98 protein-coding genes, 1 pseudogene and 1 riboswitch (1 of these 100 running past the window's edge) are annotated in these 115,343 nt (G+C 62.1%); of the genes and pseudogenes, 42 read left to right on the top strand and 57 right to left on the bottom strand.

Annotated features, from left to right (window positions below; genetic code table 11):
* The 4 genes from AC3YUO_RS10150 to AC3YUO_RS10135 all read right to left on the bottom strand — a co-directional run.
* Window positions 1–295, bottom strand: the beginning of a protein-coding gene (locus tag AC3YUO_RS10150; RefSeq protein ID WP_489962922.1) for an RluA family pseudouridine synthase. It extends 614 nt beyond the left edge of the window; only the first 295 of its 909 coding nucleotides appear in the window; it begins with the start codon at window positions 293–295; the stop codon falls past the left edge of the window.
* A complete protein-coding gene (lspA, locus tag AC3YUO_RS10145; protein ID WP_489962921.1) occupies window positions 270–767 on the bottom strand; it encodes a signal peptidase II in 498 nt (165 codons plus the stop codon). Before lspA ends, AC3YUO_RS10150 begins: the two co-directional genes overlap by 26 nt.
* A gap of 128 nt (window positions 768–895) precedes the next feature.
* The gene (locus tag AC3YUO_RS10140; protein ID WP_489962920.1) at window positions 896–1,900 is read right to left on the bottom strand and encodes an ATP-binding protein; all 1,005 of its coding nucleotides are present in this window, start codon (window positions 1,898–1,900) and stop codon (window positions 896–898) included.
* 4 nt (window positions 1,901–1,904) lie between these two features.
* A complete protein-coding gene (locus tag AC3YUO_RS10135) occupies window positions 1,905–2,855 on the bottom strand; it encodes a DnaD domain protein (RefSeq protein WP_489962919.1) in 951 nt (316 codons plus the stop codon).
* Window positions 2,856–3,116: 261 nt separating this feature from the next.
* Between AC3YUO_RS10135 and AC3YUO_RS10130 the strand changes: the two genes are divergently transcribed.
* The 12 genes from AC3YUO_RS10130 (at window position 3,117) to AC3YUO_RS10075 (ending at window position 15,245) form a co-directional block, all read left to right on the top strand.
* On the top strand, window positions 3,117–3,428 hold the full coding sequence (locus tag AC3YUO_RS10130; protein ID WP_489962918.1) for a cell division protein ZapA: 312 nt from the start codon (window positions 3,117–3,119) through the stop codon (window positions 3,426–3,428).
* Between the two features lie 55 nt (window positions 3,429–3,483).
* Window positions 3,484–5,568 carry a U32 family peptidase gene (locus AC3YUO_RS10125; RefSeq protein ID WP_489962917.1) on the top strand — a complete coding sequence of 695 codons (2,085 nt, stop codon included), beginning with the start codon at window positions 3,484–3,486 and terminating at the stop codon, window positions 5,566–5,568.
* 51 nt (window positions 5,569–5,619) lie between these two features.
* Window positions 5,620–6,339 carry a YczE/YyaS/YitT family protein gene (locus AC3YUO_RS10120; RefSeq protein WP_489962916.1) on the top strand — a complete coding sequence of 240 codons (720 nt, stop codon included), beginning with the start codon at window positions 5,620–5,622 and terminating at the stop codon, window positions 6,337–6,339.
* A 28-nt stretch (window positions 6,340–6,367) separates the two neighbouring features.
* On the top strand, window positions 6,368–6,817 hold the full coding sequence (dut, locus tag AC3YUO_RS10115; protein ID WP_489962915.1) for a dUTP diphosphatase: 450 nt from the start codon (window positions 6,368–6,370) through the stop codon (window positions 6,815–6,817).
* A gap of 23 nt (window positions 6,818–6,840) precedes the next feature.
* Window positions 6,841–7,692, top strand: coding sequence for a DUF2262 domain-containing protein (locus AC3YUO_RS10110; protein ID WP_489962914.1), 852 nt, complete (start codon window positions 6,841–6,843; stop codon window positions 7,690–7,692).
* Window positions 7,693–7,722: 30 nt separating this feature from the next.
* Window positions 7,723–8,316 carry a Maf family protein gene (locus AC3YUO_RS10105; protein WP_489962913.1) on the top strand — a complete coding sequence of 198 codons (594 nt, stop codon included), beginning with the start codon at window positions 7,723–7,725 and terminating at the stop codon, window positions 8,314–8,316.
* A 5-nt stretch (window positions 8,317–8,321) separates the two neighbouring features.
* On the top strand, window positions 8,322–9,164 hold the full coding sequence (gene mreC / locus AC3YUO_RS10100) for a rod shape-determining protein MreC (RefSeq protein ID WP_489962912.1): 843 nt from the start codon (window positions 8,322–8,324) through the stop codon (window positions 9,162–9,164).
* A gap of 36 nt (window positions 9,165–9,200) precedes the next feature.
* The gene (locus tag AC3YUO_RS10095) at window positions 9,201–9,713 is read left to right on the top strand and encodes a rod shape-determining protein MreD (RefSeq protein ID WP_489962911.1); all 513 of its coding nucleotides are present in this window, start codon (window positions 9,201–9,203) and stop codon (window positions 9,711–9,713) included.
* Window positions 9,714–9,747: 34 nt separating this feature from the next.
* Window positions 9,748–12,087, top strand: coding sequence for a penicillin-binding transpeptidase domain-containing protein (locus tag AC3YUO_RS10090; RefSeq protein ID WP_489962910.1), 2,340 nt, complete (start codon window positions 9,748–9,750; stop codon window positions 12,085–12,087).
* A gap of 114 nt (window positions 12,088–12,201) precedes the next feature.
* Window positions 12,202–13,014 carry a P-loop NTPase gene (locus tag AC3YUO_RS10085; protein WP_489962909.1) on the top strand — a complete coding sequence of 271 codons (813 nt, stop codon included), beginning with the start codon at window positions 12,202–12,204 and terminating at the stop codon, window positions 13,012–13,014.
* A 209-nt stretch (window positions 13,015–13,223) separates the two neighbouring features.
* A riboswitch (THF riboswitch) is annotated at window positions 13,224–13,340 on the top strand.
* A 146-nt stretch (window positions 13,341–13,486) separates the two neighbouring features.
* Window positions 13,487–14,014 (top strand): folate family ECF transporter S component, encoded by a 528-nt coding sequence (locus AC3YUO_RS10080; protein ID WP_489962908.1) that lies wholly within the window; start codon window positions 13,487–13,489, stop codon window positions 14,012–14,014.
* Window positions 14,015–14,105: 91 nt separating this feature from the next.
* Complete coding sequence (locus AC3YUO_RS10075) at window positions 14,106–15,245, top strand: aminotransferase class V-fold PLP-dependent enzyme (RefSeq protein WP_489962907.1); 1,140 nt, start codon at window positions 14,106–14,108, stop codon at window positions 15,243–15,245.
* 43 nt (window positions 15,246–15,288) lie between these two features.
* Here the strand turns inward: AC3YUO_RS10075 and AC3YUO_RS10070 are convergent, their stop codons facing one another.
* Both AC3YUO_RS10070 and gap read right to left on the bottom strand, forming a co-directional pair.
* Window positions 15,289–16,230, bottom strand: a complete 942-nt coding sequence (locus tag AC3YUO_RS10070; protein ID WP_489962906.1) for a nucleoside hydrolase — start codon at window positions 16,228–16,230, stop codon at window positions 15,289–15,291.
* A gap of 193 nt (window positions 16,231–16,423) precedes the next feature.
* Window positions 16,424–17,434: a type I glyceraldehyde-3-phosphate dehydrogenase gene (gene gap, locus AC3YUO_RS10065; protein ID WP_489962905.1), complete on the bottom strand. Its 1,011-nt coding sequence runs from the start codon at window positions 17,432–17,434 to the stop codon at window positions 16,424–16,426.
* Between the two features lie 411 nt (window positions 17,435–17,845).
* Here gap and AC3YUO_RS10060 point away from each other — a divergent pair, with 411 nt between their 5' ends.
* The 4 genes from AC3YUO_RS10060 (at window position 17,846) to pyrG (ending at window position 23,848) form a co-directional block, all read left to right on the top strand.
* Window positions 17,846–18,853 (top strand): sensor histidine kinase, encoded by a 1,008-nt coding sequence (locus tag AC3YUO_RS10060; protein ID WP_489962904.1) that lies wholly within the window; start codon window positions 17,846–17,848, stop codon window positions 18,851–18,853.
* Window positions 18,854–18,986: 133 nt separating this feature from the next.
* The gene (locus AC3YUO_RS10055) at window positions 18,987–20,474 is read left to right on the top strand and encodes a DUF1846 domain-containing protein (protein WP_489962903.1); all 1,488 of its coding nucleotides are present in this window, start codon (window positions 18,987–18,989) and stop codon (window positions 20,472–20,474) included.
* Window positions 20,475–20,524: 50 nt separating this feature from the next.
* Window positions 20,525–22,060, top strand: coding sequence for a DUF6056 family protein (locus AC3YUO_RS10050; protein WP_489962902.1), 1,536 nt, complete (start codon window positions 20,525–20,527; stop codon window positions 22,058–22,060).
* 180 nt (window positions 22,061–22,240) lie between these two features.
* The gene (pyrG, locus tag AC3YUO_RS10045) at window positions 22,241–23,848 is read left to right on the top strand and encodes a CTP synthase (RefSeq protein ID WP_489962901.1); all 1,608 of its coding nucleotides are present in this window, start codon (window positions 22,241–22,243) and stop codon (window positions 23,846–23,848) included.
* A 73-nt stretch (window positions 23,849–23,921) separates the two neighbouring features.
* On the opposite strand, the gene AC3YUO_RS10040 is transcribed toward pyrG, so the two are convergent.
* The 3 genes from AC3YUO_RS10040 to AC3YUO_RS10030 form a co-directional block, all read right to left on the bottom strand.
* Window positions 23,922–26,186, bottom strand: a complete 2,265-nt coding sequence (locus tag AC3YUO_RS10040; protein WP_489962900.1) for a glycogen/starch/alpha-glucan phosphorylase — start codon at window positions 26,184–26,186, stop codon at window positions 23,922–23,924.
* Between the two features lie 221 nt (window positions 26,187–26,407).
* The gene (gene malQ / locus AC3YUO_RS10035) at window positions 26,408–27,907 is read right to left on the bottom strand and encodes a 4-alpha-glucanotransferase (protein WP_489962899.1); all 1,500 of its coding nucleotides are present in this window, start codon (window positions 27,905–27,907) and stop codon (window positions 26,408–26,410) included.
* A gap of 16 nt (window positions 27,908–27,923) precedes the next feature.
* Window positions 27,924–28,943: a LacI family DNA-binding transcriptional regulator gene (locus AC3YUO_RS10030; protein WP_489962898.1), complete on the bottom strand. Its 1,020-nt coding sequence runs from the start codon at window positions 28,941–28,943 to the stop codon at window positions 27,924–27,926.
* Window positions 28,944–29,250: 307 nt separating this feature from the next.
* Between AC3YUO_RS10030 and AC3YUO_RS10025 the strand changes: the two genes are divergently transcribed.
* From AC3YUO_RS10025 to AC3YUO_RS10015, 3 genes are read left to right on the top strand one after another with little or no spacing between them, the layout of a single operon-like run.
* Complete coding sequence (locus AC3YUO_RS10025) at window positions 29,251–29,889, top strand: cytidylate kinase-like family protein (protein ID WP_489962897.1); 639 nt, start codon at window positions 29,251–29,253, stop codon at window positions 29,887–29,889.
* A gap of 31 nt (window positions 29,890–29,920) precedes the next feature.
* Window positions 29,921–30,583: a gamma-glutamyl-gamma-aminobutyrate hydrolase family protein gene (locus AC3YUO_RS10020; RefSeq protein ID WP_489962896.1), complete on the top strand. Its 663-nt coding sequence runs from the start codon at window positions 29,921–29,923 to the stop codon at window positions 30,581–30,583.
* A gap of 53 nt (window positions 30,584–30,636) precedes the next feature.
* Window positions 30,637–31,974, top strand: coding sequence for a D-alanyl-D-alanine carboxypeptidase family protein (locus AC3YUO_RS10015; RefSeq protein WP_489962895.1), 1,338 nt, complete (start codon window positions 30,637–30,639; stop codon window positions 31,972–31,974).
* A gap of 76 nt (window positions 31,975–32,050) precedes the next feature.
* On the opposite strand, the gene AC3YUO_RS10010 is transcribed toward AC3YUO_RS10015, so the two are convergent.
* From AC3YUO_RS10010 to pta, 7 genes are all read right to left on the bottom strand, one after another.
* On the bottom strand, window positions 32,051–33,919 hold the full coding sequence (locus AC3YUO_RS10010) for an S-layer homology domain-containing protein (RefSeq protein ID WP_489962894.1): 1,869 nt from the start codon (window positions 33,917–33,919) through the stop codon (window positions 32,051–32,053).
* Between the two features lie 105 nt (window positions 33,920–34,024).
* Window positions 34,025–35,260 carry an ABC transporter permease gene (locus AC3YUO_RS10005; RefSeq protein WP_489962893.1) on the bottom strand — a complete coding sequence of 412 codons (1,236 nt, stop codon included), beginning with the start codon at window positions 35,258–35,260 and terminating at the stop codon, window positions 34,025–34,027.
* Window positions 35,257–36,006, bottom strand: a complete 750-nt coding sequence (locus AC3YUO_RS10000; protein WP_489962892.1) for an ABC transporter ATP-binding protein — start codon at window positions 36,004–36,006, stop codon at window positions 35,257–35,259. The genes AC3YUO_RS10005 and AC3YUO_RS10000 overlap by 4 nt, the downstream gene beginning before the upstream one ends.
* 6 nt (window positions 36,007–36,012) lie before the next feature.
* A complete protein-coding gene (locus AC3YUO_RS09995) occupies window positions 36,013–37,653 on the bottom strand; it encodes an efflux RND transporter periplasmic adaptor subunit (protein WP_489962891.1) in 1,641 nt (546 codons plus the stop codon).
* Between the two features lie 274 nt (window positions 37,654–37,927).
* Entirely contained in the window at window positions 37,928–38,722 is a 795-nt protein-coding gene (locus AC3YUO_RS09990; RefSeq protein WP_489962890.1) for a Cof-type HAD-IIB family hydrolase, read from the bottom strand.
* Window positions 38,723–38,750: 28 nt separating this feature from the next.
* Window positions 38,751–41,162, bottom strand: a complete 2,412-nt coding sequence (feoB, locus tag AC3YUO_RS09985; protein ID WP_489962889.1) for a ferrous iron transport protein B — start codon at window positions 41,160–41,162, stop codon at window positions 38,751–38,753.
* Between the two features lie 680 nt (window positions 41,163–41,842).
* On the bottom strand, window positions 41,843–42,817 hold the full coding sequence (pta, locus tag AC3YUO_RS09980; protein ID WP_489962888.1) for a phosphate acetyltransferase: 975 nt from the start codon (window positions 42,815–42,817) through the stop codon (window positions 41,843–41,845).
* Between the two features lie 228 nt (window positions 42,818–43,045).
* Here pta and AC3YUO_RS09975 point away from each other — a divergent pair, with 228 nt between their 5' ends.
* Both AC3YUO_RS09975 and lepA read left to right on the top strand, forming a co-directional pair.
* Complete coding sequence (locus tag AC3YUO_RS09975) at window positions 43,046–43,741, top strand: helix-turn-helix domain-containing protein (protein ID WP_489962887.1); 696 nt, start codon at window positions 43,046–43,048, stop codon at window positions 43,739–43,741.
* Between the two features lie 270 nt (window positions 43,742–44,011).
* Entirely contained in the window at window positions 44,012–45,820 is a 1,809-nt protein-coding gene (lepA, locus tag AC3YUO_RS09970) for a translation elongation factor 4 (protein WP_489962886.1), read from the top strand.
* Window positions 45,821–45,861: 41 nt separating this feature from the next.
* Here lepA and AC3YUO_RS09965 read toward each other — a convergent pair whose 3' ends face one another.
* Window positions 45,862–46,035 carry a ribbon-helix-helix domain-containing protein gene (locus AC3YUO_RS09965; protein WP_489962885.1) on the bottom strand — a complete coding sequence of 58 codons (174 nt, stop codon included), beginning with the start codon at window positions 46,033–46,035 and terminating at the stop codon, window positions 45,862–45,864.
* 90 nt (window positions 46,036–46,125) lie between these two features.
* Here AC3YUO_RS09965 and AC3YUO_RS09960 point away from each other — a divergent pair, with 90 nt between their 5' ends.
* A complete protein-coding gene (locus AC3YUO_RS09960) occupies window positions 46,126–46,344 on the top strand; it encodes a helix-turn-helix domain-containing protein (protein ID WP_489962884.1) in 219 nt (72 codons plus the stop codon).
* 1,082 nt (window positions 46,345–47,426) lie between these two features.
* Here the strand turns inward: AC3YUO_RS09960 and rny are convergent.
* On the bottom strand, window positions 47,427–48,974 hold the full coding sequence (rny, locus tag AC3YUO_RS09955; RefSeq protein WP_489962883.1) for a ribonuclease Y: 1,548 nt from the start codon (window positions 48,972–48,974) through the stop codon (window positions 47,427–47,429).
* Window positions 48,975–49,404: 430 nt separating this feature from the next.
* On the bottom strand, window positions 49,405–49,887 hold the full coding sequence (locus tag AC3YUO_RS09950) for a deoxycytidylate deaminase (protein WP_489962882.1): 483 nt from the start codon (window positions 49,885–49,887) through the stop codon (window positions 49,405–49,407).
* 253 nt (window positions 49,888–50,140) lie between these two features.
* On the opposite strand from AC3YUO_RS09950, the gene AC3YUO_RS09945 reads away from it, so the two are divergent.
* The 6 genes from AC3YUO_RS09945 (at window position 50,141) to mnmE (ending at window position 56,460) form a co-directional block, all read left to right on the top strand.
* A complete protein-coding gene (locus AC3YUO_RS09945) occupies window positions 50,141–50,536 on the top strand; it encodes a hypothetical protein (protein ID WP_489962881.1) in 396 nt (131 codons plus the stop codon).
* A 115-nt stretch (window positions 50,537–50,651) separates the two neighbouring features.
* Window positions 50,652–51,059 (top strand): hypothetical protein, encoded by a 408-nt coding sequence (locus AC3YUO_RS09940; protein WP_489962880.1) that lies wholly within the window; start codon window positions 50,652–50,654, stop codon window positions 51,057–51,059.
* Window positions 51,060–51,159: 100 nt separating this feature from the next.
* Window positions 51,160–52,392, top strand: coding sequence for a cation:proton antiporter (locus AC3YUO_RS09935; protein WP_489962879.1), 1,233 nt, complete (start codon window positions 51,160–51,162; stop codon window positions 52,390–52,392).
* A complete protein-coding gene (locus AC3YUO_RS09930) occupies window positions 52,389–53,003 on the top strand; it encodes a TetR/AcrR family transcriptional regulator (protein ID WP_489962878.1) in 615 nt (204 codons plus the stop codon). The genes AC3YUO_RS09935 and AC3YUO_RS09930 overlap by 4 nt, the downstream gene beginning before the upstream one ends.
* 113 nt (window positions 53,004–53,116) lie before the next feature.
* Window positions 53,117–54,505 (top strand): NAD(P)/FAD-dependent oxidoreductase, encoded by a 1,389-nt coding sequence (locus AC3YUO_RS09925; RefSeq protein ID WP_489962877.1) that lies wholly within the window; start codon window positions 53,117–53,119, stop codon window positions 54,503–54,505.
* Window positions 54,506–55,080: 575 nt separating this feature from the next.
* A complete protein-coding gene (gene mnmE / locus AC3YUO_RS09920) occupies window positions 55,081–56,460 on the top strand; it encodes a tRNA uridine-5-carboxymethylaminomethyl(34) synthesis GTPase MnmE (protein ID WP_489962876.1) in 1,380 nt (459 codons plus the stop codon).
* A 61-nt stretch (window positions 56,461–56,521) separates the two neighbouring features.
* Here the strand turns inward: mnmE and AC3YUO_RS09915 are convergent, their stop codons facing one another.
* The 16 genes from AC3YUO_RS09915 to AC3YUO_RS09840 form a co-directional block, all read right to left on the bottom strand.
* Window positions 56,522–57,133 carry a sugar O-acetyltransferase gene (locus AC3YUO_RS09915; protein WP_489962875.1) on the bottom strand — a complete coding sequence of 204 codons (612 nt, stop codon included), beginning with the start codon at window positions 57,131–57,133 and terminating at the stop codon, window positions 56,522–56,524.
* 69 nt (window positions 57,134–57,202) lie between these two features.
* Window positions 57,203–58,207, bottom strand: coding sequence for a stage II sporulation protein D (gene spoIID / locus AC3YUO_RS09910; protein ID WP_489962874.1), 1,005 nt, complete (start codon window positions 58,205–58,207; stop codon window positions 57,203–57,205).
* Between the two features lie 105 nt (window positions 58,208–58,312).
* Complete coding sequence (locus AC3YUO_RS09905) at window positions 58,313–59,260, bottom strand: L-lactate dehydrogenase (RefSeq protein ID WP_489962873.1); 948 nt, start codon at window positions 59,258–59,260, stop codon at window positions 58,313–58,315.
* A gap of 118 nt (window positions 59,261–59,378) precedes the next feature.
* On the bottom strand, window positions 59,379–59,690 hold the full coding sequence (locus AC3YUO_RS09900) for a YbjQ family protein (RefSeq protein WP_489962872.1): 312 nt from the start codon (window positions 59,688–59,690) through the stop codon (window positions 59,379–59,381).
* Complete coding sequence (locus AC3YUO_RS09895; RefSeq protein WP_489962871.1) at window positions 59,671–59,937, bottom strand: hypothetical protein; 267 nt, start codon at window positions 59,935–59,937, stop codon at window positions 59,671–59,673. The genes AC3YUO_RS09900 and AC3YUO_RS09895 overlap by 20 nt, the downstream gene beginning before the upstream one ends.
* Window positions 59,918–60,172, bottom strand: coding sequence for a hypothetical protein (locus AC3YUO_RS09890; RefSeq protein WP_489962870.1), 255 nt, complete (start codon window positions 60,170–60,172; stop codon window positions 59,918–59,920). The genes AC3YUO_RS09895 and AC3YUO_RS09890 overlap by 20 nt, the downstream gene beginning before the upstream one ends.
* Window positions 60,156–60,809 carry a MerR family transcriptional regulator gene (locus AC3YUO_RS09885; RefSeq protein ID WP_489962869.1) on the bottom strand — a complete coding sequence of 218 codons (654 nt, stop codon included), beginning with the start codon at window positions 60,807–60,809 and terminating at the stop codon, window positions 60,156–60,158. Before AC3YUO_RS09885 ends, AC3YUO_RS09890 begins: the two co-directional genes overlap by 17 nt.
* Window positions 60,810–60,869: 60 nt before the next feature.
* The gene (locus tag AC3YUO_RS09880; protein WP_489962868.1) at window positions 60,870–61,673 is read right to left on the bottom strand and encodes a YhfC family intramembrane metalloprotease; all 804 of its coding nucleotides are present in this window, start codon (window positions 61,671–61,673) and stop codon (window positions 60,870–60,872) included.
* Between the two features lie 147 nt (window positions 61,674–61,820).
* Window positions 61,821–62,159 (bottom strand): cyclic-di-AMP receptor, encoded by a 339-nt coding sequence (locus AC3YUO_RS09875; protein WP_489962867.1) that lies wholly within the window; start codon window positions 62,157–62,159, stop codon window positions 61,821–61,823.
* 91 nt (window positions 62,160–62,250) lie between these two features.
* Window positions 62,251–62,922, bottom strand: a complete 672-nt coding sequence (gene tsaA / locus AC3YUO_RS09870; RefSeq protein ID WP_489962926.1) for a tRNA (N6-threonylcarbamoyladenosine(37)-N6)-methyltransferase TrmO — start codon at window positions 62,920–62,922, stop codon at window positions 62,251–62,253.
* Window positions 62,923–63,098: 176 nt separating this feature from the next.
* Window positions 63,099–64,967, bottom strand: a complete 1,869-nt coding sequence (locus AC3YUO_RS09865; protein WP_489962866.1) for an S-layer homology domain-containing protein — start codon at window positions 64,965–64,967, stop codon at window positions 63,099–63,101.
* 72 nt (window positions 64,968–65,039) lie between these two features.
* A complete protein-coding gene (locus AC3YUO_RS09860) occupies window positions 65,040–66,230 on the bottom strand; it encodes an ABC transporter permease (RefSeq protein ID WP_489962865.1) in 1,191 nt (396 codons plus the stop codon).
* Window positions 66,227–66,961, bottom strand: coding sequence for an ABC transporter ATP-binding protein (locus AC3YUO_RS09855; protein WP_489962864.1), 735 nt, complete (start codon window positions 66,959–66,961; stop codon window positions 66,227–66,229). Before AC3YUO_RS09855 ends, AC3YUO_RS09860 begins: the two co-directional genes overlap by 4 nt.
* A gap of 7 nt (window positions 66,962–66,968) precedes the next feature.
* Window positions 66,969–68,699 carry an efflux RND transporter periplasmic adaptor subunit gene (locus AC3YUO_RS09850; RefSeq protein ID WP_489962863.1) on the bottom strand — a complete coding sequence of 577 codons (1,731 nt, stop codon included), beginning with the start codon at window positions 68,697–68,699 and terminating at the stop codon, window positions 66,969–66,971.
* 194 nt (window positions 68,700–68,893) lie between these two features.
* Window positions 68,894–69,592 (bottom strand): response regulator transcription factor, encoded by a 699-nt coding sequence (locus AC3YUO_RS09845; protein ID WP_489962862.1) that lies wholly within the window; start codon window positions 69,590–69,592, stop codon window positions 68,894–68,896.
* Window positions 69,585–71,006 (bottom strand): sensor histidine kinase, encoded by a 1,422-nt coding sequence (locus AC3YUO_RS09840; protein ID WP_489962861.1) that lies wholly within the window; start codon window positions 71,004–71,006, stop codon window positions 69,585–69,587. Before AC3YUO_RS09840 ends, AC3YUO_RS09845 begins: the two co-directional genes overlap by 8 nt.
* Before the next feature lie 192 nt (window positions 71,007–71,198).
* Between AC3YUO_RS09840 and AC3YUO_RS09835 the strand changes: the two genes are divergently transcribed.
* The 3 genes from AC3YUO_RS09835 to AC3YUO_RS09825 all read left to right on the top strand — a co-directional run bounded on the left by AC3YUO_RS09835 (window position 71,199) and on the right by AC3YUO_RS09825 (window position 75,515).
* Window positions 71,199–72,536, top strand: a complete 1,338-nt coding sequence (locus tag AC3YUO_RS09835) for a hypothetical protein (protein WP_489962860.1) — start codon at window positions 71,199–71,201, stop codon at window positions 72,534–72,536.
* Window positions 72,537–72,853: 317 nt separating this feature from the next.
* Window positions 72,854–74,041 carry an amidohydrolase gene (locus AC3YUO_RS09830; RefSeq protein WP_489962859.1) on the top strand — a complete coding sequence of 396 codons (1,188 nt, stop codon included), beginning with the start codon at window positions 72,854–72,856 and terminating at the stop codon, window positions 74,039–74,041.
* Window positions 74,042–74,120: 79 nt separating this feature from the next.
* Entirely contained in the window at window positions 74,121–75,515 is a 1,395-nt protein-coding gene (locus AC3YUO_RS09825) for a YfcC family protein (protein ID WP_489962858.1), read from the top strand.
* Window positions 75,516–75,777: 262 nt separating this feature from the next.
* On the opposite strand, the gene AC3YUO_RS09820 is transcribed toward AC3YUO_RS09825, so the two are convergent.
* The 12 genes from AC3YUO_RS09820 to AC3YUO_RS09765 all read right to left on the bottom strand — a co-directional run bounded on the left by AC3YUO_RS09820 (window position 75,778) and on the right by AC3YUO_RS09765 (window position 95,215).
* Window positions 75,778–76,221, bottom strand: a complete 444-nt coding sequence (locus tag AC3YUO_RS09820) for an Hsp20/alpha crystallin family protein (protein ID WP_489962857.1) — start codon at window positions 76,219–76,221, stop codon at window positions 75,778–75,780.
* Window positions 76,222–76,641: 420 nt separating this feature from the next.
* Window positions 76,642–78,393 carry a vWA domain-containing protein gene (locus tag AC3YUO_RS09815; RefSeq protein WP_489962856.1) on the bottom strand — a complete coding sequence of 584 codons (1,752 nt, stop codon included), beginning with the start codon at window positions 78,391–78,393 and terminating at the stop codon, window positions 76,642–76,644.
* Window positions 78,394–78,407: 14 nt separating this feature from the next.
* A complete protein-coding gene (locus AC3YUO_RS09810; protein WP_489962855.1) occupies window positions 78,408–79,262 on the bottom strand; it encodes an AAA family ATPase in 855 nt (284 codons plus the stop codon).
* Window positions 79,263–79,916: 654 nt separating this feature from the next.
* Entirely contained in the window at window positions 79,917–82,121 is a 2,205-nt protein-coding gene (locus AC3YUO_RS09805) for a glycogen synthase (protein ID WP_489962854.1), read from the bottom strand.
* 735 nt (window positions 82,122–82,856) lie between these two features.
* Window positions 82,857–85,910 (bottom strand): ATP-binding protein, encoded by a 3,054-nt coding sequence (locus tag AC3YUO_RS09800; protein ID WP_489962853.1) that lies wholly within the window; start codon window positions 85,908–85,910, stop codon window positions 82,857–82,859.
* A 286-nt stretch (window positions 85,911–86,196) separates the two neighbouring features.
* Window positions 86,197–88,212, bottom strand: coding sequence for a urocanate hydratase (gene hutU / locus AC3YUO_RS09795; RefSeq protein WP_489962852.1), 2,016 nt, complete (start codon window positions 88,210–88,212; stop codon window positions 86,197–86,199).
* A gap of 43 nt (window positions 88,213–88,255) precedes the next feature.
* Window positions 88,256–89,251, bottom strand: coding sequence for an electron transfer flavoprotein subunit alpha/FixB family protein (locus tag AC3YUO_RS09790; protein ID WP_489962851.1), 996 nt, complete (start codon window positions 89,249–89,251; stop codon window positions 88,256–88,258).
* 16 nt (window positions 89,252–89,267) lie between these two features.
* Window positions 89,268–90,050: an electron transfer flavoprotein subunit beta/FixA family protein gene (locus tag AC3YUO_RS09785; protein WP_489962850.1), complete on the bottom strand. Its 783-nt coding sequence runs from the start codon at window positions 90,048–90,050 to the stop codon at window positions 89,268–89,270.
* A gap of 127 nt (window positions 90,051–90,177) precedes the next feature.
* Window positions 90,178–91,314, bottom strand: coding sequence for an acyl-CoA dehydrogenase family protein (locus AC3YUO_RS09780; RefSeq protein WP_489962849.1), 1,137 nt, complete (start codon window positions 91,312–91,314; stop codon window positions 90,178–90,180).
* Window positions 91,315–91,361: 47 nt separating this feature from the next.
* Window positions 91,362–92,543, bottom strand: coding sequence for a CaiB/BaiF CoA transferase family protein (locus AC3YUO_RS09775; protein ID WP_489962848.1), 1,182 nt, complete (start codon window positions 92,541–92,543; stop codon window positions 91,362–91,364).
* A 35-nt stretch (window positions 92,544–92,578) separates the two neighbouring features.
* Window positions 92,579–94,012: a YjiH family protein gene (locus tag AC3YUO_RS09770; protein ID WP_489962847.1), complete on the bottom strand. Its 1,434-nt coding sequence runs from the start codon at window positions 94,010–94,012 to the stop codon at window positions 92,579–92,581.
* Between the two features lie 63 nt (window positions 94,013–94,075).
* Window positions 94,076–95,215, bottom strand: coding sequence for an acyl-CoA dehydrogenase (locus AC3YUO_RS09765; protein ID WP_489962846.1), 1,140 nt, complete (start codon window positions 95,213–95,215; stop codon window positions 94,076–94,078).
* Between the two features lie 599 nt (window positions 95,216–95,814).
* Between AC3YUO_RS09765 and AC3YUO_RS09760 the strand changes: the two genes are divergently transcribed.
* The 8 genes and pseudogenes from AC3YUO_RS09760 (at window position 95,815) to AC3YUO_RS09725 (ending at window position 102,897) form a co-directional block, all read left to right on the top strand.
* Complete coding sequence (locus tag AC3YUO_RS09760) at window positions 95,815–96,657, top strand: DUF8171 family membrane protein (RefSeq protein ID WP_489962845.1); 843 nt, start codon at window positions 95,815–95,817, stop codon at window positions 96,655–96,657.
* A 1-nt stretch (window position 96,658) separates the two neighbouring features.
* Entirely contained in the window at window positions 96,659–98,353 is a 1,695-nt protein-coding gene (locus AC3YUO_RS09755) for an ABC transporter ATP-binding protein (protein ID WP_489962844.1), read from the top strand.
* Between the two features lie 3 nt (window positions 98,354–98,356).
* Window positions 98,357–99,193 (top strand): energy-coupling factor transporter transmembrane component T family protein, encoded by an 837-nt coding sequence (locus tag AC3YUO_RS09750; RefSeq protein WP_489962843.1) that lies wholly within the window; start codon window positions 98,357–98,359, stop codon window positions 99,191–99,193.
* Window positions 99,194–99,208: 15 nt separating this feature from the next.
* Complete coding sequence (locus AC3YUO_RS09745; RefSeq protein WP_489962842.1) at window positions 99,209–100,006, top strand: PHP domain-containing protein; 798 nt, start codon at window positions 99,209–99,211, stop codon at window positions 100,004–100,006.
* Window positions 100,003–100,836, top strand: coding sequence for an inositol monophosphatase family protein (locus AC3YUO_RS09740; RefSeq protein ID WP_489962841.1), 834 nt, complete (start codon window positions 100,003–100,005; stop codon window positions 100,834–100,836). The genes AC3YUO_RS09745 and AC3YUO_RS09740 overlap by 4 nt, the downstream gene beginning before the upstream one ends.
* Complete coding sequence (locus AC3YUO_RS09735; protein WP_489962840.1) at window positions 100,800–101,624, top strand: MurR/RpiR family transcriptional regulator; 825 nt, start codon at window positions 100,800–100,802, stop codon at window positions 101,622–101,624. The genes AC3YUO_RS09740 and AC3YUO_RS09735 overlap by 37 nt, the downstream gene beginning before the upstream one ends.
* A gap of 101 nt (window positions 101,625–101,725) precedes the next feature.
* Window positions 101,726–101,923, top strand: a pseudogene (locus AC3YUO_RS09730) (YkvA family protein); the annotation flags it as partial.
* Between the two features lie 158 nt (window positions 101,924–102,081).
* Window positions 102,082–102,897 (top strand): HAD-IIA family hydrolase, encoded by an 816-nt coding sequence (locus tag AC3YUO_RS09725; protein WP_489962839.1) that lies wholly within the window; start codon window positions 102,082–102,084, stop codon window positions 102,895–102,897.
* Window positions 102,898–102,992: 95 nt separating this feature from the next.
* Here the strand turns inward: AC3YUO_RS09725 and bioA are convergent, their stop codons facing one another.
* From bioA to AC3YUO_RS09680, 9 genes are all read right to left on the bottom strand, one after another.
* Window positions 102,993–104,195: an adenosylmethionine--8-amino-7-oxononanoate transaminase gene (gene bioA, locus AC3YUO_RS09720; protein WP_489962838.1), complete on the bottom strand. Its 1,203-nt coding sequence runs from the start codon at window positions 104,193–104,195 to the stop codon at window positions 102,993–102,995.
* On the bottom strand, window positions 104,176–104,892 hold the full coding sequence (gene bioD, locus AC3YUO_RS09715; RefSeq protein ID WP_489962837.1) for a dethiobiotin synthase: 717 nt from the start codon (window positions 104,890–104,892) through the stop codon (window positions 104,176–104,178). The genes bioA and bioD overlap by 20 nt, the downstream gene beginning before the upstream one ends.
* The gene (gene bioB, locus AC3YUO_RS09710) at window positions 104,885–105,853 is read right to left on the bottom strand and encodes a biotin synthase BioB (RefSeq protein WP_489962836.1); all 969 of its coding nucleotides are present in this window, start codon (window positions 105,851–105,853) and stop codon (window positions 104,885–104,887) included. Before bioB ends, bioD begins: the two co-directional genes overlap by 8 nt.
* Window positions 105,854–105,860: 7 nt before the next feature.
* On the bottom strand, window positions 105,861–106,415 hold the full coding sequence (locus tag AC3YUO_RS09705) for a biotin transporter BioY (RefSeq protein ID WP_489962925.1): 555 nt from the start codon (window positions 106,413–106,415) through the stop codon (window positions 105,861–105,863).
* A 274-nt stretch (window positions 106,416–106,689) separates the two neighbouring features.
* Window positions 106,690–107,598, bottom strand: coding sequence for a dihydrodipicolinate synthase family protein (locus AC3YUO_RS09700; protein ID WP_489962835.1), 909 nt, complete (start codon window positions 107,596–107,598; stop codon window positions 106,690–106,692).
* A 14-nt stretch (window positions 107,599–107,612) separates the two neighbouring features.
* Complete coding sequence (locus AC3YUO_RS09695; RefSeq protein WP_489962834.1) at window positions 107,613–108,728, bottom strand: mandelate racemase/muconate lactonizing enzyme family protein; 1,116 nt, start codon at window positions 108,726–108,728, stop codon at window positions 107,613–107,615.
* A 21-nt stretch (window positions 108,729–108,749) separates the two neighbouring features.
* Window positions 108,750–110,027, bottom strand: a complete 1,278-nt coding sequence (locus AC3YUO_RS09690; protein ID WP_489962833.1) for a TRAP transporter large permease — start codon at window positions 110,025–110,027, stop codon at window positions 108,750–108,752.
* A 12-nt stretch (window positions 110,028–110,039) separates the two neighbouring features.
* Complete coding sequence (locus AC3YUO_RS09685) at window positions 110,040–110,654, bottom strand: TRAP transporter small permease (RefSeq protein WP_489962832.1); 615 nt, start codon at window positions 110,652–110,654, stop codon at window positions 110,040–110,042.
* 76 nt (window positions 110,655–110,730) lie between these two features.
* Window positions 110,731–111,807 carry a TRAP transporter substrate-binding protein gene (locus tag AC3YUO_RS09680; RefSeq protein WP_489962831.1) on the bottom strand — a complete coding sequence of 359 codons (1,077 nt, stop codon included), beginning with the start codon at window positions 111,805–111,807 and terminating at the stop codon, window positions 110,731–110,733.
* Between the two features lie 310 nt (window positions 111,808–112,117).
* On the opposite strand from AC3YUO_RS09680, the gene AC3YUO_RS09675 reads away from it, so the two are divergent.
* The 3 genes from AC3YUO_RS09675 (at window position 112,118) to AC3YUO_RS09665 (ending at window position 114,622) form a co-directional block, all read left to right on the top strand.
* Complete coding sequence (locus AC3YUO_RS09675) at window positions 112,118–112,828, top strand: FadR/GntR family transcriptional regulator (RefSeq protein ID WP_489962830.1); 711 nt, start codon at window positions 112,118–112,120, stop codon at window positions 112,826–112,828.
* 159 nt (window positions 112,829–112,987) lie between these two features.
* Window positions 112,988–113,821: an SDR family oxidoreductase gene (locus AC3YUO_RS09670; protein ID WP_489962829.1), complete on the top strand. Its 834-nt coding sequence runs from the start codon at window positions 112,988–112,990 to the stop codon at window positions 113,819–113,821.
* Window positions 113,822–113,890: 69 nt separating this feature from the next.
* A complete protein-coding gene (locus AC3YUO_RS09665) occupies window positions 113,891–114,622 on the top strand; it encodes an SDR family NAD(P)-dependent oxidoreductase (RefSeq protein WP_489962828.1) in 732 nt (243 codons plus the stop codon).
* 339 nt (window positions 114,623–114,961) lie between these two features.
* Here AC3YUO_RS09665 and AC3YUO_RS09660 read toward each other — a convergent pair.
* A partial coding sequence (locus tag AC3YUO_RS09660; protein WP_489962827.1) for an aromatic amino acid lyase occupies window positions 114,962–115,343 on the bottom strand: 382 nt, incomplete at its 5' end.

Here is a 115,343-nt window from a genome sequence, read left to right as displayed (position 1 = left end):
GAACCACCAGCCCCACGGGCTTGTTCACCACAATGACGTCGGCGTCCTCATAGACAATGTCCAGGGGGATGTTCTGGGGAACCACCTCCACCGGCTGGGGGTCGGGGAGGGTGACCTCCACCACATCCCCCGGGGCGGTTTTGGTGTTCTTTTTGGCGGGCTTCCCCCCCAGGGTTACCGCCCCCTCCTCCAGAAGGCGCTGGGCGGCAGACCGGGTGAGATCGGGGAGGCTCCGGGCCAGGAAGGCGTCCAGCCGCTCCCCCGCCTGGTCAGCGGTCAGCGTCTTTGTTTCCATGGTCCCCTCCGTCCTTCCACCCGGGCTCCAGCTTTCCCGCCAGGAACAGGTAGTAGAGGGCGGCGGCGATGCCTCCCACCACCACGCAGATGTCCGCCACGTTGAAGACGGCAAAGTTCATGAACAGGAAGTTGAACATGTCCACCACAAAGCCCCGGAAGGCCCGGTCAATAAGGTTGCCCACCGCCCCCGCCAGCAGCAGGGTGAGGGTCACCCGTCCCAGGGGGTGGCGGAAGAAGCCCTTCCACAGGGCGGCGGCCAGCACCAGGGACATCACCAGGGAAACGAGGGTCAAAAGCCAGGTATGCTGATTGAACAGGGAGAAGGCGGCCCCCGTGTTCTTCACGTAGGTCAGCTCCACCAGGTAGGGAATGAAGGGCACATGGGCCCCCAGGGGAATATAGGTGAGCACCAGGTACTTCACCAGCTGGTCAACGCCCACCAGAACCAGGGCGAGAATGGCATAGGGCATAGATGGTTCCTCCACGGTCGGATGTAGTGTTCCCGGCGGGCAGGGCCCCCGGGCTTTTTTCTCATTGTAACACAGATTCCCCGGGGCAGGAAAGGCTCTCCCCGGGATTTTTCAAGGGGTTCCCGCCCTCACAGGCGGTTTTTCTTCAAGAGGCGGATGTCGTCCCCGAAGAAGTGGAGCACATGGTACTCCCCCTCCAGGCGGGAGGAAATCTGGGGCGAGTAGCGCCGGGCGGCCTCCTCCAGGGTAAGGTTGGAGGAGATGACCGTGTTCCGCCCCGCTACCAGGCGGGTGTTCACCAGCTCATAGAGGGCGGACTGGGTAAACTGGGTGGTGAGCTCGCTGCCCAAATCGTCCAGGATGAGCAGGTCGCAGTTGAGGTACCGGCGGGTCTCGTCCTTGGCCTCCCGGCCGTCGTCGCTGTCCCGCTGGAACTTCCGGGCCTCAAACTGGGCGAAGATGTTGCCCGCCGTGTCGTACACCACGGAGAAGCCGTTCTCCGACACGGTGCGGGCGATGCATGCAGACAGGAAGGTCTTGCCCAGCCCGGGGGCCCCGGACAGAAACAGATTTTTGAAGTAGAAGCGGCCGAATTTCTGGGCGTAGTTCAGGCACACCTCGTACACCAGCTCCATATTCTCCCGGGGGGAGGCGCCCCGCCCGGGCCATGGAGTCTGGCTGTAATAGTCCATACGGAAGGAGTCAAATGACTGCTCCCCCAGGTCCAGCAGCTTGGAGAGCTCCCGGATCTGCTCCTGGGCGCACAGCTTCTGGAGACACTGGCACATCTTGGCTCCCTGCCAGCCCGTGTCCCGGCACAGGGGGCATTCAGGCTTATCGTCCAGGGCGTCCTCGGGAAGCCCCATGGCCCCCAGCAGCACCGCCCGCTCCCGCTGCAGGTCCAGGTTGCGCTCCTTGATGTCCCGCACCGCCTTGGCCGGGTCCTCTCCCTGGCGCAGAGCGGCGGCGACCAGCTGGGACATGGTGCCCTGGAGCTGCTTGTCCAGCCGCTCCAGCCTGGGCTCCTTGGCGTAGACCTCCGCCCGCAGGCGCTCCAGCCGGTCCCCGCGGGCCCGGCGCCGCTCCTCCAGCTGCTCCACCGCCCGGTGCAGCACGTTTGCGTCGTATGCCATGGGCTTATGTTCCCTCCTCCTGCTTCATCCGCTCCAGCATGCGGCGCATGCGGTCCATATCCTCCCGGGCCCGGCGCTCCTCCCCTGCGGGGGCGGGTGCGGGCCGCTGCTGGCCCCCCGCCTGCACCGGCCTGGGGTCCCGGTCCCCCGCCCGGACGGCGGCGGCGGTATGCAGCCCCTTCTCGTGCCAGCGGCGGAGGATGCCGTTCATATAGCTCCAGTCCATGGACTGTTTCTTCAAAACCGTCTTCTCGTAGGCCAGGCGGATGGTCTCGTCGTCGAAGCCCATCTCGTCCCAGGCCGCGATGTAGGTGCGCTCCCGCTCCACCAGGGGGCGCACGGGGATGTCCAGAAGACGCAGGACCTCCCCCTCCCGGCTGCGAAGCCGGGTGAGGCGCTGGATGTGGGCCTCCGCCCGCTCCATGGTGTCGATGCCCCGGCGGGCCCAGGCAAAGCCCTCCCGGCTAATCTGGGACAGGCGGGGCTTGCGCCCGGCGCCGTATTTCCGCTCCATCTCCTCGGTGCACCAGCCCACCAGCATGAGGATGACCTCGGCGGGCAGGGCCAGGTGGTCGTAGAGGGTATAGAGGCTCTTCAAATCGCTGGCCGACAGCCGCTTGCCCAGGCGGTGCTCCACCGCGTCGCACAGGGCGGAGAAGGGGCTCTGCCCGTCCTCCAGGGCGTCGGTGATGTCGGCGGTGGAGTACTCCGGCGGGGGCGTCTCCTGGGGCTCCGGGTCGGGCAGGGCCTCCTCCGCCGGGGCCAGGCCCACCTTCTTCAGGCTCTCCAGGGCGGGGCGCAGCCGCGCCTCCGGCCAGCTGAGCCCCCGCAGGTCCCCCCTGCGCAGCAGGTAAAGGTACAGCAGGGCCGCGTCGCCGCTGTCCAGCTGAATGAGCCGATCCGCCGTCTGGCCCGTCATGGCCAGAAGACTGCCCGGCAGCATGGTCTGGGGCATGGGCCCCGCCTCCTTTCTCAAACGTCAAAATACCACAGTGGGGCTTTGCCCCACTGTGGTATTCTACCGCAAATTTCGTCCCCCGTAAACAGGAAATTCCCCCTGCCTGCTCCCCTCCCCCTTTTGCCGGGAAACCGGCTGGAAAAAGAGAAAAATTCATGGATTATTTATTTTTCAAACGGGGGTGCCTGTGGTATAATGATGAGTAAGTTGGGCTTTTGCGCCCACCCACGACTGACAGAGATAAGGGGAGGAGTTCTGATGAAGAACAAAGTGGTGGTCACCATCGCCGGCCAGGAGTACACCATGGTAGCCGTGGAAGATGAGACCTACGTACATCGATGCGCCGCCCACGTGGACAGCCAGCTTCGGGAGCTGTCCGGCAGCCGCCTGTCCCAGGCGGACGCCGCCGTGCTGACGGCTATGAATATTGCCGACGAATTTTTCAAGGAGCAGGAGGCTTCGGAGAACCTGCGCCGCCAGCTGAAAGAGAGCCTGGAGGAAGCCAGCCGCCTGAAGGCGGAGGTGTCCGAGTGTAAGCGGGAGATCTTCAAGCTGCAGAACCGGAAGTAAGAGAGAGACGGGGCGGCCGCCGCCCCGCTTTCATTCACGCCAGGAGGTCACACCCATGCTGGAGCTTCTCGCCCCCGCCGGCTCCATGGAGTCGGTCACCGCCGCGGTGCAGAACGGCGCCGACGCGGTCTATCTTGGATACGGAGATTTCAACGCCCGCCGCAACGCGAAGAACTTCACGGATGAGGAAGCTGCGGCGGCGGTTTCTTACTGCCATCTGAGAGGGTGCAAGGTCTACCTCACCCTCAACACCCTGCTCACCGACCGGGAGCTGCCCGGCGCGGCCCAGGTGGCCGCCCACGCCAGTGACATCGGCGTGGACGCGGTGCTGGTACAGGACCTGGGCGTGGCCCGGATGGTGCGCCAGACGGCCCCCGACCTGCCCATCCACGCCTCCACCCAGATGAGCGTCCACTCCCTGGACGGGGTGAAGCTGTGCGCCGATCTGGGCATGACCCGGGTGGTGCTCTCCCGGGAGCTCAGCCGGGACCAGATTGCCTATATCTGCCAGAACTCCCCAGTGGAAATTGAGATTTTTGGCCATGGAGCTCTGTGCATGTGCTACTCCGGACAGTGCTTCTTCTCCTCCGTCATCGGCGGTCGGAGCGGCAACCGGGGTCTGTGCGCCCAGCCCTGCCGGCTGAAGTACGGCTGGGGCAACAAGGCCGACAGCTATCCTCTCTCCCTCAAGGACATGTCCCTGGCCGGCCACCTCAAGGAGGTGGAGGAGATGGGGGTCAAGTGCATCAAGCTGGAGGGCCGGATGAAGCGGCCGGAGTATGTAGCCATCGTCACCGGGGTCTACTCCCGGGCCATCCGGGAGGGCCGGGAGCCCACGGCGGAGGAGCTCACCGCCCTGGAGCAGGCCTTCTCCCGCCAGGGCTTTACCGACGGCTACTTCCTGGGCCACAAGGGCCCGGACATGTTCGGGATACGCCAGGAGGAGAAGGAGCCCCGGGAGCTCTTTGCCCAGGCCCGAGCCACCTACGAAAACGGGGAGCACCGGAAGGAGCCGGTGCGCTTCTACGCCCTCATTGAGCCGGGCCAGCCCGCCCAGGTGGCCGCTCAGGACAAGGAGGGCCACGTGGCCCAGGCGGAGGGCCCGGTGCCCGAGGAGGCAAGGAACGTCCCCCTCACCCGGGAGAAGGTGGAGGGCCAGCTCCAGCGCACCGGGGGCACCCCCTATGTGTGCGAGAAGGCCCTGGCCCGGGTATCCGACGGCCTGTCCCTCCCCCTGTCCGCCCTCAACGGTCTGCGGCGGCAGGTGCTGGACGACCTGTCCGCCCAGCGGGTGGCTCTGCCCCAGCGGCGCAAGGAGCCCTTCCGCCCCGGCGTGCGGTATGAAAACCAGGAGGAGCCCCCTCGGATTACCGTCTCCCTCAGTCGCTTGGACCAGCTCAGCGGCGAGCTGCTGGCCCGCAAGCCCGCTCTCATCTATCTCCCCGCCCAGGAGGCGGCGGAGAATCCCCAGGCCCTGGAGCGCTGCCAGCAGGCCGGCGTGCCTGTGGCCGCCCTGCTGCCCCGGATCTGCTCCGACGGAGAGACCCAGGCCCTGGAGGACGCCCTGGTGACCCTGCGCCGCCTGGGTGTGGAAGAGGCCCTGGCCGGCACCCTGGGGGTGGCCCGGCGGGCCATGGGGCTGGGCTTCCGGGTGCGGTCCGACTTCGGCATCGGGGTCTACAACAGCCAGAGCCTGAAGGAATTGAAGCGCCTGGGCTTTGTGGCCGCCACCGCCTCCTTCGAGCTGAAGCTGGCCCAGATCCGGGACCTGTCCAAGGCCATTCCCCTGGAGTTTGTGGCCTACGGACGGCTGCCCCTGATGATTACCGAAAACTGCATCATCTATAACCGTTCCGGCCAGCACACCTGCACCGGCGTCAACCAGCTGGTGGACCGGAAGGGAGAGCGCTTCCCCGTGGTAAAGGCCTGGGGCTGCCGCAACGAGATTCTGAACAGCAAAAAGCTCTTCCTGGCCGACAAGTGGAACGACTGGCAGCGGGCCGGCCTGTGGGCCGGACGGCTCCACTTCACCACCGAAAACGCCTCGGAGTGCGTCCAGGTGATGGACCGCTACCTGGGCCGGGGCTCCTACCAACCCAATGAGTACACCCGGGGTCTTTACTACCGGGATGTGGAATAAGGTTCCCCACAGATACAAAACAGTTCAACTGAAATCGGGAGGTCGTTTTCCATGCACTGCACCCCTCCCCTGGTCCGGCTGCTCCGGGACCGGGGTAAGCGCTCGCTTCTGGCCGCCTTCGGTCTGGCGGTTTACGGTTTCGGCACCTATCTGCAGATTCAGGCCAACATCGGCCTGTCCCCCTGGAACGCTCTGAGCCAGGGTCTGGCCAACCACACCGGCTGGACCTTCGGCAATGCCTCCATTCTCATCTCCCTGCTGGTCATCGGCCTGGACCTGCTGCTGCGGGAGCCCATCGGCCTGGGCACCATTCTGGATGCCCTGGTGGTGGGCTGGGCCACCGACTTCTTTTTGTGGACCGGATGGGTCCCCATGTCCGACTCCCTGCCGGTGCAGCTGGTGCTCATGTTGGTGGGTCTGGTCATTATGTTTATCGGCGCCTACTTCTACATGAAGCAGGGACTGTCCTGCGGACCCCGGGACGCCATGCTGGTGGCCCTGGGCAAACGCATCCCCCGGTTCTCCATCGGCCTTATCAACATCGCCCTGCTGGCCGCTGTGCTGGTGGCCAGCATCCTGATGGGGGTTCCCCCGGGACTGGGCACCGTCATCACCATTCTGGGCAACGGCATCATCATGGACCTGGTGTTCAAGTGCCTGCGCTTTGAGCCCCGCTCGGTGGAGCACGAGAACCTGTTCGAAACCTGGCGGGCCGTGCGCGCCGCCGCAAAGGAGTCCGGAGAACCGGCCCAGCCGGCCTCTCCCTCCTGATTCTATAAAACACTGCGAGGAACCAAGTATGGAACTGAAAATCAAAGCCCTCTCCCCCAAAATCGGCCGGGAGATTCCCGCTCCCTTTTACGCCACCCCCGGCTCCGCCGCCATGGACCTCCACGCCTGTGTGGACGAGGCGGTGACCATCCCCGCCGGGGGGCGGGCCGTCATCCCCACCGGACTTGCCATCGCCCTGCCCTCGGCCGACTTCGTGGCCCTGGTCTTTGCCCGCAGCGGCCTGGGCATCAAGCACGGCGTGGCCCCCGCCAACTGCGTGGGCGTCATTGACAGCGACTACCGGGGTGAGGTGATGGTGGGCCTCCAGAACTCGGGCAAGGAGGACTACACCGTAAGCCCCGGCGACCGCATCGCCCAACTGATGATCACCCCCGTGGTCCAGGCCCAGGTCCGTCTGGTGGACGAACTGGACGAGACGGAGCGGGGTGCGGGGGGCTTCGGCTCCACCGGCCAGTAAGCCCATCCAAGGAGGAACACGCCATGTTCAAGCTGTTTGGAAAGAAGCAGGAACCCCAGGAGGAGGTCCGGGAGGCCGCCCTCTCCCGTCACCCCAAGGCTGCCGCTCTGGGCGCCCAGTTCTGGCAGGAGGAATTCGACATTCTGGCCATCACCGGGGCCAACGGCTTCGGCGGCGGCGAGGAGGACGAAGGGGAGGAGTACCGCACCGTCACCTTGCCTCTCACCGCCTGGCGGGAGGATGCCGGCCCCATCCACCGGGAGGACACCGGTCTGGTGGCCCTGGCGGATGACAAGCTGCTCACCTATCTGCGCCGTCTGGCCCCGCCCGACTCCATCATCCAGGCCCGGGTACGCCAGGGCATGGGGGACAACCGCTTTTTGCTGGTGGGCCTGCCCGGTCCGGTGATGGACCCGGAGCTGAAGGCCATTCTGGACGAGCAGACCCAGGAGGTCAGCCTGTATGTGGCCGACCTGGGCACCTTTGTGCTCAACCGCACGGTAAACTGGTTCCAGGCCGACGTGGACTGGCAGGGCCAGTCCATCCAGCTGGTGTACGACCAAGGGCCAGAGGAGGAGATGGCAAAGGCTCAGGAGACCGCCCGGGCCCTCATGTCCGCCCAGGGCGACTGGGACGGGCGGGTGCGGTCTTATGCCGCAGAGCAGCTGCCCCTCCAGAACCAGGAATTGGAGGAGGGAATGCGGTCGCTTTCCCTGGAGGAGCTGGCCGGACGGCTGGAGCCGGAATCCGTCCAGGTCTGGGCCGACGGCTCCTTTGAATTCTGGTTCCACGACGCTGACTACCAGTGGGAGCACGACCTGCGGGTCCGCGGCACCCTGGAGGGCGGCCCCAACTGCGTGCAGCTGGAGGGCTGAGCCCCATATTTCACACAAAGAGGTGTTTCCATGGCCATCATTCTCGCCTCCCAGTCGCCCCGACGCCGGGAGCTGCTGGGCCAGATGGGCCTGACTCAATTTATCATCCGTCCCGCCCTGGGGGAGGAGCGGACCGATCCCGGTCTCACTCCCGCTCAGCTGGTGGAGGCGCTCTCCCGCCAGAAGGCGGAGGAGGTGGCCGGACGTTCGGACCCCGGGGACCTTATCATCGCCGCCGACACGGTGGTGGCCATTGACGGGACCGTTCTGGGCAAGCCCCGGGACGAAGCCCAGGCCAGGGAGATGCTCTCCCTGCTCTCCGGTCGGAGCCACACCGTATACACCGGCGTGACCGTGCGCCGGGACGGAGAGGTCCTCACCCAGCATGAGGCCACCCACGTCCGTTTCCGCCCCCTGTCCCCGGCGGAAATTGACACCTATGTCCGCACCGGCGAGCCCATGGACAAGGCCGGCTCCTATGGCATCCAGGGCCTTGGGGCTCTGCTGGTGGAGGGCATTGAAGGGGACTACTGCAATGTGGTGGGCCTGCCGGTGTGCCGGCTGGGCCGGATGCTGCTGAAATTCGGGGTGGACGCCCTGGCCGGGTCCCCGAGGGAGGAGTAAGCCAGGTGAAAAACTTTCTGCGTCAAAACGGAATATGGCTTTTGGCCATCGCCCTGCTGCTGTCTCTGGTCATTACCCTGAGCTCCGTACTGCTGGGCGGCAGCGCCAATCCCCTGGCCAATGTGGTGCAGGCGGTCACCTCCCCCATCCGGGGCGGCATCTCCGCGGTGCTGGACTGGGCGGACGGTGTGTCCACCTACGTCTTCCGCTACGGGGAGATGCAGCAGGAGCTGGAGGATCTGCGCCTGCAGGTGTCCCAGCTGGAGGAGCAGGTCCGCCAGGGCGAGGAGGACAGCCGGGAAAACGAGCAGCTGCGGGATCTTCTGAAACTGCAGCAGCAGCGGCAGGACTTTGTCTTTGAAAACGCCAAGGTCACCGCCCGCTCCAACTCCAACTGGGAGTCCACCCTCACCCTGAGCAAGGGCTCCGCCGCCGGCATCGCCGCGGGCAACTGCGTCATCACCGAGACGGGCGTACTGGTGGGTGTGGTGTCCGAGGTGGGCACCAACTGGTGCACCGTCTCCACCGTTATCAACACCGACATTGAAATGGGCGGCATCGTCACCCGCACCTACTCCGCCGGCGTGCTGGAGGGCGACTTCTCCCTTATGAGCCAGGGCAAGCTGAAGCTCAACTACCTGCCCGAGGGGGCCCAGTTGGTCTCCGGAGACGAGGTGCTCACCTCCGGCAAGGGGGACGTGTACCCCTCCGGTCTGGTGGTGGGCCAGGTGGAGGGCGTGTTTACCGACCCCTCCGGCATGACCCGCTACGCCGTGGTCACCCCCGACGTGGATCTCAGCTCCCTCATTGAAGTGTTTGTCATTAAGGATTTTGACATTGTGGAATAACCGCCCCACCCCAGTTTTCCGAGAGGAGGTCCTCCCTTGACCCGACGGGACCTGATGCACAAATGGCTGATCTACACCCTGGGCCTGGTGCCCATCTGGCTGCTGGACGCCTATATTCTCCCCCGCTTTCCTCTGTTTGGCACCACCCCCATTCTGCTGCCGGTGGCGGTGGTGGCGGTGGCCGTCCTGGAGGGCGCCCACGCCGGAGCCGGCTTCGGCATGGGCGTGGGCCTTCTGTGGGCGCTGGCCTACCCCGGCGGGTACGGCAGCCGGGTGTTCCTCCTGTCCCTCATGGGCATGGCCTCCGGCGCCCTGTGCCAGTACGCATTGAGCCAGTCCCTGGCCGGGTGCATGCTGTGCGCCGCCGGTGTGGTGGCCCTGCTGGATCTCCAGCAGATTTTCCGCCTTCTGCTGGCCGATCTGGCGGATTTGCCCGCTCTTTTGCAGGTAGCCGCCCCCGAATGGCTGCTGACCATGCTCTGGACTCCGGTCATCTACGTTATTTTCCGGGCCATTTTCCGCCGCGTGGGCGGAACCAAGCTGGCCTGACTCCCATTTCCCCTGGCAAGGAGGTGTCCCTTTCATGGACCCCAAACAATTTTCCCGACGTCTGTGCGCGATAGTGGTGCTTCTGGCCCTGATCCTCACCGGAATGGGCTCCGCCCTCTACGATCTGCAGATCAACAACGGCGAGGACTACTACCGCCAATCCCAATATAAAATTGCCGAGACAGAGACGGTGGAGGCCGCCCGGGGCCAGATTCTGGACCGGAACGGCCGGGTGCTGGTCTCCAACGAGGTGGTCTATCAGGTCACCCTGGACCCCGACCTTCTGCAAAAGAGCCCCGACCCGGAGGATACCCGCACCCCGGAGCAGTACCGCAATGACACCCTCTCCACTCTGCTGGCTATCTGCCGGGAGGCCGGTGTGACATGGACGGACACTCTGCCCATCTCCCAGACCCAGCCCTTCACCTTCACCACAGAGCAGCCCTACTACACCACCTCCACCGACGAGGAGGGGAACACCATCCAATCGCTCACCCAGCTGGGCAAGCTGGCGGTGAAGATGGGGTGGATTTCCGACCCCACGGCCCAGCCGGAGGAAGAGGAGGAACCTCAGGAGGAGCCTGCCGCCAAGGAGCCGGGGTTGTGGGACAAAATCAAAGCCTTCCTCACCGGCAGCGATCCCACCCCTGAGACCACTCCCTCCACCGCCAAGGACAACACGCCCCCCACCTACCTCACAGCGGAGGAGCTTCTGGGAAAAATGTGTGAGAGCTTCTCCATTCAAGGCGAGGGGGCCGTGGACCGGAAGGAGGCCGAAAAGACCGGCGAGACGGTGCCCACTCTGAACATCGGCGACATGGACCCCCTGGAGGCCCGCGCCCTGGCCGGCGTAATGTACGAGGTTACCCTGCGTTCCCAGGAAATCACCTGGAATTCCTATATTTTTGCCGAGGATGTGGACATCGACTTCATCTCCCGCGTGAAGGAGAAGAGCCTTAACGGTGTGGTCATTGAGGCGGCCACCGTCCGTCAGTATCACACCGACTACGCCGCCCACATTCTGGGCCGGGTGGGTCCCATCTATCAGGAGGAATGGGACTACTACAAAAACCTGGACGAGGACGGCGACGGCAAGTCCGACTACCAGATGGACGACACCGTGGGCAAGGAGGGCGTGGAGCTGGCCTTCGAGTCCTACCTGCGGGGCACCTCCGGGGAGCGCATTGTGGAGCGCAACACCAGCGGCAAGGTGGTCTCCGAGGCCTGGCAGAGCGAGCCCCAGCCCGGAGACAACGTGGTGCTCACCATCGACATCGACCTTCAGAAGAAGGTGGAGGACACCCTGGCCGAGTCCCTGCCCAACCTGGAAAGTAAGGAAGTGGAAGGTGCCGCCTGCGTGGTGCTGGATGTGGACAGCGGCGACGTGCTGGCCTCCGCCTCCTACCCCACCTACTCCCTGGCCAATTTCTCCCAGGACTGGGCGGAAAACTCCTCCAATCCTCTCAACCCCCTGGTGAACCGTGCCCTCAACGGCCTCTACCCCCCCGGCTCCACCTTTAAAATGATCACTGCCATCGCCGCTCTGGAGACCGGCATCATCACCCCGGACACCAAGATCCGGGACGAGGGTATCTACACCTACTGGTCCAGCCCCCAGCCCAAGTGCTGGTACTACCGCCAGTACGGCCAGAAGCACGGCCTTATCGACGTTTCCGAGGCCATCGAGGTCTCCTGCAACTACTTCTTCTACGACGTGGGCCGCCGGGTGGGCATCGACACTCTGGTGGACTACGCCACCCGCTTCGGCCTGGGCCAGAAGACGGGCATTGAACTGCCGGAAAAGGTGGGCGGCGTGGGCAGCCCCGAGCGGTCCGAGGCCCTGGGCCAGAAGTGGTACGAGGGCAACATCCTCAACGTGGCCATCGGCCAGGACAACACCCAGGTCACCCCCATCCAGCTGGCCAACTATATCGCCACCTTGGTCAACGGCGGCACCCGCTACTCCACCCACCTGCTCAAGGAGGTCAAATCCAACGACTTCTCTCAGATTCTCTACACCTACGAGCCGGAGGCGGTGGCCACCATTGAGATTCAGGACGAAAACCTGAACGCGGTGAAGGCGGGCATGCTGGCTCTGACCACCGAGGGCTCGGTGGCTAAGTACTTCCAGGACCTCCCGGTCCAGGTGGGCGCCAAGACGGGCTCCGCCCAGGTCAGTGCCCAGACCGAGTCCAACGCCGTCTTCGTCTGCTTCGCCCCCTATGATGACCCGGAAATCGCCATGGCCATCGCCGTGGAGCACGGCGGCAGCGGTTCTGAGCTGGGCGCCATGGCGGCGGAGATCTTTTCCTACTACTTCTCCGTTCAGGAGGGGCGGGAGGACATCCCCACTGAAAATACCCTGGTGCGCTGAATTTGTCCCCCGCGCAGGGAAAGTCCTTGACGGAGCGGGGAAAAACCGCTACACTCATAGTTTGGTAAGAAGATCCCGGTTTTTCCGGGAATGAATAAAGGAGATGCCTGTTTCATGTCTGAAAGCTGCACCCACAACTGTTCCAGCTGCAGTGCTGACTGTTCCTCCCGGGACATGCGCGTCCCGGCCAATGCCAAGTCCTCCATCACCCGGGTCATTGCCGTGGTCAGCGGCAAGGGCGGCGTAGGCAAGAGCACCGTCACCGCCTCTCTGGCGGTGGCCATGGCCCGCAAGGGCCGCAAGGTGGCCATTCTGGACGCCGACATCACCGGTCCCTCCATCCCCACCGCCTTCGGCATCCATGAGAAGGCCACCGGCACCGACGAGGGCATTGACCCCGCCGTCACCGCTGGCGGCATCAAGCTCATGTCCCTGAACCTGCTCACCGCCAACGAGACCGACCCCGTCATCTGGCGCGGCCCCGTCATCGCCGGCGTGGTCACCCAGTTCTGGCAGGACGTGGTGTGGGGCGACGTGGACTACATGTTCGTGGATATGCCTCCGGGAACGGGCGACGTGCCCCTCACCGTGTTCCAGTCCCTGCCGGTGGACGGTGTCATTGTGGTCACCTCTCCCCAGGACCTGGTGTCCATGATCGTCACCAAGGCGGTGAACATGGCCCGGATGATGAACATCCCCGTGCTGGGTCTGGTGGAGAATTACAGCTACTTCCAGTGCCCCGACTGCGGCAGCCGCCACTCCATCTTCGGCGAGAGCCACCTGGACGAGGTGGCCGCCCAGCTGGAGACCCCGGTGCTGGCCCGTCTGCCCATCGACCCCAGCCTGGCCGCCGCCTTCGACGCCGGCAAGCTGGAGCAGGTGGAGCACAACTATCTGGAGGAAGTGGCCAGCCGTCTGGACGGCTGAGCCCCCTGTCAAACCCCGCTTACAAGCAAAAAAGACGGCCTCGAAAGAGGCCGCCTTTTTTTGTGCAGAAAAACCCCCGCCTTACCCTTATTTCCGCAGGTGCAGCCTCCCTTCCGATTTAATTCCTGCGTTTTTTCTCCGTCCCTCTTGTAATTTTTCAGCGGTATGATATAATGTAGCCGATTTCGGGCCGGAGCCCTGAAATCACTAGCAGAGTAGGACCTTGTGCGTATCATACCCATTGGTATCCAGTGCCCGCCGAACGGGGAGTTGACGGTGGGACGAATAGCTTTGAGCTAGCGATACAAGGTTCGCATCCCATTGCTACATAACAAGAATTTGCCGCTTGACGCCTCTTTTTATGTAGCTGCGCTTACATAAAAGGGAGGTTTTTTTATGCCTGTCGTTTGGTAGCGCTTATTCCCCGTTTCTTCCCCGCAATCATTCAAATTTTTATTCGGAGGGTACATTTATGAGCGTCACCACCAAAAAAGTTGCCATGATGGGCATGCTGCTGGCTGCCCAGGTCGTGGCCGGCATGTTCTTTTCCATCAAGCTGCCCCTGGTCACCATCGGCTTTATTTTCCTGCCCCTGTCCATTACCGGCATGCTCTACGGCCCCCTGTGGGGCGCCGCCGCCGGTGTGATGGGCGACTTCCTCATCGCCGCCCTGGGCCCCTACGGCTACTATCCCCCCATGGCCACCACCGCCTTCCTCAGCGGCCTCATCTACGGCCTGTTCCTCTACCGCAAGCCCATCACCATCCCCCGCGTGACCCTGTGCGTCATCACCGAGTCCCTGCTGTGCAGCGTGCTGCTCCAGACCTACTGGCTGACCATGCTGATGAATAAGGCCTATCTGGTGCTGCTGCCCACCCGCCTGTTCCAGAATGTTCTGGTGGCTCCGGTGAGCATCATCTGCATCTGCCTGGTGGCCCCCCGGGTGCTGGCCGTGGCCGGAAAGCTCTTCGGCGCCACCCCCAGCCTGGCCGGCAAATAAGCTTTGTTCCCCCTTCGGCCCGTTCCGTGCCCCGGCATGGGACGGGCCGTTTTTTATTCACCTTGCCCGCGGGCAGAAAGAAGGTTTTTCTATGGCACTGGACACATTCCGCAGCCACTTTTCCCAGACCACCGAGAAGGGCATCTTTTTTGACAACGCCTCCATGGGCCCGGTGGCCCCGGAGGTCACTGCGGCCATGAACGCCTGCATGGAGCTGCGGCAGGCCATGCCCATGAAGTACTACCGCTACGCCGCCGAGCTCTTCCCCGCCTGTCAGGCGCTTCTGGCCCGGCTCATCGGCAGCCGGCCGGAGGAAATCGCTTTTACGGAAAATGTGGCCTACGGCATCAACTCCGCCGCCAATTCCCTGCCCCTCCAGGCGGGGGACAACGTCATTCTGTGTGACCGGGAGTTTGCCTCCAATGTCTACCCCTGGCTGCGGCTGCAGAAAGCCAAGGGGGTGGAGGCCCGGATTATCCCCAACGACGGGGGCGGTCTGACGGTGGACCGGCTGGAGCAGTACGCCGATGCCCGCACCCGGGCGGTAACGGTGAGCAGCGTGGAATTTTCCGACGGCTTTGCCACCGACCTGGAGGCCATCGGCAGCTGGTGTCAGGCCCACGGGGCCTACCTCATTGTGGACTGTGCCCAGTCCCTGGGCGTCATGCCCATGGATGTGAAGCGCTTCCACATCGACTTTCTGGCCGGCCTGGCCTCCAAGTGGCTGCTGGGCCCCTTCTCCACCGGCTTCCTCTATGTCCGGGAGGAGCTGGCCCGGGAGCTGGAGCCCCCCTTCGCTGGGGCGGACAGCGTAAAAATTGACGTGGACTCGGTAGACTACTGCCTGGACTGGCGGGAGGGCGCCGCCCGGTTCGAGCTGGGTCTGCCCAACGCCCCGGGCATCGCCGGACTCCACGCCTCCCTGCAGCTGATGGACCAGGTGGGCTTTGAGGCCATCCGCCGGGAGGCCTGGCAGGTGAGCGGCTACCTCATTGACGGGCTGAAAAAGCTGGGCGCCGACCTGGCCCCCTGTGTCCTCCGGGATGACACCCGCTCCACCATTGTCTCCTTCTCCACCCCCGACCCCCAGCAGACCTACCAGTACCTGCGGGGCCGGGACATCGCCTGTTCCCTGCGCTGCGGCCTCATCCGCATGGGCATTCACGGCTACAACACCACCCAGGAGGCCGACCAGGTGCTGGAGGTTCTCCGCCCCCATCTGGCCCGCTGAAACCAGCAAGCGGCCCTGTCCAAGAAGGACAGGGCCGCTTTTTTTATTTCTTTTCGCAGCTCTGGAACAGGTCCACAAACCACCGCCAGAACCGCCCCAGGTCAATATCTTCGGCGCACCACACATTCTTTTCCTTGTCCGGGCATACATCCCGGAAGTCCGCCACTGTCATGCCCCGGGTGATGGTGCCCTCCGTCTCCACATCCATGTAGTACTTCTTAAAGGTAAGCACCGAGGGGTTCACCAGCGCACAGAAGGCCACCACGTCGTGGAGGTTGGCCTCGTCATAGCCCCACTCCTTGTTCCGCCGCAGGCAGAAGTCGATGACCTGGGAAGCCAGCTGGGCCTCGGGGGTCTCCACCCGCTCCACTGCCTCCTTAACCCACATGGGCACTGCCGTCTTCAGGGTGACGTCCAGGCCCACCATGGCCACGTCCAGACCGGAGCGGAAGACAATCTGCATGGCCTCCGGGTCGGCGTAGGCGTTGAACTCCGAGGCCTGGGTGGTGTTGCCCCCCACCAGGCACCCGCCCATGAGGTATACCTTTTTGATAAGCCCCACCAGGTCGGGGTAGCGCTGGAGGGCCGTGGCCAGGTTGGTCTGGGGGGCGGTGCCGATGTAAATGAGCTCCCCGGCACAGTCCACCGCGATGTCGTGAAGGAGCTGGGCGGCGTCCTTCTCACAGAAGGGACGGGCAGAGGCGGGAATCACCACGTCGCCGAAGCCGGTGGCCCCGTGGGAGACGGAGCACTGCAGCTCCCGCTTCAGGGGCCGGTCCGCCCCCTTGGCCACGGGGATATCGGTGTGCCCCAGCAGGTCCACAATGTTCAGGGTGTTGGAGGCAGTGGCGGACAGGGGGACATTCCCCGCCACGGCGGTGATGGCTTTGATGTCCAGCTGGTCCCGGCTCATCAGGGCGCAGATGATGGCAATGGCGTCATCCGTTCCGGTATCCACGTCCATCACCACAGGTATTTTTTTCATAGGCTTCTCCTCCCCAGGTCGTTTTCTCAGGCCGGAGGGACCGGCCTGCTGTGGTCTATGGTTTTATAGTACCCCGCCCGGCCCGGCTGCGCAAGTCTTCCCCGCTATTTTCTCTCGCCTCCCGCACAAAAAAAGCGCTCCCGCGGCAGATTGCCGCAGGAGCGCGTTTCCTTGTTCTGTGTGACCGGGTAAATTACTTGTGGTCGACAGAGTACATGTGCTTGATCAGCTCCAGAACCTTGTTGGAGTAGCCGATCTCGTTGTCGTACCAGGACACGACCTTCACGAAGGTGTCGGTCAGAGCGATGCCGGCGTCGGCGTCGAAGATGGAGGTGCGGGTGTCGCCCAGGAAGTCGGAGGACACAACGGCCTCGTCGGTGTAGCCCAGGATGCCCTTCAGCTCGCCCTCGGAGGCGGCCTTCATGGCGGCGCAGATCTCCTCGTACTTGGCGGGCTTCTCCAGGTTGACGGTCAGGTCAACGACGGACACGTCCAGGGTGGGAACACGCATGGACATACCGGTCAGCTTGCCGTTCAGGGAGGGGATAACCTTGCCCACGGCCTTGGCGGCGCCGGTGGAGGAGGGGATGATGTTGCCGGTAGCAGCACGGCCGCCGCGCCAATCCTTCAGGGAAGGACCGTCAACGGTCTTCTGGGTAGCGGTAACGGAGTGCACGGTGGTCATCAGGCCGTCCTTGATGCCCCAGTTGTCGTTCAGAACCTTGGCGATGGGGGCCAGGCAGTTGGTGGTGCAGGAGGCGTTGGAGACGAAGTTCATGTCGGTGGTGTACTTATCCAGGTTGACGCCGCAGACGAACATGGGGGTGTCATCCTTGGAGGGAGCGGACATGATAACCTTCTTGGCGCCGGCGTCCAGGTGGCCCTGAGCCTTCTCCTTGGTCAGGAACAGGCCGGTGGACTCCACAACGTACTCAGCACCCAGCTTGCCCCAGGGCAGGTCGGCGGGGTTACGCTCGGCGGAGACAGGGATCTCCTTGCCGTTGACCACGATGGCGTTCTCGGTGTAGCTGACCTCGGCCTCGCACTTGCCGTGCATGGTATCATACTTCAGCATGTAAGCCAGGTAGTCGGCGGGGCACAGATCGTTGATGCCGACAATCTCGATCTCGGGATGATTCAGGCTGGCGCGGAACACCATACGGCCGATACGGCCAAAGCCATTGATGCCAACTTTGATGCTCATGTTGAATTACTCCTTTTCACAATAATCAAGTATTCCTGTGTCTTGATTGGGTTCAGTCTGTATTATACCCCGTTTTAATCCATTTTCATAGTGACTTTTTTTCCAGAATTCATCAATTTTTTCGTGCAAAATTAGCCATACCGCAAAGGAAGCCTGGGCTTATCCCCTTTTCTGTCCTGATTTTTCCCCTTAAGGGCAGTTTTATTCCCCCCTTCCTTCCCGATTCCCCTCCCGTTTCCCTGACATTTTTCCCGTTCATGCGGTGCTTTCTCCGTTTTTTCGCTTGTTGACGACAGCAAACTTTGCTATACTGTTTTCCAGATGAGTTTCCGTACATTTCGTACATGCTATCCATAGAAAAACAAAACCACTGTCGCCGCGCCGGACCTCTGCCCGGCAGGAAGGAAGCTTATGTCTGAACCGATGATCACACTGCTGGACCGCCTCTCCGAGGCCGCCGTTTTGATTCAAAATGGGACCGTCGCCGGTGCCAGTCCCATGGCCCGCCACTATCTGCCCCAGCTGCAGACCGGCGGGCCCGTCCCCGACTGTCTGCCCCAGTCCGCGCTGCAGGGCGGCGGTCTCTTCTCCGTGGGGACCAGCACCTTTTCCTATACCAACACCCCGCTGGAGCAGGGTCAGCTCCTCATCTTCCGCCCCGCCGCCCAGACCGCCATCACCGACGTGCAGCTGGACGGGGCGGTGCGGCAGCTGCGGCAGTTTATGGGGGAGTTTCTGATGGAGACGGACGCCGAAACCACCAGCGCTCCCTTCCGCAAGACCTTTTACCGCATGCTGCGCCTGCTGAAAAATCTGGAGTATCTCCACCAGGATGACCCCTCCGTTCCTGCCGGCACCCTGGACTTTGCCGGGCTGTGCCGCCAGACGGTGGAGGAGGCCGCGCCGCTGCTTCTCCAGGGCGGAATCGAGCTGGACTACGCCTGCCCCGACGCCTCCCTGCTCATCCCCGGTGACTCAAACCTTTTACGGCACATGGTGCTGGAGCTCATTGCCAACTCCGCCCGGGCCGTGGGTCAGGGCCAGATTCACCTGCGCCTGCGGGCCCAGGGCGGGCGCGTCCTGCTCACCCTGTCTGACAGCGGCGACCACCCCTCCCAGCGGCAGCTGGCCTCCCTGCTCCAGCAGGACTCCGACCAGAACATCCCCGCCGCCGGCGCGGGCGCCGGACTGGGGCTGTCCGTGGTACGCCGGGTAGTGGCCCTCCACCGGGGCACCATGCTGGTGGAGTGGGGCGACGGCGCCCCCGTCACCCTCATCTCTCTGCCCACCGGACCGCTCAATCCCCGGGCCACGGTCTTTACCCCCAACCTGCAGCGGGACGGAGGCCTGTCCCCCCTGCTCACCGCCCTGGCCGATGTACTGCCCGTCAGCGTCTTCGAGCTGGCTGAACTGGATTGACCGGGAAGATTCTTCCTCCATAACTCTTGACGGGAATGGTGGGGAAGAGTAGAATACGTTGGTGATTTTTTTGGCAGCGCCCCGCGTTTCCCTCCGCAGCGCTGCCTTCTATCTTGTTTCGGGAGGTTTTATCATGTCTCAAATCGGCTTTGACAACGAGAAATATCTGCACATGCAGTCCCAGCACATCCGCGACCGCATCGCCCAGTTCGGCGGCAAGCTGTATCTGGAGTTCGGCGGCAAGCTCTTTGATGACTACCACGCCTCCCGGGTGCTGCCCGGCTTCGAGCCGGACAGCAAGATCCGCATGCTGGAGCAGCTGCGGGACAAGGCGGAGATCATCATTGCCATCAACGCCGGAGACATCGAGAAGAATAAGGTCCGGGGCGATCTGGGCATCACCTATGACAGCGATGTGCTGCGCCTCATCGACATCTTCCGGGGCCGCGGGCTCTATGTGGGCAGCGTGGTGGTCACCCGCTACACCGGCCAGCCCGCCGCCGACGCCTTCCAGAAGCGGCTGGAGGCCCTGGGCGTGAAGGTCTACCGCCACTACCCCATTGAGGGCTACCCCCACAACATCGCCAAGATCGTCTCCGACGAGGGCTACGGCAAGAACGACTATATTGAGACCTCCCACCCCCTGGTGGTGGTCACCGCCCCCGGCCCGGGCAGCGGCAAGATGGCCACCTGCCTCTCCCAGCTCTACCACGAGCACAAGCGGGGCATTGTGGCCGGCTATGCCAAGTTTGAGACCTTCCCCATCTGGAACCTGCCCCTCAAGCACCCGGTGAACCTGGCCTATGAGGCGGCCACCGCCGATCTGGACGATGTGAACATGATTGACCCCTTCCATCTCCAGGCCTACGGCGAGACCACCGTCAACTACAACCGGGACGTGGAGGTCTTCCCCGTGCTGGCCGCCATGTTTGAGGAGATCACCGGCTCCTGCCCCTACAAGTCCCCCACCGACATGGGGGTCAATATGGCGGGCAACTGCATCACCGATGACGAGGCCTGCCAGGCTGCCGCCCGCCAGGAGATTGTCCGGCGGTACTACGACGCCCTGTGCGAGCGCCGCCAGGGCAAGGGCAGCGACTGCGCGGTGTATAAGCTGGAGCTTCTTATGCAGCAGGCGGGCATCACCACGGACATCCGTCCCGTGGTGGCCGAGGCCAACCGTCTGGCCGAGGAGACCGGCGAGCCCGCCATGGCCATTGAGCTGGCCGACGGCTCCATTGTCACCGGCAAGACCTCCGAGCTCATGGGCTGCTCCGCCGCCGCCCTGCTCAACGCCCTGAAAAAGCTCTCCGGCGCCGGCGGACACGGCGTTCACCTCATCGCCCAGAGCGCCATCGAGCCCATCCAGACCGTCAAGGTCCAGTACTTAGGCTCCGCAAACCCCCGTCTGCACTCGGACGAGGTGCTCATCGCCCTGGCCTCCTCCGCCAACCTGGAGCCCAAGGCCGCCGAGGCCCTGAAGGTGCTGGCTCAGCTGAAAGGCTGCCAGGCCCACTGCTCGGTCATCCTCTCCCCCGCCGACGAGGTCACCTACCGTAAGCTGGGCCTGCAGCTCACCTGCGAGCCCCAGTACCAGAGCAACAACCTCTACCATCGGTGAGCCGTATCTCCCGGTTTTGTCCCCCCATCCTATAAAGAAGGGATTGCACGATGTCAAAACAGACCGCCCTGCGCCGGGCCGTGCTGGCCGGCATGCTGCTTTTTGACCTATATATTGCCTGGACGGTATTTTACAGCCCCCTGGACGACTGGCAGTGGAGCATGGATGTGGGGCTTTGGTGGTTGACGACCGGCGTACTCAACGGCCGGTACATGGGCAACCTCTTCGCCGTCATCATGAGCCGTTCCCCCCTGCTCAAGACCCTGATCATGGGCATTTGCATGTTTGCCCTGCCCTATTTTGTAGCCCGTCTGGCTGCCCGGGGCCGCCGGGAGCGGATTCTCCCTCTGTTTGTGGCCTGCAACGCCGGGATCCTGCTGATGCCCTCGGTGATGTGGCGGGAGACCTACTTCTGGGTGGCCGGCTTCGGCAACTTTGTGGTGCCCACGGTGTTCTTCCTGCTCCTGCTTCTGCTGCTGCGCCGGCTGGACAAAACCCGGACCCACCTGGGGCGGTGGAGCATCCTTCTCTTTTTCTACCTGCTCTTTTTGGGGCTCTTTCTGGAAAACTTCACGGCACTCTTTGCCGGGGCCTGCTTTTTGATGGTACTGCTCTCCCTGCGGGACAGGCCCTTCCTTGTGCCCTCTCTGGCCATGCTGGCCGGCTCCCTGCTGGCCGCCTTCTTCATGTTCTCCAACGGCATCTTTGTGGATCTGGCCGAGACAGGGGAGGCAGTGCAGGGCTACCGACAGCTGTCCTTCTCCCTGGAGGACGGACTGCTGGCCCTGGCCTACAACATCGTGCGCCAGTATGTGGGAGAGCTGCTGCCCCGGGCCTTCATTCTCGGGCCCCATCTGGCCTGGCCCATGGCCGTCATTACCTTCTTTGGCTTCTGGCGCAGCCGGTTCCGTCCCGCTTGTGTTCTGGCCCTTTTCCCGGTCATTCACAATCTGGTGATTCTCTGGACCGGTGTGACCATCTCCCGGCCGGGCTGGATTGCCAGCTGCATCTCCTGGTCCCTTCCCCTGCTGGCCCTGCTGGTCCAACAGGAGAAAAAGACGCTGAAATTCCGGCGGCTGCTCCTCTTCCTGGCCGCCCCGCTGTCCCTGCTCCCCCTGTCCGTCACCTCCTCCCTGGTCCACCGCCACTTCTTCCTGCCCATGGTGCTGCTTATCCTGCTGGCCGTGGACGAGGCCCAGGACATTCTCTGCAGCAGATGGGGCTGGACGGTGCCGTCGGCACTGCTGGTAGGCCTGATGCTGCGGTGGGGTATTCCCTGCTGGACCGTCGCCGGCTGCACCCAGCTGCGGGAGGAAATCATCGCCGAAGCCCGGGAGACCGGTGCTGATACCATCGTCCTTCCCACCGACCGTTACCAGTACAGCATCTGGTCCGCCCGGGACCCCTGGGATGTGGAAAAATCTCATTATTTCTGCCAGATTTATGGCTTTTCCGATGACATTACTCTGGTTATCCTCCCCGGCGGCACTTACGAGAGCTGGCCGGACATTTCCCAGGAACAGTGGGACAACCGCCGCGAGATGAATCCGTCTCCCGACTTCATCCCCTTCCTGCCAATTCCATAATCTGAGCGCAATGGGGCGCCCCCGGGAGAAGGATCTCCCAGGGGCGCCCGTCTCTTTTTGGACCCGGCAAGATCTTTCTTGACGGCTTCCTATCTTCCACGTACAATAGCCCGGTGTTTTTTTCGGGGCTTGTACCCATACTATACCCAACCATCACAGTTATAACGGAGGGATTAAATTATGGCAGTAAAGTACATTTTTGTCACCGGCGGCGTCGTATCCGGCCTGGGCAAGGGCATTACAGCGGCCTCTCTGGGACGTCTGCTGAAGCAGCGTGGCCTGCGGGTGAAGGTTCAGAAGCTGGACCCCTACCTCAACGTGGACCCGGGCACCATGAGCCCCTACCAGCACGGCGAGGTGTTCGTCACCGACGACGGAGCGGAGACCGACCTGGACCTCGGCCACTACGAGCGGTTTATTGACGAAAATCTCACCATCAATTCCTCCGTCTCCTCCGGCAAGGTGTACTGGAACGTCCTCAACCGGGAGCGCCGGGGCGACTACCTGGGCGGCACCGTCCAGATTATCCCCCACATCACCGACGAGATTAAGCGCTGCATTTACTCCCTGGACACCCCGGACACCGACGTGGCCATTGTGGAGATCGGCGGCACGGTGGGCGACATCGAGTCCCAGCCCTTCCTGGAGTCCATCCGCCAGGTGGCCGCCGAGCGGGGCCGCCAGAACGTGATGTTCGTCCACGTCTCCCTCATTGTGGCCATTCCCGGCACCGGCGAGCTGAAGAGCAAGCCCACCCAGCACTCCGCCAAGGAGCTTTTGAGCCTGGGCATCCAACCCGACGTCATCATCTGCCGCAGCGACTACCCGGTGCCCAAGGATATTCTGGAGAAAATCTCCCTGTTCTGCAACATTCCGGTGGAAAACGCCATTCCCAACCTCACCGCCGACCTGCTCTACGAGGTGCCCCTGATGCTGGAGCGGGAGGGACTGGCCGACGTGGTGGTCCGCCGTCTGGGTCTCATCTGCCACATGCCCGACCTCACCGAGTGGGCCACCATGGTCCACCGGGCCAAGCACCCCAAGGGCGAGGTAGAGATCGCCCTGGTGGGCAAGTACGTGGCCCTCCATGACGCCTATCTGTCGGTGGCCGAGGCCCTCACCCACGGCGGCATTGAGAACGAGGTAAAGGTTCACATCCGCTGGGTGGACTCCGAGCAGGTCACCGATGAAAACGCCGCCCAGCTGCTGGCGGGGGCGGACGGTATCCTGGTGCCCGGCGGCTTCGGCGACCGGGGCATCGAGGGCAAGATTTCCGCCGTGCGCTATGCCCGGGAGCAGAAGGTCCCCTTCCTGGGCATCTGTCTGGGCATGCAGATGGCGGTCATTGAGTTTGCCCGCCACGTGTGCGGCATGGCCGACGCCCACTCCAGCGAGCTCAGCAAGTCCACCACCCACCCGGTCATCGACCTGATGCCCGACCAGCGTGGGGTCACCGCCAAGGGCGGCACCATGCGTCTGGGGGCCTACCCCTGCCACATCACCGGGGAGGACACCTTTGCCTACCGGGCCTACGGCCAGGAGGAGATCAGCGAGCGTCACCGCCACCGCTACGAGTTCAACAACGACTACCGTCAGGCTCTCACCCAGGCTGGCCTGGTGCTCTCCGGTCTCAGTCCCGATGGGCGGCTGGTGGAGATGGTGGAGCTTCCCAACCACCCCTGGTTTGTGGGCGTCCAGTTCCACCCGGAACTGAAAAGCCGTCCCAACAAGGCCCACCCCCTGTTCCGGGAGTTCATTGCCGCGGCCAAGGTCTATCGTTCCAAGTAATTGCCCCGCCTCAGGCGGTACCCATAGAAAAACGCCCGGCCCTCTTTTCAGAGGGCCGGGCGTTTTCTTATCCTTATTTCAGGTGCCAGATGTCCTGGTTATACTGGGCGATGGTGCGGTCGGAGGAGAAATACCCCGACTTGGCGATGTTCACCAGCATCTTCTTTGCCCAGGCGGTGCGGTCGCCGTAGTCGTGGATGCACCGCTCCTTGGCGGCGATGTAGTCCTCCACGTCCAGGAGGGCCATGAACCAGTCCTTGTTCTTCATGTCCTTCCACAGCGCCGCCAGGCAGGCGGGATCGCCCACCGCCAGCAGCTCCGGGGACACCAGGAAGTCCACCAGCCGCTCCACCTCGGGGCGGTGGTAGCAGTCCAGGGAGCGGTAGCTGCCCTGGGCGTACAGGTCCATCACCTGGTCGCTGGAGGCGCCGAAGGTGTAGATGTTCTCCTCCCCCACCAGCTGGGCAATCTCCACGTTGGCCCCGTCCATGGTGCCCAGGGTGACGGCCCCGTTGGCCATGAGCTTCATGTTGCCGGTGCCGCTGGCCTCCTTGGAGGCCAGGGAGATCTGCTCGGAGATGTCGCAGGCGGGAATGAGGGTCTCGGCCCAGGTGACGTTGTAGTTCTCCACCATGGCCACCCGCAGCCAGGGCCGAACCTGGGGATCCCGCTCAATGAGCTGCTGCAGGCACAGGATGAGATGGATGATGTGCTTGGCCATCACATAGGCGGGGGCCGCCTTGGCGCCAAAGATCACCGTCACCGGACGCTCGGGCAGATGGCCCGCCTTGATTTCCAGATACTTGTGGATGATATAGAGGGCGTTCATCTGCTGGCGCTTATACTCGTGAAGGCGCTTGATCTGGATGTCGAACACCGACTTGGGGTCCAGCTCAATGCCCTGGCGGTGCCAGATGGCCCGGCACAGCTGGTCCTTCTTCTCCTGCTTGATGGCCAGCAGCTCCTCCAGCACCTTCTCGTCCTCCGTGAAGGCCATAAGGCCCTCCAGCTTCCGGGTGTCCTGCCGCCAGTCCTTGCCGATGCACTTGTCGATGAGGGCGGTGAGCTCGGGATTGCACCCCTCCAGCCAGCGGCGGAAGGTGACGCCGTTTGTCTTGTTGTTGAACTTCCGGGGGTAGAGGTCGTAGAAGGGCTTGAGCTCCGAGTTCTTGAGAATCTCGGTGTGCAGGGCGGCCACGCCGTTGACGGAGAAGCCGTAGTGGATGTCCATATGGGCCATGTGCACCCGGTTCTGCTCATCGATGATGGCCACCTTGGGGTCGGGATAGGCCTCCTTCACCCGCCGGTCCAGCTCCCGGATGATGGGCACCAGCTGGGGTGCCACCGTCTCCAGGTAGGACAGGGGCCACTTCTCCAGGGCCTCGGCCAGGATGGTGTGGTTGGTGTAGGCGCAGGTGTGGCTCACCTGGCTGATGGCCTGGTTCACGGACATGCCCCGGTCGGTGAGCAGACGGATAAGCTCGGGGATGACCATGGAGGGATGGGTGTCGTTGATCTGGATGACCACGTGGTCGGAGAGGGTATCCAGGGCGTAGCCCCGCTCCTCCAGCTCCTTGAGAATGAGCTGGGCGCCGGCGGACACCATGAAGTACTGCTGGTACACCCGCAGGAGCCGTCCCACCTCATCGCTGTCGTCGGGGTAGAGGAAGGAGGTGAGGTTGTGGGCGATGTCCCCCTTGTCGAAGTCGATGCCCACCCAGGGCTGGGCGGCGGGCTCCTCCACGTCAAAGAGGTGCAGCCGGTTGGCGCAGCCGTTGCCCGCGCCGGGCACCGGCAGGTCGTAGCACACCGCCTTCACGTCCCCCTTTCCGAAGGGCACGGTGAAGGTCCAGCCGGTGGGGATAAGCCAGCTCTCCTTTTCCAGCCAGGGGTCAGGCAGCTCGGTCTGCTTGTGGTCCTTGAACTTCTGGCGGAACAGGCCGTAGTGGTAGTTGAGCCCCACCCCGTCTCCGGGCAGTCCCAGGGCGGCGATGGAGTCCAGGAAGCAGGCAGCCAGACGGCCCAGCCCGCCGTTGCCCAGGGAGGGCTCGGGCTCCATGGACTCAATGGCGCTGAGATCCCGGCCCAGGTCGGCCAGCATGGTCTTCACCTGGTCGTAAATGCCCAGGGCCAGCAGGTTGTTGCTCAGCAGCTTGCCCGTGAGAAACTCCGCCGAGAAATAATAGAGCTTCCGCCCGCCCTCCGGCGCCGGACGCGCCAGGGCCATGTCCCGGGTGAGCAGCAGCAGGGCCTCGTACAGCTCCTGCTCCCCGCACTGGTCGGGGGCATGGCCATACCGCTCCTGGGTCAGTTGAAACAGTCGCTCTTTCAGTTGCATGGAAAAAACTCCTCTCCGCAAGGATATCGGAAACGTTTCCAATTCGGATTCTGGCGTCAGTATAGCAGTCCCGCGCCCTCGCGTCAAATATTTTTTGGTGAAATTCTGCACAATTTTACCAAAGTTTAACCCAAAACTTCCCACTCCGGGGAAGAAAGAGGGCATTTTTGTGAAAAATAACCATGCCTATTGGGGGCGACGGCGGCGCCGGACAGGCCGGTTTACTTTCCTTTTTTCGGCCGGGGCAGCCGCTGGTAGACCTTCATTTCCCGGCGGAGCCGCCGGGCCAGAGAGGGGGAACAGCAGCCGGGCAGCGCCCGCCACATCCAGTTGCCCCCCAGGGTGGAGGGGATGTTCATCCGGGCCTCGCTGCCCAGGCCCAGCAGGTCCTGCATCTGCATCACCGCCAGGTCGGCGGCGGAAGCCCAGGCCGCGCGCATCATGCCCCAGTGGTAGCCCTCCCGGCGGCTGAGGCGTAAGTACTCCTTGGCAAAGGCCACGTCCTTCCGGGGGGCGGAGGCCATCCAGCCCTGGATGGTGTCGTTGTCGTGGGTACCGGTGTAGACCACGCAGTGGGGGGTGTAGCAGTGGGGCAGGTAGTCGCTGCCCGTGTCCCGGCTGTCGAAGGCAAACTCCAGCACCTTCATGCCGGGGTAGCCCGACTGGCGCAGCATCCTGTGCACCGAAGGGGTGAGGAATCCCAGGTCCTCGGCAATGATGTCCTTCTTCCCCAGCTTCTCCTTCACTGTTCGGAAGAAGTCGATGCCCGGACCCGGACGCCAGCGGCCGTTGCGGGCGGTCTCGTCCCCGTAGGGGATGGCGTAGTAGGAGTCAAAGCCCCGGAAGTGGTCAATGCGCAGGCTGTCGTAGATGGTGAACTGGAAGGCGATGCGGCGAAGCCACCATGAATAGCCCTCCTCCTTCATCCGCTCCCAGTTGAAGAGGGGATTGCCCCACAACTGGCCGTCCTCGGAGAAGCCGTCGGGGGGACAGCCGGCCACCTCGGTGGGCCGCCCCTCCTCGTCCAGCTGGAACTGCTCGGGGTTGGCCCACACGTCGGCGCTGTCCCCGGAGACGTAGATGGGCAGGTCCCCCAGAATGGAGATCCCCCGGTCATTGGCGTACTCCTTCAGGGCCCGCCACTGGCGGAAAAAGAGGTACTGCACTCCCTTCCAGAAGCGGACCTCCTCCTCCAGGGTGCGGCGGACCTTTTCCAGGGCCGCCTTCTGGCGAAGGCGCTCCCCCCGGGGCCACTCCTGCCAGCTCTTGCCCTTATGCTTGTCTTTCAGGGCCATGAAGAGGGCGTAGTCCTCCAGCCAGTCCTGGTTTTCCCGGCAGAATATCTCCACCTCTGCCTCTTTTTGTTTCCACAGCCGCCCGCAGGCCAGCCGCAACACGGGAAACCGCATCTGATAAAGCCGGGGGTAGTCCACCCGCTCCGGGTCGTCCCCCCAGTTCAGATTCTGGTACTCCTCCGGCTCCAGCAGGCCCTCCGCCGCCAGCTCATCCAGGTCAATGAAGTAGGGGTTGCCCGCATAGGAGGAGAAGGACTGGTAGGGGGAGTCCCCGTAGCTGGTGGGGCCGATGGGCAGAATCTGCCAGCAGCTCTGTCCCCCCGCCTGCAAAAAGTCCGCAAAGGCCCGTGCCTCGGCTCCCAACGTGCCAATCCCGTAGGGGGAGGGCAGGGAGGAGATGGCCATTAAAATTCCCGCTCGTCTCATAAAACCGCACTTCCTCTCATGGTTTCCCGTCCAGCCGGGCCACGCTCTCCCCCTCCACCAGGAGGAAGGGGACCGTCCGGTGGACGGGCTGGGTCAGCTCGCCCTGGATATGTCCCAGCAGCAGCTCCACCCCCTGCTCCGCCAGAGCGGAGGTATCCTGCCGCACGGTGGTCAGCCGGGGAACGCTGTACCGGGACAGGGCCACTCCGTCGTAGCCCACCACCGAGATGTCCTCCGGCACCCGCCGTCCCCGGTCCATCAGGGCCCGGATACAGCCCAGAGCAATGACGTCGCCCAGGGCAAAGATGGCGGTGAGCCCGGGCTCCCGGTCCAGCAGCTGTCCGGCCGCCTCGTAGGCCTCGGCCAAGGAGTAACGGCAGGGCTGGTACTGTGTCTGGAAGTCAAAGGGCAAGCCCAGGCGGGCAAAGGCGTCCTGGCAGCCCAGCAGACGCAGGTGGCTGATCTGGGAGTCGGAGTCGTTGCCCCCCAGCACCCCGATGCGGCAGTGGCCCCGCCCGGCCAGATAGGCGATGACCTGGTGGGCGGCCGCCCGGTCGTCGGTGGTCAGGGAGGAGAGATTGGGAAAGCCCAGCTCCCCCGCCCCGTTGGTGAGCAGCACCGCAGGGGTCCGGATGTCCCCGAAGCTCCGGCGGAAGCACTCCAGATCGCCCCCCAGAAACAGCAGGCCCAGGGGCTTGCGCTCCCGGCACAGCTGCCGGGCATAGGCCACCTCGTCCCGGTCCTCGTTCAGGTAGTAGAGGGCGGTCTCCTGGCCCCGCTCTCCCAGCCGGGTCTGCACCCGCTCCACCAAATCGGCAAACAGCAGGTTCTGGCTGCCCTTCACCAGCACCGCCACGCTCTTGCCCGCCTGCTGCTTCAGGTTTTTGGCGTTGGCGTTGGGCTGGAAGCCCTGCTCCTCCACCACCGCCAGCACACGGCGGCGGGTCTCCTCGCTCACATCCCGGTGCCCGTTGAGCACCCGGGAGACCGTGGCCACACCGCATCCCGCCAGCCGGGCAATGTCCTTGATGGTCATGGCGTCCCTCCCCTTCCGGTAACGTTTCCAATACGTTTGTCATCATACTGATTTTGCAAAAAAGTGCAAGAGTCTTTTCTTAAACTTTCGCATTTTTGTGAAAAGTGCAAAATATGCCCCGTTGTTTTTGTCTATTCTTTCCCGTCCTCCCCGGCTCTTTTCTCTTTTTTCCCGCCGGGCGCGGCGGAGCGCAGATTTTCGTTGTCATTTTCCTTGATTTCCGCTATAATATAGAAAAGGATCCACCCGCAGCGGTGCTCCGCCGGAGCAGGCGCGGGAGAATCCCACTGAGCGCGGGAGGGATACCATGAGCAACTATGTGATTTCCATCAGCCGTGAGTTCGGCAGCGGCGGCCGTCTGATTGGCAAGCGCCTGGCGGCCCGTCTGGGGATCCCCTGCTATGACCGTACTATCATCCAGAAGACCTCCGAAAAGAGCGGCCTGTCCCCGGACTTCATCGCCCGGGCGGAGGAACGGGCCCGCAGCCGCTTCCACCTGTCCATTGCCCCCATCGGCATCGGCACCCCCGCCTTTGCCCACCAGGGCGTGCCCGTCAGCCACCAGGCCTTTTTCGCCCAGGCGGAGGTCATCCGTGAGCTGGCCGACGAGGGTCCCTGCGTCATTGTGGGACGGTGCAGCGACTATGTGCTGGGCAACCGGCCCGAGTGTCTGAAGGTCTTTGTCTACGCCGACCTGCCCTCCCGGGTGGAGCGGTGCGTGGAGGAGTACCACATTCCCGCCGACGACATGGAGCGCCGGGTCACCCTCATGGACCGTGGCCGCTCCAACTACTATAACTACTACACCGGTCACACCTGGGGCGACATGCGCCGGTATGACCTGACCCTCAACTCCAGCACCACCGGCATCGAGGGCGCGGTGGATCTGATTGTCGCTCTGGTTCATGCCCGCACGGCCCAGGACGCGGCCATGCAGGAGGTATGAGCCCCGCACGGGGAAAAGGAGCCCCCTATCTATGAACCGACCCCTTCGTCTTCAACTCTCCGGCGAGGCCGGAAGCATGGATAACTACTGTCAGGCCCTCAGTCAGCTGGGGGCCTGTTCCTTCGCCGGCTACGCACCGGAGCCCGACCTCAGCTGCGACGGGCTGGTGCTGTGCGGCGGAGGCGATTTGGAGAGCACCCTCTTCGGCCAGGAGGACCGGGGTTCCAATCCCCCGGACCGGGTGCGGGACCGGGCGGAGCTTCGCCTCTTTGACGCCTTCTTCCGGGCGGGCAAGCCCATTCTGGGCATCTGCCGTGGGATGCAGGTCATCAATGTGGCTCTGGGGGGCGACATCATCCAGGATTTGCCCCCGGAGGTGCGCCCCTTCCACATCCCCCGTGGGAAGGAGGACCAGGTCCACCCCATCCGGGCGGCGGAGGACAGCGTTCTCGCTTCCCTCTACGGTCCGGTGTTCCCGGTGAACAGCTGGCACCACCAGGCGGTGGGGCGGCTGGGGGATGGCCTGCGGGCCATTGCCTGGGCGGAGGGCGGCTTCGCCGAGGCTCTGGAGCACCGGGACCGCCCCATTCTGGGGGTCCAGTTCCACCCCGAACGCCTGGCCCTGTACCGGCGCCCGGACCGGGTGGACGGCGCGCCCCTGCTGGCCTACTTTCTCTCTCTGTTTCCCGGCTGACGGCCGGTCCCATTCACGTTCTGACATATCCCACCCTCAGGAGGTTTCCCGACATGTCCCCTTCCTCCCCGGTCCGCCGGCTGGCCGTTGTGCTGGCCGCCGGCTCCATTCTTCTGATTCCCCTCTCCGCCGCGGCCATCTCCCCCGCTCAAATTGCCGAGGCGGTGCCCGCCGTGGCTGCCCCCTCCCGCTGGCAGTCCCTGCGGGATCTGGCCCTGCGCTATGAGTCGCAGACCCAATCGCTGGAGCAGCTGGGCCTGGACAGCCAGGCCATAGTCCGCCTGTGGAACCGCTTCGGCGGCGACCTGTCCCAGGTGGTCAAGGAGAGCGTCCTCTCCCCCGCCTGGGCCCAGGTGCTGGCCCAGCCCAACAGCCGGAAGGAGCTGCTGGACCGGTACTCCGCCTACCTCCAGGAGCATGCTGAGCTCAGCGCCCAGGAGGTGGTCCTCCAGGTGAACATGGGGCTGGACCGCCCTTTTTACCAGGACACTGAGGTGCTGTCCCCCTCCGAAGACAGCCAGGATGCCCCGATTCTGGTGAACAAATACTACGCCCTGCCCCAGAACTACACGCCTGAGCTGGTGCCCCTGACGGGCCTGGGCTCCGGCTCCCTCACCCCCGAGGCCGCCCAGGCCTTCGCCAAAATGGCTCAGGCCGCCGAAGAGGACGGCATATCCCTGCGCAGCGTGTCCGCCTACCGCTCCTATTCCACCCAGAAGGGCCTCTACAACCGCTACATCAGTCAGTACGGCCAGCGCCTGACGGACACCTTTTCCGCCCGGGCGGGCTACTCGGAGCACCAGACCGGTCTGGCGCTGGACATCAACACCGCCAGCACCCAGGCCCACTTTGAGGACACGGCCGACTACGCCTGGCTCCAGGAGCACTGCGCCCAATACGGCTTCATCCTCCGCTATCCGGAGGGGAAGGACGACATTACCGGCTACCGCTTCGAGCCCTGGCACTACCGCTATGTGGGCACGGAGATCGCCTCTGTGTGCATGGAGCAGGGGCTGACCCTGGAGGAGTATCTGGCCCAGCAGCCCTCCGGCTGGGGGGAGGCCCCCGCTATCCTCTGGGAGGGACAGGCCCTCACGCTGAGCAGCTCTCCCCTTCGGCTGGAGGAGGACTGGTATCTTCCGGTGACGGAGACCGCCCTGGCTCTGGGCTGGACCGGAACGGAGGAGGCCGGCGCCGCCGTCCTCACCAACGGGGAGCGCCAGATTGAATGTTCCGCCGGGCAGCGCTGCCGGGTGGATGGGGTGACCCTCCGCTTTACCGACCCCGTGCTGTCCATGGGCGGCACCCTTTACCTGTCCGTCGCGGATCTGTGCTCCGCTCTGGGGCTGGAGTTCCAGGAGACGGAGGAGGGCTTTGTGCTCACCGCCTGACGGTCTCCATCTTACATATACAAAAAGGGAGCGCCCGCTTCAGCAGCGGGCGCTCCCTTTTTGCTTTTTATGGAGTTTACCGGGCCACAATCACCCGCAGCCGGCCGCCGGCGCTCTCCGCCTTGTCGTACCAGCCGGTGAGGGTAAAGCTGCCGTCCTGCACCCGGGCCAGGGTGGAGGGGTAGTAGCTGCCGTTGCGGTACTCGTAGACCGCCACCTGCTCGGAGATGGCATAGCGGGTATTCTTCGCCTCGAATTTGCCGCTGACAATGGTGCCCGTCCCGGCGGAGGTGAGGGAGGCCAGCTTCTCCGGGGCGGAGGCACTGCCCTTGATGCACACGGGGCCCTCCTGCACCGGGTAGCGGGTGGTGCTGTCGGGCATTACCACCTGGCTGCCCGCCACGTTGAGCACATAGGAGTAGTAGGTGGTAAATTCACCCGCGGGCGTCTCCCGAATTTCCTCCAGGATGCCGTAGTGGTGCATATCGCCGGTAACGTCGCTGAGAATGAGCCGCTCAATCTCGCCGGAGCTGTTGAGGGAATAGTACTTCACCATGGACCCGGACAGGCTCACGCCCGCCAGACGCTGGGGGTACACCCGCAGGCCGTAGCCGCCGCTCACGTCCAGAATCTCCGCGTAGTCCGCCAGGGTATAGCTTCCCACCTTGCTACCGTCGGCATTCACCTTCCCGGAGAGGGAGACAGAGGTCAGCCGGCGCAGGGTGACGCCTCCCGCCTCATCGGAGACGGTGACCCGCACCAGGTCCCCGGTCTTCATGCCCGTGGCGTTGTAGGGATAGCGGTAGCTCTGGCCGTCGGTGGCCAGCAGGGTGACGGTCTGGGCGGTGTAGGTGCCTCCCTTGCCGTCGGAGTAGGAGGCGTTTTCCACCGCGGTCACCACGCCCACCTTTTCGCTGTTCTGAGCCGTCACGCCCCCCACCACGGCGGCCACGCCGCCGGTGCGGCCCAGCAGCAGGGTGACGGTGTCGCCCAGGCGGTACTGGCCCAGGTTGGAGAGAGCGTAGGCGGCGGAGGCCGTCTCAATGGTGCAGGTCCGCCCGGCCACCGTCACCGAGGTGGGGCTGGCACCGGAGGGCTCCAGGGCCTGGATGGTGCCCGTCACCTTGTCGGAATAGGCCCACAGGGTGGCCATGGAGCGGTTATAGTAGAGCACGTCGTACTCCTGGATGGCGCTGGCGCTCACCGCCGCTCCATCCCGGTACACCTTGGCGGAGGACAGGGCGATGGGCAGGCTGGACTGCCAGTCGCCCTGGGCCACCACCGGTCCCTCCATGGAGGCCCCCACCAGGGCCACCAGGTCGATCTCCCCCGCCTCATTCAGGGAGTAGCCCAGGGTGGTGAGGTACACCTGGCCCTCCTTGTTCTTGGCGGTCATCAGGTTATAGAAGAGGTACATGGCGTCCAGCCGCTTCAGCTCCGTCCCGGCCTGGGCGGCAGTCACGCCCTTGTCCAGCCCAAGGCTATGGTACATGGCCAGCTGTCCCGTGGGGTAGGCTCCGGTGAGGTCGGAAGGGCCGTAGCCCAGCAGCTGCAGGACAATGGTGGCCCCCTCCGCCAGGGTGATGCGGTGGTTGGGGCGGAAGGTGCCGTCGCTGAAGCCGGAGACCAGCCCCGCCTTCACGCCGGCCTCCACATAGCCGGAGGCCCAGTGGCTCCGGGGCACGTCGGGGTAGGGAGAGGTGGCCGCCTGGCCGATTTCCCCGCCCCCCGGCAGGGCCTTTACCGCCATGGTGATAAATTCCGCCCGGGTCACCGGGCTCTCCAGGTTCAGATTGCCCCGGTCATCCCCGGCCATAATGCCCAGGGCCTGGATCACCTGGGCGGCCTCCGCCTGGGAGGGAACCGTCCCGGCCGCGGCGGCAGGCAGCACCAGGCTGGCGGTCAGGCACAGCGCCAGCAGGGCGGCAGAAAGTCGATGTCTCATAACAATATTCCTCCTGCGGGGACTGTGTCCCCTTGTTGTAGGGCGGGCTCTGTCCCGCCGCGGGAAGCCCGCACGCTGCCCCCTCGGGCAGGCACCTGCGGGCGGTCAGTCGTAGCGCAGCGCGTCAATGGGGTTGAGCTTTGCAGCCTTGTTGGCGGGCAGGTAGCCGAAGAGGATGCCGATGCCCACGGACACGCCGAAGCTGATGGCCACCGCCCCCAGGGTGGGGGTGGCGTGGAAGGAGGCCCCGCCCATCTGCGCGGACAGGGACGCACCGATGAGGGATCCCACCCCCGTGGCCAGCAGACACCCAAGGCCGATGCCCAGCAGTCCGCCGATGGCGGAGGTGGTCCCCGCCTCAATGACAAACTGGCTGCGGATGTCCCGCCGCTTGGCCCCCAGGGACTTGCGGATGCCGATCTCCCGGGTGCGCTCGGTGACCGAGACCAGCATGATATTCATAATGCCGATGCCGCCCACCAGCAGAGAGATGGCGGCGATGGCCACCAGCACGGCCATGGCCACGCCCATCATGGCGTTAATGAGGTTGGCCTGCTCCGCCATGGTGGTGGTGTAGTAGGCGTCCGGGTCCTGGAAAAAGTCCTGGAGCATCCCGTCAATGACCGTCTTGGCGGCGGCCGCGGTGTCCCCGGAGGTGCTGGTGAAGACGTAAAGGGTCACCATCCGGGAGCCCATAATCTCCATGGCGTTCTCATAGGGGAGGTAGATCTGGTCATCCACGCTTCCCTTCTCCATGCTCTCGCTCATCTGGTCCAGCACACCGATGACGGTGTAGGAGGTGCCGTTGATGGACAGCGTCTTCCCCAGGGCGTCGCCCTGGAAGGCATCCTGGGCCAGATAGGCCCCGATGACGCACACGTTCTGCCGCCGGGCCACATCCAGATAGGAGAGGAAGCGCCCCTGAGCCAGGGAGGCCCCGTCCAGGGTGGTGCCCTTGGCGCTGTTATACATGACCTCGCTGACGCCGTAGAGCTTGGTCTTGTCGTACTTGGTGTCCCCGTGGCGCAGGGTGGCGGTGAGGGAGACGTAGGGGGACACGCCGGAGAGCACGTCGGGGTGCTCCTCCACCAGGTCGTACATGGCCTGAGGGTCCAGGTTCATGGTGGTGCCGTCTCCCCGGCCCCAGACATAGGTCTGGATGAGGTTGATGCCCAGCTTATCCACCTGCTCGTTGATCATCCCCTGCACTCCGTTTCCCAGGGCCAGGATGATGATGACCGCCGCCACGCCGATGATAATGCCCAGCATGGTCAGAAGGGATCGCATCTTGCTGGTAGTCAGCGATTTCAGGGCCAGCCGGAAGGATTGGGTAAAGTTCATACCGCCGCCCCCTCTCCGGCCTCCGGGAGCTCCTCCCCGGGCTGGACCACCGCCCGGGGGTCGTGGGCATCCCCGTCATAGATGATTTTCCCGTCCTGGAGGCGGATAATCCGGTCGGCCTTCACGGCGATGGAGTTGTCGTGGGTGATGAGGACCACCGTGTCCCCCTCCCGGTTGAGCTTTTTGAGAAAGCCCAGCACCTCCCGGCCGGTGCGGGAGTCCAGGGCGCCGGTGGGCTCGTCGGCCAGGATGACCGAGGGGTTGCCCGCCAGGGCCCGGGCGATGGATACCCGCTGCTGCTGGCCGCCGGAGAGCTGGCTGGGCAGGTGCCGCTTCTTCTCCGCCAGTCCCACCCGCGCCAGAGCCTCCTCCGCCCGTCGGCGGCGCTCCCCGGCGGGCACCCCGGCGTACAGCAGGGGCAGCTCCACATTCTCCAGCACGTCCAGCTTGGGAATGAGGTTATACTGCTGGAAGATAAAGCCCAGCATCTTGTTGCGGATCTCCGCCTGCTGGTCGTCGTCCATGGTGGACACGTCCACGCCCCCCAGGTGATAGCTGCCGCTGGTGGGCACATCCAGGCAGCCGATAATGTTCATGGCGGTGGACTTGCCCGACCCGGAGGAGCCCACAATGGCCACAAATTCCCCCTGGTCAATGGCCAGGCTCACCCCGTCCAGGGCCCGGACCGTCTCATCCCCCATGGGGTAGATCTTGTAGACGTCCCGCAGCTCAATGAGATGTTCCACCGTTTCTCAGCCTCCCGTCACCGCCACGGCGGAGGACGCTCCGCCGGTCAAGTCGTCGGAGACCTGGATGGGAACCAGCACCACGTCCCCCTCCTTCAGTCCGGAGGTAATCTCGATGTACGCCTGATCGCCCCAGCCCAGGGTTACCGCCCGGCGCTCCGCCTTGGAGAGGTCGGCCACGGTGCCGTCGGGGTTCAGGGCTCCCTCGCCGGGCACCAGCACGGTGCTGTCGCTGTTCACTGCCTCCACGGGGACGCTGAGGGCGCCCTCGGCCCGCTCCACAATGATTTTGGCCGACACGTTCATGCCGGGATTCAGGGCCCCGTACTCCTCCAGCAGGATGGTCACGGGATAGGTTGTAAAGCCGTTGGTGGTGGTGCCGTTGATGCTCATCTGGTCCACGGTGCCCAGGAAGGTCTCCCCGGGCAGGGCCTCGGCGGTGATCTCCACCTGCTGCCCCGCCTGCACCTGGCCGATGTTCAGCTCGCTGACGTTCATGGACAGCTTCAGCTTGCTCAGGTCGTAGAGCACCGCCAGAGCTCCGGTGGTGTTGCCGTCCAGCTTATCCCCCTGCTTGAAGTTCTTCTCAATGACCGTGCCCGAGATGGGGGCGGTGACAGTGTAGTTATCCAGGGCGTCCTGGGCCCGCTGGAGGGAGAGCTGGGCGTTTTCCACTGCGATGGCGGCGGTCTCCAGGGCGTTCTGGGCGCTCTCCCCGCCCAGGGTCACCAAGGCGGTACCGGCGGACACCTTGGTACCGGCGGTGACGTGGATCTGGGTCACCTCACCGCTGGTCTGAGCCACCACGGTCTGCCTGGCATTGGCGGTAAAGGTGCCGCTGCCCGCGCAGGCGATATCCCCCACCGCGGCGGTGGCGGCGGTCTCCTCCGTGAGGGCGCCGGGATTGTGGACCCGCAGGGTGACCTGGCGCACCAGGGCGCCCCCCGCCCCCACCAGGTCGGCGGAGGCCACCGACTCCACGGTGCCGTTGAGGGTCTCCCCGGTCCCGGCGATGGTTACCTGGGCGCTCTGGCCGGCGGACAGCCGCTGGGCGTCGGCGGACTGGAAGGGCAGGGTGAGGGTCATGGTGGAGGTGTCGGCAATCTCGGCGATGGGGGTGCCGGCGGACACCAGCTGGCCCTTCTGCACCTGCACCGACTGGACCACCCCGGCGGTGCCCGCGGAGGGGGTCATGCCGGAGGAGAGCTCCTCATAGCTCAGCTGGGCCTGGCGCAGGGAAAGCTGGGCCTGCTGGAGAGAGGTCTCCGCCTCCCCGGCGTCCAGCCGGTAGAGGAGATCCCCCTTCTCAATCCGGTCCCCCACCTCGAAGGGTGCCTCCAGAATCTCCCCGGTGACCAGGGCCCGCACGTCGTAGGACTCAATGGGGGTCACGGTGCCCGAGCCATCCACCGATACTGTCAGGTCCCGCACCTGGGCGGCCTCCGTCCGGTACATTCCGGCCTCCAGGGTCTGGCTGATTGACCCCAGGGGCCGCAGCACAAACCACCACACAGCCAGAGCCACAATCACCAGCAGGGCCACAACCCGCTTCCACTTCTTTCCCTTTTTGGGCAGCTTCCAAGACAGCTTTTTCTTCTCCTTGGTCTCGGTCTGCCTCTCCTGGGTTTCCACCTGCGTCGCTTCCATACCTCGTTCTCCTTATTCTGACAGCGTTCCGGGCTTCCCCCGGTCCTCCGCCCCGCCGGGGCGGCATGATCCTTTTTCTGTGTGCCCTTCATTGTACGAAGAAAAGCTTATATTCCACCTAAGAAATGTTAAAAGTTTCATTAAAAAGCACCTCCCTTTTCCCTGTGTTTCCCCACCCTACACCTTCCACCAAGGGGAAAGTCAAGGGAAAATTGCGCAAAAAATCCGGCCGGAACCATTGGTTCCGGCCGGATTTCCAGTTTATTGTTCTCATTCAGTGTTTCAGACAGCTCAGGATGGCCTGGACCACGCCGCCCTGGGCGTTGGTGTCCACCACCCGCTGGGCGGCCGCTCGCACATGCTCCGGGGCGTTGCCCATGGCGATGGGCAGACCCGCCGCCTCCAGCATGGGCAGGTCGTTCTCGCTGTCCCCCACGGCGGCACACTGCTCCAGGGGGATACCGTACATCAGGGCGATGAGGGCCAGGGTGCTCCCCTTGTTTACCCCCCTGGGGATGACCTCAAAGTCGGTGGGCGTGGAGGTGGTGAGCTCCACCTTCTCCAGCCCCTCCAGCTCCGCCCGGGGGCAGGGACCCCAGTCCCCGTGGATCTTGGTCACGGGCATGTTCCGTTCCTTCATGTAGGCCAGGGGATCCTCCGTCACAATGGCCTCTGTATGGAACTGCGGGTAGGGGTAAGTGCGCAGCAGAGACTCCTTGGAGAAGGGGTCCAACACCACCTGGTTGCCGGAGAAAATGGTAATCTCCAGCCCCCGGCCCAGGCAGATTTCCAGGGCGCGGGAGCCCCAGGGCTCGGGGATGTCCCAGCGGCGCAGCTCCGCTCCCGTTTGGGCGTCCCCCAGCAGGGCGCCGCCCAGGCAGGAGACCAAGTTATCACAGCCCGCCTTCCGGGCAAAGTACCCGGCCTCCGTCATGGGGCGGCCGGTGTTCAGCACCACCCGCAGCCCAGCCTCCCGGGCCCGGGCGATGGCCCCGGCCGCGCCGGGGGTCAGGTCTCCGTCCGGCCCCAGCAGGGTGCCGTCCAGGTCCAGAGAAATCAGTTTGATCACAGCATCGTACCTCACACGGTCAGTTTTTTCACAGCAGCAGGCTGCCCACCTGGTAGACCAGCAGGGACATCACATAGGCGCAGCCCAGCTGCCAGGCGATGGAGAAGAAGGCCCACTTGGGGCTGCCCATCTCCTTGAACAGAGTGGACACAGCGGCCACGCAGGGCACATACAGCAGGATGAACACCAGCATGGCAAAGGCGGACAGGGGGGTAAACCCGGTCATAGCAGCGGCCACCACACCGCCGGCGGCGGTGATGGAGAAGCCGTAGAACATGGACAGGGAGGAGACCACCATCTCCTTGGCGATAAGGCCGGTGAGCAGCGCCACCGCCGCCTGCCAGTAGCCGAAGCCGCAGGGGGCAAAGATGGGTGCAATGGCCGAGCCCAGGGCGCCCAGCATGCTCTGGGAGGCGTCCTCCACCATATGGAGGGAGAAGTCGAAGGTCTGCAGAAGCCACAGCAGCACGGACATGAGCAGAATGAGGGTGCCGGCCTTGATGAGGAAGCCCTTCACCTTCTGCCACACGTGGGTCATGATGTTCCCCAGGGAGGGCAGGCGGTAGGGGGGCAGCTCCAGCACGAAGGGAGCGGGCTCCCCGGCAAAGAGGGTGTGCTTGAAGAAGAGACCGGACAGAATGCCCACCGCCATACCGATGACGTACAGGCCGAAGACCACCAGCCCCGCCCAGGCTCCAAAGAAGGCGGAGGCCAGAAGGCCGTACACCGGCAGCTTGGCCGAGCAGGACATGAAGGGGACCAGCAGAATGGTCATGCGCCGGTCTTTCTCATTTTCCATGGTGCGGGCGCCCATGATGGCGGGCACCGAGCAGCCAAAGCCCATAAGCATGGGGATGAAGGCCTTGCCGGAGAGGCCGAACCGCCGCAGCAGCCGGTCCATAATGAAGGCGGCCCGGGACATGTAGCCCGAGTCCTCCAGAAAGCTGAGGAAGAAGAACAGCAGGGCAATCTGGGGCAGGAAGGTGAGAACGCCGCCCACGCCGCCGATGATGCCGTCCCGCAGCAGGGACACCAGCACTGCCGAGGCCCCCGCCCCGGTGAGGGCGTCTCCCAGCCAGCCGCCGAAGGTCTCGATGGCCGCGCCCACCAGGTCGGACAGCCAGGCGCCGAAGGGGCCGAAGGTGATGGCAAACATCACCAGCATGGTGCACAGGAACAGGGGGATGGCCAGCAGGCGGTGGGTCACCACCCGGTCAATTTTCTCCGTGAGGGTGGGCTCATCCGCCCCCTTGCCCCGGGTGACGGAGGCAGAGACCACCCGCTCAATGTACTGGTAGCGGCTGTCGGCGATGAGGGTCTCCCGGTCGCCCAGGTCGCTGGAGCTCTCGTACTCGGTAATAATGCCCTCCAGCTTCTCCTCCACCTGGGGGGGCAGCTTCAGGGCCTTGGCCACAATGTCGTCCCCCTCCAGCAGCTTGATGGAGGCCCAGTGGGCGGGGAGGTGGGCGGCGTAGGCGTAGTCGTGGATGAGGGCGCCCATGCGGTGGTGGATGTCGTGGGTGTAGCTGTCATAGAGGTTGTCGGGCTCCACGGTGCAGCCCAGGTGCATCTGGCGGTGGGCGGTGTGGAGCAGCTCCTCCAGCCCCTCCCCCGTTTTGGCTGTAATGGGCACCACGGGAATTCCCAGCCCCTTGGCCAGCCGCTGCACGTCAATCTTGTCTCCCCGCTTGGCCACCTCGTCCATGAAGTTCAGGGCCACCACCATGGGCCGCTCCAGCTCCAGCAGCTGCACCGTCAGGTAGAGGTTTCGCTCCAGGTTGGTGGCGTCCACGATGTCAATGACGCAGTCGGGCTCCTCCTCAATGACGAAGTCCCGGGTGACAATCTCCTCCATGGAGTAGGGGGACAGGGAGTAGATGCCCGGCAGGTCCACCACCGTGAAGCTCTTGTCCCCCAGATGAGCGGTACCCTCCTTCTTCTCCACGGTGACCCCCGGCCAGTTGCCCACATACTGGTTGGACCCGGTGAGGGCGTTGAAGAGGGTGGTCTTGCCGCAGTTGGGGTTGCCTGCCAGGGCAATGCGCATGGGCCGGCGGTCGTGGGCAGCGGCATCATAGCCGCTGCTGTGCTCGTTGAGCTCGTGCTCGTGGTCCTGAATCTGCCGGCGCAGCACCTCCGGGTCGGCGGGGTGTGTCACCGCGCCCCGGCCCTTGCCGCTCCGTGCCAGCTGGACAGGCCCCATCTCAATCTGCAGGGCGTCCGCGCGGCGCAGAGACAGCTCGTAGCCCCGCAGGCTTACCTCCAGGGGATCGCCCAGCGGGGCAATCTTGGTCACCTTGACCTCCGTCCCCGGCGTCAGCCCCATATCCACCAGCCGGCGCTTTACCGCCCCCGACTGGTTGCCTACTGCCAGAATGGTGCCGCTTTGGCCCGGCTGCAGGTCGTTGAGGGTCCGCTTTGTTCCGTCTGTATGCGCCATCCCTCACTCGCTCCCTTTCCTCTTTATATTCCCACTTATTGTAATCGCCGCCCCCGTCTTTTTCAAGAGGTTTGCCCCCTGGGGCTTTCTGGTTCGGGTGAGAAAACCGTCTTCCCCGTGCAGTTTCCTTTGTAGGTTTTGCACACAGAACAAAAAGGGAGCGCCCACAATGGGCGCTCCCTTTTTCTATTCGTGTAGCTTAGGCCAGAGCGGCGGTGATGATGGCCATGGAATAAGCTCCCACAGCGGCTTGCGCCCCTGTGGGGTCCCGCTTTTTAAATCCCTCGGGCGAAATAAATTCGCCCTTCGGAAATTCTCCGCTTTGCTCCGAATTTACGGCGCACAGCGCCGCCCCATCTTTCGATGGGGTTGGAGGCCTATCCCATGGCCATAAAAAAGGGAGCGTCCCACGGACACTCCCTTTCTCATGTTCAGTTCTCTCAGGCCAGGGCGGCGGTGATGATGGCCATGGAATAGCTCCCACAGCGGCTTGCGCCCCTGTGGGGTCCCGCTTTTTAAATCCCTCGGGCGAAATGAATTCGCCCTTCGGAAATTCTCCGCTCCGCTCCGAATTTACGGCGCACAGCGCCGCCCCATCTTTCGATGGGGTTGGAGGTCTATCCCATGGCTATAAAAAAGGGAGCGTCCCACGGACACTCCCTTTCTCATGTTTACTTCTCTCAGGCCAGGGCAGCGGTGATGATGGCCATGGAATAGACCTCCATGGCGTTGCAGCCGCGGGAGAGGTCGTTGATGGGGGCGTTCAGGCCCAGCAGGATGGGGCCGTAGGCCTCGAAGGAGCCCAGACGCTGGGCGATCTTGTATCCGATGTTGCCGGCGTTGATGTCGGGGAAAATAAAGGTGTTGGCGTAGCCGGCCACCTTGGAGCCGGGGCACTTGGTCTTGGCCACACGGGGAGACACGGCGGCGTCAAACTGCAGCTCGCCATCGATGGGCACATTGGGCATAGCCAGCTTGGCCTTCTCGGCGGCGTTGCGCATCTTGTCCACGTCCTCGCCCTTGCCGGAGCCGAAGGTGGAGTAGCTCAGGAAGGCCACCTTGGGGTCCACGCCGAAGATCTTGGCGCAGGAGACGGTCTCGGAGGCGATCTCCACCAGCTCGTCCTCGGTGGGCTTGATGTTGATGGCGCAGTCGGCCATGGCCAGCACGTCGTTGTCGCCGGTGGCGGAAGGACGAACCAGAATGAAGCAGGAGGAGACGATGGAGTTGCCGGGCTTGGTCTTCACCAGCTGCAGAGCGGGACGGACGGTGTCGGCGGTGGAGTAGGTGGCGCCGCCCAGCAGAGCGTCAGCCTTGCCCATGGCCACCAGCATGGTGCCGAAGTAGTTGCTCTTCTTCAGCGCGGCGCGGCAGTCCTCCTCGGTCATCTTGCCCTTGCGCAGCTCCACCATGCGGGCCACCATGGCATCCATTTCCTCATAGTTCTCGGGGTCGATGATGATAGCGCCGCGGATGTTAAAGCCGGCGTCCTCAGCGGCGGCCTGGATCTCAGCCTCGTTGCCCACCAGGATGGGGGTCAGGAAGGTTCCGGACAGCAGACGGGCGGAAGCCTCCAGAATGCGGGGGTCGGTGCCCTCGGTAAAGACAATCTTACGGGGATGAGCTTTCAGAATTTCAATCAGCTTCTTAAACATACAGCGTTCCTCCAGATACAAAATCAGCGCGTTTCCGCGGGCTGTTCACGGTGACTATGGTAGCATTTTCCCCTGGAAATTTCAAGAGTACTCATCCTGATTTCCCCAGCTCTTCTCACAAATTTTTCTGGAAAAAGGAATAAGGATTTTTTCTGTTTCCTCTTTACGTTTCGTATTGGTTTCAGTTATACTTTACGTTGTGTATTGTTTTGTTTGAGGTGACGATTTGTGAATTCAGAATTTTCCCGCACCCTGTCCCTGCTGCGCCGTGAGAAAAAGGTGAGCCAGCGCGCCGCCGCCGCGGAGCTGGGCATCTCTCAGGCTCTGCTCAGCCACTATGAAAACGGCATCCGGGAGCCCGGCCTCTCCTTCGTGGTAAAGGCCTGCGACTATTACGGCGTGTCCGCCGACTTTCTGCTGGGCCGCACCCTCAGCCGGGACGGCACCACCATCGCCCCCGAGGAGCTGTACGATTTGAGCCAGGAGAAGGACAACTCCCTGAAGGGCAGCGTGCTGGCCATGCTGAGCAAAAAGCTGCTGGTCAATTCCATCGGTCTTCTCTTCGATCTGCTGGCCAAGACGGGCAGCCGGGAGGCCATCAAGGCAGCCTCCGACTACCTGTCCACCGCCGTCTACAAGATGTACCGCCGCCTGTACCAGGCCAATCCCGACAACAACCCCGCCTTCTTCTCCGTCCCCCGCAGCCACTTTGAGGCCGGCCTGCCTGAGGCGGACATGCGCTGCTCCGAGGCGGAGCTGATGGATGCCCTGGCCGCCCACGTGAAGGCCAAGGGCAATCTGCCCGGGATGACCAATGACGATCTGGCCCAGAATTACCCCGGACTCTACCAGTCCCTGCTCCAGATTGTCCACAACACCGGCGAGCGGGTCAACGGCATCACCGCCGCCCGCAAGAGCAAGTAAAGACTGGTTTTTCTCCCCGAAGCGCCTCTTTCCGGGCGTTTGCCGGGGTTATTCCCTATCGGAGGTTTTTCGCCTATGACCTCGTCCTCCCAAGCTTCATATTCTTCGCTTCCCCCTGGCGGGGAAAGCTCACTCATTCCGCTGCTCGTCCCTATCCCCTCTGTCCCTTTGGGACATCTCCCCTTGATAAGGGGCGTCGGCCTCTCCAAATCGGACCCGCTGTCGCTGGGCTCCGATTTGGTTTGATTCCTTTCCGGAGGTTTTTCGCCTATGACTGATCAGACTAAAATTCGCAACTTTTCCATTATCGCCCACATTGACCACGGCAAGTCCACGCTGTCCGACCGGCTCATTGAGCTGTGCAACGCGGTGCCCCAGCGGGAGATGGAGTCCCAGCTGCTGGACAACATGGACCTGGAGCGTGAGCGCGGCATCACCATCAAGGCCCGTGCCGTCCGTCTGGACTACAAGGCCCAGGACGGCAGCACCTACGCCCTGAACCTCATTGACACCCCGGGCCACGTGGACTTCAACTATGAGGTCTCCCGCTCTCTGGCCGCCTGCGAAGGTGCGGTGCTCATTGTGGATGCCTCCCAGGGCATTGAGGCCCAGACCCTGGCCAACACCTACCTGGCTATGGAGCACGACCTGGAGATCCTGCCCGTGGTCAACAAAATCGACCTGCCCGCCGCCGATCCCCAGCGGGTAAAGGATGAGATTGAAAACATTCTGGCCCTGCCCGCCCAGGACGCCCCGGAGATTTCCGCCAAGCAGGGCATCAACATCCCCGCCGTGCTGGAGGACATCGTCCAGAACATCCCCGCCCCCACCGGCGACCCCAACGCCCCCCTGAAGGCCCTGATCTTCGACAGCCAGTATGACCCCTACGTGGGCGTCATCGTCTACTTCCGGGTAATGGAGGGTACACTGAAAAAGGGCATGCAGGTGAAGATGATGGCCTCGGGCGCCACCTACCAGGTGCTGGACTGCGGCTATCTGCGCCCCCTGGGCATGGATTCCTGCGACGCCCTGGAGGCCGGCGAGGTAGGCTGGTTCACCGCCTCCATCAAGAATGTGAAGGACACTCGGGTGGGTGACACTATCACCGGCGCGGAGGCCCCCGCCGCCGAGGCCCTCCCTGGCTACCGCCCCGCCCAGCCCATGGTCTACTGCGGCATCTACACCGAGGACGGCTCCAAGTACCCCGACCTGCGGGACGCTCTGGAGAAGCTGCAGCTCAATGACGCCTCCCTCTCCTTTGAGCCCGAGTCCTCCGTGGCCCTGGGCTTCGGCTTCCGCTGCGGCTTCCTTGGCATGCTCCATATGGAGATTATCCAGGAGCGGCTGGAGCGTGAGTTCGATCTGGACCTGGTAACCACATTACCCTCGGTAATTTATGAGGTAACCAAAACAGATGGGACTGTGGTTCGGGTGGATAACCCCCACAACTACCCCGATCCCGGCTCCATCTCCGAGGCCCGGGAGCCCTTCGCCAAGGTATCCATCATCTCGCCCCCCGACTACGTGGGCAACATCATGCCCATGTGCCAGGAGCGCCGTGGCGTCTTTAAGGACATGCAGTACCTGGACACCAACCTGGTGGAGCTCCACTACTCCATGCCCATCGGCGAGATTATCTACGACTTCTTCGACGCCCTGAAGGCCCGCACCAAGGGCTACGCCTCGCTGGACTACGAGCTGGAGGGCTACCAGCCCAGCAACCTGGTGAAGGTGGACCTGCTGCTGAACGGCGACCAGGTGGACGCCCTCAGCTTCATCGTCCACAAGGACAAGGCCTACGCCCGGGCCCGGAAAATCTGCGAGAAGCTGAAGGAGAACATCCCCCGCCAGCTCTTTGAGGTGCCCGTTCAGGCGGCCATCGGCGGCAAGATTATCGCCCGCGAGACGGTGAAGGCCATGCGCAAGGACGTGCTGGCCAAGTGCTACGGCGGCGATATTACCCGGAAGAAGAAGCTGCTGGAGAAGCAGAAGGAAGGCAAGAAGAAAATGCGTACTCTGGGCACTGTGCAGCTGCCCACCGAGGCGTTTATGGCCGTCCTTAAACTGGACGAGGAATAACGAAAATAGGAAGTCCCGGACTGACGGCAGTCCGGGACTTTTTATTTGCGGAGTTTGGTTCCATGCTGTTCTTGGGAGCTCAAATTTACTTTCAGGATCTGACGGATCTGGGCAGGAATGGAGCGCAGCTCTTCCTGTGCCTGTTGTTGCAGGGCTTGGTACAATTCCAGCGGAAGTGTAACCTGCACCCGTTTTGTTTCGGTGTCTTTTTTCATAAATTAGTCACCTCTCTTTATTCTAACCTGTTTTAGGTTAAAATGGAATACCCTGTTTTAGGTTAATTCATACTGAAACAGGGTGATTGTATGTATCACAGAATCCGGGATCTTCGCGAAGACCTTGAACTGTCTCAGACCGAATTAGCCAAACAGCTTGGAATGTCACAGACCGGATACTCCAAATATGAAACTGGCGAAAATGATATTCCAACTTCTATTCTCATCCAACTGGCCCACTTGCACCACACCAGCGTGGACTACCTATTGGGGCTCACTGACGTGCGGGAGCCTTATCCCAGGAAGTAAAGGAGTATTTCGCCTCCGGGCGAGTGACTTTCTGTGCGGACAGAAAGTCACCAAAGAACCGTCAAAGGGGAGAGGGATTTCGAGTACCCTACCCCCTTTGTCCCTTCGGGACATTTCCCCCTGATAGGGGGAATCGGCCTCTCCCCTTTGAAATCCCCTCTCCTTGAAACGACCAACACAGGGGGGACTGCGGTCCCCCCTATTGGATGTACCCCCCGGGGGTTGGCGGTAACCTGAAAACTTCCTCGCCGGAATATGCCTGCGGTCGACGAAGCCGCCAGAGGGTGCGGACCTGGAGCAGATGCGTGTTCACGGTAGTCTTACATATTGGGAACAATCCCCGGAGGCGGAGCGACCACCGAACCGCCCCGCGAGGGCAGAGCATTAGGCGCGATTGCTCTTGTAGGAGAACAAGCCTGTTCAATCAACATGGAGCGGCAGCACCCGCAAGGGGTACGCCGCATCCGTAAGGCGGCAAAGCCGCCAACGGCTGCGCAGCGGGCGGCGCAAGGGACGGTATCCTGGCCTTTGCCCGCGCCGGATGGATACAACCTCGCCCCTTGGTGGCTCCCCCGTATAAAAAACGGGGGGTCCGGGGGAGGCGGCATAAAAACACGGAGTGTTTTTCGAGACGCCGTTCCCCGGCGGCGTTTTGCCTACTTTGCCGACGCGAGCAAAGTAGGTCGCCCAGCAGGGCGAAACCATCTCCATCCCCGCCCGAAGGCGAAATCCCCATAACCCTTTTGCAGACGGTTAAAGCGGGCGGATAATATCCGCCCCTACGGAAGCAGAATGCCAGATACGGCGGGCGGATGCTATCCGCCCCCACCCCAAAAAGGAAAACTGCCCGCAGCGGGCGGCCGCAGGCCGCCCCTACGCAAAAAAAGGAAAGCCCAAAGGCGAGGGAGAAGGTTCCTTTTGCCCAATCCTTTCCTTACGGGCGCAGAGGCGAAGCGCAGCTTCGCAGGAAGTTCTTTGCCAAGCTTTCTTTCAAGAAAGCGGGGGCCTCTACGGAGAAAAGATAAAAAAATCGGGACGCTGGGGGGCGTCCCGATTTTGTTTCGTCGTATTCGTTTGGAAAATTACTTGGCGTATTCGATGGCCTTGGTCTCCCGCAGCAGATGCACCTTGATCTGACCGGGATACTCCAGCTCGTCCTCGATCTTCTTGGCAATGTCCCGGGCCAGCAGGACCATCTGATCCTCACTGATGACCTCGGGCTTGACCATGATCCGCACCTCGCGGCCGGCCTGGATGGCGAAGGACTTCTCCACGCCCTCGAAGGAGGAGGTGATCTCCTCCAGCATCTCCAGCCGCTTGATATAATTCTCCAGGTTCTCCCGCCGGGCACCGGGCCGGGCGGCAGAGATGGCGTCGGCCGCCTGCACCAGGCAGGCCACAATGGTTCTGGGCTCCACGTCGTTGTGGTGGGCCTGGATGGCGTGAATGACGCCCTCGCTCTCCCGGTACTTCCGGGCCAGCTCCACGCCGATCTGGACGTGGGAGCCCTCCACCTCGTGGTCGATGGCCTTGCCCAGGTCGTGCAGCAGACCGGCACGCTTGGCCTCCGCCACATTGGCGCCAATCTCGGCGGCCAGCAGGCCGGCCACATGGGACACCTCGATGGAGTGGTTGAGCACGTTCTGTCCGTAGCTGGTGCGGTAGCGCATCCGGCCCAGCAGCTTCACAAGCTCCGGGTGCAGGCCGTGGACGTTGGTCTCGAAGATAGCGCGCTCGCCCTCGGACTTGATGACGGCGTCCACCTCGCGCTTGGCCTTCTCCACCATTTCCTCGATGCGGGCGGGGTGGATGCGGCCGTCCAGAATGAGCTTCTCCAGAGCCAGCCGGGCGATCTCCCGGCGGACGGGGTCAAAGCAGGAGACGGTAATGGCCTCGGGCGTGTCATCGATGATGAGATCCACGCCGGTCATGGTCTCCAGGGTCCGGATGTTCCGGCCCTCGCGGCCGATGATGCGGCCCTTCATTTCGTCGTTGGGCAGGGGCACCACGCTGACGGTGGCCTCCGCCACGTGGTCGGCGGCGCAGCGCTGGATGGCCAGAGAGATGATCTCCCGCGCCTTGGTGTCCGCCTCGTCCTTCAAGCGGGCCTCGATCTCCTTGATCTTCATGGCCGACTCGTGGGTGACGTCCTCCTCCAGCTGCTGCAGGAGGTAGTTCTTGGCCTCCTCGGCGGTGAAGCCGGAGATTCGCTCCAGCATCTCCAGCTGGCTCTTCTTCACCTGCTCGGCCTCGGCCTGGGTGGCCTCCAGCTTGTTCAGGCGGTTGGCCAGCTGCTCTTCCTTCTTCTCAATATTCTCGGTCTTGCGGTCCAGGTTCTCTTCTTTCTGCTGGAGACGGCGCTCCTGCTTCTGAAGATCGCTCCGGCGCTCTTTTTCTTCCTTTTCGTACTCGTTGCGGGCCTTCAGGATCTCCTCCTTGGCCTCCACCAGCGCCTCACGCTTCTTGCTCTCGGCGCTCTTGTAGGCCTCATTGACGATGCGCTTGGCCTCCTCCTCGGCGGAGCCGATCTGCTGCTCGGCAGACTGCTTGCGCCGCTGGATGCCCAGCGGGATACCCACCGCCACACCGACCACGATACCAATGATCGCTGCGATGACATAGGGTAGCATTTGGTTTTTTACACCTCCAAAATTCATTGAAAGGCTGCGGCGGACCGCCGCAGCGCCCATGCCTGGGGCACGGTTCGCCCCTCATGGGACTTGCACATAAAATGAGCCGCAAGGCACGCCCGGATTTTACCCTCCGGCGCCCTTGCGACAACTGAAAAACATCCCCCGGGTTTTTCATATTTGTCCTGTTCATTATTGTAAAGGCCGCTCGCTTTTCTGTCAAGATTTATTCACATTTCCCAAGGAAGATTTTCCAGCATTTTCCTCGTTTTTCCAGGTCTTTTCTCCCGCCCCTCTGTGCGTTCTGCCTATTGGATCCCGCCCTCTCTTCCGCTGGTTTCCCTGTGTTTTGGACCACTTTCGGACCAATAAAGGGCCCATAACAGCAAAAAACCGGGGCGGCTTTCGCCGCCCCGGCCGGTTTTTGTTCTTATTCCGTCTTGGGCAGGGAATCGTCCTCCCGGATCCAATCCTCCACATGCACCACGGCGTAATCCGTCTCCGTATTGCGGATAACCACCCGGTCAATGCCCGCGTTGATGATGAGCCGCCGGCACATGGAACAGGAGGTGGCGTCGTGGAGCAGCTCCCCGTTTTTGGCCTCCCGGCCCGCCAGATACAGGGTGGCGCCCAGGGTGTCCCGCCGGGCGGCGGAGATGATGGCGTTCATCTCGGCGTGGACGGACCGGCACAGCTCATACCGCTCGCCGGAGGGAATGTTCATGGCCTCCCGGGTGCAGTAGCCCAAATCCAGGCAGTTTTTCCGCCCTCTGGGCGCGCCGTTATAGCCGGTGGAGACAATCTCGTCATTCTTTACGATGATGGCTCCGTAGCACCGGCGCAGGCAGGTGGAGCGCTCCAGAACCGTCTCGGCAATATCCAGATAGTAGTTTTCCTTGTCAATGCGCTTCATTGCGCCGGCCTCCTCTCAGGTATAAGGTCGCCTTTCAGTATACCTTATTTCGCCTCCCGGCACAAGCGGTATTGTCAAAAAGTTACACTCTTTTCCCCGAAATGAAGGTCTGTTTCCCTGCATACCCGGTCGAATTTACACTTTGTTTACGAATGACTTCTTGACGATCCCCCCTGGACGCGCTATCATTATACTATCGTATTTGGCAGGCGAAAACGCCTGCCATCCTTTCTCTTTCTAAGGGGGCGCTCCTATGATCCGCAACGCCATCCAGCGCTTTATGTATGGCCGGTACGGCACTGATCCTCTCAACTTATTTCTCCTGGTGCTCTATGTTCTCGCCTATTTTCTGTTTGCTGTGACCCGGTTTGCACCCTTATACTGGGTCAGCCTGGTCTTGATTTTTATCTGCCTGTTTCGCCTGCTCTCCCGGAATATCCCCCGCCGCCGGGCGGAAAACGCCAAGTTTTTGCAGCTGACCACCCCCGCCGTGCGGTGGTTTCGTCTGCGGCGCACCATTCACCGGGATAAGGAACACCGCTATTTCAAGTGTCCCAACTGCGGCCAGCAGCTGCGGGTGCCCCGGGGCAAGGGCCGCATCACGGTGACCTGCCGGGGCTGCGGCGCTACCTTCCAGGAAAAAAGCTGAAGGTCCATATTTCCTCCCTCCCGCCGGAGGGGGGATTTTTTCTGCTTTGTGGGAACCTTTCCCTGTTTTTTTCGTCTTGCCTTTATAGAGCATTCCCTTTCTGGAGGCGATTGACGTGAACAAGCGGAGGATCGGTCTGACGGTGGCCGTCTGTATGCTGGTGACGGCCCTGGCAGCCGGCGCCGCCATTGCCCGGGTGGGCAGCCCGCTCACCGGACGGTTTTTGCTGGGGGACCAGGACACCCCCATCCTCATTGACTCCTCCGGCACCCCCATTATCCTCACAGACCGCACCGGCTCCGACCTGTTCGACGGGCTGTCCAACGGGGACCGGATTCTGGTCTTTCTCTCCCCGGTCGCCGAGACCTACCCGGCCCGGGCGGGCGCCTACTTCTGTCTGCGTCTGAGCAGCGGCGCCCCGGAGGATCTGCCTCAGCAGTCCCTGCAGACCCTGGCGGAGCTGGGGTGGCTCACCCTGCCCCTCCCCACCCAATCCAACGTATTCTCCCAAGCCGCCGCCTGAGGCGGCTGTTTTTTTGCCCGTTTCCCTTGTCTCCGGCCCCATTTCGTGCTATGATTCAAAAATAGACGATATCGTCTACTTTTGAAAGGAGCGCATGATCATGGTCGTTCAACCCCTCCAGCTGCTGCTGTCCATGGCGGTAGCCTGGTGCTTTGGAAAATTGGCCGGTGCCATCCGGCTGCCCCCCATCCTGGGGTGGCTGGTGGCCGGCATGGTGCTGGGTCCCCATCTGCTCAATGTATTCAGCCAGCCGCTGATGGACTCCCTCTGGTACACGACGCTGGAGCACATTCTGGAGTGTACGCTGGGTCTGATGATCGGCACGGAGCTGCTGTGGAACAAGCTCAAGCGGGCAGGCCGGCAGATTTTTGTCACCACAATCACCGAGTCACTGGGGACCTTTCTGGTGGTCAGCGCCGTCTTTGCCCTGGTCTTCTGGATGCAGGGAGAGCCCATCTACCTGGCCTTCCTGCTGGGAGGCATCTCCCTGGCCACTGCCCCCGCCCCCTCTCTGTCCATCGTCAGCCAGATGAAGACCGCGGGGCCGGTTACCAGCACCCTCATCCCCATGGCCGCTCTGGACGACCTGGTGGGCGCCCTGATTTTCTTCTGCGTGGTGGCCGCGGTCTCCGCCCACGTCTCCGCCCTGGCAGTGCCGGTGTGGCTCATTCTGGTGCTGGTGTTTCTGCCCATTCCCCTGGGCGGCGCCCTGGGCTATGTGACCGGCGGTATTCTCCGGCGTCTGCGCCGTCCGTGCGCCTCGGTGGCGGTGGTCTGGATCTCCATTCTGGTGACCTCCTGCGTGGGAATGGCCGCCAACCACCTGCTGGGTACGTCGGTGCTCAACTTCATGCTGCTGGGCATGGGCCTGTCCGCCGTGTTTGCCAACCGGATCGACCAGCCCGCTCTGGACGCCATCATGAAGCGGATGACCCCCGCCATCGGCCTTGCCATGATTGTGGTCATCCTCAATCTGGGCGCCCCGCTGGACTACCATCTGATTCTGGGTGCAGGCCTATACACCGCCCTCTACATCGTGGCCCGGGCGCTGGGGAAATACAGCGGCGCCTATGTGGGGGCGGCGGCCACCGGCTCCCCCCGGACGGTGCGCCGGTACCTGGGACTCACTCTGCTGCCCCACTCCGGGGTATCCCTGCTCTTTACCGGCATCGCCGTCTCCGTCCTCAGCGGACCGGATCCCCAGGGTGCCGCTCTGATCCAGGGCACCATCGCCGCGGCGGCGGTCATTAACGAAATCCTGGCCGTTCTCCTGGCCAAAAAGGGCTTTGAGTGGGCAGGGGAGCTGGGAAAACAGAAGGAGGCCTTTTCATGAAGCAGCAGGACCGCGTCGCCCGCAGCCGGGGTGAAATTCTCCAGGCCGCCCTCAACGAGTTCGGCTCCCGGGAGTATGCCGCTGTCACGGTGGATCAAATCTGCAGCCAATACCACATCTCCAAGGGGATGCTCTACCACTACTACGCCGGCAAGGACCCCCTGTTTCTGGCCTGTGTGGAGCAGGTCTTCCAGTCCCTGGCCCAGCTCTCCCTTCAGCTGGCCGACCAGTGCTCCTGCCCCGGCGCCCGCCTGTCCATCCGGTACTACTTCTCCGCCCGTGAGGCCTACTTTGCCAAGAATCCTCTGGAAAAGGGCGTCTTTGAGTCCGCCCTGCTCCATACCCCCGCCCACCTGGCCCAGGACATTCAGCGGCTGCGCGCCCCCCTGCTGCAGGCCAACCGCTGCTTCTTTGAAAAAATCCTGGCAGACGCGCCCCTGCGTCCCGGTCTGGACCGGGAGCAAACCCTGGTCTACCTGGAGGCGGTGGAGGAGAGCTTCTGGGCCATGCTGCGCCGCTGCTGCACGGCGGCTCCTCCCGGGGAAAGCCAGCCCGACCTGTGGCGGAGCCGTCTGCTGGATCTGATTTTATTTGGGGTATTTTCGGCCTGATTCCCTGCTTTTGCTCTTCCGTTTTCCCAAAACTATGTTATACTATATACTGTATTGGTATGGGCATTGCGCCCCTTTCCTGAATGATTACTGATGATGAGAGGAGTTCTCCCATGAATCCCACTTATGACGTTGCCATTCTGGGCTGCGGCGAGGCGGGCATCTTCGCCGCCTACGAGCTGACCCACCTGCGCCCCGACCTGAAGGTCCTGGCCCTGGACCAGGGGGCCGACATCTACCACCGCAGCTGCCCCATCGTGGCGGGCAAGGTGCGGGAGTGCATCCACTGTCCCGTCTGTCACACCATGTGCGGCTTCGGCGGCGCCGGGGCCTTCTCCGACGGCAAGTTCAACTTTACCACCGAGTTCGGCGGCTGGCTCACCGATTTCATGGAGCCCGGCCAGGTCATGGAGCTCATTGACTATGTGGACTCCATTAATGTGGCCCACGGAGCCACCACCCAGTGCTTCTCCACCACCACCCCCGAGGCCAAGGCTCTGGAGCGCCGGGCACTGGCCTACGACCTGCACCTCCTGCAGGCCCGGTGCAAGCACCTGGGCACCGAGAACAACCTGCGCATCCTCACCAACATCTACGAGGGACTGCAGGACAAGCTGGAGTTCCGCTTCAACACGGAGGTCACCCACATCGCCCAGGCCGACGGCGGCTACCGTCTGACCCTGGCCAAGGGGGGCGAGGTGTCCTGCAAGTGGCTCATTGCCGCCCCCGGCCGCTCCGGCGCCGAGTGGTTCGCCAACCAGTGCAAGGAGCTGGGTCTGGAGCTTCTCAACAACCAGGTGGACATCGGCGTGCGGGTGGAGCTGCCCGCCACCGTCTTTGAGCACATCACCGACGTGGTGTACGAGTCCAAGCTGGTCTACCGCACCAAGCAGTACGGCGACCAGGTGCGCACCTTCTGCATGAACCCCTACGGCCACGTGGTGGCGGAGAACGTGGAGGGCATCAACACGGTAAACGGCCACTCCTACGCCGACCCCGCCCTGCGCAGCGAGAACACCAACTTCGCCCTGCTGGTCTCCAACCGCTTCACCAAGCCCTTCAACGAGCCCTACCGCTACGGCAAGCACGTGGCCTCCCTCAGCAACATGCTGGCCGGCGGCGTGCTGGTCCAGCGCTTCGGCGACCTGGTGGGCGGCCGCCGCTCCAACGAGCACCGGATGAGCAAGTCCTTTGTCCGGCCCACCCTCACCGCCGCCATCCCCGGCGACCTGTCTCTGGCCCTGCCCAAGCGCCAGCTGGACAACATCATCGAGATGATCTACCAGCTGGACAAGATCGCCCCGGGCACCGCCAACTACGACACCCTGCTCTACGGCGCGGAGGTGAAGTTCTACTCCGCCCGCCTCCAGCTCACCCCGGAGCTGGAGACCGCCTTGCCCGGCTTCTTCGCCGCCGGCGACGGCGCCGGCGTCACCCGCGGCCTGGCCCAGGCCGGTGCTTCGGGTGTTCAGACTGCCCGCGCCATCTGCGCCCGACTGTAAGGCGCTCCCCCACCGTCAGGATTGTCCCGGACTGGGCCAGGCCGCCCTGCACACCGCCGGAGGCGGTGCCCCAAGGGCAGCCCAGCGAAGCGGGTGGCCTTGGGAAAGGAGCCGCGGCGGAATGAATGAGCCTTCGGCCACTGGCCGGAGGCGAAGGATATGCAGCCCGCGGCGACGCGCCCAGGCCGGAGCTTCCGGTGTTCAGACTGCCCGCGCCATCTGTGCCCGGCTGTAAGTAACCCACCCATTCCCGGTTTTGCAGGATACCCTGCGTCTCTCTTCCCGGCTTGTTCCGGGACCCCATTCATTTTTGGTAACCCCCTATGCAGAGCAGTGGATATGACCAAGTCCGTTATGCTCCACTCAGGTTTCCACTGTTCCCAAGGGTTGTCCACATTTTCCACACCCTTTTCCACATTGTGTTATGTTAACTATTCCCCTGCATATTCCGTTTCCCAGGTTTCCATAACCTTTGTCAAGGGGAAATATCTTACAAAAACGCGGCGGGGCGGATTTTGCAGGAACATCCGCTCCGCCTGCCCATTTTCTTCCGCTGTCAAGGAGGTTCTGCCGCCATGCCTACCCAGCCCGACACCATTGCCGCCATCTCCACGCCCCCCGGTCCCGGGGCCATCGGCATTCTCCGCCTGTCCGGTCCCCGGTCGCTGGAGATTGCCGCAAAAACCTTCCGTCCCTTGGGGCCCAAAGCTTTGACGGACCACGCGCCCCGCACGCTGGTCTACGGTGACCTGCTGGATGAGGGGGGCGAGCCCATTGACCGGTGCCTGTGTACCTTCAGCCGGGGACCCCAGAGCTACACCGGAGAGGACACGGCGGAATTTCAGTGCCACGGCTCCCCCATGGTGCTGTCCCTGGGTCTGGAGGCCCTGTTTGCCCTGGGGGCCCGCCAGGCCGGACCGGGGGAGTTCACCCGCCGTGCCTTTTTGAACGGCCAGCTGGACCTGGCCCAGGCGGAGGCAGTGGGCGACCTGCTGGAGGCCCGGGGCCGGGAGGGCGCCCGCCATGCGGCGGGCCAGCTGTCCGGTGCCCTGTCCCGGCGGATTGGGGACATTTACTCCGCCCTGGTGGACGTGATGGCCCACTTCCACGCGGTGCTAGACTACCCTGATGAGGACATCGACCCCTTCCGTCTGGAGGAGCTCTCCCACACCCTGGAGGAGCAGGAGGGGGCGCTGGACCACCTGCTGTCCACCTGCCGCCGGGGCCGCCAGGTCACCCGGGGCATCTCCTGCGCCCTGGTGGGACGGCCCAACGCGGGCAAGTCCTCCCTTCTCAACGCCCTGGCGGGCTACGACCGGGCCATTGTCACCGACATCCCCGGCACCACCCGGGACACCCTGGAGGTAAATGTGGAGCTGGGGGGCGTGCCGGTGCGCCTCATTGACACCGCCGGTCTGCGGGAGAGCGACGACCCCATTGAGCGGCTGGGCGTGGAGCGCAGCCGCAGCGCCATGGAGGAGGCGGAGCTCATCCTGGTGCTGTGGGACGGCTCGGCCCAGGTCACGGAGGAGGACGGAGACCTGCTCCAGGCGGCCCTGAAGCTGGCTCCCACCATCCTGGTGAACACCAAGAGCGACCTGCCCTCCGCCCCGATCCCCTTCCTGAACCTCAATCCCATGCCCCCGGTGGTGACCCTCAGCTCCAAGACCGGACAGGGGCTCTCTGAGCTGGAGGCGGCGGTGGCCGCCCAGTTCCCCAAGCCGGAGGACGTCCCCTACGGCCAGCTGCTCACCAACCAGCGCCAGGAGGAGGCCGCCCGCCGGGCCCGTCAGGCGGTGGCCCGGGCCCGGGAGGCCCTGGAGGCGGGAGTCACCCCCGACGCCCTGCTCACCGATGTGGAGGAGGCCCTGGCCGCTCTGGGCGAGCTCACCGGCCAGAATGTGCGGGAGGACATCGTCGCCCGCATCTTCTCCAAGTTCTGTGTGGGAAAATAAACGACAAAAACAGGCGGTCAGCCCTGGGCTGACCGCCTGTTTTTCATTTTCCCATCCCCGGTTACTCCACCAGCAGATCCAGCTTGGAGTCCTCCGGCCCAATCTTCCGAATGGGCTTGGCCGGAACCCCCGCCGCCAGCCAGCCCGCCGGAATATCCCGGGTCACCACGCTGCCCGCGCCGATTACCGCGCCCTTCCCGATGGTCACCCCGTCCAGCACCGACACATTGGCCGCCAGCCAGACGTCGTCCTCGATGTGGATTTCACTGGCAAACTCCGACATGGACACGTGCCCGTCCGGATAGCGCAGGCGAATCCGCTCGTCAGGCAGCAGGGGGTGGTTGGTGCACAGCAGACTGACGTTGGGGCCCACCATCACGTTATCTCCAATCCAGATCCTTCCATCATCCATGACCAACAGGTTGAAGTTGGCAAAAAAGTTCTCCCCGATAAAGGTGTGGCAGCCATAATTAAACTGGATGGGCCCCTGGAAATAATACTTCTGGCCAATGGCGCCGATGAACTCCCGCACCAGGGGCAGCCGCTGGGGATCGTACTCGTCCATGGTGTTGAACTGTCTGCACAGCTCGTGGGCCTTGTGTTTTTTGTCCCGCAGCTCCTGGGTCCTGGCATCAAACAGCTTCCCCGCAAAAATTTTTTCTTCTTCCCGCATCCTGTCTCACTCCCGATTCTCTTTGGTGGACCCATTGTACCACATTGACCCAGCGCCGGGAAAACTTTTTCACTCCCACAGGAACGCCACCTCGGTACCCGTATAGTACCAGGTGAGAATTTCCTCAAAGGTCTTGCCCTCCTTGGCCATGGCGTTGGCCCCGTACTGGCTCATCCCCACCCCGTGGCCGTAGCCGGTCACGTCAAAGGTGAAATTGCTCCCATCCCAGCTTACGGTAAAGGCCGCGGAACGCAGGGCAAACAGGCTCCGCACCTGGCTTCCGGTGAGGGTGACGCCCCCCAGCACCAGGGAGGACACGGTACCGCTCTCCCCATATGTCACGGTTCCGAACCACCCCGACGGGTCGCCGGACAGATCGGTCCCCGGATAGGCCGCCAGGGTGGTCTCCTTCACCTGGTCGGCGGTGAGGAGCACCTGGCTGTGGTAGTTGGGCACCTCGTCCCCCTCGGGGCTCTCCACGCTCTTTAAGTAGTCCACGCTGTTGCCCCAAACCTCCACCGCATCCACCGTTTTCCCCGGCGCGGAGGAGAAAAACAGGGCCTGGATGGGCTGCCCGCCGTAGAGGATGCCCAGGCCGTCGGTCTCGGCCACCGCCCGGTCGATCTTCTCCCCGTAGCTCTGGGCGTTGAGCCCCCACCGGGCCTCCGCCTGGCTGCGCTCCACATAGGCCTGGCAGCAGGTACTGTCGGCGCAGATGTCCGCGTCCGGATGCTTTTCTGCGGAGGTGCTCTGGAGCACGGCCGTGTAGGTCCGGGCGGCACAGGCCTGGGCCTTCAGCGCCTCCTCCTCAAAGGAGGCGGGCATCTCCGCTGCCACCACCCCCCACAGGTAGTCGGCCATGGTCATCTCCTGCACCGTGCCGTCCTCCAGCTGAAGGCGCACCACCTTCCCCTTGTCCCTGGCCCCGGTGGTCACTGCCACCCGGTCGATGGGCAGGGTGGCCTCCGGCTCCTCTTCCCCGCTCTGGTACAGCCCGTTTCCCCCCACCGTCACCACCGGCAGGAAAAACAGCACCGCCGTCAACGCCAGCGCCCAAGCCACCGTCCTTGCCATCCCGCCCGGACCGCCTGCCAAACGCCTTGTCCCTCTGCCCGCCATAAAAAAGCCGCCCCCCTTCCCTCCACTGTATGAGGAAAGGGGGGCGGCTATGTGTTCTTTTTACAGGCCCACAGAGGCAATGGCCTCCTGCATCTGCTTGGCGGAGGCGGCCAGAGCCTCCCGCTCCTGGGCAGACAGGGGGATCTCCAGCACCTCCTCCAGGCCGCCCTTGCCCACGATGGAGGGCACGCTCAGGCACAGCCCTTCCAGGCCGTACTGCCCCTCCAGCACCGCCGAAATGGGCAGCACTGCCTTCTCATCCCGGAGAATGCACTGGGCGATGCGGCCCACCGCCATGGCGATGCCGTAGTAAGTGGCGCCCTTCCGGCGGATGATCTCATAGGCGCTGTCCCGCACGCCCTGGTAGATCCGCTCCATCTCCTCATGGTCCAGCGGGTCGCCCCGCAGGTGGCAGAACTGGTCCAGGTCCACGCCGGACACGTTGGCTCCGCTCCACACGGCCAGCTCACTGTCGCCGTGTTCACCCACAATGAAGGCGTGGACGTTGCGGCTGTCCACCCCCAGCTTCTCCCCCAAAATCTGCTTGAGGCGGGCGGTGTCCAGCACCGTGCCCGAGCCGATGACCCGGTTCTTGGGGTAGCCCGACAGCTTCCAGGCGGCGTAGGTAAGCACGTCCACGGGGTTGGACACCACCAGCAGAATGCCCCCGAAGTCACGGGCGGTGATCTCCCCGATGACCCCCTTGAGAATGGCAATGTTCTTGCCGATGAGGTCCAGGCGGGTCTCTCCCGGCTTCTGGTTGGCTCCGGCGGTGATGACGATGAGGGCGCAGTCGGCAATGTCATCGTAGCCGCCGGCGGTGATCTCCATGGCCTCGGCGTAGGGCAGGCCGTCGCTCAGGTCCATGGCCTCCCCCTCCGCCTTCTCCCGGTTTACATCCACCAGCACCAGCTGGGAGAACAGCCCCTGCTGCAAAAACCGGAAGGCGATGGACGCCCCTACAAAGCCGCAGCCGATGATGGCCGCCTTTCTGGGATTTACTTTCATCTGCTTGCTCCTTTCCCGGCCGGACGCTTCCCGCCGGCCCCGTGGACTTAGTGTTTCAGTTTCCAGTGTGTTTTATCCGCAAACAAGCCCCCGTCCAACGGGCGGGGGCTCAGCTTGCTCAGCGGTATTTTACGGCTGTGCCGTAGGCAATGACCTCCGCCGCCCCCTGCATCACTGAGGACGATCCATAGCGCACATTGACGACGGCATCGGCCCCCAGGGCCTCCGCCTCGTCCACCATGCGCTTGACGGCAATCTGGCGGGCCTCGTTGAGCATCTCGGTGTAGCTCGTAATCTCGCCGCCCACCAGGGTTTTCATCCCGGCCATGAAGTCCTTTCCAAAGTTCTTGGACTGGACCACGGTCCCCTTGACCATACCCAGGGCCTCAATCTCCTTGCCGGGAATGTACTCAATATTTACCAGCAGCATCTAACTCTCCTCCTTCAATCTCCTGAAATCTTGCTCGCAGCACCAGCACAGCGGGAATCAGCAGTGCCAGAGATCCCGCCGCCAGCACCCAAAACAACGTTTTGCACCAGCCGGGCAGCCCGGGAATGGTACCCAGGGCCCAGAATCCTACCGCGCAGCACCCCTGCAGCAGAGCAAACAGGACGATGCCCCGCACCGCGTCCCGCTTCCGGGCCGCCTTCTTTTCCTCAATACTTCCGGGCTTCATCTTCCTCCCCCTTCTGCACCTCGTGCCAGCGCTGAACCAAAGCGACAATGACGCCCACCGCCACCGCCAGACACAGCAGGGCGCACAGGATAATGACTCCGGCCTCAAAGCCGCCGCCTCCGCTGCCGAAGTAGTCCCCCAGCATGGCTCCGGCGGAGAGCACCATCAGCAGCACCAGGACAATCACCGTGATGACCGCCCCCGTCAGGCCGTGGTTTTTAGTAGTTTTTCGCATCGTCCGCCTCTCCTTTCTGAATTTCCTTCACCCGCTGCCAGAGGGCGGCCAGCACCCCCAGGATGACCACCCCGGGCAGTGCCACCAGCACCACAATGAGAGGCAGGGGCGGGGCCTCCTCCGCGTCAATGGCGAAGGCCCACAGCATCAGTGCGATAAGGCCCCCCATGAGCAGCACAGTGAGCAGCGTCACCACTGCCGGGGCCACATACCGAATCCGCCGGGTGTCTCCCTCCTGGCGGTTGAGGAAGGTGGTGCCCGCCTTTTCCATGGCCTCCATCTCCTCCAGCAGCTCCCGGGCGTCCAGGCTCTCCAGGGTGCCGTCCTGGTCCTTCAGCCGGCGGCACAGCTCCATGGACTGCTCCAGATTGCGCTGCTCCCGCTCCAGGGTCACCAGGTGGCGGCGCATACAGTCCCCCAGGGTAATCCCCCCGGACTGCATCTTCCGGATTTCCTCCAGAGGGACGCCCAGCTTGCGCAGAAGCTTAATCTGCCGCAGGACGACCAGCTCCCCCTCCCCGTAGTCCCGGTAGCCGTTCTCCGTGCTCCGGCGGGGATGGAGCAGCCCCTGCTCCTCGTAAAACCGGATGTTCTTTTTGGTGATGCCCACCTGGGCCTCCACCTCGTTGATGCGCATGGGCACCACCTCCTTTCTCTTCTCTCTGACGGTATCATATACCTTCCAGTTGGGGGAAGGTCAAGCATTTTCCATCGGTTCTCCCCGATAAACCCGCCAGGCCAGCAGCGCCATCGCCGCCGCGGCCAGGGCCGCAACGACCTCGGTCACCACAATGGGGCAGCTGGCGCCGGTCACCACCGCCGCCATGTCCACCAGGGCATGGAGGGCGATGGCCGCAGGGAACCAATACCACTGTCCCCGCCGGGTGACGGCGGCGTACACCAGCACCGACAGGGCGATGTGCAGCACCACCGCTGTCAGCCGCTCAAAGCCGCTCCACAGGTAGACCCCCGCCGGTGCGGTGGTCAGCGCAGCCAGAGCCGCCTGGGTGCTCTCGGGAAGAGGGCCGGTCAGCTGTTCCACCGCCTCCAGTCCGCCACGGTTTATGGCCAGGGACAAGACAATATTGTTAACCATGGTCACCCCGGTGAGCAGCACGGCCTCAATCCCTCCGTGGCCCGCCCCGTACATCAGGGCGTCCCCCGGCCCCCGGCTCCATGTCCGTGCCGCCCAGAGGGCTACGTACCGCCCGCACTCCTCAAATATACCGGCCGCCAGTCCGCCGTACAGGGCGTACAGCCAGAGGTTTCCCGCCAGCACTCCACCCAGGGAGTTGCCCAGCACTGCCCGGTTGACGCTCCCCTCCAGCACCAGGGCAAACAGAGGAAAGATCACCGCGCCCAGCAGGAAAAACCGCCACCGGCCTCCCGTGCGCCTCCGGAACCACAGCCCCAGCCCCAGGGGCAGCACCACCGCAAACAGGGCTGTCAGAATCATAACGGCGATGGCACTCTGGCTCACCGCCCAGCGGATCTCATTCATCTCCGCTTCACTCCTTTCGCCCCAAGGCTACACCTTCCAGCGGGGAGAAAGTCAAGGCCCTGGCCGCTGTTTTTTGCCTTCCACCTGGTGGAAGGTCTCTTTTTTTACAAAAAACGCCCCGGCCGCTGACTTCGGCCGGGGCTTCTCTCACAGTTTCCGGAATTGCTCCACGTCCAGCACAAACACCGTGGCGCCGCCCACCTCCACCTTGATGGAGGTGCAGCCCATGCTCCAGCCGGGCACGCCGCCGGTGGTATAGGGAGGTGCGACCACCTCCATCTGGCTGCGCTTGGCGCAGTTCTCCCGCAGGATGTCCATGACAGCCTCCACCTTGTCATCCTCGGTGCCAATCATCAGCGTGGTATTTCCGTCCCGGAGAAAGCCGCCGGTACTGGACAGCTTGGTGACGCCGATGTGCTCCTTGTTCAGGGCGATGATGGCCTCGTTGGCATCCTTGTCCCGAATGACTGCGAAAATAAGCTTCATGCAAATCCCTCCTGTCCCGGTCCGGGCCCCGCCCGCCGGGTTTGATTGTTCCTAATTATAGCATACTTTTTCGCTCTGCCAAGTTAAATTTCTATGAATGTTCCACCGCCACTACGGTCAGCCGGCTCCCCTCTACCCGGAATTTGATGTCCAGCCCTCCGAAGCCCATGCCGTAGATCCGGGCTTCATCCTCCTGGTAGGCGGGGCGGGGGTCCTGGGCCAGCACGCCAGTGATGGCCGCCCGCTTCTCCGGCGGAATCCGCTCCAGCAGCTCCGGGGGAATGTCCACCGTCAGGGTGGCCTCCTTGGGGGTGCTGGCAAAGCCCCCCAGGGCCTGGGGCTTGCTGTCGGCGTAGGGCACGTAGGGCTTGATGTCAAAGATGGGGGTGCCGTCCAGCAAATCCGCCCCCCGTACCTTCAGAATGGGGCCCAGCTCACTGTGGAGCTCCACCCCCGCCAGGCGCACACAGCTCAGGCCGATGGGGTTGGGCCGGAAGGGCGACCGGGTAGCAAACACCCCCATACGCACGTTGCCCCCCAGCCGGGGCGGGCGCACGGTGGGGGACCACTCCGCCCGCCGGGCCTGGGAGAACTCCCAGATGAGCCACAGATGGGAAAAGCCCTCGATCCCCCGCAGGGCGTCGGGATTGCGGAACTCCGGCTCAAAGACCACCGTGGCCTCCAGCTCGTCCACCAGCCCGCTCTGCCGGGGAATGCCGAATTTCTGGGTAAAATCGCTGTGCAGGCGGGCAATCACCTGCATGGGTACTGTCTCGCTCACAGTCCCCCTCCTTTCCAAGAAAAAAACACCCTGAAACCGACGGTTTCAGGGCGTTTCTGCCGCATTTTCTTACCCTTTGCTCCAGATAGAAGGACGCGCCGGGCACATTCGGTTTCTGAGGCAAGCATACCATTCCCGCCGGGAAAGGTCAAGCCATCTCAGCTCTTGGGGGTGGCCACAATGATGCGGATGCGCCCGCCTGCGGAGCAGCCCAGGTTGTCGTACCAGCCCTGGAGGGTATAGTGTTCCACGTCAATCTCCGACAGGGTGGTGGCGTAGTAGCCGTCGCTGCCCGTGCCCCGGAGGATGACCTGCGCATCCTCGGCCAGGCGGTAGGTCTGGTTGTCCGCCGTGGCAGACAGGTCGCCGAGGCCGGTCAGCCGCACGGAGGTGAGCTGGCGCAGGCTGGTCACCTCTCCATCCTCCTGCCGGAGAACGGCCCCGCCCACGGAGACGCTGTAAATCTTGTTGCCGGTGAAGGTGCGGCTCTCTCCGTTCTGGTAGTAGGTGTAGGTACCGGAGATGGAGAAGTCGGCGGAGCTGGTCTCCTCATCGGTGATATAGACGTAGTCCAGGGTATCACCCGTGACCTCGTCCAGGATGAGGCGGTCAATGTCCCCGTTTTCATCCAGGGTGTAGTAGGCCACGTCGCTCTCAGAGAGCCGCTCCCCCGCCAGGCGGCTGGGGTAGATGCGGGCATAGCCTCCCGCGTCATCCGTGTCCAGAATCTGCACATCGGTGGCAAAGTCATAGCCCGCAAAGGAGGTTCCATCCTGGCTGACGGAGCCGGACAGGTGCTTGGAGCTTAGGGACTGGATGGAGGTCCCCGTGCCGCCCAGGGTGACGCTCACCAGGCGGCCGGCGGAGTAGGTGGTGGTACCGCTGGTGTAGAAGGTGCGGGCGGTGCCGTCGGTGCAGGCCACCTGGGTCTCCACCTGGAGGGAGGCCGAGCTGCTGGTGGCGGAGGTGGATCCCGTCTTTTCACTGGAGAGAACCAGGCCGTAGTAGGTGGTCTCCGTCTCATTGGCGTCCAGGACGTCCACCACCTCGCCGTTCATGCCCAGCAGCAGGGTGACCAGGTCGCCGGGGGCGAAGCTGCCCTGGCTGGAGCACTTGTAGACGGCGGTGGCGGTCCCCAGCTGGTAGGTGCCTCCCGCCACGGTGACCGAGGTGGGGGCGGCGGAGCTGGGCGAGACAGCGGTGAGGGTACCACTCACCCGGTCGCTGTATACCCAGACGGTATTCAGGTTGGCGTTATAGTAATAGACGTCGTAGGGCTGGACCTCGGACAGGCTGGCCGTCCCTCCGTTGCGGTAAATGGTGGCTCCGTCAGCGGAGAATGGCAGGGTGAGGGTGCCGGACTCCGCCACATAGGGGCCCTTTGTGTCGGCGGAGACCAGGGCGCTGTAATCCAGCTCCCCGTTTGTGACGGTGTAGCCCAGGGTGGTGGCGTAGACCGCGCCGGTGCTGGTCTCAGCGAGCATCAGGTTATAAAAGAGCATGACGCAGTCCTGCCGGGTGAGAGTCTGGCCCTGGGCCACATCCAGGTCGTCCAGCAGCCCCACCGACGCGGCCTTGGTCAGTTGGGCGGAGGGGTAGGCGCCCACCAGGTCAGAGGACTGATAGCCCAGCAGCTTCAAGAGGGCGGTACACCCCTCCTCCAGGGTGATGGAATTGTCCGGGCGGAAGGTCCCGTCCACAAAGCCGATCATCCACTCCTGCTCCACCGCCAGGCGGATATACTGGCTGGCCCAGTGGCTGCTTTTCACGTCCTTGAAGAGGGACACACCGGTGCCGGTGCCCACCGTGTCCTTGTAGGCGGAGGCCGCCGTCATCATGGTGACAAACTCCGCCCGAGTGACGGAGGAGGTCAAATTCAGGTTTCCGTTTTCGTCCCCGGCGAGAATGCCCAGGGCCCGGACGGTCTCCAGGGCTGTGCTCTCGCTTACCGCCCCCGCGGGGACTGTCCCCAGAGACAGCAGCAGGCACACCAGCAGCGCCAGGGCCGCGATGGAACGCTTTTTCATGGCCAAAACTCCCTTTCCATTGGTTTTCGTCCGGCGGACCCGGCGGCGTTCTGCCGCCGGGGCGCCGGTGAGTTAATCATAGTGCAGCGCGTCGATGGGGTTGAGGCGGGCGGCCTTCTTGGCGGGCAGATAGCCAAAGAGGATGCCGATGCCCACGGAGATGCCGAAGGCCAACGCCACCGCTCCCAGGGTTGGAGCCACGGTGATGCTCTCCTCCGAAATCCGGGCAATGACCGTGGTGGCCACCGCAGACAGTCCGTCCCCCAGAAGGATGCCGATAATCCCGCCCAGGGCGCTGGTGGCCGCGGCCTCGATGACAAATTGCTGCATAATATACCGCTCCTTGGCCCCCAGGGACTTGCGGATGCCGATCTCCCGGGTGCGCTCGGTGACGGACACCAGCATGATGTTCATAATGCCGATGCCGCCCACCACCAGAGAGATGGCGGCGATGCCCGCCAGCACGCCCACCAGGATGTTGATCATGCTGGTCATGGTGTCCAGCATCTCCGCCATGCTGGTGACGGTGTAGTAGCTGTCGCTTTCAAAGACCTCGTAGAGGGCGGCCTCCAGGGCGGCCACGCTCTCGTTCACATAGTCCTCATTGCGCATGGTAATGGTGTAGGAGCTGGCCTCGCCGGAGATGCGCTCGGCGGTGGTGTAGGGGAGGTACAGGCAGTCATCGCTGCCCCCCTCCTCCAGGGTGTCCCCCTGCTGGGCCAGCACCCCCACCACGGTCAGGCTCTGGCCGCCCACCCGGAGGGTCTCTCCCACGGCGTTCCCGCCGAAGTAGGCCTGGTTCAGGTAGGCGCCGATGACGCACACCTTGGACCGGGTGGCCATGTCGCTGTACTGAAGGCCCCGGCCCGAGGATACCTCCAGTCCGGCGATGGCAAAGTAGTCCTCGCTCACCCCCTGGGAGGTGGTGCTGTCCACCGTCTCAGAGCCAATCTTCACATAGCCCATCATGGGCACCGTGGGGGAGCACAGGTCCAGATACTGGCTGTTCTCCTCCACCAGCTCATACATGTCGTCCGCGTCCAGGGACCGGGTGGAGCCTCGGGACATCACCGTCACCGTCAGGGTGTTGGTGCCCAGGTCGGAGAAGCTGTCGGTGACGTACTGCTCCAGGCCGTTGCCCAGACCCACAATGACAATGACCGCCGCCACGCCGATGATGATGCCCAGCATGGTGAGCAGGGTACGCACCTTGCTGGAAACAATGTTTTTCAGGGCCAGCGCCAGGGATTCCGTCAGCTTCATAGGCTCCTCCCTCCCGCCGCCCGGGGTGTGACCACCGCCTCCGGCGCGTCGGAGGGGCCGTCGTAGACCACCTGGCCGTCCTCCAGCCGGATGATCCGCTGGGCCTGGACGGCGATGGAGTTGTCGTGGGTGATGAGCACCACGGTGTGGCCCTGGCGGTGGAGGTCCTGGAGCATCCCCAGCACCTCCCGGCCGGTGCGGGAGTCCAGGGCGCCGGTGGGCTCGTCAGCCAGAATGACCGCCGGGTGGCCCACCAGGGCCCGGGCGATGGACACCCGCTGCTGCTGGCCGCCGGAGAGCTCCATGGGCTTGTGGCGCCACTTGTCCCCCAGCCCCACCTCCTCCAGGGCGGCCCGGGCCCGCTCCCGGCGCTCCCGCTTGGACACCCCCGCATACATCAGGGGGACCTCCACGTTTTCCACCAGGTTCAGCTTGGGCAAGAGGTTATACTGTTGGAAAATAAAGCCCAGCAGCTGGTTTCGTACCTCCGCCAGCTGGTTTTTGTTCATCTGGCCCACGTCCTGCCCTTTTAGAAGATAGGTGCCCTGGGTGGGCACATCCAGGCAGCCGATGATGTTCATGCAGGTGGATTTTCCCGACCCGGAGGAGCCCACAATGGCCACAAACTCCCCCTTGTAGATCTGAAAAGAGATGTGGTCGGCGGCCACCACCGTGCTCTCCCCCATCTGGTAGTACTTGCACACCTGCTGAAATTCAATGAGAGGATTCATGGCTGTCTCACCGTCCTCCCGGGCCGCCGCCCGAGGGCATGCCGCCTCCGCCGCCGGAGGGCATCTGGCCGCCCATCATACCGCTGGGCATCTCCCCCATCATTCCCATGGCCATGCCGTTTTCGGCGGAGCTGGCCGCAATGTAGACCACGGTGTCCCCCTCCTGCAGGCCGGAGGTAATTTCAATGTAATCGTCACCGCTGACGCCGATGGTGACCTCCACGGAGTAGTAGTCGGTCCCCTCCTCGCTGTCCGCCTCCACCAGGGTGCCGTCCACCGCGCTGGGGGAGTCGGCAGTAACCAGCACGGTGTTGCCCCGCTGGAGGGCCGCCGAGGGGATGGCCAGCACGTCGGTGGCGCTGTCCAGCTGGATGACCGCATCCACGCTCATGCCGGGGAGCAGGCCGTCGGTCTCATCAATGCGGATGGTCACGGGGTAGGTGGTGGCGCTGCCGGACGAGGTGCCCGCCACGCTCACCTTGGTGACCACTCCCTCATAGGTCCGGTCCTCCACCGCGTCGGCGGTGACGGTGACCGTCTGGCCCACGGCGATGCTGGAGATGTCCAGCTCATCCACGCTGAGGGTCATGGTGAGGTAGGACAGGTCGTAGATGCTGCACAGCACCTGGTTGGCCTCGGAGGTCTCTCCGGCCTTATAGTACTTATCCACCACTGTGCCGGAGATGGGGGAGGTGATGGTGTAGTCCTCCAGGCGGTCATACTGGTTTTCCAGGGAGAGCTCCGCGTTGCGCAGGGACTCGGAGGCGTTCTGGACGGAATCCTCCAGGTCGTCGCTCTCCAGCACCACCAGCACCTGGTTCTCGGACACCCGGTCCCCCTCGGACACCCGGACGGCGGTCACGGTGCCGGAGGTCTCCGCCGTCACCGCCTCCTCCGCCTTGTAGGCAAAGGTGCCGCTGTCTGTGCTGGTCACCGAGCCCACGGCGGCGCTGGCGCTCTGGGCGGTGGACAGGGCACCGGGGTTTGTGACGTCGATGGTCACCGCGCGGACCATGATGTTGCCGGTGAGCACCGTGTCGATGCCGCTGATTTTGGAGATGGTGCCGCTGAGGGTCTCAAAGGTGGAGTCCAGGGTCACCGTGGCGCTCTGGCCCACGTAGAAGGAGGCGGCGTCGTCCGAGGGGAAGTTCACCGTCAGGCTCATGGTGCCGGAATCCCGGATGGAGGCCACCTGCTGTCCGGCGGACACCTCATCCCCCACCTCCACGTCCAGGGAGTAGACCGTCCCGGCGGCGGGGGCGGTGAGGTTCAGCTTCTCCAGGTTCTCCAGCTGATTGTTGTAATTGCGCTGGGCCTGCTGGAGGGAGATTTCCGCCTGCTCCAGGGAGGCGTCGCTGTCCGAGGAGTCAATGGTGTAGAGCACAGTGCCCTCCTCCACCTGGTCCCCCTCCTCAAAGGTATCGGTGAGGATGGTGCCCTCCACCAGAGTGGTCACCGAGTAGGAGTTGGCCGCCTCCAGGGTGCCGCTTCCGGTGATGGAGGAGGTGATGTCCATGCGGGTGACCTGGGCGGTGGTGTAGGAGGTCTCCAGGGCTGCCGCCGTCTGCTCGCCGCCCAGCAAATACATGCCTCCGCCGGCCAGCACGGCCACCACTACCACAGCGGCGATGAGCCGCCGCCATTTCCGCCCCCTGTTCCCCGGCTTTTTCGCAAAAAGTCCCGGCAGAGGGCGTTTTTCCTCCCCGGCGTCTGTCTTCCTTCGGATGTCCAGCTTCATATCCACATGCTTCCTTTCCCACGGACCTTGGTACCGCCATTTCCCGGTCATTGTACCAGCCAATTCTGAACGGTCCGGGGCCCATTTCGAAACAGTTTCGAAACAGATCCAAAACATTTTCCGCCGTCTGTCCGAGGTTTGCCCATCCGATCCAAAAACGCGCGGGGCAGCACCCCGCGCGTTTGGTTTTTTTGCTAGTTTATGCCTCCGTTGAGCCGGTAGCCCCGGCCCCACACCGTCTCAATAATCCTGGGGTTGGCCGGGTCGTCCTCAATCTTGTCCCGGATGCGCCCCACGTGGACGGTGACGGTGGCGCTGTCCCCCAGATAGTCATAGCCCCAGATGGCCTCAAAGAGCTGCTCCTTGGAAAAGACAATGTTGGGGTTCTCCGCCAGATACTTCAAAAGGGCAAACTCCCGGTTGGGCATCTTTACCTCCCGGTCCCCCTTGAACACTCGCCAGCTCTGGGGCAGGATGCGCACATCTCCCACGGTGATGGCCCCGTCGTCCTCCCCCCGGCCGCCGGTGAGCCGCTGGTAGCGGCTGAGGTGGGCCTTCACCCGGGCCACCAGCTCCGCCGGGTCAAAGGGCTTGGCCACATAGTCGTCCGCCCCAATGCCCAGACCCCGGATCTTGTCCACCGACTCCGACCGGGCGGTGACCATGAGAATGGGCACGTCCACCCGGTCCCGGATGCGGCGGCACACGTCCAGGCCGTCGCACCCCGGCAGCATGAGATCCAGCAATATGAGGTCGTACTCCCCGGTGAGGGCCAGCTCGGCCGCCTGGTTTCCGTCGTCCACCACCTTTGTCTCATAGCCGGAGAGCTCCAGGTAGTCCCGCTCCAGCATGGCGATCTCCTTGTCGTCCTCCACAATCAGCAGCTTACTCATGTTCTTCTTCCTCCTCACAGGGCAGGGCAAGCTCGATGACCAGGCCCCCGTCGTTGTTCGCCCGGACCGTGCCCCCGTGGGCCTGCACGATGTACTGCACAATATAGAGCCCCAGGCCGCTGCCCTCGCCCCCCTTGCTGCTCCGGGCGCTGTCCCCCCGCCAGAACTGCTCAAAGAGGTGGGGCAGCTGCTCCGGGGGCACCCCCCGGCCGTTGTCCGCAAAGCGCAGGCACTCCCGGTTCCCCTGCCGCCATACGGTGAGGGTGAGCACCAGCGGGCCTGCCCCGGCGTAGCGCAGGGCGTTTTCCTTCAGATTGGTGAGCACCCGGTACATCTGCTCCCGGTCCATGCGCACCGGGTGGGCGGCGGGGGCTCCCCGCAGCACCACCTTTCCCCCGCTCTCCGCCAGCTCCTCCTGGGTCTCCCGGGCAAACTGGGTCACAAACTCCCCCAGGTCGGTGGGGGTGAGCATCAGGGGCAGATTGCCCGTCTCCATGCGGGAAAAGTAGAAAAGCCGCTGGAGCAGCCGCTCCATGTCGCAGGCCTTGCGGTAGGCCACATCCAGATACTGTTCCCGCTTCTCCGGGGTGTTGGCCACCCCGTCCCGCATTCCCTTGATGTAGCCCTTCACCGAGGTGAGGGGGGTACGCAGGTCGTGGGAGATGCCGGCCACCAGATCGGTGCGGGCCTTCTCATAGCTGGCGCTCTTCTCCCGCTCCTGGCGCAGGTGCTCCTGCATGTGGTCGAAGGCGGCGCAGACGGCGGAAAACTCGTCCTGGCCCCCGTAGCCCACCGGGGTGGACAGGTCCCCCTCCTCCACCCGCCGGGCCGCCTGGGTCAGGGCGTTCACCGGGCGCATGATCCGCCGGATCTGGGTGCGGGCCAGCAGCAGGCTCAGCAGCACAATCATCCCGATGGCCACAAGGCCGCTGATGAACAGGGAGAGAATGACCGCCTCCGTCTGGGGTCTGGGACGCCCCAGCACCTCGGGCATCACCGGCTGGGGCATGGCAATGAGGGTCACGCCTCCGCACCGGCGGCCCACCATCACCAGTCCCTGGTCCTGGAGGACCAGCGTGCCCTCCTCCGGCCAGGCGGCCCGGCCGGAGAGACGGCGGTAGGCCTCCTCCTGGGCCTGGTCCAGGGAGGAGTAGAGGGGCCGCCCGTCCCGCTCCACCAGCAGCTGATAGCCCTGCCGGTCCAGCTGCTGGTCCAGCGCCCGCCAGTCCCGGTTCGTATCCGGCCACTGGCTCAGAATCTCCTGGGCCTGGGCGGAGCGGTCATCTGCCGGGGGCACCGCCCGCTCCTGGTAGAACCGGGACACCCCCTGGACCACAAGGCTGCTCACGGTCAGCAGCAGCACCAGCGACAACACCAGAGAGATCGTATAAAAAAGAAATATGCGCCGTCTCATCCCCATCACCTTCTCTTCAGTGTAAATGATACTTGTAAACGGTCCGGTATGCAAATATAAATTTTTTCGAAATTTTCGTCCCAATTCCGCCCGCTTTCCCCGCAAAAGAGGGTTGAAACCCCCTGCGCCTTCGCTTAAAATAGGGGAAGAACAAGGATGAAGGAGTGGGGCCCCCGGGCCCTCCGTAGTGTTATGCACAAGGAAATTGCGTTTTTACTGCAGGAACATTTTCTCAACTACTGTAAAGATATATTGGGGGATTCGTGGCAGGGCCACCACATCACCTATTTTCAATATGAAACCCTGTCTGAGCTTCAGCAGGTCTTTCTGGCACAGAAATCCCGGTTTGACGCCTTTCTGGTCAGCGGCGTCATCCCGCTGGCCGCCCTGCGGGAGGTGGACACGCCCCCCTACGCCGTGAAGGACCGCATCGGTCATTACCTCATCAACACCTACCGCATTCTGCTGGGCCTGCTGTTCCGGCGGAAGGACTATGACCCCGCCCGCATCGGCATTGATTTTCTGGGGGAGGACGTGTCCCTGGTCCAGGTGCTGGAGGAGGACCGGCTGCCCGAGCTGGTGGAGGAGCACAACCGCCACTTTCTGGGCATGACGGTTGCGGAGCTGGATGAGCAGGAGCGGATGCTGGTGGCCGACTACCAGCGCCGGTGCCGGGCGGGCAAGCTGGATGTGGTCATCACCTACTACAACAGCGTGGTCCAGGGCCTGGCCGGCGAGAAGGTGGAGTGCTATTACTCCTACCCCAGCCGCAACTCCATGATTCAGGCGCTGGACGAGTGCGTCCGGCAGATCCAGACGGAGACCCTGCGGCGCAACCAGTCCGCCGTCATCCGGGTCAGCCCCCGCTACGACCTGCGGGCCCGCCAGCTGGCCTCCAACCACGGGCTGGAGCTGCTGTCCCTCAAGCAGGCCCTGCTGGAGTACTGCCACCAGCGTCAGATTGACCCGGTGCTCAAGGACGACCTCACCGACGTGGAGCTCTACCTCACCCTGGAGCAGCTGGGCGCCGTCACCCAACAGTTTACCCGCTGTGATCTGGCCCCCTACCTGGCCCAGGAGATGGGCTTTCAGGGGCTGGTCAGCCTGGGCAGCGGCCCCGACCTGGCCAGCGCCCGCAGCCACGCCATGCGGGCCCAGGACTACCGCACCCGTCTGGAGCAGGACACCTGCGTCTACGTGGACGAGAGCGAGGCCATCCGTTCCCTGCCCATAAGCCCCTGTTCCGGCCTGCCGGAGGTTGGGGTGTCCGCCAGCCAGGTGGAGGAGGTGGCCAACCACTGTCACCTGTCCGCTGAGACCGTCTATCGGGTGATCTCTGTCATGCAGGCGGAGCGCTCCGACCTGCTCACCTCCGAGGAGCTGATTCGGAATCAGGGCTTCTCCCTGCGGGTGGCCAACCGGGTACTCAAGGCTCTGGTCACCGGAGGCTATGCCCAGATCTCTGGCCAGCGCCGGGTGGGCAATAAGGGACGGTCTCAGAATCTGTACCGAATTTCCCTGGAGTTCTGAGTCCTTCCCCTCTGCGTTTTTCCTCCGCCAGCTTTTCAATCTATCTGAATATTTTTTCGGGAACGCCCCATGCAAGGGACGTTCCCGAAATTTTTTTGCCGTTTTTCTTTCGCAATCACGGGTATTTTCTTCTGCTCTCTCCCCAATTTATTACCTCTTTAGCTAATTACCGCAAAATTCACTCCTAATTTTTGTCGGTATTATGGCCAGTTTCTTCTTGACTTTTTCCGTTCTTTCCCGGTAATATATCCAATAGTAAAAGTACTGTACTTTTTCTATTCTTTAAATGATTTTAAGTTTGGAGAGAAGGAAGCAACATGGCAACGTTACCGTCCTACATTCAGCAGGCAATTCAAAACCGCCGTTCCCTGGCGGTGGAGCTCAGCGACGACCTGTACGCCCACCCCGAGCTACCCGATCAGGAGTTCCGCTCCAGCCAGAAGATCGTGGATCTTCTGCGGGAGGCGGGCTATGAGGTGGAGTACCCCTACCTGGGCTACCCCACCGGGTTCCGGGCTGTGCTGGACAACGGCGAGGGCCCCAGCGTGGGCATCCTGACCGAGTACGACGCCCTGCCCGGCCTGGGCCACGCCTGCGGCCACAACGTCCACGGCTCCATGTCCGTGCTGGCCGCCCTGGCACTGGCGGACCTGAAGGACCGCTTTTCCGGCAAGGTCATCGTCTTCGGCACTCCCGCCGAGGAGGAGGACGGTGCCAAGGTTGGCATGGCTGCCCAGGGGGCCTTTGACGACCTGTCCGCCGCCATCATGTTCCACAGCTGGAGCGGCGGCGTGAGCAACGCGGACATGGATGTGCTCAGCCTGCGCTGCTACATCGCCCAGTTTACCGGCGCCGCCGCCCATGCGGTGGCCGGCCCCTGGAAGGGACACAACGCCCTCACCGCCGCCCGGAAATTCCTGGACCTCATTGACGCCCGCCGGGAGTGCTTCACCCCCGACATCCACATCAACGGAGTCATCACCGACGGAGGCCAGTACCCCAATATCCTGCCCGAGCAGGCCACCGTCCGCCTGGAGATCCGCACCGACTCCCAGGCCAAGCTGGAGCAGATGGACGAGGTGGTCCGCAAGTGCGCCCAGGGCGCCTGCATCGCTCTGGACTGCCAGGTGGAGTTCACCAAGGGCTTTGAGGACTTCCACGACATGGTCCGGGTGCCCGTGCTGGAGCAGGCTGTTCTGGAGCTCTACGACGCGCTGAACCTGCCCCACGGTCCGGTGCTGCCCCCCAACGGCTCCTCCGATGTGGGCAACGTGAGCTACCGCTGCCCCACCATCCAGCCCGAGCTGTCCATCTGCGACACCTTCCACTCCCTGCATACTCCCCAGTTCCGGGAGGAGACCATTCAGCCCCGGGCCCATCAGGCCATTGAGGACGGCGGCACCATTCTGGCCGCCCTGGCACTGCGCACACTGACAGACGAGGCCTTCCGTACCTCGGTCCGTGACTCGCACCAGGCCGCCCGTGAGGCAAAGCTCCGCGAATAATCCCACAGGCGCCGCCGGATGGCGGTCCGGCGCGGCTGTTCGGTTGTAATTTGGAGAAATGAAATAAGGAGGAGTTCCCGTGAAACCGGACAATACCCTGACGAAAAAAAGCAAGCGCACCGTCCCACACATTTATGCCCTGCTCTTTGCCATCATTGTCGTATGTACCATTTTGACCTGGATTCTCCCCGCCGGCCAGTTTGACCGTGTGGATGACGTGGTGGTGGCCGGCACCTTCCATGCCGTGGAATCCACCCCCGTGGGTCTGTTCCAGATGTTCCAGCTCATCCACACCGGCTTCTGTGATGCCGGGGGCGTCATCTTCTTCGTCTTCATCGCCTACGCCTCCATTGGCATGATCATCTCCAGCGGCGCCTTCAACGGTCTGGTGGCCGCCCTGCTTCGCCTGTTCAAGGGGAAGGCCCGTGTGGTCATTATCCCCGTGTTCCTGACCATCGTGGGCATCGCCTCCTCCACCATCGGCCTTTTCGAGGAGTGGTTCCCCTTCATTCCCGTCTTCACCGGAATCGCTGTGGCCATGGGCTTTGACGCCATTGTCGGTCTGGCCATCGTGGCAGTGGGCGCCGGCATGGGCTATTCCGGCGCCATGATCAACCCCTTCACCGTGGGCGTGGCCCAGGGCATTGCCGGGGTTGCTCCCGCCTCCGGCGTTCTCTTCCGTCTGTTCTGCCACCTGTGTATGATTGCGGTGGCCTCCGTCCTGATTATCCGCTATGCACTGAAGGTCCAGGCCGACCCCACCAAGAGCCTGGTCTACGGCGACACCCTGTCCGCTCAGATGAGCGAGGAGGACGTACAGAACGCCCCCTTCGGCATCCGGGAAATTCTGGTGCTGCTCATCCTGCTGTGCGGCATCATCGTGGTGGTCATCGGCTGTCAGCAGTACGGCTGGTACTTCACCGAACTGGCTGCCGTCTTCATGATTATGGGTATTCTCAGCGCCATCGTCATGGGCTGGAGCGTAAACGAAATCGCCCGCAAGTATGAGGCCGGCTTCACCAACGTGGCCATGGCCTGTATGATGATCGGTCTGGCCCGCGGCATCCTCATGGTGCTCCAGGCCGGCAACATCATCGACACCATCGTGTACTACATGTCCCTGCCCCTCTCCCACCTCCCCGCCTGGCTCTCCGCCGTGGCTATGCTCCTGCTCCAGACCTTCCTGAACTTCCTCATTCCCTCCGGCTCCGGTCAGGCGGCCACCTCCATGCCCATCATGGCTCCTCTGGCCGACCTGCTGGGTCTGCACCGCGACGTGGCGGTTTTGGCCTTCCAGTTCGGCGACGGCCTGTCCAACATTGTCTGGCCCACCGGCTTTGCCGCTATCATGGCCGGTCTGGCCGGCGTCAAGGTCACCAAGTGGTGGAAGTTTGTGGTGCCTGTGTTCCTGTGCCTGTTTGTGACCCAGGCCGCCCTCATGATTCTGGCTGTCGTCACCGGCTTCGGCGGCTGACCAGCTCCCGCATACCTCTTCCGGCAGACGGATGGCTTCCCGGCTGCTTTACCTCCCTTCAAACTCGCACCGGCCGCCTGAATCCAGGCGGCCGGTGCGGCTTTTCATATATTTCTACGAGAAAGAAGGGCAGCGCAACCTGTCCGTCGAAACGGAACTGGCAGACAACCGGCAGGGCGACGCTTTCCTCGCGCCCCACACCCACAACCGCAGCAAAAAGGCGCTTCCGCCTCATGGCGGAAGCGCCTTTTTGACTGTTTTATTATCCGATGGCAATGGTCGTGCTTCTGGGCAGTTCCTTCTTGGCCTGCTTGGGCATGGACAGCTTCAGGATGCCGTCCTCATACTTGGCAGACACATCCTCGGGCTTCACATCGCCCACGTAGAAGCTCCGGCTGCAGGCGCCGGCGTAACGCTCCTGACGGATGTACTTGCCCTTCTTGTCCTTCTCGTCCTTATCCAGGCCCTTGGCCGCACGGATGGTCAGATAACCGTCCTCCAAGTCCACGCTGATCTCATCCTTCTTGAAGCCGGGCAGGTCGATGTCCACCTCATAGGTGTCCTCCGTCTCCCGCACGTCGGTCTTCATCAGATTCTTGGCGTGCTTGCCGTACAGCGGATTGCGGCCATTCCACATGGGAACCATCCCAAAGTTATCATCAAAAAATTCATCAAACAAATTCTCACCAAAAATGCTGGGCAACATAAGTCATTCCTCCATTCATTGCACTTATCTTTTGCCCTGCGGGAGGAGCTCTTTGAACCCCTCTCTCTTGGAACGATTCTGTTATAGCACCATAAATTAGCACTGTCAATACAAGAGTGCTAATATTTACATTTTTTGCAAGGTTTGTTCACAAAATATACGATTTTTCCAGTATCCGCAAGAATTTCGCGTGGTTTATCACAGAGGGAGCCGTCCGTTCCGCGTCTTTGTCATCGCCATGGGCCCCGGCATCACAGAAAAATCAAGGAGGAGAAGTACCACGACGCCAGCTCCCTCAACATGGAAAACCGGCTTCAGATACTGGTAATGAACATAAGTCATATCTGAACGCCCAAAACGGGAGCGCTGCCCGCTTCGCGCAGGCGGCGCTCCCGTTTTCATTCCTATTGCGTTGTTCCGTTACAGCAGAAGCAGGGTCTCGCTCAGCCGTTTGCCAGCCGTGCCGCCGAAGTCCTCCGCCCGGCGGATGCGCAGGAAGGAGGATCCGTAGATCATCCGCTCATTCTCCAGCTCGCTGTCGTCGCCCAGGAAGATGCCGATGATATGCACCCCTTCCCGGCGCAGCTTCCGCACCTGGAAGCAGGTATCCCGGATGGCCGCGTCTCCGATGTAGCGCTCCGGAGTGTTCTTCCGCACCCGGCCGCTCACCATGTCGTTGGGCAGGCCGTCGCTGAAGACGATGACAATCTTGTGGTCCTCCCGCCGCTTCAGCAGGTCCACGCCCGCCGCGGCCAGGGCCAGCCCGTCCCGGTTGTTGGAGGTGGCCCGGTACTCCAGAATCTTCCGGTCAGCCTCGGGCTTGTCGTCGTAGTCCCGGAAGCGCCGCAGCACTGTGTGGTCCCCGTAGGTGCAGTAGCTCATCACCCGGTGGGGGATCTGAATCCGGCTCAGGGCCGCACTGAACAGATAACTCTGCAGCGCCACCATGGACTGCCGGCCCACCTGGGAGCCGCTGGCGTCAATAAGCAGCTCCACCACCACGGTGGAGTCGTCCTGGCGGAAGATCTTGTGGAAGAGCTGGGGCTCCTCAATGCGGCCCACCTTCCAGAGGGTGCTGTTCACCAGCACGCCCCGGTCGGAGGGGTAGATCTCCGGCTCGTCCTTCAAATTCAGGGCGTTCCGGAAGGCCTGCTCAATGCTGCGGATGCCCTGGCGGGCGGAGGCCTCGTGCTCCTCCAGCATGCGCAGGTTGGCATCCCGGCACGCCCGCAGGGAACCGGCCCGGTCTGTGGCCTCCTGGTAGGCGCTCTCCGGCAGGCCGTCGGTAAACAGCAGCTTGCGCCCCTCGTGGATGCCCACGCACACCGCGCTTTCAATCTCCTGCATGGCCTTTTCCGTCTGGAAGCTGGGGCCAAAGTTTTTGGCCAGGTACTCGGGGATGGCCGCCAGCGCCTCCTCAGACAGGTCCACCCCGTCGGTGGACACCTTCTTCGCCCGCTGGTAGGTCAGCTCCGGATCGCTGTCCTCCGGCTCCACCACTTCCTCCTGGTCGGGCGCCTCGTACTTTCCCTCCCACAGGTCGTCCTCGGAGACCTCAAACTGGGACAGCTCGTCCCGGCTGTGGTCGGGGGCAAAGTACTTGGTAAAGACCTTTTTATAAAGGAGCACGGCCTGGTCCACCAGAGACCGGGCATCGGTGCACGCCTCACAGCCCTGGACCAGCTGGGCAAAGAGCTCCAGCACGTGTTCAAAGCCCAGAAAATTCCGCAGAATCTTCCGGCTGTCCTCATTGGCCGCCTGGGGAAACTGCTCCGTCAGCCAGTAGATTTTCAGCCAGCCCCGGGAGGAGTACCGAAGGCGCAGCGGATCACGCTGCAGCAGCTCCCGGGCCGCCTCCTCCGCCATGACGGGGATGCCGGGGCGCTGGGCCGTCAGGCGGCGGCGCACGGCGTATTCCAGGCACAGATGGGCAATGGGGAGCAGCACATGCATGTCGTAGGCCGCATACCGGTGCCGCCGGAGCCACAGGTTCAGCTCATCCAGGCCGAACAGCTTGTCTCCGCCCCCCAGAACGACCCCCTCATACACCGCGATCATTCCGCCCGCCTTCTCATAGGGGTCGCACATGCGGCGGATGTATTCCGGATACTTCCGTTTCGTGTGGTTTTCCGAAACCGTCAGAAACAGACTTTCCTCTCTGTCAATACTCACTGTGTTCTCCCGTTTCAGCCGAAGCGTGTCATAACAACGTCCTGAACCAGCTGGTACTCATACTCGTCAAAGCACTTGTTGGTGATGTTGATGGTGATGGCGTCCTTGGGGCGCATGCCGTCGGTCATCAGACGCAGGGCGGCAATCATACCCCGCATGTCCACCGGGTGGGTGGAGACCTCTCCGTTGATGGCCTTCTCGTTGAGGTCCATAAAGAGCCCAATACAACGGTCAATGTTCTCCTCCGACGCGCCGGGGACGTCCGCCTTCAGCAGCTGGTGCAGCTGCCCCTCCTCCAGGGTGGGCATACGGATGACGGTGAAGCGGGAGACCAGGGCCTCGTTCAGCTCCCGGGTACCCGCATAGCCGTAGTTCATGGTGGCGATAAAGCGGGCGGCGGGGTGCATGGGGATGCACTCATAGCCCGGCACGTCAATGAGACGGCGGTAGTCCAGCACCGAGTGCATTACGGCCACCGCGTCGTTCTTGGCCATGTTGATCTCGTCCAGAATACAGAAGCCGCCGCACTTGGCCGCCTGGGCAATGGGGCCGTGACGCAGGCGCACCTCGCCCCCCACAAAGGTGTCGGTTCCGATGAGGGCGCTGCTGTCGGTATTCACATGGAAGGAGACGTTGTAAATGGGCCGGGCAAACAGCCAGGCCAGATTGTCCGCCAGGATGTTTTTACCCGTGGCCTTGCCTCCACACAGAAGGAGGTTTTCTCCCTGCAGCAGCGCGGCAACGGCCAGCTCAAAAATTTCCTCGCCGATGAATTCCACGGGCGGCTTTGCAATGCGGCTCTGCACCGCCGCGTCCACCGCGTAGCGTTCCTTAAACTGGGCCAGTCGAATCTTCAGTTCTTCTTTCATAGTCTTCTCCGTTTTGCTTTTCCGGCCGATCTTCGGTCGTTCAGTCACAAAGCAGCGCTGCTCGAGAAATCCTGTTTGTGCTGATTCGATTGTATCGTTCCCGGAAAAGCTTGTCAATGGTCTTCCAGTTTCTGTACAGACAAAGGCCCCTCTTTTTGTGTCATTTTTCACCACAGGTACGAAACAAGCCCCTCTCCACACGCAGAATTTGATCGGTCTCGGACGCACGCCAGGAATGGAGATATTCTCACATTCCCTGCTTCGCTGTGCATTCCAAACAGTTCTGCCTGCTGACCGCGACACCGCCCGGTTTACATTCCAGGTATCGCTTTTCCCTTCCTTCTGTGGTAAGCTTTCTTTCAGAGAATGTGCCTGCGGCATGTCCGACTCACTGGTGTGCCGCTCCCTCTGCTCCGGTTTCCCCGGCTCAAAAATTTTTCTTCCGCTTTGCAACAAAACCAGCAGGCTGGCTGTATATAGAGTGTCACAGAAAAACAGCCGCCTATTACACTGAGAAAGAAGGACTGGTATTATGTTGAACCAAAAAGCGATGACGGCACTTTTAAAAAACGCCTGTGCAGTATTGGGGCTGCACAGGCGTTTTTTATGTTTCTCATGATTGTCCGGCATCTGCCTGGTCAAGCGGCTGGCCGCTTACCACTGGGTCAGCTCCAGGTACAGATCCTTATACTGCTTGGCGGAGTTCTCCCAGGAGACGTCCTTGGCCATATCCCGCTGGACCACCTCGTCCCAGTGGTAGCGGTTGGCGAAGTAGAGGGTCTTGGCCCGGTTGATGGCGTCCAGCAGCAGGCCCGCGTCGTAGCGGTCAAAGGTAAAGCCGTTGCCGTCTCCGCTGAACTCGTTATAGGGCTCCACGGTGTCCTTCAAGCCGCCGGTCTCCCGGACGATGGGCAGGGTGCCGTAGTGCATGGCGTTGAGCTGGGTCAGGCCACAGGGCTCAAAGCGGGAGGGCACCAGCAGGGCGTCCGCACCGGCGTAGATGCGGTGGGCACGGGCCTCGTCGTACTGGATGCAGGCGCTGAAGGTGCCCTTGTAGGCGCCCTCATAGAAGCGGAAGGCGTCCTCGTACCGCTTGTCTCCGGTGCCCAGCACCACCATCTGGGTGTTGCCGTCCAGAATCTGGGGGACAATGGCGTTGACCAGGTCCAGGCCCTTCTGGTCGGTGAGCCGGGAGACAAGGCCGATGACGAACTTGTCCGTATTCTCCTCCAGGCCCAGCTCCTTCTGGAGGGCCAGCTTGTTGGCCATCTTGTGGTCCAGCACGTTGCCCAGGCCGTAGTTTTCCGCCAGAGCGGGGTCGGTCTCCGGGTTCCACATCTCGTAGTCGATGCCGTTGACAATGCCGCGGAGCTTGCCGCTGTGGTAGCGCAGGTGGTTCTCCAGCTTCTCGCCGTACTCGCTGGTCTGGATCTCCCCGGCGTAGGTACCGCTGACGGTGGTGATGCGGTCGGCGTAGGCCAGGCCGCCCTTGAGCAGATTGGCGTCCACCCAGTTCTGCTGCAGGGCGCCCATGCCGAAGGCCTCGTTGGGCAGACCGGACCAGTACTGGATGGTGGGGATGTTGTAGACCCCCTGGAAGCGGAGGTTATGAATGGTGAGAATGGACTTGGCGCGGCCAACCGGCGTATCCCGGAAGAGGGTACGCAGATAGACGGGCACCAGAGCCGCCTGCCAGTCGTGGCAGTGGACAATGTCGGGAATCCAGTCCATGTAATTCAGCGCAGCCAGAGCAGCCTTGCTGAAGAAGCAGTACTTGGGGATGTCGTCCACCAGGTTGGTGTAGGGGTTGCCGGAGGTGAAGAACTCCTGGTTGTCAATGAAGTCGTACACCACGCCGTCCCAGATGTACTCCATGATGCCCACGTAGTAGCTGCGCCCGGTGTTGCCCAGGTCCATATAGAACTCGCCCCGGTAGACCATCTTGTCCTGGTACTCCTTGGGGATGCAGGCGTAGCGGGGCAGAATCACGCGGACATCGCAGTTCAGCCGGGCCAGCTCCCGGGGCAGGGCATACATGACGTCGCCCAAACCGCCGGTCTTGACAAAGGGGTGACACTCCGAGCCGATAAAGGCAATGCTCCGGCGGGGCAGGTTGGACCGCTCGTCCACAGGAGCAGCCTGCTCCACCACGGGCTCAGCCTTCTCCTCGGCGGGAGCGGCTTTCTCCTCCACAGGGGCTGCCTTCTCCTCAACAGGAGCCTGCTTCTTTGCGGCAGCGGCCTTCTTTTTCGCAGGAGCAGCTTTCTTCTCGGCAATAGGCTCAGCCTTCTTCTCCACAGGAGCGGTCTTCTCGGCAACGGGCTCCGCCTTCTTCTCCACGGGAGCAGCCTTCTCGGCAACGGGCTCCGCCTTCTTCTCCACGGGGGCAGCCTTCTCGACAACAGGCTCATCCTTCTTCTCCACGGGAGCGGCCTTCTTGGCAACGGGCTCCGCCTTCTTCTCCACGGCGGCTACCTTCTCGGCAACGGGCTCCGCCTTCTTCTCCACGGGAGCGGCCTTCTCGGCGACGGGCTCAGTCTTCTTCTCCACGGGGGCGGCCTTCTCAGCGACAGGCTTTGCCTTCTTCGCCTCGGGAGCGGTCTTCTCGGCGACGGGCTCCGCCTTCTTCTCTGCGGCGGCCTTCTTTCTGGTGGTGGTCGTGGCCTTTTTCGCCGTGGAAGCGGCCTTTTTCCGGGTGGCTGCCGGCTTCTTCACGGCAGGCTCCGCCGGTTCGGCCACAGGTGCAATCTTTTCCACAGGCACAGTCTCCGCTGCGGTGGGTGCTTTCTCTTCCGCCACCGGGGCCGCAGCCTTCTTCACAGTTGCTTTCTTGCTAGAATCTGCTTTCTCGCGTGCCATAATCAATCTTCCTTTCCCTTTCCCTTATTCATCCTCCTGGGAGCCGCGCCGCCAGCGGGTACAGAAGCACCGGGGCGGCGCATATCTGGTATCGACCAAAGTATAGCACATCAGCCTCTCCTTTGGCTGTCCTTTTCGGGAGAATTCCGGCGAATCCCCCCAGTTTATCCAAGGCAGCACCACGGCAGAGGCTTCTGTTTTCAGTGCAGGCGGCAGAAAAATGTGTCGCTCGCCTCAGGGGCCGCTGTTTTTTGGAAAAAAGCCCCAGCTTTTTCCCTTATCCCCCTTACCTGCACCTCTGTATCATACCATATTACCGCGCATTTGGACAGTCGGTTTTTTCCAAATCCGGGTCAAAACGGGCTAAAAAACCGCCGAAAGCAAAGGAGAAACCGCTTCCATCTCAACTCCCGTCCTTGGGCAAAATTCACAGTTTCCCTCCGGAGTTATCCGAAAAAATCCCCGGAACCCAGCGGTTCCGGGGATTTTCAAGCGTTTTGGCAGGCTTTGGCCCCTGCCCTCTTTTTTCGTGCAACACTCTTTTTTCTGGGTGCAAAGGTTCTGCTTTGGGCGTTTCCAGAGACAAAATTCTGCCCGTGCGCCCGTTCTTCCGCAGAAGCTCCGGTCAATATGGACCGCCAATTCGGTCCGCCGGGATACCGGTTTCCAGTTTATCCCTGCATGTTCTTGAATCCGGTCAAGGCTTAAGCTATTTGAAAGGGGCAGCATTTGGCATTATGTAAACCTTTTTGTCTTTTTTACCATCTCGTCCAGATACTTGAGCTCATATTGATCCATGTTGGGATTGAGGTGCTTCTTGGCCAGCTGGCAGTAGCGCTCCGGGGCCTCGGACAGGAATTTGCCGAATACCTGTCTCACATGGTCGTCCTGGTCCGCCAGGATGCGAATCAGTGTCTGGGCAAAAAATACGGTGCCCAAATCGCTGGGGTACTTCATCTGCCACATGATCTGCCGGGCTTGCTCCAGGTGGTCCAGAGCCTCCTCCAGCCGTCCCTCCTCCACCAGAATGAGGGCCAGGTACGCCTCCATAGTGGGCCGCAGCCAGAAGGCGTCCTGCTGGCTGTATAGGGAGTAGGCCTTTTCAAAATAGGCCTTGGCCAGGCGGCGGTCCTGGAGGAAATAGGCCGCTTTGCCGCCGTTGATATAGAACACCGCCAGGCTGGTCAGGGCGTTGTTGGGACAGATGGAAATTGCCTGATCCAGCAGCTCCAGGGCGGGGCCGTACTCCTGCTGGGCCAGGCGGATTTCCCCCAGGTAGTCGTAGGCGGCGGCAATGTTCACCGCGTAATTTTTGGCGGCACCCTCGGTGATGGACAGGGTGTTGATGGACTCGTTCAGCAGCTTTTCCGCCAGAAGGTTGTTGCCGATCAGCATGTTGTAAAGGCCCTTCAGCCGCAGCAGCACGCCTACCTCTTTGTGGTTGTTGCACCGCACCGCCAGGTCCAGGGCGGGCTCAATGTACTGGGCCATTTTCTTTGCGTCGTCCACCTGAACGCTGTAACAAATGAGCTGACGGTAGCCCTCAAAAATATAGTCCGTCTTCCCCAGCCGCTGGGCCAGCTTGATTACCTCGGAAATATCCCGGATTCCGCTGTCATAGCCGCCCTCCAGGATGGAGTACCGGCCCCGCATATAGAAAAATTCCAGCTCCAGCAGCTCCAGCTCCTCCGTCTTGGGCTCCGAGGCCCGGAAGGACTGGATGTCGCTTTCCAGATTGCGGAACAGCCGCTCAATTTTTTCCCGGGACATATAGTGGGTAAAGTCGGACTCCACCTCCTCTTCGGCGGAGACAATGGGGAAGATTTCATGGCAGAAATTCAAATGGCGGTTCAGACTGGCAATCCGGTACTTCATGGATTTCAGCTGGTTCCCCGCCGCGGAGAAATGATAGGCCAGCTGGGGATAGCACCGGGCGTCTCCCGGCGTCCGTTCCAGTTCCTTTTCCAGCAGGACCGCAATCTTCCGGTGCACCAGCCGTCTGCGGAAGTCGGGCTGCTGTCCGTATAGGTACTCCCGCAGCTTCACATGGGAAAAGGACAGCATGCCCTCGGAATTTTCCCGCACAATGCCCCGGTCGCCCAGCCCCTTCAGGGGCGGAAGCAGCACGGCGGGATCCTTTCCCATGACCTGGGCCAGCAGCTCCACGGAGGCTCCGTCGTAGAAATAGGACAGCGCCTGGGCCGTATCCAGGGCGTCCTGGGAGAGGTTGATGAGCTGCGCTTCAATGAACTCCCGGATTCGTCCGTTGGTCTCCTGCAGCCCCTCCCCCTGCCGGAGCATTCCGATATACTCATTGAGGTAAAACGGAGTTCCCTCCGTCTCCCCATAAATTTTTTCCAGCAAATCGCCCCGCAGCTCCAGCTCGGGCAGCATCTTTTCCATCAGCCGGTGGCAGGCCTCCATGGTGAGGGGCTCCAGGTCCACGGTGAAGAGGAGCTCCTCCTTGCGCAGCGCGGCCAGCATGCTGTCCAGCGCCCGGCTGCGCTCCGGGCTGCAGGTGGCCACCAGCAGCACCTCCTTTCGGCTGCTCTCCAGCAGCACGGAGGCCAGAAGGCGCAGGCTGTCCCCGTCAAGCCACTGCAGGTCGTCTATGACCAGCAGGACCTGACGGCGCTGGGCCAGGGTTTTCAGCGCCTGGGTCATCACATGGGCCATGGCCGTGCGGGAAACCGGCCGGGCGGGCAGAAAGAAATCGTTGGCCGGGAGATGGCTCTGGAAGTCGGGAAACACCCGCCCCATCAGCTCGTCCCACAGCTCCGGCGCAATGAGGCTGTTGCTGCGGATGATTTGGGAAACATCCTTTGCGATGCTCCGCCAGGCCCGCAGGGACAGGTCCTGCTCCGACGGCAGGCCCTGCACGTCGAACACCCAGCACTCGTCCTTGACCCGCTCCAGAATTCTTTGTTTGATGGTGGACTTACCCGAGCCCGGCTCGCCCCGGATGAGAATGGACTGGCAGTCCTCCCGCCCCTCCCGGAAGTCCTTCAGCACCTTCTCCAGGGAGGCGATGAGCTCATAGCGGCCGTAGAAAAATACGTCCTCCCCCGAGCGGCGCTGGCTGGTATTGACGTGCATCTCCTCCAGGGACCGCTCGTAGAGGTCCTTGGTGGTCTGGTCGGGGGCCACGCCCAGCTCCTGCCGCAGCACCTTGGCCAGCTCGTAGTAGGTCTCAATGGCCTTGCCGTTTCGACCCGTTTCCTGGTAAAAGCGCATCAGCAGGCGGGAGCTGCGCTCATCGTACTCATCGATGGACATGAGATGTCCGATGAGGCCCTCCACCTGGTCGTAGGCCCGGAGACGCAGGCCCTCCTCAATTTTCACCGCGCACTCGCTGGAGAATTTCTCCTTGTAAAAGCCCCGCATCTTCACCAGCCAGTGCTCGAAGGGGTCGGAATCCTTCAAAAAAACGCCCTGCAAAAATTCACCCACATAGAGATGCAGGTATTTTTGGGGCTGCTGAAGAAAGCGCTCCGCGTCCACGTCGATCTCCAACGCTTCGTTGAGCACCAGAATGGATTTTTTGGGTGAGGTGATGATGTCCTCCCCCACGGTCTTTTTGGCCTGATAAATGGCATTTCTTAAGTTGCGCTTGGCCGTCTCATCGTTTTCGTTGGGCCAAAGCAGCCCCGCGATCTCATCCCGGCTGACCACCTTGGCCACCAGCAGATAGTACAGCAGGGCACTAATCTTCGCGTACGGGAAAAAGATAGGCTGTCCGTCCTTCACAATCTGCGGCACGCCGAACAGCCTGCATTCAATCTTACTCATACTTATTCCCCCATCTGCCGAAACGGCCTCAGGAGGACCGGTATCCCGCCCCTCCGCCTGTCCTCATTTGCCCCGGAGCACTCTCCGGAAACCCAGTTTTTTACAAAACATTGTAGCACACTGTCCTGAAAAAGAACATAAATGTCGTGTTAATTTTTTCGATGTTTTTCCCTCCACAAAATTATGCGGGGGGAGCCGCGGGGTTGACCCAGGGCTCCCCCCAACAGTATAGGAGGGCTGGAAGGCGAATATGAAAAATGCGAATATGAAAAGGGGGGAAATGCGCTTAGTTCTTCATGGACTTGACGGCGTCGGTCACCACCGCCTCGTCGGCCACATAGGGCATGGTAATGTGATCCTGGCCCTTATACATCTCGTTGTACTCGGCCACAGTGGTCATGGCGTTCTCGTTGCCCGCCCAGTTGCGGCGGGAGACACCCACCATAACGTCCCAAGGCATGGACATCTTCAGGATGTTGTCCACCCGCTCGGAGCCGTCCAGCACCATGCCGAAGCCGCCGTTGATGGACTTGCTGACGCCCACGCCGCCGCCGTTGTGCAGGGCGATGAGGCTCATGCCGCGGGCCGCGTTGCCGGCGTAGCACTGGGTGGCCATGTCGGCCATGATGTTGGAGCCGTCCTTGATGTTGGAGGTCTCACGGAAGGGGGAGTCGGTTCCGCCGGTATCGTGGTGGTCACGGCCCAGCATGACGGGGCCGATCTCGCCGTTGCGGACCATCTCGTTGAACTTCAGAGCGATGTTCATGCGGCCCATGGCGTCGGAGTACAGAATCCGGCACTGGGTGCCCACGACCAGCTTGTTCTTCTTGGCGTCACGCAGCCAGATGTAGTTGTCGTGGTCCTGATAACGGCGGTTGTGGTTCTTGATGTACTCGGCGGCAGCGGCGTCGGTCTTGTCCAGGTCCTCGGGGTTCCGGGACAGGCAGCACCAACGGAAGGGACCGTAGCCGTAGTCGAACAGGAAGGGACCCAGGATGTCTTCCACGTAGGAGGGGAAGATGAAGCCGTCCAGGTCGTTCTCGCCGTTCTTGCAGATGGACTTCACGCCGGTGTCGTACACGGACTTCAGGAAGGCGTTGCCGTAGTCGAAGAAGTAAGTACCCTTCTCGTGGAACTTGCAGATCATCTCATAGTGGTGCTGCAGGCTCTTGTCCACCAGCTTGGCAAAGCCGTCGGGATCCTTATCCAGCATCTCGGTGCGCTGCTCGAAGGTCAGGCCCTGGGGGCAGTAGCCGCCGTCATAGGCCATGTGGCAGGAGGTCTGGTCGCTCATCAGGTCCACGTGGACGTCGTGGTCGTAGAGGTACTCCAGCAGGTCCACCACGTTGCCGTGATAGGCAACGGCGCAGGGCTTCTTGGCGTCCATGTGCTCCTTGGCGATCTTCCAGGCCTCTTCCAGGCTGTCGGTGCGGTGGCTGACCCAGCCCTGGGTGTAGCGGGTGTCGATACGGGAGTCGTCCACCTCGGCGATGATGGAGGCAGCGCCGGCGATCTCAGCGGCCTTGCCCTGAGCACCAGACATGCCGCCCAGACCGGCGGAGACGAACAGGCGGCCGGCCAGGTTGCCGTCCTCGGGGATGCCCAGCTTCAGGCGGCCGGCGCCCAGCAGGGTGTTGAAGGTGCCGTGCACGATGCCCTGGGGGCCGATATACATCCAGCCGCCGGCGGTCATCTGGCCGTAGTTGGCCACGCCGATGGCAGCGGCACGGTTAAAGTCCTTCTGGTTGTCGTACATGCCGATCATCAGGCCGTTGGAGATGATGCAGCGGGGGGCCAGCTTGTGGCTGTGGAACAGGCCCAGGGGGTGACCGGACATGACCACCAGGGTCTGCTCGTCGGTCATGACCTCCAGATACTTCTTGATGAGGCGATACTGCATCCAGTTCTGGCACACCTGGCCGGCCTCACCGTAGGTGACCAGCTCGTAGGGGTACAGAGCCACCTCAAAGTCCAGGTTGTTGTCGATCATGACCTGGAAGGCCTTGGCCTCGGTGCAGTTGCCCTTGTACTCGTCGATGGGCTTGCCGTACAGCTTGCCGGCGGGGCGGAAGCGGTAGCCGTAGATGCGGCCGTGCTCCTCCAGCTCCTGGGCAAACTCCTTGGCCATCTGGGCATGATGGTCAGGATGGATGTAGCGCAGGGCGTTGCGGATGGCCAGCGCCTTGTCCGACTCGCTCAGGTGAGATTCACGGCGGGGGGCCCGGCGGTACTGGGGGTCAAACTCCGGGTATTCGGGCAGATCGTAGTCCAGCTTGATGGTCATGGCATCGGTCAGGCTCATAAGAAACTCCTCCATTCTGTATTGTAAAATTTGTTGGCAGTCATTACCGGGCGGCCAGAACCTGCTTGAATTCCTCAATCATCACAGGAATGACCTTATAGAGATCGCCCACAATGCCGTAGTTGGCCACGCCGAAGATGGGGGCCTCCTCGTCCTTGTTGATGGCGACAATCACGTCGGAAGTCTTCATGCCGGCCAGGTGCTGCAGCGCGCCGGAGATACCGCAGGCGATATACAGCTTGGGGCCCACGGTCTTGCCGGTCTGGCCCACCTGGTGCTCGTAGGGAATCCAGCCCGCGTCCACAGCGGCGCGGGAGGCGCCCACAGCGGCATTGAGGGTGGCGGCAAACTCACGAATCAGGTCGAAGCCGCTGGCATCGCCCAGGCCGCGGCCGCCGGAGACGATAATCTGGGCGTCGGTCAGGCTGATTTCGCCGCTGGCCTTCTCCAAAATCTCCCGCACCTTGGCGCGGATGGCGTCCTCCTCGGCGTCCAGGGAGACGGAAATCACCTCACCCTTACGCCCGGCGTCGGGCTCGGACTTGGACAGGGCGTTGGGCCGGATGCTGCACATGGCGGGCCGCTTCTCCGGGAACACCACGTCGGCCATCAGGTTTCCGCCGTAGATGGGGCGGGTGGCCACCAGCTGGCCGTCCTCCAGGGACAGGGCCACGCAGTCGGCGGCCAGACCGGCCTCCAGGCGGCTGGCCAGCCGGGCGGACAGGTCCCGGCCGTTGGTGGTGGCGGCCAGCAGCAGGGTGTCGGGCTGGTGCTCCTTCACCAGGTTCTCCAGCACCTGGCAGTAGGGCTCGGTGCGGTAATCCTTCAGCTTCTCATCGTCACAGACATAGACCTTGTCGGCTCCGTAGGCGAAGGCGCTCTCCGCCTGGTCCTTCACCTGGCTGCCCAAAAGGACCGCGCACACCTCGCCGGAGGTCTGGTCGGCCAGCTTTCTGGCCTCGCTGAGCATCTCATAGGAGACGCCGGCAATCTTGCCGCCGGTCTGCTCCATGCAGACCCAAATGCTGTTTTTACTCATGTTACGCTCCCCCTTCTCAGACAATCTTCTGCTCCACGAGCTTCCCGACGGCGGTCTTGCCGATCTCTTCCGCCTCGCCCTTGATGAGCTCGCCGCTCTGGCGCGGCGCGGGGGCGTAGATCCGCTTGATGGAGGAGGGCGAATTCTTGCCCACCTTGGACACGTCCGCACCGATGGCGGCACAGTCCAGCACGGGAATCTCCATACGGTTGGCCATTCTGGTCCGCTTCAGAGTGGGGTAGCGGGGCTCGTTCAGGGATTTCTCACAGGTGAGCAGCGCAGGCAGCTTGGCCTCCACCACTTCCTCACCGGCGGGGCTGACCCGCTTGACGGTGATGGTGCTGTCGGTGACCTCCCGAATTTCGTTGACGTAGGTCATCTGGGAGATCCCCAGCTGCTCGGCAATACCGGCGCCCACCTGACCGGCGTCGTCGTCAATGGCCTGCTTGCCGCAGAGAATCACATCGAAGGAACCGATGGACTGGATGGCCTTGGCCAGGGTGTAGGAGGTGGCCCAGCCGTCGGAGTCCTCCAGGGCGGGGTCGCTGACCAGATAGGCCTTGGCCGCGCCCATGGACAGGGCGATGCGCAGGGCGGTCTTGCAGCTCTCGTCGCCCACGGTCAGCACGCTGACCTCGCCGCCGTGTTCCTCGGTCAGCTTCAGGGCGGCTTCCACCGCGTTCAGGTCAAAGGGGCTGACCATGGTCTCAACGCCCTCTTTGACTACCTTGCCGTCGGGACCCAGCTTGGGCACCACGGCATTGTCCAGCACTTGTTTGATGCAAACCAGTACATTCATGTGTAACCCTCCTATAAGTTACAGGCGTCTCGCTTCCGCCTGCATTCTGTCTCGTTTTGGTCCATGGGCAAATTCCCTCTGCCGGGAATCTGCCCATGGACCCTCTCATCTGGTCCGGGCCGGGGTCTTAGTGCAGCAGCTGGCCGGCGATGACGATCTTCTGCACCTGAGAGGTACCCTCGAACAGCTCGGTGATGCGCTGGTCGCGGTAGATGCGCTCGATGGGGTACTCCTTCATGTAGCCGTAACCGCCGTGGATCTGCAGGGCGGTGTCCACCACCTTGTGGGAGGCCTCAGCGGCGAAGAGCTTGGCCATGGCGGCCTGCTTGGTGAAGGGCACGCCCTGCTCCTTCAGGTCGGCGGCGTAGTAGGTGAGCATACGGGCGGCCTCCAGCTGGGTGGCGGCGTCGGCCAGCATCCACTGGATGCCCTGGAACTTGGCGATGGGGCGCTTGAAGACCTCGCGCTCCTTGGCGTACTTGATGGCCAGATCCAGCGCGGCCTGACCGATGCCAACCGCCATGGCGGCGATGCCGATGCGGCCGCGGTCCACCACGTCCAGAGCCAGGCGGTAGCCGCCGTTGAGCTGACCCACCATGTTGGCGGCGGGGACGCGGCAGTCCTCGAAGACGATCTCGGCGGTGCGGGCGCCGCGGATGCCCATCTTGTTGTCCTCAGAGGCGATCTTCATGCCGGGGGTGCCCTGCTCCACCACGAAGCAGGTCATGCCGTGACGGGGATCCTCCTTGTTGGTGATGGCGAAGCAGCACAGGAAGTCGCAGTGGGCGCCGCCGGTGATGAAGTGCTTCACGCCGTTGATGACCCACTCGTCGCCGTCCTGAACGGCAGTGGTCTTGTTGGAGGTCATGTCGGAGCCGCCGGCGGGCTCGGTGAGGCAGAAGGCGGCGTACTTCTCGCCCTCCAGGGCGGGGCGCAGCCACTTTTCCTTCTGCTCGGGGGTGCCGGCCAGGTACAGAGCGTCAAAGCCCAGGTAGTGGCCGGTGATGATGGAGCCGGTGGCCGCGCAGGCGGCGGAGATCTCCTCCATGGCGATGGCCTCGGAGATGGCGTCGTAGCCGGCGCCGCCCAGCTCCTCGGGGTAGGCCAGGCCCATCAGGTCCTGCTCGCCCAGAGCCTGAATGGTCTCAGTGGGGAAGCGGTTGTTCACGTCGATTTCCTCGGCCTTGGGGGCGAGATAGCTCTGGGCCCACTCACGGACGGCGCGGCGCAGGGCGATTTGGTCCTCAGTGTATTTGAATTCCATAATAAATTCCTCCTAATATGTATGTCATAAAATTGAATGGGTCGGGGTTAAATGATGTGCTCCGCTTCCCACTTGGCCACCTGCTCCTGACTGAAGCCGAAGATGTCCTGAAGGACTTCCTTGGTGTCCTGGCCCAGCAGCGGGGCGGGGTGCTTGGGATCGGGGGGCGTCTCAGAGAGCTTGATGGGGTTGCCGGTGATTTTCACCTTGCCCATGCCGGGCTGGTCGATCTCCACCAGCATGTCGCGCTGGAGAATGCTGGGATTCTCACAGGCCTCGTCCACCGTGCACAGGGGGCCGCAGGGGATGGAGTACTTCTGCATCATCTCAATGGCCTCGGCCACGGTGTAATCCTTGAAGAAGTCCTCCAGGATGGCCTTTAGCTCCACGTCGTTGTCCGAGCGGTGGGGGTCGGAGTCAAACTTGGGATTCTGAATGAGGTCGGGCTGGCCGATGATCTCACACAGCTTGGCGAAGTGGGAGTCGCTGGCCACGGCGATGATGACATGGGCGTCCTTGCAGCGGTAGATGTCGAAGGGAGCGCTGAGGGGGTGACGGGCGCCCACCCGGGTGGGATGGACTCCGCCGATGGTGTACCGGACCACGTTGGTCTCCACAAAGGTGAAGACGCTGTCCAGCATGGCAATATCCACGTACTGTCCCTTGCCGGTGATTTCCCGGTTATAAAGCGCCAGCAGGATACCGGTCACGGCGTACAGGCCTGCGCTGACGTCGCCCAGAGAGCTGCCCACCCGGGCGGGGGGCGTGTTGGGATAGCCGGTGATGCTCATCATACCGGACATGCCCTGGGCCACAATGTCGTAGGCGGGCAGGTCCCGCAGGGGGCTCTTCTGGCCAAAGCCGGAGATGGAGCAATAAATCAAGGCAGGATTATACTCCTTCAGCTTGTCGTAGGAGAGCCCCAGCTTCTCCATTACGCCGGGCTTGAAGTTTTCCACAACAATGTCACAGGTCTTGACCATGTCGTAGATAATTTCCTTCCCTTTCTTCAAATCCAGCGTGATGCCCTTTTTCCCCCGGTTTACCAGGGTGTAGTAGCCGCTCTGGTCGTTGACGAAGGGGCCGAAGATCCGGCTTCCGTCTCCGGTGCCGGGCTTCTCCACCTTGATGACCTCCGCGCCGAAGTCGGCCAGGTTCATGGTGCAGTAGGGTCCGGCCAGAACCTGGGTGAAGTCCAGCACCCGGATCCCGCTGAGCGCTTGTTTCATGGAACATACCTCCAAACCATGGATTTTTCGTGGGTCTAATAGAACAGATGGGCAAAGACGGCCACGATGGGGATGGCGATGAGGGTCCGGATGAGGAAAATGAGAACCAGTTCCCAGAACTTCAGGCCCAGATCCGACTGCATCATGGCGTTGGCGCTCTCCGTAAAGAAGATGATCTGAACGGTGGAGAGCACGATGACGAAGAAAATGCTGATGGGTGCAATGTTCTGCCCCGCAATGGTCATAACCGGCAGAGCAATCTCCGCGATTCCCACCAGGGTGGCCGGGGCGATGGCAGCGGCGTCGGGCAGCTGGCACAGCTCCAGATAGGGAATCATGGGGATGCCGATCCAGTCAAAGAACGGCGTGTAGGTGCTGATCATCAGGGCGATGGTGGCCAAGGCCTCCACAAAGGTGACGATCTTGACCGCGAAGGACAAGACGCTGGGAATGGATGTAACCAGCACGGAATAGGGGGCGCTGGAGGCCTTGGTGGTGGCGGCGGTCACGGCCTTTCTCAGGGTGTCCCGGGAGTAGCGCTGGGACTTCCGCATGGCATCCGTCTGCATGGTGCCGTTGGCGTAGCGGTCCTTTTTCCGGGACAGCGGCGGGATGCGGATGACGATGGCGGCCAGAATGAACACCACAATCAGGGAGGTGATGACCACGTTCCCGTACATGTAAGGGGTATCGGTGATGGACACCAGCAGCGCGAAGAAGCCCAGGGACACGACGCTGAAGTTGGTGGCCACGCAGCAGGCCTCTTTTTCCGTGTAGACGTTCTCGTTGTAGAGCCGGTTGGTCATGAACACGCCCACCGCAGGGGCCGCCACGAAGGCGGACACCGCGGTCACCGCCGACTGCCCCGGCAGCTTGAAGGCCTTGCGCATGATGGGCTCCATCAGGGTGCCGATGAACTCCAGAATGCCGAACTCGATGAGGAAGGTCACCAGCCAGCCGGCGATGGTAACGGTCATCAGGGTGGATCCGGCCAGGCTGATTGCCTCACCGCCCACATCCGGGTTGAGCACCTGGGCGGGGCCAACCTGGAAGATAACCATAACGGAAAAGATCAGGGACAGATAATACAGGATGCCGGTACCCCAGCCGTCCTTCTTGTGGAACTCAGCCAGGGGGCCATCCTTCTGGAAGCGGGATAAGGTAAAGGTAACGCTCAGTACTGCGCAGACGATTAAGACCAGCCAGTTCATGATCTGCTCGCCCAGCATTGCCTTGACTGCGTCAATGATCAGTACCATTGGAACGCCGGACGACTGACCGATCTCCATAGGAATAAAGAACGCCCATACGCCGATGGCGGACAAAATGATAAACTTCAGCAGATTGTTCCGGGTCAGGCTGCTGTTGTCGATGGCGGTTCCTACGCTCTTGTTCAATTCCTCCTCCAGGCTGCCCTGGCTCATGCTTTCCGCAGCCTCCAGAGGGGGATCCATTCGTGTGTCTGTCACTTAGCTGCCTCCTTTCCAACCGGGCCGTAGCCCTCGCTTTCCTTCTTACACCCGGAGGGCTGCTTACTTCAGCAGAGACCGGGAAATGACCATCTTCTGCACCTCGCTGGTGCCCTCGTAGATCTGGGTGATCTTGGCGTCGCGCATCATGCGCTCCACGGGGTACTCACGGGTGTAGCCGTAGCCGCCCAGCAGCTGGACACAGTCGGTGGTGACCCGCATGGCGGTCTCGGCGGCAAAGAGCTTGGCGTGGGCGGACTCCACCGAGTAGGGCAGGTGGTTGTCCTTGGCCCAGGCGGCCCGGTAGACCAGCAGGCGGGCGGCCTCGATCTGGTTGGCCAGGTTGGCAATCACGAACTGGGTGTTCTGGAAGGCCGACAGGGGCTTGCCGAACTGCTCACGCATCTTCACGTAGGCGACAGCCTCGTTCAGCGCGCCCTGGGCGATGCCCAGAGCCTGGGCCGCGATGCCGATGCGTCCGCCGTCCAGGGTGTGCATGGCGATCTTGAAGCCTTCGCCCTCCTTGCCCAGCAGGTTCTCGGCGGGAACGATGCAGTCCTCAAAGACCAGGCTGGCGGTGGCAGAGCCGCGGATGCCCATCTTCTTCTCGTGCTTGCCGATGGAGAAGCCCTCGAACCCGTCCTCCACGATGAAGGCGGAGATGCCGTGGTTGCCCTTCTCCTTGTCGGTCATGGCCATGACGATGTAGGTGCTGGCCTCGCCGGCGTTGGTGATGAAGCACTTGGAGCCGTTGAGCACGTAGTGGTCGCCCTTCTTCACCGCCGTGGTCTTCTGACGGGAGGCGTCGGTGCCGGCGTTGGGCTCGGTGAGACCGAAGGCGCCCAGGCACTCGCCGCTGGCCAGGGGAACCAGGTACTTCTGCTTCTGCTCCTCGGTGCCCCAGTCATAAATGGGGGCGGAGCCCAGAGAGGTGTGGGCGGACAGGGTCACGCCGGTGGAGGCACACACCTTGGACAGCTCTTCCACGGCAATAACGTAGGAGAGGTAGTCGCCCTCTTCTCCGCCGTACTCCTCGGGCCAGGGAATGCCCAGCATGCCGTTGTCGGCCATCTTCTGTACGCTCTCCTTGGGGAAGCGCTCGTTTTCGTCAATCTCTTCCGCCAGGGGCTTGATTTCCTTTTCCGCAAACTCGCGATACATCTTCTGTATCATCTTGTATTCATCGTTGAAACCGAAATCCATAAATCCGTGCCATCCTTTCCAGTGGAATGATTGTTTGATGTGCGGCCGTCTCTCGACCGGCCTTGTGGGTGCATTATGGATGGGCAACGTATCATAATCGTCAAATCCCTCCGCCGCACAATCGCCTTCCGTCCGACGCTGTCCCCCGTTTCCCCACCCCGCGACACATCCCGCCAAATCCTTCCTTTCCTTATATAGAAAGGCAGTTTCCAGAAAGAGTGCTGTGGTACTGCGCTGCGTCAAATTTTCATCTATGTAATTTGTTAAATGGCTGCATTTGTTCATACTGCACAATTTTTGACCCCGTTTTTCTATTTTCAGTGCCAGCTCGCACGATTTTTGTGGGGCGGAGCGTCAACCAGGGCCGCTCCGCCCCCCTTCCGTCTCCCGCAAACCCAGACGCCGTCCCGGGAAATGCCCGCCGCGCCCGGCCCGGAGCCCCCCCGCCCGGAGAGGCCCGGCTGCACGCATTCGTTTCCTGTCAGCGCACAATGAAAGTTTATTTACATTTTACGGCCGTGTGCACGACGTCTTTACATTCCTCTGCTACACTATGGCCATGCGGAAAAGCCGCATCACAAAATGGGAGGAATATCCATATGAGTACCGTACAAAAAACCGCTGCCACGCAGTCGCAAAAGCTGATGATCTTTGTGCTGACCATGTCCCTGTACGGACTGGCCACGCTGTTTACCGAGCTGATTCCCAAGTTCCAGGTGGGACTTGTGGAGTTCTCCGTGGAGTATTTCCTGTTCATCCCCCTGACGCTGTCCATGCTCTTCGACCCCCTGTCCGCCGCTCTGGGCGCCGCCACCGGCGAGCTGGTGTTCAGCGAGATTATGCTGGGCCAGTTCGGCGGCCTGGGTGAGCTGGAGAAGTTCCTCACCGTCACCATCGGCGTTTACCTCGCCGGCCGGCTGGTGCGCGACCCCAAGAACCGCGCCATGGTGGGCGTGGCCGCCATCACCGGCACCGCCGCCCAGCTGCTCATGGGCACCATCGTGGACATCGCCAAGGTCCAGTTTGCCGTGGAGGACTTCGAGGCGGTGGCCGGCCTTCCCGAGAGCGTCTTTGCCACCGAGGGCTTTGCCTTCCTCAACGACCTGCTCTTCTCCGGCATCTTCTTCTGCCTGCTGCCCACCCTGTACCTGGTTCCCAAGCTGTACGGCAAGATTGAGCCCCTGCTGGGCATGGCCCCCCGCACCGCCAACAGCACCACCGCCGGTCTGAGCCCCAAGGCTATCCTGGTCTGCGTCATCGGCTTTGTCTGCGCCATCGCCGCCGAGCTGGCCGCCACCGCCGGCATGTCCCTCATCGACTGGGAGGCCGAGTGGGCCGAGAGCGGCACCGCCCTGGCCGCCGGTATGGTTGTGGCCGCCGCCCTGGCTGTCATCGTCCTGCTGGTGATGAAGAAGAACGGCGAAGGGAAAACGGCCTGCTGATATGAACGCCATTGAAATTGACGGCCTGACCTACTCCTATCCGGGCGCCCCTCAGCCCACCCTGTCTGACATTTCCCTCCGGATTGAAAAAGGGGACTTCCTCGCAGTCGTTGGCAACAACGGCTGCGGGAAGTCCACGTTGTGCAAGGTCCTCAACGGCCTCATTCCCCACTTCATTACGGGGGAGTTTCAGGGCCAGGTCCGGGTGGAGGGGCTGAACACCCTGGACAGCGACGTGGGTACCCTGGCCCAAAAGGTGGGCTATGTCTACCAGGATTTTGAAAACCAGATTGTCCGCCCCACCGTGCTGGACGACGCCTCTTACGCCTGCCTCAACTACGCCTTCCCCGACTATCTGGAGCGGGGAAAACGGGCGCTGAGCCAATGCGGGCTGGAGGGCCGGGAGGAGGAGTACATCTGGCAGCTGTCCGGCGGCCAGACCCACCTGCTGGCCCTGGCGGGTGCGGTATCCCTCAGCCCCGACGTGCTCATTCTGGATGAGCCCATCGCCCAGCTGGACCCCATGCACGCCGACCGGATCTACGAGGTGCTGCGGGAGCTCAACCAGAAGCACGGCAAGACCATCCTCGTCATCGAGCACCACACCGAGTACATTGCCGACTACTGCCGCCACGTCCTGCTGATGAAGGACGGGCAGGTGCAGTGGCTGCTGCCCACCGGGGAGGCCCTCCAGCGCGTGGAGGAGCTGGAGGAATGCAACATCTTCCCGCCCCAGGTGACCCAGGCGGCCTACCGGCTGCAAAAGGAGGGGAAGCTCCCCTCCGGCGCGCCCCTTCCCACCACGGTGGAGGAGGGCCGGACCGCCTTCTCCGCCCTGCGCTGCCGCCCCGGAGCGGCCCCGGCCCCCGCCGCCCGCCCCGCTGGGCAGCGGGCGGTCTCCTTCCAGGACGTCTCCCTCTCCTACCGCTCGGTGAAGGGGGAACCCCGCACCATCTTTGACGGACTGAATCTGGACATCCGGAAGGGCGAAAAGGTGGCCCTCATCGGCTCCAACGGGGCGGGCAAGTCCACTCTTATGAAGCTGATGGTGGGGCTGCTGCGGCCCCAGAGCGGGACGGTCTCCCTCTTCGATGAGCCCATCGGGGCCAAAAAGGCGGAGGACCTGTCCCGGCAGATCTCCCTGGTCTATCAGAACCCGGAGGAGATGTTCATCAAGGACTCCATCCGCGCCGACATCGCCTACGCCATGCAGGTGCGGGGTCTGCCCGACTGGCAGGCGCGCACCGATGCCCTGCTGGAGCGCTTCCGGCTCACGGAGCTTCAGGACCGGGACGGCCGCCTCATGTCGGGGGGCCAGATGCGCCGGGCCAGTCTGGCCATCGGCGTGGCTCTGGAGCCGGGCATCCTGCTGCTGGATGAGCCCACGGCCAACCTGGACATCGCCACCCGCCGGGAGATTATGGGCGTGCTGGAGGACATGAAGGACATCATTCAAACCGCCGTCATCGCCACCCACGACATGCAGCTGGTGTGCCAGTGGGCGGAGCGTATCATTGTACTGCGGGGCGGCCGGGTGGTGGCCGACGGAACCCGGGATGAAATCTTCGCCCGGCAGGATCTGGTGGACCTGGTGGGCATCCGCCCGCCGGAGATCTTCTCCATGGCCCGGGCGCTGGACCCCCAGGCCCTCTGCTACACCGTCGAGGAATTTACCAACTGCTTTCAGGAGGCATAAGTGATGGAACGCATGATGAACAAGCTGTCAGAGAGCGTCCTGGACAAATTTTCCATGGACTTTCTCCGCAGCCAGGTGCTGAAAAACGCCTACGGCAACGACGACACGGTGATCGCCGCCCTGGACCCCCGCATTCTCATCGCCTGGTACCTGTTTTTCGGCGTGGTGCCCTGGTTTGTCAACGACCTGTCCTTCCTGCTGGGCTGCTTCCTGCTGGTGATGGTCACCACCCTGCTGGCCCATGTGGCGGGGCTGGTGCTCTTCCTCTTCGCCCTGGGGGTGTTCTCCCAGACGGGCTACCTCTTTCTGGCCACCCTGCTCTTCGGCGGAGACGCCTCGGCCATCGCCCCCCTGCTGGTGCTCACCCTGAAGGTGGCCACCATCTCCCTGGCCTCGGTCACCGTCTTTTCCGGTCTGGACCCGGACCGGCTCAGCAACGGCCTTATGTGGTACGGCTGCCCCGAGCGTCTGAGCTTCTCCATCTCCTACGCCTACCGCATGCTCCCCATGCTCATGGAGGAGTTCCAGAACGTCCTCCTCTCCTACCGCCTGCGGGGCAATCCCCCCGCCCACGACACCCCGTGGGGCAAGGTGCGCTACCTCATCTATCAGGTGAAAACCATCATGGAGTCCTTCTACCCCCTGATGCTCAACACCGCCAAGCGCTCCCGCACCACGGTGGAGGCCCTGGAGCTGCGGGGCTACCGCTACGCCGCCGTCAACAAAACCGTAAAAAAAATAAAGCTCTCCACCCTGAAAGTGTCGTATAATGATTTATTATTCCTGGCACTCTCCGCCCTGTGGGTGGCCCTGTGTATTCTCTGCTCCACTCTGCTCTGAAAGAAGGTTTTTCCCTTGCGACTTGATTTTCACACCCACGGAAAGCTGGCCAAAAAGCTGCCCTTTTCCACCGCCTATACCGACTGGCTCTTTGACGAGGCCCGCCGGGCCGGGCTGGACGCCCTGTGCCTCACCGAGCACTTCAACACCCTGCAATTCGACGACCTGTACGGCTACCTGTCCTCGGTGAGCCGCCGGAGGGAGGACGTGCTGGAGCTGCCCAACGGGCTGCGCATCTTTCCGGGCATGGAGACCGACGTGGCCGAGGGCGGCCACATCCTGTCCATCGGCCCCCTGGAGGCCATTCTGGAGCTGAACCACCGGCTGGAGCCCCACAAGGAAAAGGGGAACTTTCTCCCCTTCGCCCAGCTCATGGACCTGTTTGAAGCGTACCCGGTGCTGGTGGGCTGCGGCCACCCCTACCGCGCCCCGGGCCACGTGCCTGAGCTGCCCCAGGAGCAGCTGGAGCGGCTCCAGTTCCTGGATTTAAACGGAAAGGACCTGGCCCTGGACCGCGCCCGCACGGAGGAACTGACCTACGCCCTGGGCCGGCAGCTCCACATCCCCGTGGTCTCCGGCAGCGACACCCACCAGGCGGTGCAGTACGGCTGCGTCACCACCGTATTTCAGAGGGATGTCCGCTCCGTCTCCGCCCTGAAGGCCGAGATGGACGCCGGGCGGTATGAGATTCAGCTCTCCGACACCGCCGCGGCCCAGGTGCGCACCGCCTGCCTGCTCAAGCGCTCTCTGAAGGAGATTCACGCCCTGGGCGGCGACTATGTCTCCATTCTCACCAAGGAGGCCATTGCATGAGGATTCTCACCGACGCCCTGGCCGGGCAGGTGGTGGAGGCCGTCCGTCAGGCCGGCGCTCTGCTGACCAATCCCTCCGCCGTCCAGACCGTGGTACCCAAAAGCCGGACGGACTTCGTCACCAATGTGGATCTCACCGTGCAGAATACCCTCCGGGGTCAGCTGGAACAGCTGGCCCCGGCTGTGCAGTTTCTGGGGGAGGAGGGAGAAAAAACCGCCATCGACCCCCGCCGTCCCTTCTGGATTCTGGACCCCGTGGACGGCACCACCAATCTGATCCACCACTTCGGGCACAGCGCGGTGTCTCTGGCGCTGGCGGAAGGCGGGCAGGTCTGCTTCGGCGTTGTTTACCAGCCCTATACCGGGGAATGCTTTACCGCCCGCCGGGGGACGGGGGCCTTTTTAAACGGCCGCCCCATCCGGGTGAGTGAAGCGGCCCGGCTGGCGGACAGCCTTATATCCACCGGAACCGTGCCGGGCCGGCGGGATCTGGCCGACCGGGCCTTTTGTCAGATGCGGGCCCTCTATGACCGCTGCCAGGACATCCGCCGGGCCGGCTGTGCCTCCCTGGATCTCTGCTGGGTGGCCTGCGGCCGTCTGGAGGGGTACGTGGAGCTGGCCCTTCAGCCCTGGGACTACGCCGCCGGTCTGCTGCTGGTGGAGGAGGCGGGCGGCCGGGTCACCACCCCCGACGGCGCGCCCCTCTCCCTTCTGGAGGGCAGCGGCGTGCTGGCCTCCAATGGACAGCTTCACCCCGCCCTCATGGACGCACTGAATGAACAGGAGAGATACCAATGGAACTGTGCCTTGCTGTCTCACCCGGGGAACTGACCCGGGCGGAGCAGAAAATTCTGGACTACATCAACACCAACACCGACGCCTTCCTCTTCTCCTCCATCGGCCAGCTGTCCCAGCGGCTGGGCCTCTCGGACGCCACCGTCTCCCGGTTTGCCCGCCACGCGGGCTGCGCCGACTTCAAGGGGCTGAAAAACCTGGTGGTGAAGCAGGCCGCCGGGCCTGCCGCCAAGATGGCGGGCACCCTGTCCCAGGACGGCGTCTTTTCCCCCGCCGCCTGGCTGGAGCGGCAGCAGCTCTACCTGCAAAAAACCGCCCAGCAGCTGGATCAGGCAGAATTCGACCGGGGCGTGGAGGCCCTTATCTCCGCCCGGCGCATCTTTCTCCACGGCAAAAACGCCTCCGCCTCCCTGGCCCGGATGCTGGCCTTCCGGCTGGGCCGGCTGGGGCTCTCCGTCTCCCTGCTGCCCTCCGGCGGCTCGGAGCTGCTGGAGGGCCTGCTCCAGGTGGGAGAACCGGATCTGGTGGTCATGTTCAGCTTTTCCAAGCTGTCCCGGGAGGGCCGGGTCATTCTGGACCACCGCAAAACAGCGGGCTACCGGACGCTGGCCTTCGTCAGCCGCACCTGCATCCCGCCGGAGGAGCAGGCGGACATCAGTCTCTTTGCCTACCGCGGTGAGGAGAAGGAGTACCACTCCATGGCCGCCCCCACCGCCCTGCTGGACGTGCTCACCGTGGCGGTCACCGGACGGCTGGGACAGCGGGGAACCGACAGTCTGGAGCGGCTCCACCAGCTGAAAACCAGCTACTTTCCCCTGGGATAAACACCGGGGCAAAGCCGAACACACCGCATAGGAGGGAATCGGATATGAAGCTTCGGGACCGGGCCAAACAGCTGACAGGCAACCTGCCCGTCCTTCGCGCCGCGCTGCGTGACCCCGAAACACCGCCCATTGCCAAGCTGTGCGCCAGCATCACCGTCGCTTACGCCCTGTCGCCCATTGATCTCATCCCCGACTTCATCCCCCTTGTGGGGTATCTGGACGATGTGATTCTGCTGCCCGCCCTGATTGCGCTGACCATCCGTCTCATCCCCCGCCCGGTCTGGGAGCGCAGCCGGGCGCTCTGCCACCGGGAGCATCCAAAGGATCCTCCGGAAACGCCATAGCGCCCTTCCCCTGTTTACAACCCGCCCGCCGGTTGCTATACTGGAGGCATCCGCAGCCTCCGGGGCCATGGGCGCCTCCGGACGGCAGAAGCTGAATGCGAATAGGAGGATATATGGAACACACGCTTGATTTCAATCAAAAACGCGGGTTCATCTGCGATATGGACGGTGTCATCTATCATGGCAACCGCATCCTGCCCGGTGTGCCGGAATTTATCCAGTGGCTGCACGACGAGAACAAGGAATACCTCTTTCTGACCAACAACAGCGGCTACACCCCTAAGGAGCTGCAGCAGAAACTTGCTCGCATGGGACTGGACGTCTCGGAGGAGCACTTCTACACCAGCGCCCTGGCCACCGCCGCCTTCCTGAAGGAGCAGGCCCCCGGCTGCTCCGCCTTCGTGATCGGTGAGGCCGGCCTCTTCAACGCCCTCTACGACGCGGGCATTACCATGAACGACGTCAACCCCGATTACGTGGTGGTGGGCGAGGGCCGCGCCTACTCCCTGGACACCCTCACCAAGGCCACAAATCTGGTCCTGAAGGGGGCCAAGCTGATCGGCGCCAACTCCGACGTCTCCGGTCCCATCGAAAACGGGATTGCCCCCGCCTGCCGGGCCCTGGTGGCCCCCATCGAGATGGCCACCGGCATGCAGGCCTACTTCTGCGGAAAGCCCAACCCCCTGATGATGCGCACCGGCCTGCGGATGCTGAACTGCCACTCCGCGGACGCGGTCATGGTGGGTGACCGGATGGACACAGACGTCATCTCCGGTTTGGAGAGCGGCATGTCCACCGTTCTGGTGCTCTCCGGCGTGTCCACACCGGAGACGCTGAAGACCTACGCCTACCGCCCCACCGCGGTGCTCAGCGGCGTGGGGGAAATCGTGATGCAGGCCCGCGCCGCCCAGACCGGCCGGCCAGTTTGAACGAGCCGCATTATCTTTCATTTGCAGACAACTAAAATCCCGGAGCCGTTGGCTCCGGGATTTTTTATGCTTTTGGTTCGCTCCGCAGAGCGGCATCACCCTCTGCGAAACCACTCCTTCATGGTGCTCAGCACCCGCACCAATTCCTCCTCCCGGATGACATAGGGCACCATGGCGTACATGTAATTCAGGAAGGGTCGGCTGAAGACGCCCCGCTCGTAGGCAAACTGCTGGTAGCCCCGCAGGGTGTCCGGCTGGTACACCTCCACGCACACGCAGGCCCCCATAATCCGGATTTCCTTGATGCGCGGGTCGGAAAAGCCCTCCATCTCCCGGCGGGTAATTGCCTCAATGTTTCGGATCTTTCCCATATAGTCCTGCTCCTCAAAGAGCTCAATGGACTTCAGCGCAACGCTGCAGGCCAGCGCGTTGCCCATGAACGTGGGGCCGTGCATCAGGGCGTGGGCGGGGTTGTCGTCATAAAAGCCCTCGTAGACCTTCCGGTTGGCCACGGTAACCGCGTGGCCGATGTACCCGCCCGTCAGTGCCTTGCCCAGCACCAGGATGTCGGGCTGAACCAGGTCGGCCACAAAGCGGTTTCCCGTCCGGCCGAATCCGGTGGCCACCTCGTCAAAGATGAGCAGCACGCCGTACTGGTCGCACAGCTCCCTGGCCCGCTCCAGAAAGGAGCGGTCGTACATGCGCATGCCCCCCGCCCCCTGCAGAAGGGGCTCCACCAAAAGGCAGTTCAGACGGCTGTGATGCTGGGCAAAGGCCTGCTCCAGCGCCTCCACCTGGGTGGGGATGTGCACCACCCGGGGACTTTTCCCGTAGGCCCGCAGGACAAAGTGGTAGTCCTCGTCGTCCCCCACCTCCATGGTCTTGAAAGTATCCCCGTGGTAGGCGTGCTCCAGCGCCAGCACCACGGTGCGCTCCGTTTCTCCCCGGTTCACATAATATTGCAGTGCCATCTTCAGGGCCACTTCCACCGCCACGCTGCCCGAATCGGAGAAAAAGCAGTAGTCCAGGTCGCCCGGCAGCCACTGCTGCAGCTTGTCCGACAGCTTCTGCACCGGCTCGTGGGTCAGTCCGCCCAGCATGACATGGGCAAATTTCCCCAGTTGGCGCTCAATGGCCTCGTTGAGCTGGGGGTGCTTATAGCCGTGGATCACGCTCCACCAGGAGGAGACGCTGTCAATCAGCGCCTGGTCCTCCGTGTAGAGATAGACACCCTTCGCGTCCCGGATGGCATAGGGGGGCTTCATCCCCTTCATCTGTTCATAGGGATACCAAATCATGTCCGCTCCTTCTCTCGTCGTACAGGGCTTCCAGCACGTCAACCGGGAGGTCCAGCTCCCGGTCCCCCTTCTTCACGCAGGCCAGCACCTTCTGTCCCGTCAGCGCCTCGCACATCCGCCGGTTATCCTCGTGGAGGGGATTGCCCGGCTCAAACCGATTGAACAGGAGCCCCTTCACCGGAATATGCCGGGCCTTCATATACTCCACCGTCAGCACCACCGCGTTGATGGTGCCCAATCCCGCGTCGGCCACAATCAGGCAGCCCAGGTTTCCCGCCTTGATTACGTCCTCCAGCTGTATGCTCTGTCCGTCAAAGCGGAGAGGGCACAGGATGCCCCCGGAGCCCTCCACCGTGACATAGTCATACCTGGCCTGCACGTCCCGCAGGCCCTCCAGCACCCGCTCCAGCTCCACCGGATTGCCCTCCAGCTTGGCCGCCAGGTGGGGAGATACCGCCGTCTCGTACACATAGGGGCACATCTCCTCCAGCGGCTGCTCAATCCCGGACATCTCCTTGACCCGGAGGGCGTCTCCGGGAATCAGGCTCCCGTCCGCCCGGCGGTCGTTGCCGCTCATGGCTACCTTATAGTAGGCCGCGCGCCTGCCGTTCTCCCGCAATTTTTTCAGCATCAGCCCGGTCACAAAGGTCTTGCCCACATCAGTTCCCGTGCCCGTCACAAACAAGCTTTTACTCATCCTCCAGCACCGCCTCATACCCCAGCTCGTCCAGCAGCGCCAGGTCCGTCTCAGTGGTAATGCCCGCCGTGGTCAGCATGTCCCCGGAAATGGCCGCATTGGCGCCGGACAAAAAGCAGCTTCTGCCCTTGTCGGGCAGCAGCCCTCTCCCACCCGCCAGGCGGATAAAGGCATGGGGCAGCAGGAAGCGGTAGACCGCCACAATCCGCCGCATCTCCTCCTGGCTCAGGCGGCGGTTGCCCTCCATGGGTGTTCCGGGAATGGGGTTGAGCAGATTGACGGGCACACTCCGGATTCCCAGCTCCCGCAGGCTGATGGCCATATCAATCCGGTCCTCCGGGGTCTCCCCCAGCCCCATAATGCCGCCGCTGCACACCGAGAGGCCTGCCGCTTGGGCCGCGCGAATGGCCCGCACCTTGTCCTCAAAGGTATGGGTCGTACAGACCTGGGGAAAGTAGCGGCGGGATGCCTCCAGGTTATTGTGCACCCGGTCCACACCCGCCTCCTTCAGCTTACGGAATTGGGTCTCGTCCAGAAGCCCGAAGGACACGCAGACTGAAATGCCCACCTCGTCCTTGATCCGCCGGACCACCTCACACATCTGGTCCACTTCCCCATCCGGCAGAGCCTTTCCGGAGGTCACAATGGAAAAGCGCAGAACGCCCTGCTGGTGGTTGAGCCTGGCCTGCTCCACAATCTCCTCCGCCGGGAGCAGGGGATACTGGGCCGCTTCGGTGTGGTTGTGGGCCGACTGGGCACAGAATTTGCAGTTTTCCGAGCAGCATCCGCTCTTTCCGTTGATGATGGTGCAGAGGTCAAACCGGCTGCCGCAGAACTGTCGGCGAATCCGGTCGGCAGCTGCGCACAGCTCCTCCAGGGGCTGCTCATACAGGTACAGCGCCTCCTCCCGGGTGATCACTCCCCCGTTCAAAACCTTGTCCGTACACGTGGTTACGTTCATTCTGTCCTCACATCCTGTCCTTGTTTAAAACGGGAATGAGCCGCTTGCCCAGCAGCGCCCCCAGAATACAAAGCACAATATCCCCGGGAACCGCCAGCAGGAAGCAGTAAAGAAACAGCGGCCACAGGCCGATGGGATTCCCAAGATAGAAGTTGCTCATCAGGTAGTAATAGACCATGCCGAAGAGGTAGACGATTCCCAGACCCGCGAAATTCGCCGCCAGCAGGCGCCCATAGCCCGGGGCCGTCACCCGGTTGGCAATCACCCCCGTCACATAGGACGCCGCCGCAAAGCCAATGAGGTAGCCAAAGCTGGGCTTCAGCACATAGGAAAGTCCCCCGCCCTCCGCAAAGATCGGCAGTCCCAGAAGTCCCATCACAAGGTAGACGCACACCGATGTGGCCCCCAGCTTTCCGCCCAGGAGAAGTCCCGCCATCATGGTAAACAACAGCTGCAGCGTGAAGGGAACCACCGGTATGGGAATTCGGAGAAAGGCCCCCACTGCAATCAGCGCAGCAAAAAGGGCACAGAGAATGAGGGATTTTGTTTGACCTGTCTTCATCATTTGTACTCCTGTCTCAAAACCATTGCTGAATTTTCTTGGACACTCTGCCCTGCTTGCACGCCCCTCCCCCATCCCCGCCTCAAGTTTTTCTCAGCATACCATATATCCAAGAAATTGTAAACCTATATTTTTATTATGGTTTACAATTATCCGTTCCTTGGTCCTTTCCCAGGAAATACACCACTGTGACAAGTAAAAAAAGCCGCTGCAGATGGGACATTCTGCAGCGACTTTTCCTTATTTCTATAATAAGTCGGCACCAACGCCGTCTTTATCCATACTCCTGATGATAAAGGCGAATATAGTCTGCAATGGTGGCCTTTTCCGTTTCCCCAACGGGGTTATAGGGCCGTGTGAAGCTACGGTTCATAATGCCCATCTGTGCCAGCGCTTCCTTCCTCCAAATGTTGGGGCTCATCCAGCTGTCACTGAAAGCATTCAGCCGGTTCATGCTGTCCACCTGGTCGCAGCAGTGTTTGCACAAATCCCAATCCTGACGCTTTGCTGCCTCCCAGGCACGGGCAAGGACCTTAGGGAACGGGTTGGCCAGAGAGGGCACCAGGCCGCTTGCACCGCGGGACAGGCCGTAGTAGTTGAGCCGCTCGTCTCCCACAAAAATCTTGAGATCCTTGCCGTAGCGCTCCTGCAGTCTGTCAATCATTTCCGGCTTTCCGCTGGTGTCCTTGATGGCGTAGAGGTTTTCGATTTTACACACTGCATCCAGAGCCTGCTCGGAAATGCTGCAGCCGATGGCGGCAGGAATATTATAGAGCAGCACAGGGAGCTTGGTGGCAGCCGTCACATCGGTAATGAAGTCGATCTGCTCCTTCACGCTGGTCATGGGAAAATAGTAAGGCAGCGTGGTGACCACCGCGTCGGCACCGTTTTCTTCTGCCGCCCGGATGTTTTCAATCACCATTCTGGTTCCGCAGTCGCTTACGCCCGCAATCACCGGAACCCGGCCAGCGGCCTTCCGGACAATACAGGCCAGAATCTGTGCCCGCTCCTCCCGGGGAAACCGCGCAAACTCACCGGTTGTCCCGTTGGCAAAAATAGCATTCACGCCGCCGTCAATTACATAGTCGGTCAGCGCCTCCAGCTCAGAAAAGCAGGGTGTCTCCTGGGGCGTAATGGGCGTCAGCAGGGGAACAATAATCCCTTCAATGGAACAATTCTGCATGTAATCCGCCCCCATTAGTCGCGTCCATATTCCCGGATGTAGTCCCAGTTCAGCTCGATGCCGAGGCCGGGCTTCTCAGGAATGGTAAGGATACCGTTAACCGGCTTGGGCGCGTTCAGATACACATTATCCACCACTTCGTCAAACATGAACAGGTGCTCCAGATAGGCGCCGTTGGGGGCAGCCGCCACCAGATGCATGTGCATGTGCTCCATGCCGTGGGGTGCGAACACCTTATTCCAGGCCTGGGACATGGCCATGATGCGCAGCATCTCCGTGTATCCACCCACACGGGTTACGTCGCACTGAAGCACGTCCACCGCATGATGAATCAGCAGATCCCGAACGCCGTAGCGGGTGTACTCGTGCTCACCGGTAGCCAGAGGAATATCGGTCCCCCGCTTGAACTCTTCCAGGCCGGGAATGTCATCGGCAAAGACGGGCTCCTCGAAGAATTCGATGTTATACTCCCGGATTTGGTTGGCAAACTGAATGGCTGTGGCCGAGTGCCACACGTTGTTGGCGTCCAGCATGAAGCCGATGTCGGGACCGATGGCCTCCCGCACAGCCTTGACACGCTTGACGTCCTCGGCAGGGTTCTTGCCGCCGTCCACGCCCACCTTCAGTTTGATCTTCTGATAGCCCAGAGACACCATGCGCTTGGCCTCGGCCACCAGCTCCTCGGTGGAATAGCTGGTCCAGCCGCCGGAGCCGTACACCGGCACCTGAGGATTGTTTCCGCCCAGCAGGCGGTACAGAGGCATGCCCAGCGCCTTGCCCTTGATATCCCACAAGGCAATGTCCACCGCGCTGTACGCGCAGAAGGCCAGGCCCTTTCGGCCCACTCCACGCATGTAGTGGAACATTTCCTCGTAAAGCGCCTCCGTCTCAAAGGGATTGCGGCCAATGAGCTTGGGGGCTACGGCGTACTTGATAAATTCCCGAATGGCCTCACCGCCCACCTCATGGTAAGTAACGCCGATGCCGTGGATCCCCTGGTTTGTCTGGACATCCACCACCACAAAGCCAATGGTCTCCACCTTGCGGGTGGAATCGGCAAAATTTCCCTTGATCTGTGTCTCGCACAGCTTGACATCCACTTGTGTAATTTTCAGCGACTGCACGTTCATCAATCTCCTGACGTTATAATTTTAATCTACAATGCTGGGAAGGAAGGTCGTAAACCAGGGGCACCAGGTAATTAGGCACAAAATCAAAAGGCCTACTATCACAAAGGGCATAATCTTGCGGTAAAGCTCAGTCAGCTTCACCTCCGCCACATTGGCCGTCACAAACAGAGTCATGCCAACCGGCGGGGTAATGAGGCCTACCGTCAGGTTGAAGCAGCACAGGACACCAAAATGAACGGGGTCAATGCCAAACTCCATGGCCACAGGCAGGAGAATGGGAACCATCATCAGCAGAGCGGGGCTCTGGTCCAGCACACATCCCAGTACCAGCAGGACAACATTGGTCAGCAGCAGGAACATGGCGGGAGAGTGGACATACTCCAGACAAATATTCAGGATATTCTGCGGAATTCGCAGTACCGTGATGGCGTAGCTCATGGCGGTGGCGATAGAGATAATAAACATGACGTTGGCCGTGGCCTTACCGGCGCTGATGCAGCACTCCTTCAGGCTCTTCCAGCTGATCTGTCGCTTGGCCGCCGCCACAATGAGAGCATAAAATACCGCAATGGCGCTTGCCTCGGTGGCGGTAAAGATGCCGCCGATAATGCCGCCCAGAATAATAGCAGGCATGCCCAAAGCGGGCAGAGAATGCCACAGGGCATTGGCAATTTCCTTGGGAGTGGCTCTGTGCTTGTTATAGGGATGGTTGCAGCGGATGGCAATAAAGTAGCACAGCAGGATTTCTGCCAGGCCCAGAATAACACCCGGAATAATTCCACCCATAAACATATCAGACACCGAGACATTGGCCGCACAGACCGCGTAAATGATCATGATGTTGCTGGGCGGGATAATGGGGCCAATAATGGCACTGGCAGCGGTAACCGATGCTGCATAGCCCCGGTCATAGCCAGCCTTCTCCATAATCTCAATCTCGATGCGGCCCAGGCCGGTGGCGTCCGCCGTGGCAGAACCGGAGATACCGGCAAAAAACATGCTGGCCAGCACGTTCACGTGGGCCAGGCCGCCCCGAATATGGCCCACCAGTGTGTCGCAGAACTTGACGATGCTCATGGTCAGTCCGCACCGGCTCATAATCTCCGAGGCCAGAATGAACAGCGGAATACAGAGATAGGTAAAGTTATAAATGCCAGAGAACATTTTTTGAGGCAGAATCACCAGCGCGCCCTCGCCGATGGTAAAGGCAGCAATGGTAAGAAAGCCCATGGAAAATCCAATCGGCACTCCCAGGATGATAACGGCCAGGAAGATGCCTAACAGAGCCAAAGCAAACATTCCGGTCCCTCCTTACTTCGTGATATCATCCTGCAGGTCCTGCAGAAACGACTGCTCCTCCGCCGTCAGTTCCTGGGTCTCCTCCACCACCGGAGGCCGGCCCGCAAAGGGCTCCAGATCGCCGCAGAGGACGCCCAAGAACTCGGTCAGCACTTCGTAGGCAATAAACAGGCAGCCGACAAAGGGTGCGGAATAGAGGGACCAGCCGGGCAGATGCAGACTGGTAGAGGTCCAATCACTGACCGCCTGGATGGCCTGCCAACCGTACTTGAATCCCACAAACAGGAAAAATACGATGACAACCCGCGTCACGCAATACAGGAGAAACTTGTTCACACCCTTCAGGCGGTCGTAAATAAAGTTTACAGAGGCCATGGAATTTTCCTTGTAGCAGATTCCGATGGCAAAATAGGTAATCCAAACAATGGCATCCTGAGCATACTCCGTGGTCCAGGTCATGCTGAACTTTAACTCAAAGTATTTGACCAGGATAAAGCGGTTAATTACCTGCAAAAACAGGTCGGCCGCGCAACTCAGCACCAAAAGTGCCACAATCAATTCCAACAGCTTCTGGGCCAGATTGGAAAAGCGGTTCATGGCGCGATAGGTTTTCTGTATCGCTGACACGGGAATAAAACCTCCTTCTTGGCTGGGGAAGAACGGGGGCCGCTCTGCAGAGAGAGCGGCCCCACAGATTTCCAGGTTACTTTACTGCCTCGATGGCGGCCAGAAGACCATCCACGGCCTCAGCACCGACCTGCTCCTTCAGGAACTCCACGCAGGGATCCCGCATGGCGTCGTGCCAGGCTTCCAGCTCCTCATCCGTAGGAGTATATACGGTCATGCCCAGCTCTTCCAGCTTTGCAACACCGTTCTCGTTCAGAGTCTTGCAGACCTCAGCGGCCTCGCCCACCACCGTGTTGGCAGCGTCAGTGACCACCTTCTGCAGATCCTCAGGCAGGCTCTGGAAGAAGCTCTCACTGATGTCGAAGGTCACCACAGAGGCAATGTGCTTGTCCATAACCAGATAATCCTGAACCTCATAGGTCTTGTCGTTGAGAATGTTCACAGGGGGATTCTCCTGGCCGTCCACAGTGCCGTTCTGCAGGGCGGTATACATCTCGCTGCCGGCCATGGGAACGGGGTTGGCACCCATGGCGGAGACCATCTTCTCACAGATCTCACTCTGCATCACGCGGAAGGTCAGACCCTTGGCGCTGTCCACAGTGGTCAGCGGAGTGTTGGCGGTAAAGCAGCGCATGCCGTTGCAGAAGGCAGACAGAACACGGACGCCGTTCTCCTCAGCCAGCGTGTTGAAGAACTCCTGGCCCCACTCACCGCTCAGGACAGCGTCGCACTCCTCCTCATTGGCAAACAGAGCGGGAGCACTGAGCATCATGGTCTCCGGAGCAATGTTATTCATGATGCTGATGTTCAGGCAGGCCATCTCCAGAGAGCCGTTCAGCAGACCGGTCAGACACTCGTCGGCGCTGCCCAGCTGGTCAGAGCCGTAAATCTCCACCTGAATGCGGCCCTCACTGTTGGCCTCCACTTCCTCTTCAAAGCGCTCGGCCCAGGTGACCTCGGCGCTCTCCTCCCGGGACACGTCGCCCTGGGACATGGCAATTTTAATGGTATAGGTCTCGCCCTGCTGGGAGGCGTCGCCGGAGGAATTGCTGCCGGAGGTGCCGCTTTGCGAGGACGTGCTGGAGTTGTTGCCGCAGGCAGTCAGAGACAGTGCCAGAGCAACGGCAGAAGCCAATGCGATCCACTTTTTCATGTTTGTACCCTCCATTTAAATTTGTGAAATAAATTGTAGGACAATTCTCAAGGCAAATATAGCATATAATATTTGTTTTTGTTTGTAAATGTGTATTACATACGAAATTGCTTTATTTATTTTATGCTATTTAACCAATTCCCTTATCATAATTGTATGATAATATTAGATATGCTCTTATTATTGCCCTGGGAACTCACTTTATCTGGGAAACGTTGACAGGTATTTTCTTCTGCTGTAAACTTATAGTTAAGAATTTAGTGATTTTTCCATGGTATTCATACGAATATTTAGTGGAGGGTATCATTTTATGCAGACAAAAGCAAAGGTTACCGTCGTACAGCAAACAGAAGAGCGGCTGAAGACCTACTTATTTTCCGGAAAGGTCCAGCCTGGCGACAGACTCCCCTCCGAAAAGGATCTGTGCGCTGCAATGGGTGTAGGCCGTGGAAGTCTGCGGGAAGCACTGCGGCTTCTGGCCGCCACTGGCTATGTGACGCTGGAAACAAACCGTGGTGCCTTTGTCCTGCGTACCGAAGAACTGTCTGAAGAGGACAACGTGGGAGCCTGGTTCTCCAACCATGAGGTGGAAATGAACGACTACCTGGAAGTACGTGCGGTGTGCGAGCCCCTGGCTGCCAAACTGGCTATTATCCGCTGCAGTGATGAGGATATCCAGCGGCTCCACCAGATTCATGAACGGTTTGAACAGGCGGTACAGGAAAATAACCGCCAGGAAATTACCGTGCAGGAAGGAAATTTCCACGATGAAATTATTCAGCTGTCCGGCAACGAGCTCCTAATCAATATTTTTAAGCTGCTTCGTAAACAGGTAATTGACTTCCGGTACCGAAGCCTCTGGCTTCCTAATGCCCCTCAGAATGCCGTCATTCCCCACGCCAGGATCCTGCGCGCCTTTGATCTGCGTGACCCGGAATTTGGGGAAAGCTGTATGCGGGATCACGTATCCCTGGCCGCAAACCACATGAAGACCACTCTGACTGAACGCCAGTCTACCTGACCTCCCTGGTGAAATAACACAAAAAACATTTTTTATTTTAGTAAAATCGTGAATGGATTTCCCGTTGTGGCAGAAGTAAGATAATTTCATATAAATTGTAGGACAATCATGACATCTTCGAAATTATCATCATACTATTCAGACGGGAGCTGAGTTATTTTGGAAGATAAGCTGTTCAGCGTTCAGGATAAAATTTGCATCGTCACCGGAGGTTTGGGCCAGATCGGCGCCGAATTTGCCAAGGAGCTGTATTCCCGCGGCGCTAAAGTGGCCATCTGGGGCAGAACTCTGCGTGAGGAGCGCATGAAAGAACTCTTTGGGCCTCAGGCCATGACGGAGCCCAATCTCAAGTTCTATTCGGTGGACATTACCAAGAAAGAGACCATGAATGCCGCCTTGGACGAGATGGAGCGGGTGTGGGGCGCTGCGCCGGACGTTCTTATTAACAACGCAGGATTGGACACACAGCCTTCTGCACCCCCGGAGGTTTCCGGCCCCTTTGAGAACTTCCCGGAAGAAGTCTTCCGCGAGGTTGTAGACACCAATTTGGTGGGTACTTTCCTGGCGTGTCAGGCCGTGGGCGCAAGAATGGTCCAGGCCGGCAAAGGCGGTTCCATTATCAATATGGGTTCCATCTATGGAATGGTCTCCCCTGTCCAGGACATTTATGCCTATAAAAAAGAACTGACTGGCGTGCCCTTTATCAAGCCGGTTGCCTACTCGGCCGCCAAGTCCGGAATCTATAACCTGACCCGCTATCTGGCCACCTATTGGGGAAAAAGCGGCATCCGCGTCAATACGCTGACTCCCTCCGGTGTCTGGCGCGCGGACCAGGACCAGTACTTCCAGGCTAATTACTGCGCCAGAATCCCCATCGGCCGGATGGCTCAGGCCAATGAATACAACGGTGCCATGGTCTTTTTGGCATCGGACGCCTCCAAATACATGACCGGATCCAACTTAATTGTGGATGGCGGTTGGACTGCGTGGTAACGCCTTATCCCCCACGGCCAATTAAAACCGATATGTGGACTTGGTAAATAGGAAATGAACATGGACTGTTTGTTAAAGGATAAAGTTGCCCTGATTACGGGCGCATCCCGAGGTATCGGAAAAAGCATTGCGCTCAAATTCGCCAGTCAAGGAGCCTGTGTCATTTTAGTGAGCCGCCAAATGGCAGCTCTGGAACAAACCGCAGCAGAAATTCGGAAGGCCGGTGGGACGGCTCTCTGTCTCCCTGCGGATGTAACTCAGGATGACCAGGTCCAACAGATGGTGGATACTGCTCTGGAACGCTTCCGCCACATTGATATTTTGGTAAATAATGCGGGAATCAGCAAAGAAATGCCTCTGCTGGAAATGCCGGTTGCTGTCTTTGATGAAATTATGACCGCCAATATGCGCAGCGTTATGTTGGTGACAAAAGCCGTGCTGCCTCACATGGTGGAGCGGGCCCAGGGAAATATCATCAACATTGGAAGCGGCGCCGCATTGCGTGGTCTTCCCGGCAGCGCTGCTTATTCCGCCAGCAAAGCAGCTGTAGTCTGTTTTTCTCAGGCCCTGGGCGATGAACTGCGCAGGACAACTCCCCAGATTCGGGTAAATGTCATCTGTCCCGGTCCCGTGGATACAGAACTTTTTCAGCAATCGGAGCGAAGAGAATTTCTTCTTCAGTCCGGCGGAGATATTTTCAGTCCCGAAACAGTGGCTGACGGAGCACTTTTCCTGGCCAGCGAACTGAGCAAGGGCGTGAACAGCCAAGTTTTGGTTCTCCGCGGTTTTAACCGTTGGTAAGCAGAATCGTTCCACGCTGATTTACGGCTTGCTCAACGTTTCTGCACCAGTGCCGTTTCAAGACACTTCTGATCATAAATGCGAAGTTATCTAGAAGATTGTCTCGGCATTGTCCCTGTGCTACCGGCTACTATATCAAGGAATTCCGACATATATATCTCCCATTCTAGCCTAACCGCAACCTTGGCCCCCGCCGCCCTAAATTGGGTGTCGGGGGCCTGTTGATATGGACAACATGAGTGATGCGCAGCGTTCCCATTAACAAATAGACGGAATAGGAAAAGGACTGCCGTCAGCTATCCTAAACTGCGGCAGTCCTTTTAATTCGTAAAAAGCTGGTTACAGTTCGCCCACAGCGGCCTCCACCGCGTTGAGCAGGTCGTCGGACTCAATGAGACCAATCGTGGCCTTGGACTGGTCACCCATGTAGATGTCTTCCTTCTGGAACTCGATGAGCTCGGTCACCTTCTCATAGGCGATGGAGGTACCCTTGCCCAGCTTGAACTGGCCCAGCTTCTCCTGAGTAATGAAGATGCCGCGGGAGGCCAGCAGCAGCTCGATGCCCAGAATCTTCTCCAGGTTCTTAATCACCTGCGCACACTTCCGTGCGGCCCAGGGAGCCATGGACACGTGGTCCTCCTGATTGGCCTTAGTGGGAATGTTGTCGCACACAGAGGGGAAGGCCAGGGTCTTGTTCTCGGACGCCAGGGCGGCAGTAGCG

It is taken from the genome of Pseudoflavonifractor sp. HNCC25GI2, assembly GCF_058136395.1.
Note: the sequence above shows the minus strand (reverse complement) of the source record. Positions and strands in the feature narration are given on the sequence as shown.

Coding starts and splice junctions, on each gene's coding strand:
- lspA (WP_489962921.1), bottom strand. CDS start 767: ATGCCCTATGCCATTCTCGCCCTGGTTCTGGTGGGCGTTGACCAGCTG.
- AC3YUO_RS10140 (WP_489962920.1), bottom strand. CDS start 1,900: ATGGCATACGACGCAAACGTGCTGCACCGGGCGGTGGAGCAGCTGGAG.
- AC3YUO_RS10135 (WP_489962919.1), bottom strand. CDS start 2,855: ATGCCCCAGACCATGCTGCCGGGCAGTCTTCTGGCCATGACGGGCCAG.
- AC3YUO_RS10130 (WP_489962918.1), top strand. CDS start 3,117: ATGAAGAACAAAGTGGTGGTCACCATCGCCGGCCAGGAGTACACCATG.
- AC3YUO_RS10125 (WP_489962917.1), top strand. CDS start 3,484: ATGCTGGAGCTTCTCGCCCCCGCCGGCTCCATGGAGTCGGTCACCGCC.
- AC3YUO_RS10120 (WP_489962916.1), top strand. CDS start 5,620: ATGCACTGCACCCCTCCCCTGGTCCGGCTGCTCCGGGACCGGGGTAAG.
- dut (WP_489962915.1), top strand. CDS start 6,368: ATGGAACTGAAAATCAAAGCCCTCTCCCCCAAAATCGGCCGGGAGATT.
- AC3YUO_RS10110 (WP_489962914.1), top strand. CDS start 6,841: ATGTTCAAGCTGTTTGGAAAGAAGCAGGAACCCCAGGAGGAGGTCCGG.
- AC3YUO_RS10105 (WP_489962913.1), top strand. CDS start 7,723: ATGGCCATCATTCTCGCCTCCCAGTCGCCCCGACGCCGGGAGCTGCTG.
- AC3YUO_RS10090 (WP_489962910.1), top strand. CDS start 9,748: ATGGACCCCAAACAATTTTCCCGACGTCTGTGCGCGATAGTGGTGCTT.
- AC3YUO_RS10085 (WP_489962909.1), top strand. CDS start 12,202: ATGTCTGAAAGCTGCACCCACAACTGTTCCAGCTGCAGTGCTGACTGT.
- AC3YUO_RS10080 (WP_489962908.1), top strand. CDS start 13,487: ATGAGCGTCACCACCAAAAAAGTTGCCATGATGGGCATGCTGCTGGCT.
- AC3YUO_RS10075 (WP_489962907.1), top strand. CDS start 14,106: ATGGCACTGGACACATTCCGCAGCCACTTTTCCCAGACCACCGAGAAG.
- AC3YUO_RS10070 (WP_489962906.1), bottom strand. CDS start 16,230: ATGAAAAAAATACCTGTGGTGATGGACGTGGATACCGGAACGGATGAC.
- gap (WP_489962905.1), bottom strand. CDS start 17,434: ATGAGCATCAAAGTTGGCATCAATGGCTTTGGCCGTATCGGCCGTATG.
- AC3YUO_RS10060 (WP_489962904.1), top strand. CDS start 17,846: ATGTCTGAACCGATGATCACACTGCTGGACCGCCTCTCCGAGGCCGCC.
- AC3YUO_RS10055 (WP_489962903.1), top strand. CDS start 18,987: ATGTCTCAAATCGGCTTTGACAACGAGAAATATCTGCACATGCAGTCC.
- AC3YUO_RS10050 (WP_489962902.1), top strand. CDS start 20,525: ATGTCAAAACAGACCGCCCTGCGCCGGGCCGTGCTGGCCGGCATGCTG.
- pyrG (WP_489962901.1), top strand. CDS start 22,241: ATGGCAGTAAAGTACATTTTTGTCACCGGCGGCGTCGTATCCGGCCTG.
- AC3YUO_RS10040 (WP_489962900.1), bottom strand. CDS start 26,186: ATGCAACTGAAAGAGCGACTGTTTCAACTGACCCAGGAGCGGTATGGC.
- malQ (WP_489962899.1), bottom strand. CDS start 27,907: ATGAGACGAGCGGGAATTTTAATGGCCATCTCCTCCCTGCCCTCCCCC.
- AC3YUO_RS10030 (WP_489962898.1), bottom strand. CDS start 28,943: ATGACCATCAAGGACATTGCCCGGCTGGCGGGATGCGGTGTGGCCACG.
- AC3YUO_RS10025 (WP_489962897.1), top strand. CDS start 29,251: ATGAGCAACTATGTGATTTCCATCAGCCGTGAGTTCGGCAGCGGCGGC.
- AC3YUO_RS10020 (WP_489962896.1), top strand. CDS start 29,921: ATGAACCGACCCCTTCGTCTTCAACTCTCCGGCGAGGCCGGAAGCATG.
- AC3YUO_RS10015 (WP_489962895.1), top strand. CDS start 30,637: ATGTCCCCTTCCTCCCCGGTCCGCCGGCTGGCCGTTGTGCTGGCCGCC.
- AC3YUO_RS10010 (WP_489962894.1), bottom strand. CDS start 33,919: ATGAGACATCGACTTTCTGCCGCCCTGCTGGCGCTGTGCCTGACCGCC.
- AC3YUO_RS10005 (WP_489962893.1), bottom strand. CDS start 35,260: ATGAACTTTACCCAATCCTTCCGGCTGGCCCTGAAATCGCTGACTACC.
- AC3YUO_RS09995 (WP_489962891.1), bottom strand. CDS start 37,653: ATGGAAGCGACGCAGGTGGAAACCCAGGAGAGGCAGACCGAGACCAAG.
- feoB (WP_489962889.1), bottom strand. CDS start 41,162: ATGGCGCATACAGACGGAACAAAGCGGACCCTCAACGACCTGCAGCCG.
- pta (WP_489962888.1), bottom strand. CDS start 42,817: ATGTTTAAGAAGCTGATTGAAATTCTGAAAGCTCATCCCCGTAAGATT.
- lepA (WP_489962886.1), top strand. CDS start 44,012: ATGACTGATCAGACTAAAATTCGCAACTTTTCCATTATCGCCCACATT.
- AC3YUO_RS09965 (WP_489962885.1), bottom strand. CDS start 46,035: ATGAAAAAAGACACCGAAACAAAACGGGTGCAGGTTACACTTCCGCTG.
- AC3YUO_RS09960 (WP_489962884.1), top strand. CDS start 46,126: ATGTATCACAGAATCCGGGATCTTCGCGAAGACCTTGAACTGTCTCAG.
- rny (WP_489962883.1), bottom strand. CDS start 48,974: ATGCTACCCTATGTCATCGCAGCGATCATTGGTATCGTGGTCGGTGTG.
- AC3YUO_RS09950 (WP_489962882.1), bottom strand. CDS start 49,887: ATGAAGCGCATTGACAAGGAAAACTACTATCTGGATATTGCCGAGACG.
- AC3YUO_RS09945 (WP_489962881.1), top strand. CDS start 50,141: ATGATCCGCAACGCCATCCAGCGCTTTATGTATGGCCGGTACGGCACT.
- AC3YUO_RS09935 (WP_489962879.1), top strand. CDS start 51,160: ATGGTCGTTCAACCCCTCCAGCTGCTGCTGTCCATGGCGGTAGCCTGG.
- AC3YUO_RS09930 (WP_489962878.1), top strand. CDS start 52,389: ATGAAGCAGCAGGACCGCGTCGCCCGCAGCCGGGGTGAAATTCTCCAG.
- AC3YUO_RS09925 (WP_489962877.1), top strand. CDS start 53,117: ATGAATCCCACTTATGACGTTGCCATTCTGGGCTGCGGCGAGGCGGGC.
- mnmE (WP_489962876.1), top strand. CDS start 55,081: ATGCCTACCCAGCCCGACACCATTGCCGCCATCTCCACGCCCCCCGGT.
- AC3YUO_RS09915 (WP_489962875.1), bottom strand. CDS start 57,133: ATGCGGGAAGAAGAAAAAATTTTTGCGGGGAAGCTGTTTGATGCCAGG.
- spoIID (WP_489962874.1), bottom strand. CDS start 58,207: ATGGCAAGGACGGTGGCTTGGGCGCTGGCGTTGACGGCGGTGCTGTTT.
- AC3YUO_RS09905 (WP_489962873.1), bottom strand. CDS start 59,260: ATGAAAGTAAATCCCAGAAAGGCGGCCATCATCGGCTGCGGCTTTGTA.
- AC3YUO_RS09900 (WP_489962872.1), bottom strand. CDS start 59,690: ATGCTGCTGGTAAATATTGAGTACATTCCCGGCAAGGAGATTGAGGCC.
- AC3YUO_RS09895 (WP_489962871.1), bottom strand. CDS start 59,937: ATGAAGCCCGGAAGTATTGAGGAAAAGAAGGCGGCCCGGAAGCGGGAC.
- AC3YUO_RS09890 (WP_489962870.1), bottom strand. CDS start 60,172: ATGCGAAAAACTACTAAAAACCACGGCCTGACGGGGGCGGTCATCACG.
- AC3YUO_RS09885 (WP_489962869.1), bottom strand. CDS start 60,809: ATGCGCATCAACGAGGTGGAGGCCCAGGTGGGCATCACCAAAAAGAAC.
- AC3YUO_RS09880 (WP_489962868.1), bottom strand. CDS start 61,673: ATGAATGAGATCCGCTGGGCGGTGAGCCAGAGTGCCATCGCCGTTATG.
- AC3YUO_RS09875 (WP_489962867.1), bottom strand. CDS start 62,159: ATGAAGCTTATTTTCGCAGTCATTCGGGACAAGGATGCCAACGAGGCC.
- tsaA (WP_489962926.1), bottom strand. CDS start 62,922: ATGCAGGTGATTGCCCGCCTGCACAGCGATTTTACCCAGAAATTCGGC.
- AC3YUO_RS09865 (WP_489962866.1), bottom strand. CDS start 64,967: ATGAAAAAGCGTTCCATCGCGGCCCTGGCGCTGCTGGTGTGCCTGCTG.
- AC3YUO_RS09860 (WP_489962865.1), bottom strand. CDS start 66,230: ATGAAGCTGACGGAATCCCTGGCGCTGGCCCTGAAAAACATTGTTTCC.
- AC3YUO_RS09855 (WP_489962864.1), bottom strand. CDS start 66,961: ATGAATCCTCTCATTGAATTTCAGCAGGTGTGCAAGTACTACCAGATG.
- AC3YUO_RS09850 (WP_489962863.1), bottom strand. CDS start 68,699: ATGAAGCTGGACATCCGAAGGAAGACAGACGCCGGGGAGGAAAAACGC.
- AC3YUO_RS09845 (WP_489962862.1), bottom strand. CDS start 69,592: ATGAGTAAGCTGCTGATTGTGGAGGACGACAAGGAGATCGCCATGCTG.
- AC3YUO_RS09840 (WP_489962861.1), bottom strand. CDS start 71,006: ATGAGACGGCGCATATTTCTTTTTTATACGATCTCTCTGGTGTTGTCG.
- AC3YUO_RS09835 (WP_489962860.1), top strand. CDS start 71,199: ATGCACAAGGAAATTGCGTTTTTACTGCAGGAACATTTTCTCAACTAC.
- AC3YUO_RS09830 (WP_489962859.1), top strand. CDS start 72,854: ATGGCAACGTTACCGTCCTACATTCAGCAGGCAATTCAAAACCGCCGT.
- AC3YUO_RS09820 (WP_489962857.1), bottom strand. CDS start 76,221: ATGTTGCCCAGCATTTTTGGTGAGAATTTGTTTGATGAATTTTTTGAT.
- AC3YUO_RS09810 (WP_489962855.1), bottom strand. CDS start 79,262: ATGAAAGAAGAACTGAAGATTCGACTGGCCCAGTTTAAGGAACGCTAC.
- AC3YUO_RS09805 (WP_489962854.1), bottom strand. CDS start 82,121: ATGGCACGCGAGAAAGCAGATTCTAGCAAGAAAGCAACTGTGAAGAAG.
- AC3YUO_RS09800 (WP_489962853.1), bottom strand. CDS start 85,910: ATGAGTAAGATTGAATGCAGGCTGTTCGGCGTGCCGCAGATTGTGAAG.
- hutU (WP_489962852.1), bottom strand. CDS start 88,212: ATGAGCCTGACCGATGCCATGACCATCAAGCTGGACTACGATCTGCCC.
- AC3YUO_RS09790 (WP_489962851.1), bottom strand. CDS start 89,251: ATGAGTAAAAACAGCATTTGGGTCTGCATGGAGCAGACCGGCGGCAAG.
- AC3YUO_RS09785 (WP_489962850.1), bottom strand. CDS start 90,050: ATGAATGTACTGGTTTGCATCAAACAAGTGCTGGACAATGCCGTGGTG.
- AC3YUO_RS09780 (WP_489962849.1), bottom strand. CDS start 91,314: ATGGAATTCAAATACACTGAGGACCAAATCGCCCTGCGCCGCGCCGTC.
- AC3YUO_RS09775 (WP_489962848.1), bottom strand. CDS start 92,543: ATGAAACAAGCGCTCAGCGGGATCCGGGTGCTGGACTTCACCCAGGTT.
- AC3YUO_RS09765 (WP_489962846.1), bottom strand. CDS start 95,215: ATGGATTTCGGTTTCAACGATGAATACAAGATGATACAGAAGATGTAT.
- AC3YUO_RS09760 (WP_489962845.1), top strand. CDS start 95,815: ATGAGTACCGTACAAAAAACCGCTGCCACGCAGTCGCAAAAGCTGATG.
- AC3YUO_RS09755 (WP_489962844.1), top strand. CDS start 96,659: ATGAACGCCATTGAAATTGACGGCCTGACCTACTCCTATCCGGGCGCC.
- AC3YUO_RS09750 (WP_489962843.1), top strand. CDS start 98,357: ATGGAACGCATGATGAACAAGCTGTCAGAGAGCGTCCTGGACAAATTT.
- AC3YUO_RS09740 (WP_489962841.1), top strand. CDS start 100,003: ATGAGGATTCTCACCGACGCCCTGGCCGGGCAGGTGGTGGAGGCCGTC.
- AC3YUO_RS09735 (WP_489962840.1), top strand. CDS start 100,800: ATGGAACTGTGCCTTGCTGTCTCACCCGGGGAACTGACCCGGGCGGAG.
- AC3YUO_RS09725 (WP_489962839.1), top strand. CDS start 102,082: ATGGAACACACGCTTGATTTCAATCAAAAACGCGGGTTCATCTGCGAT.
- bioA (WP_489962838.1), bottom strand. CDS start 104,195: ATGATTTGGTATCCCTATGAACAGATGAAGGGGATGAAGCCCCCCTAT.
- bioD (WP_489962837.1), bottom strand. CDS start 104,892: ATGAGTAAAAGCTTGTTTGTGACGGGCACGGGAACTGATGTGGGCAAG.
- bioB (WP_489962836.1), bottom strand. CDS start 105,853: ATGAACGTAACCACGTGTACGGACAAGGTTTTGAACGGGGGAGTGATC.
- AC3YUO_RS09705 (WP_489962925.1), bottom strand. CDS start 106,415: ATGAAGACAGGTCAAACAAAATCCCTCATTCTCTGTGCCCTTTTTGCT.
- AC3YUO_RS09700 (WP_489962835.1), bottom strand. CDS start 107,598: ATGCAGAATTGTTCCATTGAAGGGATTATTGTTCCCCTGCTGACGCCC.
- AC3YUO_RS09695 (WP_489962834.1), bottom strand. CDS start 108,728: ATGAACGTGCAGTCGCTGAAAATTACACAAGTGGATGTCAAGCTGTGC.
- AC3YUO_RS09690 (WP_489962833.1), bottom strand. CDS start 110,027: ATGTTTGCTTTGGCTCTGTTAGGCATCTTCCTGGCCGTTATCATCCTG.
- AC3YUO_RS09680 (WP_489962831.1), bottom strand. CDS start 111,807: ATGAAAAAGTGGATCGCATTGGCTTCTGCCGTTGCTCTGGCACTGTCT.
- AC3YUO_RS09675 (WP_489962830.1), top strand. CDS start 112,118: ATGCAGACAAAAGCAAAGGTTACCGTCGTACAGCAAACAGAAGAGCGG.